This window comes from Streptomyces anulatus (genome assembly GCF_000721175.1).
GTDB lineage: Bacteria > Actinomycetota > Actinomycetes > Streptomycetales > Streptomycetaceae > Streptomyces > Streptomyces anulatus_C.
The window spans coordinates 54,342-166,405 of record NZ_JOEZ01000021.1; the positions used below are offsets into that span (position 1 = coordinate 54,342).

The 112,064-nt window shown below is 69.9% G+C and carries 108 protein-coding genes, 2 tRNA genes and 8 pseudogenes (2 of these 118 cut by a window edge); 45 read left to right on the forward strand and 73 right to left on the reverse strand.

The window, feature by feature from the left end:
- Positions 1–565, forward strand: the final stretch of a protein-coding gene (locus tag IG90_RS0124065; RefSeq protein ID WP_030588208.1) for a PP2C family protein-serine/threonine phosphatase. 707 nt of this gene lie to the left of the window's left edge; 565 of the gene's 1,272 nt are visible here — the last part of the coding sequence; the start codon falls outside the window, past its left edge; it ends in the stop codon at positions 563–565.
- Between the two features lie 238 nt (positions 566–803).
- On the forward strand, positions 804–1,163 hold the full coding sequence (locus tag IG90_RS0124070; RefSeq protein WP_030588211.1) for a hypothetical protein: 360 nt from the start codon (positions 804–806) through the stop codon (positions 1,161–1,163).
- 102 nt (positions 1,164–1,265) lie between these two features.
- Here IG90_RS0124070 and IG90_RS0124075 read toward each other — a convergent pair whose 3' ends face one another.
- From IG90_RS0124075 to IG90_RS0124095, 5 genes are all read right to left on the reverse strand, one after another.
- The gene (locus tag IG90_RS0124075; RefSeq protein WP_030588214.1) at positions 1,266–1,577 is read right to left on the reverse strand and encodes an SCO5918 family protein; all 312 of its coding nucleotides are present in this window, start codon (positions 1,575–1,577) and stop codon (positions 1,266–1,268) included.
- Positions 1,578–1,633: 56 nt separating this feature from the next.
- Complete coding sequence (locus tag IG90_RS46715) at positions 1,634–2,038, reverse strand: CBS domain-containing protein (RefSeq protein WP_030588217.1); 405 nt, start codon at positions 2,036–2,038, stop codon at positions 1,634–1,636.
- A gap of 46 nt (positions 2,039–2,084) precedes the next feature.
- Positions 2,085–3,596, reverse strand: a complete 1,512-nt coding sequence (locus tag IG90_RS0124085; RefSeq protein WP_030588220.1) for a DEAD/DEAH box helicase — start codon at positions 3,594–3,596, stop codon at positions 2,085–2,087.
- Between the two features lie 324 nt (positions 3,597–3,920).
- Positions 3,921–4,124 (reverse strand): cold-shock protein, encoded by a 204-nt coding sequence (locus IG90_RS0124090; RefSeq protein WP_030588223.1) that lies wholly within the window; start codon positions 4,122–4,124, stop codon positions 3,921–3,923.
- Positions 4,125–4,446: 322 nt separating this feature from the next.
- Entirely contained in the window at positions 4,447–4,785 is a 339-nt protein-coding gene (locus IG90_RS0124095) for a helix-turn-helix domain-containing protein (RefSeq protein ID WP_030588226.1), read from the reverse strand.
- A gap of 1,244 nt (positions 4,786–6,029) precedes the next feature.
- Between IG90_RS0124095 and IG90_RS0124100 the strand changes: the two genes are divergently transcribed.
- A complete protein-coding gene (locus IG90_RS0124100) occupies positions 6,030–6,584 on the forward strand; it encodes a hypothetical protein (protein WP_030588229.1) in 555 nt (184 codons plus the stop codon).
- 184 nt (positions 6,585–6,768) lie between these two features.
- On the opposite strand, the gene IG90_RS0124105 is transcribed toward IG90_RS0124100, so the two are convergent.
- On the reverse strand, positions 6,769–7,029 hold the full coding sequence (locus IG90_RS0124105) for a hypothetical protein (protein WP_030588232.1): 261 nt from the start codon (positions 7,027–7,029) through the stop codon (positions 6,769–6,771).
- Between the two features lie 1,112 nt (positions 7,030–8,141).
- Here IG90_RS0124105 and IG90_RS47285 point away from each other — a divergent pair.
- Positions 8,142–8,291: pseudogene (locus tag IG90_RS47285) on the forward strand (hypothetical protein); the annotation flags it as partial.
- A gap of 285 nt (positions 8,292–8,576) precedes the next feature.
- Here IG90_RS47285 and istA read toward each other — a convergent pair.
- Positions 8,577–9,284: pseudogene (istA, locus tag IG90_RS47290) on the reverse strand (IS21 family transposase); the annotation flags it as partial.
- Between the two features lie 375 nt (positions 9,285–9,659).
- On the opposite strand from istA, the gene IG90_RS46100 reads away from it, so the two are divergent.
- Complete coding sequence (locus tag IG90_RS46100) at positions 9,660–10,355, forward strand: hypothetical protein (protein WP_241192957.1); 696 nt, start codon at positions 9,660–9,662, stop codon at positions 10,353–10,355.
- Positions 10,356–10,419: 64 nt separating this feature from the next.
- On the opposite strand, the pseudogene IG90_RS46105 reads toward IG90_RS46100, so the two are convergent.
- Positions 10,420–10,727, reverse strand: a pseudogene (locus IG90_RS46105) (transposase); the annotation flags it as partial.
- Between the two features lie 277 nt (positions 10,728–11,004).
- Here IG90_RS46105 and IG90_RS39715 point away from each other — a divergent pair.
- Both IG90_RS39715 and IG90_RS0124130 read left to right on the forward strand, forming a co-directional pair.
- A pseudogene (locus tag IG90_RS39715) lies at positions 11,005–11,139 on the forward strand (VapC toxin family PIN domain ribonuclease); the annotation flags it as partial.
- Positions 11,140–11,433: 294 nt separating this feature from the next.
- The gene (locus tag IG90_RS0124130) at positions 11,434–12,603 is read left to right on the forward strand and encodes a hypothetical protein (protein ID WP_030588258.1); all 1,170 of its coding nucleotides are present in this window, start codon (positions 11,434–11,436) and stop codon (positions 12,601–12,603) included.
- On the opposite strand, the gene IG90_RS0124135 is transcribed toward IG90_RS0124130, so the two are convergent.
- Positions 12,559–13,242, reverse strand: a complete 684-nt coding sequence (locus tag IG90_RS0124135) for a hypothetical protein (RefSeq protein WP_030588261.1) — start codon at positions 13,240–13,242, stop codon at positions 12,559–12,561. The two genes, IG90_RS0124130 and IG90_RS0124135, sit on opposite strands and share 45 nt — an antisense overlap.
- 309 nt (positions 13,243–13,551) lie before the next feature.
- Between IG90_RS0124135 and IG90_RS0124140 the strand changes: the two genes are divergently transcribed.
- The 7 genes and pseudogenes from IG90_RS0124140 to IG90_RS0124170 all read left to right on the forward strand — a co-directional run bounded on the left by IG90_RS0124140 (position 13,552) and on the right by IG90_RS0124170 (position 17,120).
- Complete coding sequence (locus tag IG90_RS0124140) at positions 13,552–14,139, forward strand: class IV adenylate cyclase (protein ID WP_030588264.1); 588 nt, start codon at positions 13,552–13,554, stop codon at positions 14,137–14,139.
- Positions 14,140–14,158: 19 nt separating this feature from the next.
- The gene (locus IG90_RS0124145; protein ID WP_030588268.1) at positions 14,159–14,533 is read left to right on the forward strand and encodes a hypothetical protein; all 375 of its coding nucleotides are present in this window, start codon (positions 14,159–14,161) and stop codon (positions 14,531–14,533) included.
- A gap of 78 nt (positions 14,534–14,611) precedes the next feature.
- Positions 14,612–15,096: pseudogene (locus tag IG90_RS0124150) on the forward strand (tyrosine-type recombinase/integrase); the annotation flags it as partial.
- Positions 15,097–15,545: 449 nt separating this feature from the next.
- Positions 15,546–16,235, forward strand: a complete 690-nt coding sequence (locus IG90_RS0124155; RefSeq protein ID WP_030588274.1) for a DUF6907 domain-containing protein — start codon at positions 15,546–15,548, stop codon at positions 16,233–16,235.
- The gene (locus IG90_RS0124160; RefSeq protein ID WP_051860176.1) at positions 16,232–16,594 is read left to right on the forward strand and encodes a DUF6907 domain-containing protein; all 363 of its coding nucleotides are present in this window, start codon (positions 16,232–16,234) and stop codon (positions 16,592–16,594) included. The genes IG90_RS0124155 and IG90_RS0124160 overlap by 4 nt, the downstream gene beginning before the upstream one ends.
- A gap of 38 nt (positions 16,595–16,632) precedes the next feature.
- A complete protein-coding gene (locus IG90_RS0124165) occupies positions 16,633–16,833 on the forward strand; it encodes a hypothetical protein (RefSeq protein ID WP_157846332.1) in 201 nt (66 codons plus the stop codon).
- On the forward strand, positions 16,830–17,120 hold the full coding sequence (locus tag IG90_RS0124170; RefSeq protein ID WP_051860174.1) for an HNH endonuclease: 291 nt from the start codon (positions 16,830–16,832) through the stop codon (positions 17,118–17,120). The genes IG90_RS0124165 and IG90_RS0124170 overlap by 4 nt, the downstream gene beginning before the upstream one ends.
- A 60-nt stretch (positions 17,121–17,180) precedes the next feature.
- Here the strand turns inward: IG90_RS0124170 and IG90_RS0124175 are convergent, their stop codons facing one another.
- Positions 17,181–17,486 carry a hypothetical protein gene (locus IG90_RS0124175; protein ID WP_030588286.1) on the reverse strand — a complete coding sequence of 102 codons (306 nt, stop codon included), beginning with the start codon at positions 17,484–17,486 and terminating at the stop codon, positions 17,181–17,183.
- Positions 17,487–17,633: 147 nt separating this feature from the next.
- On the opposite strand from IG90_RS0124175, the gene IG90_RS0124180 reads away from it, so the two are divergent.
- Positions 17,634–17,873 (forward strand): GntR family transcriptional regulator, encoded by a 240-nt coding sequence (locus IG90_RS0124180; RefSeq protein ID WP_030588289.1) that lies wholly within the window; start codon positions 17,634–17,636, stop codon positions 17,871–17,873.
- Between the two features lie 615 nt (positions 17,874–18,488).
- Here the strand turns inward: IG90_RS0124180 and IG90_RS0124185 are convergent.
- The 6 genes from IG90_RS0124185 to IG90_RS0124210 all read right to left on the reverse strand — a co-directional run bounded on the left by IG90_RS0124185 (position 18,489) and on the right by IG90_RS0124210 (position 22,859).
- The gene (locus tag IG90_RS0124185) at positions 18,489–19,826 is read right to left on the reverse strand and encodes a phage major capsid protein (protein WP_030588292.1); all 1,338 of its coding nucleotides are present in this window, start codon (positions 19,824–19,826) and stop codon (positions 18,489–18,491) included.
- Between the two features lie 177 nt (positions 19,827–20,003).
- Positions 20,004–20,246, reverse strand: a complete 243-nt coding sequence (locus IG90_RS0124190; protein WP_030588296.1) for a hypothetical protein — start codon at positions 20,244–20,246, stop codon at positions 20,004–20,006.
- A 14-nt stretch (positions 20,247–20,260) separates the two neighbouring features.
- Positions 20,261–20,737, reverse strand: a complete 477-nt coding sequence (locus IG90_RS0124195; RefSeq protein ID WP_030588299.1) for a hypothetical protein — start codon at positions 20,735–20,737, stop codon at positions 20,261–20,263.
- An 18-nt stretch (positions 20,738–20,755) separates the two neighbouring features.
- Entirely contained in the window at positions 20,756–22,123 is a 1,368-nt protein-coding gene (locus IG90_RS0124200) for an AAA family ATPase (protein WP_051860173.1), read from the reverse strand.
- Positions 22,120–22,668 (reverse strand): hypothetical protein, encoded by a 549-nt coding sequence (locus tag IG90_RS0124205; protein WP_233436047.1) that lies wholly within the window; start codon positions 22,666–22,668, stop codon positions 22,120–22,122. Before IG90_RS0124205 ends, IG90_RS0124200 begins: the two co-directional genes overlap by 4 nt.
- Complete coding sequence (locus IG90_RS0124210) at positions 22,665–22,859, reverse strand: helix-turn-helix domain-containing protein (protein WP_030588308.1); 195 nt, start codon at positions 22,857–22,859, stop codon at positions 22,665–22,667. The genes IG90_RS0124205 and IG90_RS0124210 overlap by 4 nt, the downstream gene beginning before the upstream one ends.
- A 151-nt stretch (positions 22,860–23,010) precedes the next feature.
- On the opposite strand from IG90_RS0124210, the gene IG90_RS0124215 reads away from it, so the two are divergent.
- Entirely contained in the window at positions 23,011–23,622 is a 612-nt protein-coding gene (locus IG90_RS0124215) for a hypothetical protein (protein ID WP_030588311.1), read from the forward strand.
- Complete coding sequence (locus IG90_RS0124220; protein WP_233436046.1) at positions 23,619–24,935, forward strand: tyrosine-type recombinase/integrase; 1,317 nt, start codon at positions 23,619–23,621, stop codon at positions 24,933–24,935. Before IG90_RS0124215 ends, IG90_RS0124220 begins: the two co-directional genes overlap by 4 nt.
- Positions 24,936–25,019: 84 nt before the next feature.
- Here the strand turns inward: IG90_RS0124220 and IG90_RS0124225 are convergent.
- The 11 genes from IG90_RS0124225 to IG90_RS0124275 all read right to left on the reverse strand — a co-directional run bounded on the left by IG90_RS0124225 (position 25,020) and on the right by IG90_RS0124275 (position 41,969).
- A tRNA-Thr gene (locus IG90_RS0124225) sits at positions 25,020–25,093 on the reverse strand.
- 141 nt (positions 25,094–25,234) lie between these two features.
- Positions 25,235–26,764, reverse strand: coding sequence for an alpha/beta hydrolase (locus IG90_RS0124230; RefSeq protein WP_030588317.1), 1,530 nt, complete (start codon positions 26,762–26,764; stop codon positions 25,235–25,237).
- Positions 26,765–26,843: 79 nt separating this feature from the next.
- A complete protein-coding gene (locus IG90_RS0124235) occupies positions 26,844–28,049 on the reverse strand; it encodes a DNA polymerase III subunit delta' (protein WP_030588319.1) in 1,206 nt (401 codons plus the stop codon).
- A 190-nt stretch (positions 28,050–28,239) separates the two neighbouring features.
- A complete protein-coding gene (gene tmk / locus IG90_RS0124240) occupies positions 28,240–31,497 on the reverse strand; it encodes a dTMP kinase (RefSeq protein ID WP_033894616.1) in 3,258 nt (1,085 codons plus the stop codon).
- A 161-nt stretch (positions 31,498–31,658) separates the two neighbouring features.
- Entirely contained in the window at positions 31,659–34,538 is a 2,880-nt protein-coding gene (topA, locus tag IG90_RS0124245; RefSeq protein WP_030588325.1) for a type I DNA topoisomerase, read from the reverse strand.
- Between the two features lie 281 nt (positions 34,539–34,819).
- Positions 34,820–35,017, reverse strand: a complete 198-nt coding sequence (locus tag IG90_RS0124250; protein WP_030588328.1) for a hypothetical protein — start codon at positions 35,015–35,017, stop codon at positions 34,820–34,822.
- Positions 35,018–35,422: 405 nt separating this feature from the next.
- Entirely contained in the window at positions 35,423–36,955 is a 1,533-nt protein-coding gene (locus IG90_RS0124255) for a DUF7059 domain-containing protein (RefSeq protein WP_030588331.1), read from the reverse strand.
- A 78-nt stretch (positions 36,956–37,033) separates the two neighbouring features.
- A complete protein-coding gene (locus IG90_RS0124260; RefSeq protein ID WP_030588334.1) occupies positions 37,034–37,720 on the reverse strand; it encodes a prolipoprotein diacylglyceryl transferase in 687 nt (228 codons plus the stop codon).
- Positions 37,721–38,071: 351 nt separating this feature from the next.
- Positions 38,072–40,501 carry a sodium-translocating pyrophosphatase gene (locus tag IG90_RS0124265; RefSeq protein ID WP_030588337.1) on the reverse strand — a complete coding sequence of 810 codons (2,430 nt, stop codon included), beginning with the start codon at positions 40,499–40,501 and terminating at the stop codon, positions 38,072–38,074.
- Between the two features lie 445 nt (positions 40,502–40,946).
- On the reverse strand, positions 40,947–41,417 hold the full coding sequence (locus tag IG90_RS0124270) for an ATP-binding protein (RefSeq protein ID WP_030588340.1): 471 nt from the start codon (positions 41,415–41,417) through the stop codon (positions 40,947–40,949).
- Positions 41,418–41,615: 198 nt separating this feature from the next.
- Positions 41,616–41,969 carry an STAS domain-containing protein gene (locus tag IG90_RS0124275; RefSeq protein WP_003967428.1) on the reverse strand — a complete coding sequence of 118 codons (354 nt, stop codon included), beginning with the start codon at positions 41,967–41,969 and terminating at the stop codon, positions 41,616–41,618.
- A gap of 79 nt (positions 41,970–42,048) precedes the next feature.
- Between IG90_RS0124275 and IG90_RS0124280 the strand changes: the two genes are divergently transcribed.
- Positions 42,049–44,529 (forward strand): DEAD/DEAH box helicase, encoded by a 2,481-nt coding sequence (locus IG90_RS0124280; RefSeq protein ID WP_030588343.1) that lies wholly within the window; start codon positions 42,049–42,051, stop codon positions 44,527–44,529.
- 14 nt (positions 44,530–44,543) lie between these two features.
- On the opposite strand, the gene IG90_RS0124285 is transcribed toward IG90_RS0124280, so the two are convergent.
- From IG90_RS0124285 to ssd, 8 genes and pseudogenes are all read right to left on the reverse strand, one after another.
- Entirely contained in the window at positions 44,544–45,101 is a 558-nt protein-coding gene (locus tag IG90_RS0124285; protein ID WP_030588346.1) for a TlpA family protein disulfide reductase, read from the reverse strand.
- 238 nt (positions 45,102–45,339) lie between these two features.
- A pseudogene (locus IG90_RS47145) lies at positions 45,340–45,861 on the reverse strand (Rv3654c family TadE-like protein); the annotation flags it as partial.
- A gap of 109 nt (positions 45,862–45,970) precedes the next feature.
- Positions 45,971–46,303, reverse strand: a complete 333-nt coding sequence (locus tag IG90_RS0124290; RefSeq protein WP_030588349.1) for a TadE family type IV pilus minor pilin — start codon at positions 46,301–46,303, stop codon at positions 45,971–45,973.
- A gap of 121 nt (positions 46,304–46,424) precedes the next feature.
- Positions 46,425–46,691 (reverse strand): DUF4244 domain-containing protein, encoded by a 267-nt coding sequence (locus IG90_RS0124295; protein WP_030588352.1) that lies wholly within the window; start codon positions 46,689–46,691, stop codon positions 46,425–46,427.
- Positions 46,692–46,805: 114 nt separating this feature from the next.
- Positions 46,806–47,609, reverse strand: a complete 804-nt coding sequence (locus IG90_RS0124300; protein WP_051860182.1) for a type II secretion system F family protein — start codon at positions 47,607–47,609, stop codon at positions 46,806–46,808.
- 35 nt (positions 47,610–47,644) lie between these two features.
- On the reverse strand, positions 47,645–48,565 hold the full coding sequence (locus tag IG90_RS0124305) for a type II secretion system F family protein (RefSeq protein ID WP_030588358.1): 921 nt from the start codon (positions 48,563–48,565) through the stop codon (positions 47,645–47,647).
- Entirely contained in the window at positions 48,562–49,710 is a 1,149-nt protein-coding gene (locus tag IG90_RS0124310) for a TadA family conjugal transfer-associated ATPase (protein WP_030588360.1), read from the reverse strand. Before IG90_RS0124310 ends, IG90_RS0124305 begins: the two co-directional genes overlap by 4 nt.
- Positions 49,707–50,843 (reverse strand): septum site-determining protein Ssd, encoded by a 1,137-nt coding sequence (gene ssd, locus IG90_RS0124315; protein WP_033894618.1) that lies wholly within the window; start codon positions 50,841–50,843, stop codon positions 49,707–49,709. The genes IG90_RS0124310 and ssd overlap by 4 nt, the downstream gene beginning before the upstream one ends.
- A 486-nt stretch (positions 50,844–51,329) precedes the next feature.
- Here ssd and IG90_RS0124320 point away from each other — a divergent pair, with 486 nt between their 5' ends.
- Positions 51,330–52,187: an HAD family hydrolase gene (locus IG90_RS0124320; protein WP_030588366.1), complete on the forward strand. Its 858-nt coding sequence runs from the start codon at positions 51,330–51,332 to the stop codon at positions 52,185–52,187.
- A gap of 485 nt (positions 52,188–52,672) precedes the next feature.
- On the opposite strand, the gene IG90_RS0124325 is transcribed toward IG90_RS0124320, so the two are convergent.
- A complete protein-coding gene (locus IG90_RS0124325; protein ID WP_030588369.1) occupies positions 52,673–53,497 on the reverse strand; it encodes a Fic family protein in 825 nt (274 codons plus the stop codon).
- 102 nt (positions 53,498–53,599) lie between these two features.
- On the opposite strand from IG90_RS0124325, the gene IG90_RS0124330 reads away from it, so the two are divergent.
- Positions 53,600–54,595 (forward strand): ATP-binding protein, encoded by a 996-nt coding sequence (locus IG90_RS0124330; RefSeq protein WP_030588372.1) that lies wholly within the window; start codon positions 53,600–53,602, stop codon positions 54,593–54,595.
- Between the two features lie 114 nt (positions 54,596–54,709).
- Here the strand turns inward: IG90_RS0124330 and IG90_RS0124335 are convergent, their stop codons facing one another.
- Positions 54,710–56,089, reverse strand: a complete 1,380-nt coding sequence (locus tag IG90_RS0124335) for a polysaccharide deacetylase family protein (protein WP_233436045.1) — start codon at positions 56,087–56,089, stop codon at positions 54,710–54,712.
- Between the two features lie 428 nt (positions 56,090–56,517).
- Here IG90_RS0124335 and acs point away from each other — a divergent pair, with 428 nt between their 5' ends.
- The 5 genes from acs to IG90_RS46110 all read left to right on the forward strand — a co-directional run bounded on the left by acs (position 56,518) and on the right by IG90_RS46110 (position 62,083).
- Positions 56,518–58,515: an acetate--CoA ligase gene (acs, locus tag IG90_RS0124340; RefSeq protein WP_030588379.1), complete on the forward strand. Its 1,998-nt coding sequence runs from the start codon at positions 56,518–56,520 to the stop codon at positions 58,513–58,515.
- A 232-nt stretch (positions 58,516–58,747) separates the two neighbouring features.
- Positions 58,748–60,160 (forward strand): Na+/H+ antiporter NhaA, encoded by a 1,413-nt coding sequence (gene nhaA, locus IG90_RS0124345; RefSeq protein ID WP_030588383.1) that lies wholly within the window; start codon positions 58,748–58,750, stop codon positions 60,158–60,160.
- A 40-nt stretch (positions 60,161–60,200) separates the two neighbouring features.
- A complete protein-coding gene (locus IG90_RS0124350) occupies positions 60,201–60,731 on the forward strand; it encodes a phage holin family protein (protein WP_030588386.1) in 531 nt (176 codons plus the stop codon).
- Positions 60,728–61,765 (forward strand): alpha/beta fold hydrolase, encoded by a 1,038-nt coding sequence (locus IG90_RS0124355; RefSeq protein WP_030588389.1) that lies wholly within the window; start codon positions 60,728–60,730, stop codon positions 61,763–61,765. Before IG90_RS0124350 ends, IG90_RS0124355 begins: the two co-directional genes overlap by 4 nt.
- A 114-nt stretch (positions 61,766–61,879) precedes the next feature.
- Positions 61,880–62,083: a hypothetical protein gene (locus IG90_RS46110; RefSeq protein ID WP_073740733.1), complete on the forward strand. Its 204-nt coding sequence runs from the start codon at positions 61,880–61,882 to the stop codon at positions 62,081–62,083.
- Positions 62,084–62,086: 3 nt separating this feature from the next.
- Here the strand turns inward: IG90_RS46110 and IG90_RS0124360 are convergent, their stop codons facing one another.
- From IG90_RS0124360 to nth, 3 genes are all read right to left on the reverse strand, one after another.
- The gene (locus IG90_RS0124360; protein WP_342447237.1) at positions 62,087–63,304 is read right to left on the reverse strand and encodes a MarP family serine protease; all 1,218 of its coding nucleotides are present in this window, start codon (positions 63,302–63,304) and stop codon (positions 62,087–62,089) included.
- A gap of 89 nt (positions 63,305–63,393) precedes the next feature.
- Positions 63,394–64,167, reverse strand: a complete 774-nt coding sequence (locus IG90_RS0124365) for an NUDIX hydrolase (protein ID WP_030588394.1) — start codon at positions 64,165–64,167, stop codon at positions 63,394–63,396.
- A gap of 73 nt (positions 64,168–64,240) precedes the next feature.
- Positions 64,241–65,188, reverse strand: a complete 948-nt coding sequence (gene nth / locus IG90_RS0124370; RefSeq protein WP_233436044.1) for an endonuclease III — start codon at positions 65,186–65,188, stop codon at positions 64,241–64,243.
- A gap of 370 nt (positions 65,189–65,558) precedes the next feature.
- Here nth and IG90_RS0124375 point away from each other — a divergent pair, with 370 nt between their 5' ends.
- The gene (locus tag IG90_RS0124375) at positions 65,559–66,233 is read left to right on the forward strand and encodes a Crp/Fnr family transcriptional regulator (protein WP_003967450.1); all 675 of its coding nucleotides are present in this window, start codon (positions 65,559–65,561) and stop codon (positions 66,231–66,233) included.
- Between the two features lie 228 nt (positions 66,234–66,461).
- Here the strand turns inward: IG90_RS0124375 and IG90_RS0124380 are convergent, their stop codons facing one another.
- Positions 66,462–67,547 carry a DNA alkylation repair protein gene (locus tag IG90_RS0124380; RefSeq protein ID WP_030588399.1) on the reverse strand — a complete coding sequence of 362 codons (1,086 nt, stop codon included), beginning with the start codon at positions 67,545–67,547 and terminating at the stop codon, positions 66,462–66,464.
- Positions 67,548–67,573: 26 nt separating this feature from the next.
- Entirely contained in the window at positions 67,574–67,867 is a 294-nt protein-coding gene (locus tag IG90_RS0124385) for a hypothetical protein (RefSeq protein ID WP_030588402.1), read from the reverse strand.
- Positions 67,868–67,971: 104 nt separating this feature from the next.
- On the opposite strand from IG90_RS0124385, the gene IG90_RS0124390 reads away from it, so the two are divergent.
- Together IG90_RS0124390 and IG90_RS0124395 are read left to right on the forward strand one after the other, a co-directional pair.
- The gene (locus IG90_RS0124390) at positions 67,972–68,526 is read left to right on the forward strand and encodes an ABATE domain-containing protein (protein WP_030588405.1); all 555 of its coding nucleotides are present in this window, start codon (positions 67,972–67,974) and stop codon (positions 68,524–68,526) included.
- A 27-nt stretch (positions 68,527–68,553) separates the two neighbouring features.
- Positions 68,554–69,468: an IS982 family transposase gene (locus IG90_RS0124395; RefSeq protein ID WP_030588408.1), complete on the forward strand. Its 915-nt coding sequence runs from the start codon at positions 68,554–68,556 to the stop codon at positions 69,466–69,468.
- 18 nt (positions 69,469–69,486) lie between these two features.
- Here IG90_RS0124395 and IG90_RS0124400 read toward each other — a convergent pair whose 3' ends face one another.
- From IG90_RS0124400 to sp36, 4 genes are all read right to left on the reverse strand, one after another.
- Positions 69,487–70,317: an MBL fold metallo-hydrolase gene (locus IG90_RS0124400; RefSeq protein ID WP_030588412.1), complete on the reverse strand. Its 831-nt coding sequence runs from the start codon at positions 70,315–70,317 to the stop codon at positions 69,487–69,489.
- Positions 70,314–71,273, reverse strand: a complete 960-nt coding sequence (locus IG90_RS0124405; RefSeq protein ID WP_030588415.1) for an NUDIX hydrolase — start codon at positions 71,271–71,273, stop codon at positions 70,314–70,316. Before IG90_RS0124405 ends, IG90_RS0124400 begins: the two co-directional genes overlap by 4 nt.
- A 158-nt stretch (positions 71,274–71,431) precedes the next feature.
- Positions 71,432–71,902, reverse strand: coding sequence for a RidA family protein (locus IG90_RS0124410; protein ID WP_030588418.1), 471 nt, complete (start codon positions 71,900–71,902; stop codon positions 71,432–71,434).
- Positions 71,902–72,060 carry a Sp36 family protein gene (gene sp36, locus IG90_RS43760; protein ID WP_003967454.1) on the reverse strand — a complete coding sequence of 53 codons (159 nt, stop codon included), beginning with the start codon at positions 72,058–72,060 and terminating at the stop codon, positions 71,902–71,904. Before sp36 ends, IG90_RS0124410 begins: the two co-directional genes overlap by 1 nt.
- Before the next feature lie 72 nt (positions 72,061–72,132).
- Here sp36 and bagA point away from each other — a divergent pair, with 72 nt between their 5' ends.
- Entirely contained in the window at positions 72,133–73,107 is a 975-nt protein-coding gene (gene bagA, locus IG90_RS0124420; RefSeq protein WP_030588422.1) for an ATPase BagA, read from the forward strand.
- Complete coding sequence (bagB, locus tag IG90_RS0124425) at positions 73,104–74,549, forward strand: ATPase BagB (protein ID WP_030588425.1); 1,446 nt, start codon at positions 73,104–73,106, stop codon at positions 74,547–74,549. Before bagA ends, bagB begins: the two co-directional genes overlap by 4 nt.
- 43 nt (positions 74,550–74,592) lie before the next feature.
- Here bagB and IG90_RS0124430 read toward each other — a convergent pair whose 3' ends face one another.
- Complete coding sequence (locus tag IG90_RS0124430) at positions 74,593–74,943, reverse strand: WhiB family transcriptional regulator (RefSeq protein ID WP_030588428.1); 351 nt, start codon at positions 74,941–74,943, stop codon at positions 74,593–74,595.
- A 604-nt stretch (positions 74,944–75,547) separates the two neighbouring features.
- On the opposite strand from IG90_RS0124430, the gene IG90_RS0124435 reads away from it, so the two are divergent.
- Positions 75,548–77,803 carry a transglycosylase domain-containing protein gene (locus IG90_RS0124435; protein WP_030588431.1) on the forward strand — a complete coding sequence of 752 codons (2,256 nt, stop codon included), beginning with the start codon at positions 75,548–75,550 and terminating at the stop codon, positions 77,801–77,803.
- Between the two features lie 105 nt (positions 77,804–77,908).
- Here IG90_RS0124435 and IG90_RS0124440 read toward each other — a convergent pair whose 3' ends face one another.
- Positions 77,909–78,373, reverse strand: coding sequence for a GatB/YqeY domain-containing protein (locus IG90_RS0124440; RefSeq protein ID WP_030588434.1), 465 nt, complete (start codon positions 78,371–78,373; stop codon positions 77,909–77,911).
- A 79-nt stretch (positions 78,374–78,452) separates the two neighbouring features.
- On the opposite strand from IG90_RS0124440, the gene IG90_RS0124445 reads away from it, so the two are divergent.
- The 6 genes from IG90_RS0124445 to IG90_RS0124470 all read left to right on the forward strand — a co-directional run bounded on the left by IG90_RS0124445 (position 78,453) and on the right by IG90_RS0124470 (position 82,809).
- Positions 78,453–79,391: a metallophosphoesterase gene (locus tag IG90_RS0124445; RefSeq protein WP_030588437.1), complete on the forward strand. Its 939-nt coding sequence runs from the start codon at positions 78,453–78,455 to the stop codon at positions 79,389–79,391.
- A 198-nt stretch (positions 79,392–79,589) separates the two neighbouring features.
- Positions 79,590–80,360, forward strand: a complete 771-nt coding sequence (locus IG90_RS0124450) for a Pr6Pr family membrane protein (RefSeq protein ID WP_030588440.1) — start codon at positions 79,590–79,592, stop codon at positions 80,358–80,360.
- Positions 80,361–80,388: 28 nt separating this feature from the next.
- A tRNA-Pro gene (locus IG90_RS0124455) sits at positions 80,389–80,462 on the forward strand.
- 242 nt (positions 80,463–80,704) lie between these two features.
- Positions 80,705–81,394 carry a DUF488 family protein, N3 subclade gene (locus tag IG90_RS0124460; RefSeq protein ID WP_030588443.1) on the forward strand — a complete coding sequence of 230 codons (690 nt, stop codon included), beginning with the start codon at positions 80,705–80,707 and terminating at the stop codon, positions 81,392–81,394.
- A 122-nt stretch (positions 81,395–81,516) separates the two neighbouring features.
- Positions 81,517–82,302 carry a hypothetical protein gene (locus IG90_RS0124465; RefSeq protein WP_051860181.1) on the forward strand — a complete coding sequence of 262 codons (786 nt, stop codon included), beginning with the start codon at positions 81,517–81,519 and terminating at the stop codon, positions 82,300–82,302.
- A gap of 99 nt (positions 82,303–82,401) precedes the next feature.
- Positions 82,402–82,809, forward strand: coding sequence for a hypothetical protein (locus IG90_RS0124470; RefSeq protein ID WP_157846331.1), 408 nt, complete (start codon positions 82,402–82,404; stop codon positions 82,807–82,809).
- Here the strand turns inward: IG90_RS0124470 and IG90_RS39720 are convergent.
- Positions 82,781–83,320, reverse strand: coding sequence for a recombinase family protein (locus IG90_RS39720; protein WP_267958695.1), 540 nt, complete (start codon positions 83,318–83,320; stop codon positions 82,781–82,783). The two genes, IG90_RS0124470 and IG90_RS39720, sit on opposite strands and share 29 nt — an antisense overlap.
- A 100-nt stretch (positions 83,321–83,420) precedes the next feature.
- Positions 83,421–83,531 (reverse strand): annotated as a pseudogene (locus IG90_RS46720) (recombinase family protein); the annotation flags it as partial.
- Between the two features lie 228 nt (positions 83,532–83,759).
- Between IG90_RS46720 and IG90_RS0124480 the strand changes: the two are divergent.
- Complete coding sequence (locus tag IG90_RS0124480; protein WP_030588452.1) at positions 83,760–84,887, forward strand: DNA sulfur modification protein DndB; 1,128 nt, start codon at positions 83,760–83,762, stop codon at positions 84,885–84,887.
- An 80-nt stretch (positions 84,888–84,967) separates the two neighbouring features.
- On the opposite strand, the gene IG90_RS44380 is transcribed toward IG90_RS0124480, so the two are convergent.
- Positions 84,968–85,156 (reverse strand): hypothetical protein, encoded by a 189-nt coding sequence (locus tag IG90_RS44380; protein WP_157846330.1) that lies wholly within the window; start codon positions 85,154–85,156, stop codon positions 84,968–84,970.
- Between the two features lie 147 nt (positions 85,157–85,303).
- On the opposite strand from IG90_RS44380, the gene IG90_RS0124485 reads away from it, so the two are divergent.
- The gene (locus tag IG90_RS0124485; protein WP_157846329.1) at positions 85,304–85,975 is read left to right on the forward strand and encodes a hypothetical protein; all 672 of its coding nucleotides are present in this window, start codon (positions 85,304–85,306) and stop codon (positions 85,973–85,975) included.
- Between the two features lie 383 nt (positions 85,976–86,358).
- On the forward strand, positions 86,359–86,988 hold the full coding sequence (locus IG90_RS0124490) for a P-loop NTPase family protein (RefSeq protein WP_030588458.1): 630 nt from the start codon (positions 86,359–86,361) through the stop codon (positions 86,986–86,988).
- Between the two features lie 238 nt (positions 86,989–87,226).
- Here the strand turns inward: IG90_RS0124490 and tyrS are convergent, their stop codons facing one another.
- From tyrS to IG90_RS0124545, 11 genes are all read right to left on the reverse strand, one after another.
- A complete protein-coding gene (gene tyrS / locus IG90_RS0124495) occupies positions 87,227–88,630 on the reverse strand; it encodes a tyrosine--tRNA ligase (RefSeq protein ID WP_030588460.1) in 1,404 nt (467 codons plus the stop codon).
- A gap of 97 nt (positions 88,631–88,727) precedes the next feature.
- Positions 88,728–89,174, reverse strand: coding sequence for a hypothetical protein (locus IG90_RS0124500; RefSeq protein WP_030588463.1), 447 nt, complete (start codon positions 89,172–89,174; stop codon positions 88,728–88,730).
- A complete protein-coding gene (locus IG90_RS39725) occupies positions 89,171–89,614 on the reverse strand; it encodes a glycosyltransferase family 2 protein (RefSeq protein WP_078585341.1) in 444 nt (147 codons plus the stop codon). The genes IG90_RS0124500 and IG90_RS39725 overlap by 4 nt, the downstream gene beginning before the upstream one ends.
- On the reverse strand, positions 89,611–90,573 hold the full coding sequence (locus tag IG90_RS0124510) for a hypothetical protein (RefSeq protein ID WP_233436043.1): 963 nt from the start codon (positions 90,571–90,573) through the stop codon (positions 89,611–89,613). Before IG90_RS0124510 ends, IG90_RS39725 begins: the two co-directional genes overlap by 4 nt.
- Positions 90,574–90,698: 125 nt before the next feature.
- Complete coding sequence (locus IG90_RS0124515; RefSeq protein ID WP_233436042.1) at positions 90,699–91,463, reverse strand: class I SAM-dependent methyltransferase; 765 nt, start codon at positions 91,461–91,463, stop codon at positions 90,699–90,701.
- A gap of 93 nt (positions 91,464–91,556) precedes the next feature.
- Positions 91,557–92,573, reverse strand: coding sequence for a nucleotidyl transferase family protein (locus IG90_RS0124520; protein ID WP_030588475.1), 1,017 nt, complete (start codon positions 92,571–92,573; stop codon positions 91,557–91,559).
- On the reverse strand, positions 92,570–93,466 hold the full coding sequence (locus IG90_RS0124525; RefSeq protein ID WP_030588478.1) for a radical SAM protein: 897 nt from the start codon (positions 93,464–93,466) through the stop codon (positions 92,570–92,572). Before IG90_RS0124525 ends, IG90_RS0124520 begins: the two co-directional genes overlap by 4 nt.
- Positions 93,460–94,611: a hypothetical protein gene (locus tag IG90_RS0124530; RefSeq protein ID WP_078585340.1), complete on the reverse strand. Its 1,152-nt coding sequence runs from the start codon at positions 94,609–94,611 to the stop codon at positions 93,460–93,462. Before IG90_RS0124530 ends, IG90_RS0124525 begins: the two co-directional genes overlap by 7 nt.
- 17 nt (positions 94,612–94,628) lie before the next feature.
- Complete coding sequence (locus IG90_RS40805) at positions 94,629–95,642, reverse strand: alcohol dehydrogenase catalytic domain-containing protein (protein ID WP_078585339.1); 1,014 nt, start codon at positions 95,640–95,642, stop codon at positions 94,629–94,631.
- Entirely contained in the window at positions 95,627–96,436 is an 810-nt protein-coding gene (locus IG90_RS40810) for an HAD family hydrolase (protein WP_078585338.1), read from the reverse strand. The genes IG90_RS40805 and IG90_RS40810 overlap by 16 nt, the downstream gene beginning before the upstream one ends.
- A 174-nt stretch (positions 96,437–96,610) precedes the next feature.
- On the reverse strand, positions 96,611–96,808 hold the full coding sequence (locus tag IG90_RS0124545; RefSeq protein ID WP_030588493.1) for a hypothetical protein: 198 nt from the start codon (positions 96,806–96,808) through the stop codon (positions 96,611–96,613).
- Positions 96,809–97,020: 212 nt separating this feature from the next.
- Between IG90_RS0124545 and IG90_RS0124550 the strand changes: the two genes are divergently transcribed.
- On the forward strand, positions 97,021–98,061 hold the full coding sequence (locus IG90_RS0124550) for an AAA family ATPase (protein WP_030588495.1): 1,041 nt from the start codon (positions 97,021–97,023) through the stop codon (positions 98,059–98,061).
- On the forward strand, positions 98,058–98,618 hold the full coding sequence (locus tag IG90_RS0124555; protein ID WP_030588498.1) for a phosphotransferase-like protein: 561 nt from the start codon (positions 98,058–98,060) through the stop codon (positions 98,616–98,618). Before IG90_RS0124550 ends, IG90_RS0124555 begins: the two co-directional genes overlap by 4 nt.
- A 37-nt stretch (positions 98,619–98,655) precedes the next feature.
- Here the strand turns inward: IG90_RS0124555 and IG90_RS0124560 are convergent, their stop codons facing one another.
- The 3 genes and pseudogenes from IG90_RS0124560 to IG90_RS46115 all read right to left on the reverse strand — a co-directional run.
- Positions 98,656–99,513, reverse strand: a complete 858-nt coding sequence (locus IG90_RS0124560; RefSeq protein ID WP_030588501.1) for an NAD(P)-dependent oxidoreductase — start codon at positions 99,511–99,513, stop codon at positions 98,656–98,658.
- A complete protein-coding gene (locus IG90_RS0124565) occupies positions 99,510–100,184 on the reverse strand; it encodes an HAD family hydrolase (protein ID WP_030588504.1) in 675 nt (224 codons plus the stop codon). The genes IG90_RS0124560 and IG90_RS0124565 overlap by 4 nt, the downstream gene beginning before the upstream one ends.
- Before the next feature lie 453 nt (positions 100,185–100,637).
- A pseudogene (locus tag IG90_RS46115) lies at positions 100,638–100,748 on the reverse strand (site-specific integrase); the annotation flags it as partial.
- Between the two features lie 432 nt (positions 100,749–101,180).
- On the opposite strand from IG90_RS46115, the gene IG90_RS0124575 reads away from it, so the two are divergent.
- Positions 101,181–102,839, forward strand: coding sequence for an N-6 DNA methylase (locus tag IG90_RS0124575; protein ID WP_030588507.1), 1,659 nt, complete (start codon positions 101,181–101,183; stop codon positions 102,837–102,839).
- Here the strand turns inward: IG90_RS0124575 and IG90_RS0124580 are convergent.
- Positions 102,799–103,128 carry a hypothetical protein gene (locus tag IG90_RS0124580; RefSeq protein ID WP_030588510.1) on the reverse strand — a complete coding sequence of 110 codons (330 nt, stop codon included), beginning with the start codon at positions 103,126–103,128 and terminating at the stop codon, positions 102,799–102,801. The two genes, IG90_RS0124575 and IG90_RS0124580, sit on opposite strands and share 41 nt — an antisense overlap.
- Here IG90_RS0124580 and IG90_RS0124585 point away from each other — a divergent pair.
- Positions 103,115–103,327 carry a hypothetical protein gene (locus IG90_RS0124585; RefSeq protein WP_233436041.1) on the forward strand — a complete coding sequence of 71 codons (213 nt, stop codon included), beginning with the start codon at positions 103,115–103,117 and terminating at the stop codon, positions 103,325–103,327. The two genes, IG90_RS0124580 and IG90_RS0124585, sit on opposite strands and share 14 nt — an antisense overlap.
- Before the next feature lie 58 nt (positions 103,328–103,385).
- Here the strand turns inward: IG90_RS0124585 and IG90_RS0124590 are convergent, their stop codons facing one another.
- Both IG90_RS0124590 and IG90_RS0124595 read right to left on the reverse strand, forming a co-directional pair.
- Entirely contained in the window at positions 103,386–103,934 is a 549-nt protein-coding gene (locus IG90_RS0124590; RefSeq protein WP_030588517.1) for a hypothetical protein, read from the reverse strand.
- The gene (locus IG90_RS0124595) at positions 103,931–106,372 is read right to left on the reverse strand and encodes an AAA family ATPase (protein WP_030588520.1); all 2,442 of its coding nucleotides are present in this window, start codon (positions 106,370–106,372) and stop codon (positions 103,931–103,933) included. Before IG90_RS0124595 ends, IG90_RS0124590 begins: the two co-directional genes overlap by 4 nt.
- Positions 106,373–107,604: 1,232 nt before the next feature.
- Here IG90_RS0124595 and IG90_RS0124600 point away from each other — a divergent pair.
- Positions 107,605–108,411, forward strand: coding sequence for an SGNH/GDSL hydrolase family protein (locus IG90_RS0124600; protein WP_030588523.1), 807 nt, complete (start codon positions 107,605–107,607; stop codon positions 108,409–108,411).
- Between the two features lie 55 nt (positions 108,412–108,466).
- Here IG90_RS0124600 and IG90_RS0124605 read toward each other — a convergent pair whose 3' ends face one another.
- From IG90_RS0124605 to IG90_RS0124625, 5 genes are all read right to left on the reverse strand, one after another.
- A complete protein-coding gene (locus tag IG90_RS0124605) occupies positions 108,467–108,904 on the reverse strand; it encodes a nuclear transport factor 2 family protein (RefSeq protein ID WP_233436040.1) in 438 nt (145 codons plus the stop codon).
- Between the two features lie 69 nt (positions 108,905–108,973).
- Positions 108,974–109,813, reverse strand: a complete 840-nt coding sequence (locus tag IG90_RS0124610) for a class I SAM-dependent methyltransferase (protein ID WP_030588529.1) — start codon at positions 109,811–109,813, stop codon at positions 108,974–108,976.
- Between the two features lie 40 nt (positions 109,814–109,853).
- Positions 109,854–110,603: an ATP-binding cassette domain-containing protein gene (locus IG90_RS0124615; protein ID WP_030588532.1), complete on the reverse strand. Its 750-nt coding sequence runs from the start codon at positions 110,601–110,603 to the stop codon at positions 109,854–109,856.
- Complete coding sequence (locus IG90_RS0124620; RefSeq protein WP_030588535.1) at positions 110,600–111,187, reverse strand: hypothetical protein; 588 nt, start codon at positions 111,185–111,187, stop codon at positions 110,600–110,602. Before IG90_RS0124620 ends, IG90_RS0124615 begins: the two co-directional genes overlap by 4 nt.
- Positions 111,184–112,064, reverse strand: partial view of a hypothetical protein gene (locus IG90_RS0124625; protein WP_030588538.1) — the 3' portion only. Its footprint extends 409 nt past the window's final position; 881 of the gene's 1,290 nt are visible here — the last part of the coding sequence; its start codon lies beyond the right edge, outside the window; it ends in the stop codon at positions 111,184–111,186. The genes IG90_RS0124620 and IG90_RS0124625 overlap by 4 nt, the downstream gene beginning before the upstream one ends.

The window sequence follows — 112,064 nt, forward strand, 5'->3', positions numbered from 1 at the left end:
CCGCAGGCAGGGTGCCGGCCTCGCCGAACAGGCGGAGAGCGCCGACCGGGCCGTGGCCGAGCACAGCGGCGGCCGCTACGTCACCGGACAACTGCTGCGGATCAGCCTGCACGACGGTCGAACCGAGTTCATCAACGCCGGCCACCCCTGGCCCCTGCGCCTGCGCGGCGGGAAGGTCGAGGAGATCACACCGGCCGTCGACATGCCCTTCGGCTTCATAGCACCGCACACCTACTCGGTCCAGGAGCTGGACTTGCGGGCCGGTGACCGGCTGGTCATGCTCACCGACGGAATGCTGGAGCGCAGCGCTGCGGACCTCGATCTGCCGGCCCTCATCGAGAGCACTCAGGACCTGCACCCGCGGGAGGCCGCCCGTGTCCTGATCGAGCACGTCGTCAGTACCCATGACGGGCGTCTGCACGACGACGCCACCGTGATGTGTCTGGACTGGTACGGCACCGGCTTCACCCGCCGCGACGCCGACCACGGCGCCGACGTCTCCGAAGCATCCCCGACGGTCGGACGGCACACCTCTCCCCCTGAGCCCGCTGGGCCTGGTGGCTGAAGTTGCCCGGCCGAACTCATCCCCGCAACGGAGTGCGCCGAGCTCGAGGACCGACCCGACACGGAGGGTAAGCCGACTCGTCTCCCCCCGACCAGGCGGCCACAGGGGGGAGGAATCTTGGCTGCCGTGCCACTCGGAGGGCGGTTCCGCGCCTTCGAGTGACCGGGCCCCAGCGCCGTCCCGCCCGGAGCGGCACCGCGGAAGAGCAGGCTGATGTCCGACGAATACAATCGGCCTCATGTCGAAGCATGACGCGCTGCTTGTTGACGTTGCCGCCCTGGTGGAGTCCGGGCGCAGCAATCAGATGCCTCTGACCGTGGTCGCCGGTGGTGCCGTCATCACGGGCCGGCTGGCACCCGAAGCCGTCTGGAGACAGCGGGTGTCGGAGGTCCTGGCGGACTCGGCCCTCCTGAGCGACTTCTCCGCCATGTTCACCACCGCCGCGCCCGAGGACGGGCCGCCCACGCATCTGCACTTTCACGTGGCGCGGATCCTGCAGGGCACGGTGGGGATCCCGGAGACTGGCGGGATGTACCGGGTCGCGATCGAGGACGTCAGCGCCTGGACGATGGGCGACTTCAGCTACTCCGATCACTGAGGCACTGCCGAGCCGGACTGCTCCACACACGGTGAGGGTCCGACCGGATGCTCCGGACGGACCCTCACCACTGTTCACCGGCGGCTCACGCCCGCCCGTCGCTCAGGCGGTCACAGGGGCGCCGAGCATCGCGGAAGCCTGCTGCAACGGGTTGAGAACCCGAGTGGGTACGGGGGCCGGGGCCAGGTCGCGGCAGGTGAAGCCGAGCTGGGTCATGGCCCGCAGGACTTCTCCCGCGCTGAAGTCGCGGCGGTCCTGGCGTGTGATGACCTGTCCGACCTGTTTGACGGGGTAGGTGCGTCGGCCGATGATCACGGACTCGCCGGATGCCTGCTCGGGCTTGATGCCCTTCATCGATTCCAGGACGCCGCTCCTGGTCAGGTCGAACGGGAAGCGGGCGATGACACAGCGCATGATGCCTCACAGGGAGAGGAACGAAGAGGGAGTGGTTCTGCCGCGGGCGGGACGGCTCAGCGGGCGAGGGCGAGGACGCCCAGGGCACTGCCGTGTTCGTCGACCACGGGCAGGGCTTCGACGTGGCTGTAGCGCATCATGTGCCCGGCTTCGGCCATGGTGGCAACCGGTGAGGTGAAGGGCCCGCGGTCGCCGGGGTTGTCCCGCAGCCGGACCCTGTCCGTGTACGCGGAGCCGTCGCGAACTGCCGTGAGCTGAGCGTGGGTGACCAGTCCGGTGCACCGGCCGGTGTCGTCGCAGACGAGCAGATACCCGGTGCGGGCACTGGCCATGACGGACAGGGCGACCTCGACGGTCATGTCGTCACAGACCTGTGGCCCGGCGGTGTCCATGGTGTCGGCCACCGTCCTGCCTGCGGCAGTGGCTTTCGTCGTGCGGGGCTGCATCTGGACGAGCGTCAAAAGGTGCCTCCTGCAGTGGTGGGTGAGTTTCCGGAGCACGGAACTCTCAAGCCGCCGCGTCGAAGGAGGACTGGTGCGCGCTCACGCGCCGGGCCGCGGAGGCGGGGCTGCGCCTGCCGCGTGAGGATGCGCCACGGCTGCGCTCACGCCGCGCGGCCACCGGCGCGGTGATCGTCACGGGAATGCCGGAGGGGGTCTGGGCGCCGGTGATGCGGCCGAGTGCCTCTTCGCCGGAGCGGACCTGGGTGGTCTGGGGCACGATGCCGGCGGCGGTCATGAGGCGGGTCATGTCGCGGCGCTGGTTGGGGGTGACGAGGGTGACGACGCTGCCGGACTCCCCTGCGCGTGCGGTGCGGCCGCCGCGGTGGAGGTAGTCCTTGTGGTCGGTCGGCGGGTCGACGTTGACGACGAGGTCGAGGTTGTCGACGTGGATGCCGCGTGCGGCGACGTTCGTGGCCACGAGCACGGTGACATGCCCGCTCTTGAACTGGGTCAGGGTCCGGGTTCGCTGCGACTGCGCCTTCCCGCCGTGCAGAGCCGCGGCCCGCACCCCGCTGGCCAGCAGGTGGTCGGTGAGCTTGTCCACAGCCCGCTTGGTGTCCAGGAACATGATCACCCGGCCTTCGCGCGCCGCGATCTCGGTCGTCGCCCGGTGCTTGTCGGTGCCGTGGACGTGCAGGACGTGGTGCTCCATCGTCGTCACCGCGCCTGCGGAGGGGTCGACGGAGTGGACGACCGGGTCGCTGAGGTAGCGGCGGACCAAACGGTCGACGTTACGGTCCAGGGTGGCGGAGAACAGCATCCGCTGCCCCTCGGGGCGTACCTGGTCCAGAAGTTCGGTGACCTGGGGCATGAAGCCCATGTCAGCCATCTGGTCGGCCTCGTCCAGAACGGTGATCGCGACCTGGTCGAGCCGGCAGTCGCCACGGTCGATGAGGTCCTTGAGCCGGCCCGGCGTCGCCACGACGACCTCGGCACCACCGCGCAGTGCGCTGGCCTGCCTCCCGATCGACATGCCGCCGACGACGGTGGCCATGCGCAGCCTCACCGAGCGGGCGTAGGGAGCCAGGGCGTCGGTCACCTGCTGGGCCAGCTCACGCGTCGGCACGAGGACCAGGGCCAGCGGCTGACGGGGCTCGGCACGCTGACCGGCGGTGCGGGCCAGCAGGGCCAGGCCGAAGGCGAGGGTCTTGCCGGAGCCGGTGCGTCCGCGTCCCAGGGCGTCGCGGCCCGCGAGGGTGTTGGGCAGGGTCGCCCCCTGGATCGGGAACGGAACGCTCACCCCCTGCGCGGTCAGCGCCGCCAGCAGCTGGCCCGGCATGTCGAGGTCGGCGAACGCCTCGACGGCGGGCAGCGCGGGAGTGACCGTGACCGGCAGCGCGAACTCGCCCTGGACCGCGACGGGCCGCCGCCCATGGCCACCCGAGCGGCCCGAACCGCCGGAGCGGGCCGGCGCAGCGGAACGGGTCGGGGCGGTCGGGTTGAAGCGGCTACCGCCCCGGCCGAAGTCGGCGGCACGGCTGCGGGAAGTGCGATTGTTCGTACGTGTGGGGTTCATTCAGAACCTTCCTTGATACGGCACGTATCAAGGAATTCTCGCAGCGGAAGAACAGCGCGGGGAATCACAAGAACGGGCCGAGTGGGATGCGAAATCAAATGAGACCTGCGAGTTATCCCGGAGCGGGCGGCAGGCCATGGAATGAGCGACGCCATTGGGGCGAAAAATCCAGTTCCACCGATGGGTGGGACTCGGAAGGAGTGGGCAGCGAGAGGACTCCGGGGCGGATGTTCTGCCCCAGGTGGCACCGCCCCGGGACAATACCCGGAGCTGGGGCCCGCACCCCGAAGGATGCGGGCCCCAGCTACGAAGTGCGCGTCAGCGTCAGGCGGGAACGATGTTCTCGGCAGTCGGGCCCTTCTGGCCCGGTGCGATGTCGAAGGTGACCTTCTGGCCTTCGAGCAGCTCGCGGAAGCCCTGGGCGGCTATGTTCGAGAAGTGGGCGAACACGTCAGGGCCGCCACCGTCCTGCTCGATGAAGCCGAAACCCTTGGCCGCGTTGAACCACTTCACAGTGCCTGACGTCATGTCATGTCTCCTTCGGGGCAGGTACGTCGGGATCCGTGATGCACGGATGCCGCGTCGCCGCGATGATGCCCCGCCCGGAGGGAATCCGGAAATAAAATGAAGCTTCCACTGGTTCGAACAACACCCAGTCAGAAGCTTGAAGTTCTGGGAACCACAACTGCAACCGAGATCGACAGTAGCATGTCGTAATGGTCCGCGTACGGTGAAAAATTCCACTCACTTTGCTGCGGCAAAAACACTCCCGGCGCGGCGTATTGAACCCTCACGCCGTGGCCATAGATATCGGCCCACCCCGAGCACAGCGTTGCGGACGCGCGGCGCTTCAGGCCGAGGCCGGCATGCTGAGCGGCTTGGTGTCTCGGTGGTGTTCGGCGTTGATGCGCTGGGCTTCCTCGAGTTGGTCCTCAAGGATGACGATGCGGCAGGCGGCCTCGATCGGGGTGCCGCCGTCGACGAGTTCGCGGGCGCGGGCGGCGATGCGGAGCTGGTAGCGGGAGTAGCGGCGATGCCCGCCCGCGGAGCGCAGGGGCGTGATGAGACGGGCTTCGCCGATGGCGCGGAGGAACCCTTGTGTGGTGTTGAGCATCTCGGCTGCCCGGCCCATGGTGTAGGCGGGGTAGTCGTCGTCGTCGAGGCGGCCGAACGAGTCGTCTGCTGTCATCTGTACCTTCCTGTGGAACACGCGTTGGAGGGGCCCTGGTGCCATTGGCACCAGGGCCCCGAAGGAACTGCTACACCATCAGCCGACCTTGATCGGCTACGCCGGCTCTGTGTTTCCGCATACCTGCCGGGAAGAGGTCCGGGGGCTGCGGGGATCGCGGTTGCTTGACCGGAGACCACCTCACTGACGATGTCCTGCGGTACCCGGGCCCAGCACTTCCGCCCGGGCGATCCTGATGGCGCTCAACTCCTCCGTTCCATCCCTCTGGACAAACCACTTCCGTACTCCTGGTGGCCTCTCACAGCGCCACTTCGGCAGCCAGCCCCGTCGCCCGTCCTGCGTCTTCTCCGGCTTGGAACCCCACTGCCGAACTTCCCGGTACGCGCGCCGCAGCCTGACGCCATTTACCGAGGGACCACTGGTACTGCGGACTGCACTTGCATCCTGCGATTCTGCTCACGGCAGCCCCTGAAGACTGCGGGCCACCCGGTCCGGTCGCCAGCCCCGTCGCCATCCTGCGAGAACCCTGGCTTCGGAACTCCACCACCGCACCGACCTGCGCACTGCAACTGCTGATTTGCGCTGCCCGGCAGTTCATCTCTGCCAGACCTTGCTGTCTTTCTTGGATACGAGAGAAACCATAACCACCCCGCATCTCAATGTCTACCTCGGCCAGCACAGATTTTCAGACTTCAGCGAGAAGGGCTCTCTGCCTGGGCCAGCGGCGGAGCGCGGATGGGTCCTCCCAGCCAAGACCCTTGCACCGACCAGAGCCGCTACCCGCAGCCACCCTCTCCGGCTGCGCCGCCGAGCGGACGGACAGCCGGCCACGCGGCCGCGGCTTGACCGGCTCCACCAGAGCGGCGAGCGGATGACCGCTCTCCGCTCCACCGTCACCCTGTGCTCCGCGGGGCTGAGCGACTTCGCCGCGCTTTCGAGCCCTGCACCGACGTGGACACCTCCGGCCTGAGCAGGCTGCGTCGCGGGGCACAGCTTCACGACCTCCACCGGGCTCATGGGCGTCACCGGCAATCATGCGCTCATGCCAGGAAGGCTCACGCGAGACCCTTCAAGAGGCCCGGGGGAAAGGGCTTGTCGCCGATGCGGGACCGTCGCCGCCAGGCGAGCCCCCCACGCCCCCGACGTCGGTTGGGCCTTCCGGAGCCGAGTAGACCGGCTGGCCGTGGGGAACGATCAGAGCTTCCGAACCGGCATCTCCGCTCGCCTACCCGCAAGGATCGCCAATGCTCCCTGAGGTTCGTCCCCACCTGTCCACCCCTCTGACCGATCAGTTGGAACATCAGCTGGGCGCCGCTTCGGAAACCAGCCAGCTCGACGTGGAGCGCGTCGCAGGCATCGCAGTCGTCGCAGCTGCCCACTCCGCCGGCTACGCGGCAATCGGCCATCTCCTCGGACTGCTGGCCGCGCTCCCCGACCCCACCGAGGCAGGAGAACGCTTCTGGTCGGACCTGTGGAGGTCTTCGGGCACCGCCTACCTGCTGCCCGCCACTATCAAGGCCGGCGTACTCGAATCACTGACCGGCGAGGGAACCAGCCTGGCCCGACAGATTCTCTCGGCCGTCGACGAGATGACCCCGCCCCAACGCCTCGCAGCCGGAGAGGTGATCGGCCAAGCCCTCATCGAGTCCGACCACCTGCCCGACCTCAAGACACAGGTCATCGGCGAACTATGGCTCCGCGATCTCGAACTCACCGCCTGGCACGTCCTGCACGCCGACCGCAGGTCGGACGATCCCGTTGGGCGGAAGGCCTTCCTCGAAGCTTGGTCGAACGTCTGAAGGCAGGCTCTCGCCCACCGGGCCGGCCAATGGCACGCCCACGGCGGAGGGCCACCAGCTCATCTTTGAAACGTCCAGCGGTCAGGTCACGAAGAGACATTCGAACCCGAGACCTACGCGTTACCCGTGATGCACGGGCTTCGAGTTCACCCCGGCCCCCGCCCAGTCGCCGGCGTGGCCGCTCTCACCCGGAGCCGGGAGTCGTTGAAAGGCTCGCAGCCAGCAGCCTGTCGGCGTACGCCTGGTCCAACTCGTCGTCCGCGGGAAGGCCCAGCGCCCGTGCCGCGGCGGCGAAGTCCCACTCGGTGATCCGCTTGTCGGCGTCGACGCGGCCGAACGCGTCGGAACGCTCGAAGTCGACGAGAACCCCGCCGTCGAAGAGAGGCGCCCGGCACGAGCAGTCGTCCCGGCCGAGGTACAGGGTGCCCGGTGCACCGGACGGCATCCAGCGCCAGGATCTCACCGAACGTCACCCCGTCACGGCACCTGACCTCGGCCGCGGCCACCAGCGAGTAGTCCCGCACGGAACCGACCAGCGCCCCGGTGACCGTGAGTGTGCCCAGGACGAGAACCATCGCCTGGTCCTCCAGCACCAGGTCCCCCTCCACGACCACGTCGCCGGTGGCGACGCGGAGGCTGCCCTCGGGGACGGTGACCCGCCCGGAGAGCCGCAGCGATCCGGGAGCCGCGAAGGCGTCGGCCAGCACCCGCAGGCCCGCCCACCGGTACTGGTCGGCTCCCTCGAGCCAGTCCCACAGCGTGTCGGCGTCAAGGTGGCCGGGCGGGCAGGCCATCCTCCGGTCGAGTTCCTCCACGTCGACGTCGAAGTCGGCGGCGTTCTCGACGAACAGCGGATCCGTCGTCAGCGCCGGTCGCACCCGCTCGTACGCCGACCCGATCCGCCGGGCGTCGAGCGGCAGTCCGCCCGACGGCCAGTCCCCGGTCACCGATGCTCCCGCCATGCGTACCCTTCCTTGCCGGTGCGCTGTGTGTGGAGGGCTGATTCAGGCATCGTCACCCTCTCCGGCGCTGACGGCAGTCAGCGCCGGGCTCGGGCTCCGTCCTGCTCGTCCGGCACCCGGTAGCTGCTCCAGAGTGCGTCGAAGATGCTGCGTACTGCGCGTCTCTGATGTTCTGTCAATACGACGCCCTTCTCGTGCGGTACACGAAGCTCGGTGGGCCGGCCCTGGACCGCCTGCGCGACGAACTCCCCCACGTCCGACTGGAATTGTGAATCGACGACGAAGTCACGTGTGCGACTCAGTGGTTCTACGATGTCGGTGCCGGTGCTCCCGGCATCGGCAAGCGAACGGCCGTACGGCAGCAGGTCGGCTGCCTACGATGCGCGCATGCCCGCACTTCAGGAGCCACACGTCAAGCAGTTGCTGCGGCCGCTGATGCGGACGCGCACCGTGTTGGAGCCCGCCCCCGCCCGCCCGCCCGCCCGAGGCACGCATGCGTGGACACCGCCGACGGCAGGCCGTCCCTCCGCCCGTTCCTGCGCGGCCCCACGTGACACGGGAGGTCGTCGCCACCCGGTTCGGCGGGCTTCCGACGATGGAGGAGGGCGAGACCTGGCCCCTGTGCGACGGCTGTGCCGACGACCTCACGTTCGTCGCGCAGGTCGACCACGCGCGCGACGGCCTGCACGACACGCTCCCCATCGGGTTCTTCACCTTCTTCTACTGCTGGAACTGCCACCCGTGGGGACGGGATCGTGACCGCGGCGGATGGCTCGTGCGCTCCTACACCGCCCTGCGGCGCCCCAAGGTTCTCGTCCACGGCGCCGGGCCCGACTTCGTCGAACACCACGCGGTGCCACGCCTGGAGAAGTCGCTGCCCGACAGGGTGGGAATGCACCTGCACTGCCCCGAACTCTGGGCCCTTGTGCCGGGCGACAGCGGTTCCCACGAGGCGTGGGCGAACTGGGATGTCGTCGACCGTGCCGCGCTCGATCTGACACAGCATCACCCTCAACGGCCGCACGATGCCGACCTGTCGCTCGACCCGGTCCTTGCCCTGCGGCCGGTAGGCGGCCAGCACGTCGATGTCGAAGTCGTAGTGCCCGGCGAAAGCGACCGCCTCCGGATGCAGCGGAACCGCCTCACCTGGAGCAACGTGCCGCCGCGCGACCGTCTTGGTGCGGTCGTAGACGATGCCCATCGGCACGCCGCCGAAGTGCGCGAACGCCTGACGATGGCAGTCGAAGAGCGTCGCCAGGTCCTGGCTGGTGGTGAAGCAGCAGAACGGGACGCGCGAGTAGGACAGCGTCATGTGAAACGAGTGGACCTTCGGAATGCCGACATGGGCGAGGACCTTGCCCTCATCCCCCCAGTCGACCTGGGCCTGAGCACCCGGAACGACCTCGAACCGACGGTGCAGACCCGCCAGTTCGCCTGGGCTGATACCCCGTTCCTCCGCGATCCGGGGCCGGGCTTCCTGCAGGTAGAGCTTCACCCGTTGATAGTTGATCGTGACGCCGTGCTCCTGGGCCAAGCGCTCGTGGATCACTCTTCCTTCGAGCACGATCTCGGACCTGAGCACTGCGTCGATCAGCGGCGCGACCTCGTCCACCACCCGCCGAGGCCGCTGATCTGCTGCCTCTCTCTTCGGCCGCGCGAGCGAGGCTGGGTCCTTCAGGTACTTGCCGACCGTCCGGCGGTTCAGCCCGGTCTCCTTCGCGATCTCCCGCAGGCTCATCGCACCGGACTCGTACAGCGGACGAAACCGCCTCAACTACAGCCAGCGATGTGGATCCAGGAACACCGTCAGCCGCCTCTCTGCCACCCCGAACCGACAGCAGCAGACTCACGGCCGACACCCCGTCACCGCATCAAGAATGGTGCACGTCCCTCCGTACGAGGTGGTGCACGTTCACTTGTACGCCGACGCTGCCGAACAGCCCGCTTCGTGAAAGCGCGAGGTAACGCCCAATCAGAGCGCTTTCTCGGGTGCCGGCAGAGTTGGTGCCCCCTTCGTGTTCCTGAAGTTGATCGACGATGACTATGATCGCCAGTTCGTAATCATCAGTGGAAGAAACGGGGGAGTTGGCGCATGTCCAGGTGGCGTATGGGTGTGGCGGTGATCGCCGTGGGGACCCTCCTCACCGGTTGCGGATCCGGTGATTCGGAAGGCGGGAGCTCGGCTGCCGGCGGGGTGGGCACGGGCGCCTCGCCGTCGACGCCTGCCGCTGAGAAGTTCGCCGCCGACTCCGGCACTCGATACGTGGGCGTCAAGGAACCGGAAACCCTTGAGGGGCTCGTGTGTGACGAAGGCGACGGAGGTTTCCGCTTCGGAGGCGGCCTCGACATGCACGTCACCGGGGACGAGGGCCTGAAGGATCTCCAAGGTGCCAGAGAGGACGTCGCCGACAAGGTCTCGTGCTTCGGCAGCCCGCGGATCACCCTGCGCAAGGGCACGAGGTCGGCGTCCGCACCGGTCTTCACCGCCAGGACGAATCTGTACGAGGAGATCACGGACCCCGCCGCCTCACTGAAGACGATCTTCGAGCGTTCCGTGAGTCTCTCGAAAAGCTACGGCCGCAACTTCACGGGCGAACCGCAAGAGGTCACGAGCAGTGACCTACTCGTCAAGTGCCAGCAGAACGTGAGCGACACCTTTCCGATGACTACGTGTTTCTGGGCCAACTACGGGGCGGCCGGAGAACTCGACTTCTTCCCGCCGGACGGCCAGGCCGTGCCAGTCCAGTCGGCAGTCCAGTTGACGAAGGATTTCGTCGCGGCCGTGCTCAAGCCGAAGGCCGGGTCCTGACGAACCGTTGGGACGGGACCGGCACCGTGGATCGCTGCCCCCTGCTCTGAACCGTTCCGGGTTCCGGTCGAGCTCGGCCGCGAAGAAGGCCGCCGCAGCCTTCAAGATGTCGTTCGCCCGCTTCAGCTCGGCGTTCTCCTTCTTCAGCGCCTTGAGCCGGGCGGACTCCTGCGTCGTCGTCCCCGGCCGCTGTCCGGCGTCGATCTCGTGCTGCTTCACCCAGTTCCGCAGCGTCTCTCGGGAACCGATGTCCAGCTTTTCGGCAACGGACTGCAGTGCTGCCGTCTCGGTCGGGTGGTCGCCGCGGACCTCGGCGAACATGCGCACCGCGCGACGGCGCAGCTCAAGCGGGTAACGGGAAGGTTGTGCCATGACTCAATCCTTCACGGAATCAAGTCTCTACCTGACCCGGAACGGTTCAACCCGTGCCACCCCGTGACGCAGCGCCCAAAGGCGTCTGTCCACCGACTGTCCACCGACGGGGCTGCTTGGCCAGCCGCCTCTCGCCATCCTGTCGCTTCTGATGCGACCCACGACAGGGGCGGAGCCTGACATTGGGACGACTGTCCATCTTCCACGAGGAGTGACCGCGCGGCATGTCGCCATGAACGCCACAGCCTCCGTCCATGAGGGGGACCCCGACCGAAACGATATCGTGATCGCCGCCACGGCAGAACTGCACCAGCGGACGGTCCTCCACTACGACGGCGGCTTCGACATGATCGCCTCCCTCACCGGCCAACCCACCGAATGGGTCGTCCCGCCCGGCAGCGCCGACCGTTGAGCAGGTCGAGCCGCCCGCCCAATCTCGCAGGGTGGGTACATCCCCGGCGGTAGCGCGGTGCCCGGACGGTCAAGCTCGGGGGCGAAGACGGTCGCCGGTGATGACTTTCCGCGCCGGTGGCAACGCCCTGGCGGTCACCCCGGGGCCACGAGCCGGTTGCCGGTCAGTCGTCCTCGCCTCGATCCTACGAACCCGACGGCACCGCCAGACCGTAACCGTGGATGAGCCCCGAACGAGAGGTCCCGGCCCATCCCCGCCATACGAGCCGCAGCGCGAGCGGTAGTCTGCACAGCCGTGAGCGAGTACCAATACTACGAGTTCCAGGCCATCGAACGGCCGTTGACCAAGGACGAACTGGAGCAGGTGCGGGGGCTGTCGAGCCGGGCCACGATCAGCGCGACGCACTTCGTCAACGAGTACCACTACGGCGACTTCCGCGGCGATGAGCGCAAACTGATGGAGCAGCTGTACGACGCCCACCTGTACTTCGCCAACTGGGGATCACGGCGCCTGATGCTGCGCCTGCCCACCGCCCTGCTGCCCGCCCGCAGCGCCGCACCGTACTGCGCGGAAGACGCCTTGACCCGCTGGACCAGGAAAGGGCACCTGCTGCTCGACTTCTCCTACCAGGCCGAGGACGGCGGCGAATGGGACTTCGAGACCTCCTTCACCCTCGCCTCGTTCACCACCTTGCGTGCCGAACTCGCCGCAGGCGACCTGCGCCCCCTCTATCTGGCCTGGCTCTCCGCACTCACCCGCTGGGAGTTGGAGGAGGACGTCGACGAGGACGAGTACACCTCCACCCTCGAACCGCCCGTACCCGCCGGCCTCGCCCACCTCACCGGCCCGCAACAGACCCTGGCGGACTTCCTTCACGTCGACCCGCATCTGCTCACCGCGGCTGCCCGCGCCAGCGGTACCGCCCCTTCCCAGGCGATCGACAAGGACGCGCTCATCGCCTGGATCCGCGCCCTGCCACCACACGAGAAGGACAGCCTGCTGCTGGACGCTGCCCTGGGCACCGCCCCACAACCGGGCCCCGCCCTGCTGGCCCGCCACCGCACCGTGTCCCACGGCACAGCCCAACCGTCCGCCGCTGCCCGGCACCGCTCAGCCGCGGAACTCCTCGACGCCGCCCACGAGGTGCGCACCGAGCACACCCGACAGCAGGAACAGGCCCGCGCCCAGACCCGCCGAGCCGAACAGCGGGCTCGCGAGAGCCACCTGGACCGCCTGGCCGAGAACACCCAGCAAGCCTGGCAGGACATCGCCCACCTGATCGGGAAGAAACAACCCGGCCTCTACGACACCGCCGTCACCCTCCTGAAGGATCTCCGCGAGGTCCACGACCGGGCCGGCACCCCCGAGGAGTTCGCCCGGCGCCTCCATGACCTGCGCGAACGGCACCGCGGCAAACCCTCACTGATGCGCCGCCTCACCGACGCCGGCCTGACCGCCCGCTGAGCCACGCTCAGATGCGGTCGCGCGGCCCTTCGGCCCCTCGGCCAGGACGCGGAGCGCCGCGAGGGCAGCAAAGCGGCCTGTGGCGGACAGGGAGATCGGGGCGTCGGCGGACCGGTCCCGCTCGTCGAGGTAGCCGAGTTCGCGGCCGAGGTGCCAGAACCTCCACAGCAGCCGCTCGGTGTCCTTCACTTCCATCACGGTACCGTCATCGTGGGTCAAACTCGCAGCCAGCACCGGATGGACGGCATCGCACAGGTCCCCGCGGAGCCGGGGCTCCGCCCACGGCGCGCCCAAGGCGCACTCGGCCACCTGCCGCTCCGCCACGGTGGTGCCGAGCCAGGCCAGCGCGGCCGTATGCTGACGCAGCTGGTGATCCGCCAGCTGCACGCCGCCGGCCACCGAAAGCTTGAGCGTGCGATGGCGCTTGGTCACCAGCCGCTGAGTGCATCCGAGTTCGTGCAGGTCAGCCAGCTGGAACAGGTCCGTCTCCGAGCGCGGCCCTTTGCCGATCGGGTACCAGTGCGAATAGCGGGCGAACGCGGCAGCCACCACCTCCCGTGGCAGGCAGCCGGCCTGGATCAGGGTGACACCGCCGCCGATCTGCTCCAGCAGCCACCGCAGCGGCTCCGCCGTGTCCACGCGTGCCGCGGCTCCTCCAGAGCAGGCAAGACGGCGGCGAGCAGAGCGCGGCGCTCGGTCGGGGGCGCTGCGGCCCACAACTCGCGCCGTTCACGCCGCACGGCTTCCAGCGGGACGCAGCCTTCGAACCCGGGCTGCACGGTGGTGAGCCAGTGCTGGACGAACCGTCGGCGCGCGGCCGGGAACGTACGCACGTCCTGGTCGAGCTCGGCCCCACGTCGGCCAGCTGCACGACCACACCCACCGCATGGGCCTGCTGCTCGCGGCCCGGACGTCCACCCTCACCGACCACTTCTGAGAGAAGGCCCCATGAAGCACGAGTACGAGGCGAAGTTCCTGGCCGTGGACGTCGCCGACCTCCAGACCAAGCTGAGCGCCCTCGGTGCCGTCCAGGCGTTCCCCCGCACTCTCCTCACCCGCAAGATCTTCGAGAACGACTCCCTTGACGGCGGGGCCTGGATTCGGCTGCGGGACGAGGGCACCCGCTCGACGCTCACCCTCAAGCAGGTCACCGACGCCACGACGATCGACGGCACCAAGGAGATCGAAACCGAGGTCGCCGACCTGCACGCCATGGCCGACATCCTGCGCCGGGTCGGCCTCACCGAGGTCCGGTACCAGGAGAACTACCGCGAGGAATGGCGCCTGGGCGAGGTCGCCTTCGACTTCGACAGCTGGCCGGACCTTCCCACCTTTCTGGAGATCGAAGGACCCGACGAGGCGTCGGTGCGCCAGGCCGCCGCGCTGCTGGACCTCGACTACTCCGAGGCCCGGTTCGGCAGCGTAGACGAGATCTACAAGAGCGAGTCCAGCCGCGACATCCTCGCCGAGCCCACGCTCCTGTTCTCCGAAGCCGAGAAGCAGAAAGACGCTTCTCCTGCGACTCAGGACCGTTGATCACGGAGGGAGACGAGCGATGCTGACGGAAGTCGCCCTACAGCACAGGGTGATCCCCGGGATCGCCGAGTTCGCCCGAGGAGGACTACCCGCACCGGCGGCCACCGACGACGGCAACGAGTGGGTCGACGGACTCTGCTGGCTCTACTGCGGACAGCGGTGGACGCGCGTCCTGTGGATCGGCCCCGCCAGAGTCGCCGGGGCCCAAGCCCCGATGTACGCGTGCGGCGCCTGCATCGGCGAGCTGCAGGAACGGGTCTGGCAATCCTTCTTCAACGAGAGCCGCCCGGCCGGCTCCACCCGGCCGAGCGAATCCGCCGAGGTGGGGCAGTCGACCTCCGGCAGGAGAACCGGCAAGCATCGGGGCCAGAGCAGGCTCTTCCGCCGTGGTTAAGCCCCCGCCCCGGTCACGCTGGCGCCCGCTGTCCCCCGCAGCAAGAGTCCGTGGCCGGGGCGGGTCTTGGCGTGCGCACTCGTACAGGACGGCTGGGAGGTGGAGGCGTCCGACCCCAAAACCGACAGCGTTCCCGCGCGGTCGCCCTCGACGACGACACCGTCGACGTCCTGAAGCGCCACCGCGAACGGCAGGACAAAGCCCGCGAAGAGTGGGGCACGGCCTGGGTCAAGACTGGCCACGTCTTCACGCAGGAAGACGGCTCCTGGCTCCACCCCGGCAAGGTGACCGACCTCTTCGAGCGCTTGGTCGCCGCCTCGGGCCTCCCGCCCATCCGCCTCCACGACCTGCGGCACGGCGCGGCCACCCTCATGCTCGCCGCCGACATCGACCTCAAGATCGTGTCGGACACCCTCGGGCACAGCGACACACGGATCACGCGGGACGTCTACCAGAGCGTCCTCCCCCACGTCGGCAAGAGTGCCGCCGAGGCCACCGCGAAGCTCGTCCCCCTCCAGCGCAAGGCCGCCAAGAAGGCCACACGCCGCAAGCCCAAGAAGTAGATCCCGGGCGACTCCGCTCACGACTCACGCAAGCAACGCCACGGCAACCCGGCCGTGTGACCCGTCATGCCCCAAGCAACAGAAAACCCCAGGTCACGGGCTATGTGACCTGGGGTTCTTCTGAGCCGCCTTCGGGATTCGAACCCGAGACCTACGCATTACGAGTTTGCGGACCGGACGGCCGCTACTGGTCGGCGACGGCCGTACACGCTGGTCAGGTGGCCGTTCGCCTCGCCGCGACCGACGGCACGCGTAGGCGAACTGCAACGAGGAATGCAACTGCACCCCATCCCGGCTGAGCAAGTGGCTCCACCTACTTGCGCGACCGTTGGCGACCCTCTACGGTCTGAGTAAGCGTCACCGCGTACTTACGCGAACGGCCCCCGCCCGGTGTTTGCGCACCGGACGAGGGCCTGGACCGAACTCCCTGAGTCACCAAGGAGTGCAGCATGAGCACAACCGTACCCACCCTCACCGCGGCACAGCTCGATGGGCTTGCCTGCGTCGACTGCGGCAGCGACAGCAGCCCGCAGCAGCCGACCGGCGAGCGCGCCCCGTCCGGCGCCCAGCTGTTCCGCTGTACCGACCTCCCCGGCTGCCGTGTTCAGCAGAGCATCGACGCGCAGTTCCCCCTGCTGGCCGCGCTCCGCACCGAGGAGCAGCAGCCGGCGGACACCACCGAGATTGAGATCGTGGCGGCCGCCCCGTCGTACGCGCTGCTCGCCGAGCAGGTCGCCGACCGGCTCGCGGCTGAGATGCCGAAGTTTGCCGCGAAGATGGACCGGGCCGTGTTCGTCGCCCACGTCGCCGACGGGCTCCGCAGCGTCGCGCACGACCTGTGCCCGGACGGGCGGCTGTGGTGCACCGCCGACCCGGACAGCCACGCCGACCCGCGCGAGCACGTCCACCGCGGCCCGGAGATCGCCATGCACGGGGCCTACGGCTTCGACGTCATGGCCTTCCACCTCCTCCAGTGGAACGACGACGAGGTCGAGTTGGCGTTCGTCGGCGCGGGCGACTGGCCGGACCTGAACGTCGAGCAGGTCGACGAACTGATTGAGGACATGGCCGTCCACCTGGACCGGCTGCGCGCCGTGCGCGCCCGCATGGTCGCTCTGCGAACGGGAGCGGCCCTGTGAGCGCCGACCGCACCGTCACGGTGCAGACCGACCGCGGGCCTGTCACCATCCCTGAGCCGTCCTGGTGCGTCGACAACCACGACCAGGTAGCCGAGTCGCTGGCCGACGTCGGGCACCGCGGTGTTGAGCACCTGGCCGAGTTCTACGGGTACGAGGTTGCTCGGGCCGAGCTGGCCCAGTACCCGTACGCCGAGGAGACCGGCCGAGGCATCGGCGGGTACGTCGAGATGGGCCACCTGGCCCGCACCCTCACCCCGGGTGAGCTGGATGAGCTGGCCGCGCTGCTCGTCGACTACGCCGGGACGCTCAGGCGTCTCGCTCGCCAGCTCAGCACGCTCAAGGCGGGTGAGCAGCAGTGAGCACCCCTCCGAAGCCGGGCAAAGGGCTCTCCGTCCGCATGGACGCCGAGCTGCATGACGACCTGGCCGTGATGATGTCGACCGGCATTACGGCGTCGGACGCGGTGAAGCACGCGGTGTCGCTGATCGCGTCCGGGTACCGCAACGCGTGGTCGGCCGGCCTGCTCCCGGAAGGTGTCGAGCCCCGGTTCGTCAGCTTCCTCGCGCAACCGTATGACGCCCCTGAGCAGGGGGTGTGACGGTGGCCCGCGTCAACAACGCCAAGGGCGTCACGAAGCGAAAGCGCCTGGTCAGCAAGCTGGCCGCCCGCCCCGGGCATCAACGCCGGTGCTTCTACTGCCGCCGCGGCTTCCACGGGATCGAGGGCATCACGTTCGATCACTACGTGCCCTATCGGTACTGGCGGACCGGTCGGCATGACGCGCTCGTCCTGGCCTGCCGCCCCTGCAACGAGGACAAGGCCGACCGGATCCCCTGGCCTCTCGTCTGGGTGCTGCTGAGAACGTACGGGACGGGCACCACCTGACCCGTCATACAGCGAGGCCCCCGCACATCGCGTGCGGGGGCCTCGCGGCGTTTCAGGGCATCAGGCGGGCAGCGCCGCCAGAGCGCCCCGGTAGGCCTCCCACAGCCGCGCTCCGTCCTCGCAGCGTCCCGCGCGGCCGCACCCGGTGCACTCAGCGGTGTGTCCCAGGTAGGCCCGGTAAGCCACTTCGTCGGGCTGCTCAGCAAGCGGAGTCAAGCGGCGCTGCTCCCGGCACGGGGCGCACGCGTACAGGGCCGCACCCGGCCCGGAGTTCTGCTCGATGACCTGCACCAGCACGGCCGTCCCTGACGGGCCCTTGTGCCAGTGGCACCAGCCGGAACGGGGGTCCTCGGTAGTCTGATCCATGGCGACGTCCTCCAGGTAGTCGTCCACACCCCCGGGCCGTCCTATCGGCCGCGGGGGTTTCGTCTTCACCCGTATAGACCGTACTACCCTCTGCTACCCCCGTGGCTAGCTATGGCAGGTGGGGGCCTGCTGCCTAGCTTGCGGATCATGAGCATCGATCGCGAGGGACCGATCCCGCCGTACCGGCAGATCGCCGACCAGCTGCGCGCCCGCATCGCAGACGGAACGATCCCCGTCGGCCGGCGCATCCCCTCGCTCGTCGAGCTGGAGCAGGAATTCGGCGTGGCCCGCGACACCCTCCGCAAGGCCGTGAAGGTGCTCAAGGACGAGGGTCTGGTCGAGACCGTGACGGGCATGGGCGTCTTCGTCACCCAGCCGCCCGAGTAGCCACGCCTCAGGGAACCCCCAGCGCCTCGGACGGCGCTCCCGCCGGGCGGGCCTGTACCGCCCCGGTAGCCCCTCCCCCGGACGTACGGCCCGGGGCTGGCCTACCTCCCCGTCTACCGAGCCTCTACCTGCACGTCTACCCGCGCGCTACCCGGGTCTACCGACCGCTCTACCGTCGTCTACCGCACGGAGCGTGACGCGCCCCCGCCCCCCTCCCCGCCCAACCTCTTTCGGGTCTCTACGTTGTTGCCGCAGGTCACGTCACCAACAACAACGCCAACAACACCGGGGGAGGGGTTTCGGAAGGGGTTAGCTGTACGTGACACCCATCGAATCACCCTGCGTTACATCACTCAAAGTGACGTCGCTAATTGTTCCAGCCGTTGGATTCGCGAAATAGCGGCCCGAAAAATGCCCGCGCAAAAAACAGGGCGACAAGGGCGTTTGGGTCGCCCACCTGGGCTCTTAAGTTTTGATCCACTCTCCCCCGTGCGCGGGCATGCCGAACGCCCCGGACCGTTGTGGTTCGGGGCGTTCATCACTGGGTGTGAGGACGTGGCGTGGGTGGTGGGGTGGACACCGACCATGTCACCCAACGCCACGTCCTGTCTGGGGTCAGCCGCGGACTCCTGTGTCCACCGCGAACGCCTCGCCGTGAGCGAGTGCGATGTCGCCGCGCATCCAGATGAGCAACGCGACTTGACCGGTGTCGGCGTACCGCTCGACCAGCTGAATCGTCATCGGTCCAGTTCGGAGTCCGAAGTACAGCTGTGCCCAGTCCCCGGTGTACACCTCGGAGCAGTCGGTGCTCGTTCCGACGGTGAGGTCGATCGGGACTTGGTTGGTCGGGTAGCGGGTGAGCAGTCCGGCCGGCGGCTGGAGGTAGCGGCCCTCTGCGTCCTTGAGCTTGGCCAGGCCCTGCTCGGTGCGGGGCGCGGTGATGACGCCGGTGGGTTCGTGGTTGAACGCCCGGATCGCGGCCTGCGCGTCAATGAGTGCGTCGTAGTTGAAGCCGTCGGCGGCGATCAGGGCGCCGTTCGCTCCGTGGGTGGTGACGGTTACGCCGGTCTGGTTGAGGACGCCGCGGGGCTGCGGTGCGGTGCCGGTGCCTCGCAGTGCGACGCGGTCGAGCTCCAACGCGACCTGCGCGGCAAGGTCCCGCTCGACGACGCCGACGATGCTCGGGTCGGAGTCCTCGATCAGCTCTCGGCTCATCTTGACCAGGAAGGCCATCGAGCGGGCCGTGAGCGTCACCGCGTCGAGGGTGAGGTCCCCTTCGGCGATGGCTGCGTTCTCGTTCCGCCAGGCCGGGGCTGAGCTTCCGGTGAGGCGGGGGACCTTGAGGGTCTGGGAGTCCATGGGGACGGTGGTGGCCCCTGCCTGGAAGACGCGGGACACGTTGCGGGCCCGGTCGATGAGCTGGCCCGCGGTGGGGGTGGGGACGAGGTGTCCGCCGGCGGTGGCGGTTCCTTCGGCCATGGCGCGGAGTTCGGAGTCGTTGAGCCCGTCACGGCGTCCGGTGACCCAGGTACGCAGGAGGGCGCCGAGGCGGACATCCTGCGCGGGCTGCGGGGCACCGTGGCTGCTCCGGGCGGTCCAGTCGGCGAACGACTGGCCGCGGGTCAGGAGAGGCAGTTCCGGGGCGGTGGTGCGTACACCGGGGTCGCCGGACGCGATGACGATCTGCGACCGGTCGACCTGGTTCTCAGGGGAGTTGTCGAGACGCCGGAGGATGATCCCGATGCGGCGCACCTCGTCGTCGTGGGCGTCGAACTCGCGCTGCTCGGACGCGAGGAGGCTGCGGCCCGCGACGCCGGCGTTGTCGGTGAGGGTCTGCATCGCGGCAAGCCGGTCGGTCTGCGCCTGGCGTACGGCGTCGTAGTGCTGCTTGAACGTCTGGCCGGCCTGGCGCTCGTTGAGACTGGCAGCGGTGGGCAGGGTGGTACGAGACATGAGGGACTCCTGTGTCAGTGAGGTGTGAGTGCGCGCCGGTATGTCGACGGCTCGCGGTGCGGGGCACTCGCGCGGGCCGGAAGGGGCGCGTCATCAAGGCAGCTCACCGGGGCGGAGCCCTGGTCGGTGAGCGGGGGCGGGCGGGGCCTGCCCCCTGCTCTGCCTTGATCGTAGCGGCTAGTTGTGCTGGTTGAGGAGGATCTGCGTCAAGTGCGCGTCGAGAGCGGCCCGGTCGCCTTGGTGGACGACGAGCCCGAGGAGCTGAGCGAGGGCGCCGGTCGCGAGGGCGAGCTGAACGAGTTCGTCGCGGTCGCGGGTGTCGAGGAGCGCGCGCAGGGCCTCCTCGTCCTGGGCGGCGCCGGCGCGTACCAGCGCACAGGCCGCGGCGAACGTGGCGTTGGACGTGTTGGGTACGGGCATGGGGGCTCCCAGGGTCAGACGTGAGGGGTGCACAGGGCGGTGTCCCAGCCGGGCGGCTGCATCCAGGGGCGTTCGTCGAGGATGGCGGCAATCTTGCGGTCGGTGTCGGAGACGTCGCCGGTCCGGAACGCTTCGAGGGCCATCTCGATGAGGTGAGGCTGGCTCTTGAGAGTCACGCACTCGATGACGGGGACGAGGACGCGAGCGGCACGGCAGCGCCACATGACGCCCGGGGAGGGCGACATGGGGTCGGGCTCCATGGGGCCGAAGGGTTCGGCGATGTAGAGGGCGCCGTCGGGGTACATGGCGGCGTACGCGGCGGCGATCTCGGGGTCGGGGGTGAGGTAGACCCAGCCAGCGTCCCGGGCTGCCGAGGTGGGGAGCGCGTACCGCTGTGTGGTGGCGGTGGTCTGCGACTTGCTCGGGGGGAACAGCGGGGCGCCCATGCCGAGGCCGGGGACCCCGCCGTGGAACAGGTCCTGGTGTCTCATGTCGTGCCTCCGTACGGGTCAGCAGGTGGGGTGTGTGGTGTCGCCGGTGGTCGCGTGGACGGGGTCGAGAGGGCCGCCGCAGACGGTGCAGAGCGCTCCGACGGTGGTCACGTTCTGTGATGCCGGTTCGCCAGTCGCGCCAGTGGCGCCATCAGTTACGCCATTCACGCCAGGGTCTGAACCCTGGCGCGACTGGCGCGACTGTGGCGGGACTGGCGTAGAGATGTCACTCTCTGTAGCGGTGGTGAGCGCTTCGATACGCCAGACGGCGCCCTTCCCGAACCCCGCCCGCTCGGACTTCACCCCGGCTTTGCGCATGGCCCGCTGAAGCGTGCGCTCCGAGATGTCGTCGGCGGCCGCGGCCTTCTTCACGTCCTTGGAAGGCGCCTCGCCACCGTGGTCGAGGAGGTAGCCGCGCAGCCAGTCGGCGGCCTCGTCCCGCTCACCGCGGTCGGTCTCCTGGCCCTGCGCGAGGATCTGATCGACGGTGCGCGTCGACTCCCCCGTGAAGACGAAGCGGCCGACGAACGCGGCGCCCTTCTTCGTCTCCACTTCGGCGGTGACGATGTTGTACGAGAGCGACGGGAGGTCGGCGCGGCCTAGGCTGTTCTTCGCCTGCGTCATCACGCGACACTCGTTGTCGTCGTCGCGGGCGAAGCCGAACACGGCGCGGGGCACGTTCTTGAACGCTCCCGATCCGGTGATGAGCGACGCGGGGTCGGTCCCGGAGCCCTTGTTGAAGTGGGCGATGCCCAGCAGCACGCATTCGGTCCGGTCGGCCATGCGGGCGAGCGGGTCCAGGGCGGTCCGTACGTCCCGCTCCCGGTGGGTGTCGATGCCCGCGCCGATGCACGACATGAGCGGGTCGAGCACCACCAGGGCGACGTCATGGTCCCGGATCGCCTGCTCCATGAGGCTGTTGTCCTGGGGCAGGCTGAGCGTCGTCTCGCCGAACTCGGCTTCAACGGCTTCGACCCGGTACACCAGGTCGAGGTTCGCTCCGGCCCCGATCAGACGGGGGACGATGGTCTGCTTCCACGAGTCCTCTACGGCGACGTAGAAGACGGCGCGGGGGCGGCCCTGGAACGCGCCGGGCAGGGTGCCCGCGGTGACGTGTGCGGCCATCCACATGCCGAACGACGACTTCCCGGTGCCCTCCCGGCCGGCGGCGACGGACAGCGCCCCGGCGGGGACGCGCCCCTCCCCGTCGTCGAGCCAGGCCCAGACGACGGGCTCCGGCTCGATGTCCGAGGCACGAGTGAGGCGCAGCTTCCGCGCCGGTGCGGGCTGCCCGTCGGCCCAGTCGAGCGGGGGGAGGTCCGCGAGTCCCGCGGTGAGGACGTTGTCCGGCGGCAGGGCGCTCGTGGGGTCGTACGAGGTGGTCACGCGGTGTTCTCCTGCCCGGGGGTGAGGTACCGGCCCGGCTGCCCGGGTACGGCGACGGGCGGCCAACCGGGGGTGGCACGCAGTTGGTGCGGGGGCCGGTTGTTGGCGTTGTCGCGGGCGGTGCGGAGCTCTTCGGCGGTGCGGCGGGCGGCGATGACGTGGCCCTGCCGTCCCGCGTAGGCGTTGGCGTCGGCGGTGATCTCCCGCCACCACTCGACGGGGTCGGTGTCCATCAGCCAGTCCAGTCGCTGGCGTTCGGCGGTGGCCCGGCGGTGCTGCTCGGCTGCTTCGAGGGTGGCCGCGTAGGCGCGGGGGTCCTTCGGGTCGAGCCGGAGCCAGGCGGGGGAGCCGTAGGGCGGCCAGGTGTCGACGCTGAGAGCGGTCACCTGCATCTCGGCACGAAGCGCCGTGATGTCCCCGGCGGTGGCGTCTTCGGGAACGGCGCGCAGCGCGCGGCCTCTGTTCGATACGGTGGTGCCCGACCCGCCGCCTTGCTGGTCTTTCTGCGCCCCGGTTGCCCCCGGGGCGCTTTGCTTTGTGCTCATGCAGCGCGGGCCCCGTTCTGCTCGGTGTCCAGGCGGCGGACGTACTCGTGTAGGGCCTCAGCCGATACTCGTCGAGCGCGGCCGATCTTGACGCTGCGGAGCTGGCCGGTGGAGATCAGGGCCTTGGCGGTGGTGATGCCGACGCCAAGCTGTTCGGCGACCTCGCCAACGGGGTGCAGGATTCGAGTCATGCCGGTCTCCCGAGTATGTGGAACCGGGTACTCGGCTCCGCTTGCTCGGCAGTGTAAGGCGGTCGCGGTCGGCCGTGCAAGTACGCGGCGACACATGCGCACGCGTGTGGCGCCACTTGCTCGCCCAGTGAGCAAGTGGGATGCTCACCGCATGGCTCTACACCTCGGCACGTGGGACGTGGACTTTCGCCCTCAGGGCTGGATCAGATTCAAGGAATCGGACGGCGGCCCCACCGTCTATCTGCAGTTCCGGCAGTCAGGCCCTCTTGGACAGGAACGATTCGACATGGAGTCGGTCGTGATGGAGAGGGGCGACGAAGACACGCTGAGCGGGCGGACATGGCGCCGCATCCCCTTCTCTGACCTGGAATCGCTTCTCCGAGATCCCGAGATCACCGACATTTTGACCGCGCCCTGCGATGTATCCGCGCCCTCCTTGGGCTGTCTGGACAAGTACTTCGAGGCCACGGAGCATCTATCAAACGTCGTCGTGGGCCTCTCTTCCGGGGTGATGAGGGGGGACGGCGTCAAGGGAGAACCGAGAGGCGGGCTCCCTGTTGTTCGGGCGCCGCAGGGGCGTCTGACAGATGAGCACTTGCAGGACGTGGCGGATGCCTACCGGTGGTTCACGAACGCGAGCAAGTCACCCGCCCCAGCGATCGCCGACATGGCCGGCGTTCCGGTGCGAACCGTGCACCGGTGGGTCTACGAGGCCAGAAAGCGCGGGTTCCTTCCGCCTGCTCGCGCAGGGCGCGCCGGATGACCCGCGGCCGCCGGAGCAACGGCGACTCCTCGGTGTACTTCTCCGAGGCGGACGGGAAGTGGCACGGCTGGGTCACGGTCGGCACGAAGCCGAACGGCGCCCCGGACCGACGTCACCGCCAGGGCCCGGACGAAGCGGGCGTGCGCGCCAAGGTGAAGGAGCTGGAGAAGGCCCGGGACGCGGGCAAGACCAGGAAGGCCGGCCGCGCCCCGACGATCGAGCAGTGGCTCACCACCTGGATGGACACCGCGTGCGCCCGGAAGGTCGCGGACGGCACGATGGCCCCGCGAACCCTGGACGACTACCGGTCGAAGTGCCGCCTGTACCTGTTCCCCGGCATCGGGAAGCACCGCGTCGACAAGCTGGCCGCTGAGCACCTCGACGCCCTGTACCTCGACATGCTGCGGCGTGACCTGTCACCGGGGACCGTGCTGAAGACGCACCGGATCATCGCCCGAGCGCTCAAGGTCGCCATGCAGCGCGACCTCGTACACCGAAACGTGGCCACCCTGGTGGAGCCGCCGCAGCCGTCCGAGGTGGAGATCGAGCCGTACGGCCAGGCCGAGGCGCGAGCGCTGCTCACCGAGGCCGGCGGGCGCCGCAACGGGGCCCGCTGGTCGGTCGCGCTCGCCATCGGACTGCGGCAGGGCGAGGCGCTCGGGCTGCGCTGGAAGTACGTGGACCTGGACACCGGGGCCATGAAGGTCTGGTGGCAGTTGCAGCGGCTCACCTGGCAGCACGGGTGCGAGGACGCGCACGCCTGCGGGGCGAAGCACCACCGGAAGGGCTGCAAGCCGACGTGCAAGCAGCACGCCCGGCTGAAGAACGGGTGCCCGAAGCCGTGCCCGAAGGACTGCAAGGCGCACGCGAAGACGTGCCCGGAGCGGACCGGCGGCGGTCTCGTCTTCCGGGAGCCGAAGGGCAAGAACAAGCGCATCGTGACCATCCCTCCCCCGCTGATCCCGGTACTCCGGGCGCACCGCAGCGCGCAGTTGCGCGAGCGCCTGGCGGCCGGTGAGCTCTGGGAGGAGCACGACCTACTTTTCAGCCAGGAGAACGGGCGGCCGATCGACCCGCGGCACGACTGGGACGAGTTCAAGGACATCCTGACGGCGGCCGGTCTCCGGGACGCCCGGGTGCACGACGGCCGGCACACCGCGGGGACGCTGATGATCGAGTCCGGGATCAGTCCGCGCGTCGTGATGGAGGTCCTGGGGCACTCGTCGATGCGGATGATGGTCCGCTACACCCACGTCGGCTCGCCGCTCGCGCAGGACGCGGCACAGCGGATGGGAGACGCCCTGTGGGGCTGAACGCGCGTTCTATCGCAACGGGGATTGCAACGGGCCGGAAAGCAGAACAGCGGCTTCCCGTGGGAAACCGCTGGTCAAGCACTGAGCCGCCTTCGGGATTCGAACCCGAGACCTACGCATTACGAGTGCGTTGCTCTGGCCAACTGAGCTAAGGCGGCGCGCCCTGTCGCAACTATGGTGCGATCAGCAGCGGAGCCAAGTCTACACAGTTTCCGGGGGTGCTCCGCACAGGGCGCCCCCGGAGGCGTTCGCACAGGTCAGGACGGGTCAGGCCGGTCAGGGCAGGCCGGGCCGGGCGGTCAGGTGCACTTCTTGCCGTCGGTGGGCGCGGTGCCCTCCAGGAGGTACGTGTTGATCGCCGTGTCGATGCAGTCGCTGCCCCGGCCGTACGCGGTGTGGCCGTCGCCGTCGTAGGTGAGCAGGGTGCCGGAGGAGAGCTGCTCGGCGAGGGACTGGGACCACTTGTACGGGGTGGCCGGGTCGCGGGTGGTGCCGACGACGACGATCGGGTCGGCGCCCTTCGCCTCCGTGCGGTGCGGGGTGCCCGTGGCCTCGGTGGGCCAGTAGGCGCAGTTCAGGGAGGCCCAGGCGAAGCCGCGGCCGAAGACCGGGGAGGCCTTCTCGAAGTCCGGGACCGCCTTCTCGACGGCGTCGGGGGTGTCGAAGGCGGGCGGCAGGTCGACGCAGTTCACGGCGGCGTTGGCGAACATCAGGTTCGCGTACTTCCCGTCCGGCTCGCGCTCGTAGTAGCTGTCGGCCAGGGACAGGAGGCCGGATCCGTCGCTGCGCTGTGCGCCCGTCAGCGCTTCCCGGAGCTGCGGCCAGGCCGCCTCGTCGTACATGGCGGCGATCACCCCGGTGATGGCCAGGGACTCGCCCAGCTCGCGGTCGTCGCCGGTCGGGATCGGCTTCGCGTCCAGGTCCTTGAAGAGCTGCTTCAGCGCGGTCTCCGCGTCGGCGGTGGACGTGGTGCCGAGCGGGCAGTCCGGCTGCTCGACGCAGTCGGCGGCGAAGGACTGGAAGGCCCCCTCGAAGCCCGCCGTCTGGTCGCGGTTCATGTCGATGGCCTGCAGCGACGGGTCCATCGCCCCGTCCAGGACGAGGCGGCCGGCCCGCTCCGGGAACAGGTCCGCGTACGTGGCGCCCAGGAAGGTCCCGTACGACGCTCCGACGTAATGCAGCTTCTCGTCACCGAGCAGGGCCCGCAGTACGTCCATGTCGCGGGCCGTGTCGACGGTGGAGACGTACGGGAGGATCTCGCCGCTCCGCTTCTCGCAACCCGTCGCGAACTTCTCGAAGGACGCGCTCAGCTTCCGGACCTCCGCCTCGTCGTCCGGCGTCAGGTCGACCTGGGTGTAGGCGTCCATCTCCGGTCCCGTGAGGCACTCGACGGGCTCGCTGCGGGCCACCCCGCGCGGGTCGATGGCCACCATGTCGTAGCGGGCCCTCACCTGGGCCGGATAGCCGAGTGCCGCGTACCCCTGGAGGTAGCCGATCGCGGAGCCGCCCGGGCCGCCCGGATTCACCAGGAGGGAACCGATCCGCTTGCCCGGACCGGTGGCCTTCTTGCGGGAGACGGCGAGCTCGATGTCACCGTCATCCGGCTTGTCGTAGTCCTTCGGGGCCTTCATCGTCGTGCACTCGAACCCCTCCACCCCGCAGTCGCGCCAGCTCAACTGCTGCGCGTAGTACGACGACAGCCCCACGGGAGCCGCGGTGCCGGTGGCCGAGGCGTTCGGCGACGAGCCGCTGCCACTGCAGCCGGAGATGAGGAGGCCGGCAGTGCCGATCCCGATGGCGAAGGTGCGGACCAGCCGCCTGGTATCCATCCAGGGAGCGTATCCGCCGGGTGACGAGTCGTCCGATTCCCTGCTCATTCGGGTGAACAGAGACCCCGCGCAGTAACCCTCAGCCCGCCCGCAGCGCCATCGTCATCGCCTCCACCGCGAGCAGCGGCGCCACATTGCGGTCCATGGCCTCCCGGCAGGCGATCACCGACTCGATCCTGCGCAGGGTCTGCGCGGGGCTCGACGACTCCGCGATCCGGTCGAGGGAGTCCTGCACATCGACGTTGGCGATGGCGATCCGGGAGCCGAGCTGGAGGGCCAGCACATCGCGGTAGAACCCGGTGAGCTCGGTCAGCGCCAGGTCGAGGCTGTCGCGCTGCGTGCGCGTCTTGCGGCGCTTCTGCCTGTCCTCCAGCTCCTTCATCGCCCCCGCCGTACCGCGCGGCATCCGGCCTCCGGCCACTCCGCCGAGCGCCGCCTTGAGGTCCTCGGTCTCCTTGACGTCGACCTCCTCCGCCATCTGCTTGGCGTCGTCGGTGGCCGTGTCGATCAGCTCCTGGGCCGCCTTGAGGCAGCCGCCGACGTCGCCGATCCGCAGCGGAACCTTCAACACCGCCGCCCGCCGCGCCCGCGCGCGCTCGTCCGTGGCGAGACGGCGGGCCCGGCCGATGTGCCCCTGGGTGGCGCGCGCCGCGGAGTGCGCCCGCTCGGGGTCGACACCGTCGCGGCGGATCAGGACGTCGGCCACGGCCTCCACCGGCGGGGTGCTCAGGGTCAGGTGCCGGCAGCGGGAACGGATCGTGGGCAGGACGTCTTCGAGCGAGGGCGCGCACAGCATCCAGACCGTGCGCGGCGCAGGCTCCTCGACGGCCTTCAGCAGGACGTTGCCCGCGCCCTCGGTGAGGCGGTCGGCATCCTCCATGACGATGACCTGCCACCGCCCGACCGCCGGGGAGAGCTGGGCGCGCCGGACCAGGTCGCGGGTCTCCTTCACACCGATGGAGAGCAGGTCCGTGCGGATGACCTGGACGTCGGCGTGCGTACCGATCAGGCTCGTGTGGCAGCCGTCGCAGAAGCCGCAGCCGGGGGCGCCGCCCAACGCCCGGTCCGGGCTCGTGCACTGGAGCGCGGCGGCGAAGGCCCGCGCCGCCGTGGACCGGCCGGAACCGGGCGGCCCGGTGAACAGCCAGGCGTGCGTCATCTTCGAGCCCTGCTCCAGCGGCTTGCCGTCGGACACGGCGGTGACCAGCGCATCGGCGTCCCTGGCGGCAGCGGCGAGCTGCTCCTGCACTCGGTCCTGTCCGACCAGGTCGTCCCATACGGTCATGGGTCACCGCCCTTCCGGTGGTGTCGTGCACTGCAGTGGTGCGGCGGCGGCAGCCGGCGTCACCCGGGGGCACGGTGCGCTGTCCGACCCGCCGCTGTCCATTGTGGGGGACGCCACTGACAGTCCGGCCCGCCCGCCCCCGGAGGGACGGACGGGCCGGGACTTCACCGTCGGCGGTGGGGCGGGTACGTCAGCCGCGCGGGCGACGTCCGCGGCCTCCGGGGCCGGTGCCGTCGTCGTCCTGGCCCCCGAGCAGCTCGTCCGCCAGGGTCGGCAGATCGTCCAGCGGGGTCTCCTCCGCCCAGTCCGGGCGGGGGCGCTTGCGGCGGCTCCGCTGCCGGCCGGAAGACTCTCCGGCCTGCGGGTCCTCGACCTGCGGAAGCTCGCGGGTGCGCTCGTTCTCGCGCTCCGCGGGCGGGGCGGCCTCCGGGCTCTCGTCACGGAAGAAGCCCTGGGGCACCCGGTCGGAGGGCTGGTCCGCGGGCACGGGCGGCAGCACAGCCGTCTCGTCAGCGTCCCGGGCGTCCCCGGCCGAGCGCCGGTCCGTCGGCCACTCGTCTGTGACGCGCGGCAGCATCGCCGTCTCGTCCTCCACGGAAGCGGAACCCGTACGCGCATCCGTACCGGCACCAGCACCGTAAGGACGCTCGCCCTCCGGTCGCGCCGTCGGGACCGGCTGGGTGATCTCGTTCGGGTTCACGATCGGTGTGGGCACCGTGAGCTCGTTCTCCGGAACGGAATGACCGGACGGGCCGGACGGGCCGGACGGGCCTTCCGAACGCGAGGACGTCTCCGTACGGGCGGCCCGCCGGGCCTCAGCCCGATCGGCCTCAGCACGATCGGCCTCCGCCCGCGCCGCCTCCGTACGGGCGGCCGCCTCGGCCTCGGCCCGGCGGCGGGCCTCCTCGGCGCGTACCAGGGCCTCCTCGGCCTTGCGCTGCTTCTCCAGCCGCTGCGCCTCGGCCTCCTTGCGGAGCCGGGCCTCCTCCTCGGCCTGCTTGCGCAGCCGTTCCTGCTCGGCCTCGCGGACCCGCTCCTCGGCCTCCAGCCGGAGCCGGTCCTCCTCGGCGCGGCGGCGGGCCTCCTCGGCGCGCTGCCGGGCCTCCTCCGCCTGGCGTTCGGCCTCGCGGCGGCGGGCCTCCTCCAGCTCGCGCTGCTTGCGCTCCTCCTCCTCGGCGCGCAGCCGGGCGAGCTGCTCCTGGCGTTCCTTCTCCAGGCGCTCCTCCTCGGCCTTGCGGGCGGCCTCTTCCTCCGCCTTGCGCCGGGCCTCCTCCTCGGCCTGGCGCCTGGCCTCCTCGATGGCCTCGATCTCGGCCTCGGAGAGCGGAAGGAGCTGGTCGAGCCGGTGACGTACGACCGTGGTGATCGGCTCCGGTTCCTGGCCGGCGTCCACCACCAGATAACGGGTCGGGTCGGCGGCGGCCAGGGTCAGGAACCCGGACCGTACCCGCTCGTGGAACTCGGCCGGCTCCGACTCCAGCCGGTCCGGCGCCTCCGTGAACCGCTCCCGCGCGGTCGCCGGGTCGACGTCCAGCAGCACCGTCAGATGCGGTACGAGACCACTCGTCGCCCACCGCGAGATCCGGGCGATCTCGGTCGGGGCCAGGTCCCGCCCCGCGCCCTGGTAGGCGACGGACGAGTCGATGTAACGGTCGGAGATGACGATCGCGCCGCGCTCCAGCGCCGGGCGGACGACGGAGTCGACGTGCTCGGCGCGGTCGGCGGCGTACAGCAGGGCCTCGGCCCGGTTGGAGAGGCCGGCGGAGGACACGTCCAGCAGGATCGACCGCAGCCGCTTCCCGACCGGGGTGGCCCCGGGCTCCCGGGTCACGACGACCTCGTGGCCCTTGGCCCGGATCCACTCGGCGAGTGCTTCGACCTGGGTGGACTTGCCCGCTCCGTCACCGCCCTCCAGGGCGAGGAAGAAGCCGGTGGCGGCGGGCGCGACCGCCGGGTCACCGCCGCGCAGCGCCTCGCGCAGGTCCCGGCGCAGCGGCACGCCCGCCCGGTCGTCCGTCTTGGCGAGGACGAGGGCGGCGACGGGCAGCAGGAGGGCGCCGAGCAGCATCAGGGTGAAGGCGGCCCCGCCGTGGGCGAAGACGAAGTCACCGGCGGCCAGGCGGTGCCGCCCGATCGCGGCGGCCAGCAGGGGCCCCGCGACCGCGCCGAGAGCGACGAGCACCCGGACGACGGCCTGGAGGTGCTCGGTGGTCCGGGCCTGCCGGAACGCCTCGGTCTCCTGGTCGATCAGGGTGTGCCCGGTGTTCGCGGCGGCCCCGGCGGCGTAGCCGGCGAGCAGGGCGATGGCGATCCCGGTCGCGGTGTCCGGCACCAGGCCGAGCGCGAGGAGCGCGAGGCCGGTGACGGCGGTGGCCAGCGCCAGCAGGCGACGGCGCGACAGGGTGGGCAGTACGTGGCGTGCGGTGCGGATGCCGAGGGCGGTGCCGCCGGTCAGACCGAGGATCAGCAGCGCGAAGGTGGCCGGTCCGCCGCCCAGGTCGTAGGCGTGCAGTACGGAGACCGCCGCGGCCGCGGCGACGGCTCCGGCGAGGGCCGCGCAGACCGCGACGAGCAGGGGGGTGGCGCCGGTGCGGCCCTTGTCGGGGCCGTTGCCGGTGGCGGGACGGCGCAGGCCCTCCAGCGGGGAGCGCGGCCGGGGCGTCCGGGTGGCCGGGAACTCCAGGAAGTACAGGGTGGAGATGGAGGCGGAGAAGAGTCCGGCCGCGACGTAGGACCCCAGGGCCGCCTGGTGGAAGGAGAACCACTCCAGGCCCGAGCCGAGGAGGTTGCCGACCAGCGTGGCGACCAGCAGGACCACCGCGGCGGCGGGCACGGCGAGGAAGTTCGTACGGAGTGAAAGACGGCGCAGGGCGTCGTGGTGGTCGGGCAGCGGGCGTACCGCGGCTCCTTCGAGGGGCGGGGCGGGCAGCAGCGCCGGGGCGGCACTGTCCTTGGCCACGGCCCACAGGCGCTCACCGGCGCCGGTCACGAAGACGGTGATGAGGATCATCATGAGCGCCTTGTCGGGCGTCCAGTCGATCCACAGCGGGGCGACGACCAGCAGCGCCAGGCGCAGCCCGTCCACCCCGATCATCAGCCATCGTCGGTCAAGCTTTCCGCCGGGCCCCGTGAGGGCCGTCAGCGGCCCCAGGAGTACGGCTCCGAAGAACAGGGTGGAAAGGATCCGGGCACCGAAGACGGCGGCGACGGCGAAGGCCGCCCCGCGGTATCCGGTGCCGAATGAGCCCTCAAGGACCGCCGCTTGCAGCGACAGCAGCACCAGCACGAGAAGGGCGAGTGCATCGCCGATACCGCCGACGAGCTGGGCGCTCCACAACCGCTTCAGCGGGGGGATACGCAACAGGGCCCGTACGGCGCGCTCGCGTGAGTCTGCGGCAAGTGTGTCGGAGGTGGGGCTCACGACCGTTGGCTGCTCGGCTCGCGTCATCCGCCCAGCCTATCGGCAGCGGTGCGGCCGCTGTCGGGCCCGTCCGAACAAATGGACGCAGACGGCTTCCGGCCATGCTCTTCCACGCCCCCGGGACACACCGTCGCCCGGCACCTGCTGAGGTGCCGGGCGGCGGTGGCGGTGCGGGTGGGACGGGCCCGTCAGTCGTCCGACGGGGTGGTGGAAGAAGCGGAGGCCGTCTTCTTCGCCGTCGTCTTCTTGGCGGCCGTCTTGGCGGTCGTCGCCTTCTTGGCCGTCGTGGTCTTCTTCGCCGCGGTCTTCTTGGCGGCCGTCGTCTTCTTCGCGGCCGTCTTCTTGGCCGTCGCCTTCTTCGCGGGCGCCTTCTTGGCCGTCTTCTTCTTCGCGGGCCCCTTGGCGCGCTTCTCGGCGAGCAGCTCGTAACCACGCTCGGGCGTGATGTCCTCGACGCTGTCGTCGGTCCGCAGGGTCGCGTTGGTCTCGCCGTCGGTGACGTACGCGCCGAAGCGGCCGTCCTTCACCACGACCGGCGCACCGCTGACCGGGTCGGTGCCCAGCTCCTTCAGCGGCGGCTTGGCCGCGGCCCGGCCGCGCTGCTTGGGCTGGGCGTAGATCGCGAGGGCCTCTTCGAGGGTGATGTCGAAGAGCTGGTCCTCGGAGGTCAGCGAACGGGAGTCGGTGCCCTTCTTCAGATACGGGCCGTAGCGGCCGTTCTGCGCGGTGATCTCGACACCCTCGGCGTCCTCACCGACGACGCGCGGCAGGGACATCAGCTTGAGGGCGTCGGCGAGGGTGACCGTGTCCAGGGACATGGACTTGAAGAGCGAGGCGGTCCGCGGCTTCACCGCGTTCTTGCCGGTCTTCGGCGTCCCCTCGGGCAGCACCTCGGTGACGTACGGGCCGTAGCGCCCGTCCTTGGCGATGATCTGGTTGCCGCTGACCGGGTCCGCGCCCAGCTCGAAGTCCCCGCTCGGCTTGGCCAGCAGCTCCTCCGCGAGCTCGACGGTCAGCTCGTCGGGCGCGAGGTCCTCGGGCACGTCGGCACGCTGGTGGCCCTCGGCGTCCTTCTCGCCCCGCTCGATGTACGGGCCGTAGCGGCCGACGCGGAGCTTGATGTCGTTGCCGACCGGGAAGGAGGAAATCTCGCGGGCGTCGATCGCGCCGAGGTCGGTGACCAGTGCCTTCAGGCCGCCGAGGTGGTCGCCGTCGCCGTTGCCCGCGTCGGAGGCCGCTCCGGCTGCGGCGGTGTCGTCACCGGGCTGGGCGCCGAAGTAGAAGCGCTTGAGCCACGGCACGGACTGGGCCTCGCCCCGCGAGATGCGGTCGAGGTCGTCCTCCATGCGGGCGGTGAAGTCGTAGTCGACGAGCCGGCCGAAGTGCTTCTCCAGCAGGTTGACCACGGCGAAGGACAGGAAGGACGGGACGAGTGCCGTGCCCTTCTTGAAGACGTAACCGCGATCCAGGATGGTCCCGATGATCGATGCGTACGTCGAGGGGCGGCCGATCTCGCGCTCTTCGAGCTCCTTGACCAGCGAGGCCTCGGTGTAGCGGGCCGGGGGCTTGGTGGCGTGCCCGTCGACCGTGACCTCTTCGGCGGACAGCGCGTCGCCCTCGGCGACCTGCGGCAGCCGGCGCTCACGGTCGTCAAGCTCGGCGTTCGGGTCGTCGGCGCCTTCGACGTACGCCTTCATGAAGCCGTGGAAGGTGATCGTCTTGCCGGAGGCGGAGAACTCGGCGTCGCGGCCGTCGCTCGCCCGGCCACCGATCTTGACGGTGACGGAGTCGCCGACCGCGTCCTTCATCTGGGAGGCGACGGTCCGCTTCCAGATCAGCTCGTAGAGCCGGAACTGGTCGCCGGTGAGCCCGGTCTCGGCAGGGGTGCGGAAGCGGTCGCCGGAGGGGCGGATCGCCTCGTGCGCCTCCTGCGCGTTCTTGACCTTCCCGGCGTACGTACGCGGCTTCTCGGGGAGGTAGCTCGCCCCGTACAGCTGAGTGACCTGGGCCCGGGCCGCGGAGATCGCGGTGTCCGAGAGGGTCGTGGAGTCCGTACGCATATAGGTGATGAAGCCGTTCTCGTACAGCTTCTGCGCCACCTGCATGGTCGCCTTGGCCCCGAAGCCCAGCTTGCGGCTCGCCTCCTGCTGGAGGGTCGTGGTCCGGAAGGGGGCGTACGGGGAGCGGCGGTACGGCTTCGACTCGACGGACCGGACCGCGAACGAGGAGTCGGCGAGCGCGGCGGCCAGGGCGCGGGCGTTCGTCTCGTCCAGGTGCAGGGTCTGGGCGGAGCCGGCCTTGAGCTGCCCGTCGGGGCCGAAATCGCGGCCCTGGGCGATCCGGCGGCCGTCGACCGCGCTGAGGCGGGCCGTGAGGGTCGAGGGGTCGGAGGCGTCTCCGGTACGGCCGGTGGCGAACTTTCCGGTCAGGTCCCAGTACTCGGCGGAACGGAAGGCGATGCGCTCGCGCTCCCGCTCGACGACGAGCCGGGTGGCGACGGACTGGACGCGGCCCGCCGAGAGCTTCGGCATGACCTTCTTCCACAGGACCGGCGAGACCTCGTAGCCGTAGAGGCGGTCGAGGATGCGGCGGGTCTCCTGGGCGTCGACCATGCGCTGGTTGAGCTCGCGCGGGTTGGCGACGGCGGCCCGGATCGCGTCCTTGGTGATCTCGTGGAAGACCATCCGGTGGACCGGGACCTTGGGCCTCAGCACTTCCTGCAGGTGCCACGCGATGGCTTCGCCCTCGCGGTCCTCATCAGTGGCGAGGAAGAGTTCGTCGGACTCGGCCAGCAGCTGCTTGAGCTTCCTGACCTGGGCCTTCTTGTCGGCGTTGACCACATAGACGGGCTGGAAGTCGTTATCGACATCCACGCCGAGCCGGCGTACCTCGCCGGTGTACTCGTCCGGGACCTCGGCCGCGCCGTTCGGGAGGTCGCGGATGTGCCCGACGCTCGCCTCGACGACGTATCCGGGGCCGAGATAGCCCTTGATCGTCTTCGCCTTGGCAGGCGACTCGACGATGACGAGTCGGCGGCCGCCCTGTGCGGTCTCGCTGGTCGGGGACAACTTCGCTCTTCTCTCCGGTCGACACTCGATGGGCATCCGGGCAGCGTCATGACGCTGCACGCGGTGCTGTCGCTGCGGAGTGTGACGGTACAACCCGCCCCCGTGTCAAACGGCAAAAGCCCGCAACGGCCACTCGAACGGTAACCCGACTTCCGCCATTCCTGCCGCCCGGACCGCCGGGTCCGCACCGCGCGGGGCCTCGGCCTGCAGCTTTTCGGAGGGGGTGGTGGTGACCTTCGGGAGACCTGTCGTCCCGGGCGCCGCCCGGCCGGAGGCGGGGATCAGACGAGCGTGAAGCACCACACGCCGAGGCCGAGGAAAACTACGCCGAAGAGCGTCGTGAGTGCGGTGGAGGCGACGGGGCTCACACCGTGCGCCACCGGCGCGCGGTGCGCGGCTCGCGCCCCTGTCCAGATCAGGAGGGCGGCGCCGAACAGCGCCAGGGCCGTACCGGCGAAGACTGCTGAGACGCTCTCCATGTCCTACCCCTAGCCCCGTCGTGACGAACCGCCCGGGACGGTCCGACCGGTCCCGGAGCAGGACCTCGGCGGTCCGGCACGGGGAGGTTGTCACCCCGGGGCATCACCCACACGAACCGCGGGTGAACAGCACTCCCCCGCCGACCGGCGGGACACCATCGGCCGCATTTTCCGGTCACGACCGGAATATGTGGTCCCGGCGTGTCGGAGAGAACGCCGGGCACGAACACGCTGGTGGCGAGGACACCGCGGCCCCGATCAGGAAGCAGCCCCGGCCCGTACCGGAAGGCAGTCACACGGAGACGGCCTCCTGCCTTGCAGCGTCGTCTTCCTCCGAACTGCCGCGCCCTGCTCGCTTCGCGGTCCTGGGGTCCGGCCCCGGGCCCGCCGCCGCGCCTCCGTGCCCTACGCGCCCCGAGGTCCGACGTCGGGCACCGGCTCCAGGAAGCCTTCCTCCACCAGCAGCCGGATCGCCTGCGGTGTGCGGTCGCGCAGGAGCACAGGGTCCTCCGCCATCAACTGCGCGATGGCGTCCAGGATCCGCCCGGCGGGCAGCGAGCCGTCGGACACGCCCGCGAACCCGGCGGCCACCGCGTCGACCTTGGTCGCCCGCATCATGCCGCGGTGCTGACGCAGCACCACATGCTCGGGGTCCTCCGCGCCCGGCAGGCCGACCTGCTCCTGCACGACCTCGGCGGCGAGGGCGAAGTGCCCGGCGAGCAGAGCGGCGTCGTCCTGGTCGCGGAGGTAGTCCTGGCGGGCGAAGTGCTCCTGGACGGCCTGTCCGAGCGGCTGCTGCACCGCGTGGGGCCATTCCTCGACGACGATCGAGGGGTTCCCGGCCGCCGCCGCGGCGGACTTGCGCAGGGTGATCCAGCCGAACCCGACGGACGTGGCGCCCCGCGCCTCGAACTCGTCGAGCCACGCCTCGTACAACTCGTCGTACTCGGCGGGGTCGCTGCGGTGGTCACCGCTGTCCCGCAGCCACAGCTCGGCGTACTGCGTGACGTCCTGGACCTCGCGCTGGACGATCCAGGCGTCGCAGCCGTACGGCACCCAGGAGCGCAGCCGGTCCTGCCACTCCTCGCCCTCCACGTGCTGCCAGTTGGCGAGGAACTGGGCGTATCCCCCCTCGTTCAGATGGTCGCCGGACTGCTGCACCAGCGTGCGACACAGGTCGTCGCCGCCCATGCCGCCGTCCCGGTAGGTGAGGCGGGCCCCGGGCGAGATGACGAAGGGCGGGTTGGAGACGATCAGGTCGAACGTGTCGGAGCCCACCGGCTCGAAGAGGGAGCCCTCGCGCAGGTCGGCGGGGGCGGCGCCGGACAGGGCGAGGGTGAGCCGGGTGAACTCCAGGGCGCGGGGGTTGAGGTCCGTGGCGGTGACCCGGGTCGCGTGCTGGGCGGCGTGCAGCGCCTGGATGCCGGAGCCGGTACCGAGGTCGAGGGCCGAGGCGACCGGCGTACGGACGGTGATGCCGGCGAGGGTGGTGGAGGCCCCGCCGACCCCGAGGACGACGCCCTCCTCGCGCGAGCCGATCCCACCCGCGCCGCCGACCGCGCAGCCGAGGTCGGACACGATGAACCAGTCCTTGCCGTCCGGTCCCCCGTACGGCCGTACGTCGACGCTCGCGCGGACCGTGCCGCCATCCGCCGCCCGGGTCACCCAGCCGTCCGCGAGGCACTCGTCCAGCGGCAGGGCGGCGCCGGCCCGCTCCTCGGCGACGGGGCGCTGCAGAAGGAACAGCCTCACCAGCGTGTCGAGCGCGGAGTCGCCCCGGGTGGCCCGCAGGGCGGGGACGGTCTCGCTGCGGGCGAGGGCGGCGTAGGCGGGCGCGCCGAGGCGGTCGAGGAGCCCGTCCGCGGTGAAGTCCGCGGCGAGCAGGGCCTCACGGAGGGCGGCGGCGTGGTCGGGTGCGGGAAGGCTGCTCTTACTCACCCACCCATTGTGTCCGGTCCCACCGACAACGGCAGCGGCCCGGACACCCACCGGGTGTCCGGGCCGGGAGAACGAGGCTCAGGACTTCTTCTCCGAGGAGTCCTCCTCCGTCGACTCCTTGTCGGAGGAATCCTTGCCCGAGGAGTCGTTCTTGTCGGGGGCCGAGCCCTCCGGAGACGCGTCGGCCCCGGCCGCCCCGGAGCCGGAGGGGCCGGTCGAGGCCGTCGGCTGCTGGCAGCCCTTCTGCTTCGACATCGCGACACCGACCTCGCCGGACTGGAGCTTCCGCAGCGCCTGGTCACCGCTGGTGCTGATCTTGTGCAGCTCGTCGGCGACGCCGTTCAGTCCATCGGCGAACTTCCTCTGGTCCTCGGTGTCGAGCGCGTCGACCTTGACCTTGAGGTCGGCGTACGCCTTGGAAGAGGCGTTGAGCTCCTTCACCGCCGCCTTCTGCGTGGCCTCGCCGTCTTCGACCGGCGGCGGGCCTGCCGAGTCCACGGCCGCCCCCAGCGCCTTGTACGCCTCGGACATCTGCTGGAAGGCCACCGAGTCGGCCTTCTGGACATCGGCGGGCTTGCTGTTGTCCCCGGTCTTCTGCCGGATGGAGGCGTTGGCGTTGGTGATCTTCTGGAGTTGCGGCTGAACCTGGTCGCAGACCTTCTTGGCCCAGTCGTTGACCTTGTTCTCGCTGTCGTCGCTGCAGCCCGACAGCGTCAGTACGAGTACCGCACCGCCGGACAGTGCGGCTGCAAGCTTCTTGTTCACCGGATTGGTCCCTTCCAAGGCTCTCGGCCCCGGAACTTACACGCCGAGGGGCCGACGGCCGGGCGCCGGTCATCCCGTGCGCACCCTTTTGAAGCCATTTGCACCAAGGGAAATGAGGGAGATGCCACTCATGCAAAGAATTCGGACTCATGATCGGCCACTCACCCGAAGGGCTGCTCCTGATCACCGTTCCCACGCCGAGGCGCACGACGCCGGACGAGGGCGGACGAAGGCGGACGAAGGCGCACGACGCCGGACAAGCGCGGACGGCGCGTCAGCACGCGCCGCCCGCGTCGCCCTTGATCACACGTCACCCCAATCCGGTACCGACGCCCCTCCCGTAGTCAACTGTCAGGGGGCCGCCGCGGGATCCGGCGCGGGGACCGAGGGGCCACCGCCCTTTGAGGCGTCGTCGTCGCCCACGGCGATGCCCCGCCGCTTGGAGACGTAGACCGCGACGACGACGATCCCGATGGCGATGACGGACACCAGCGCCCGCACCCAGGGATTCGCGTCCGCTCCGTAGCTGAACTGCACGATCGCCGGAGCGATGAGCAGGGCGACCAGGTTCATCACCTTGAGGAGCGGGTTGATCGCCGGGCCCGCCGTGTCCTTGAACGGGTCGCCGACCGTGTCACCGATCACGGTCGCGGCGTGGGCCTCGCTGCCCTTGCCGCCGTGGTGACCGTCCTCGACGAGCTTCTTGGCGTTGTCCCAGGCGCCGCCGGAGTTGGCGAGGAACACCGCCATCAGCGTTCCGGTGCCGATCGCGCCGGCGAGGTACGAGCCGAGCGCGCCGACGCCGAGGGTGAAGCCGACGGCGATCGGCGCCAGCACGGCGAGCAGTCCGGGCGTGGCCAGTTCGCGCAGGGCATCGCGGGTGCAGATGTCGACGACGCGCCCGTACTCCGGCTTCTCCGAGTAGTCCATGATCCCGGGATGCTCGCGGAACTGCCGCCTGACCTCGTAGACGACGGCTCCGGCGGACCGGGACACCGCGTTGATGGCGAGCCCGGAGAACAGGAAGACGACCGCGGCGCCCAGGATCAGGCCGACGAGGTTGTTGGGCTGCGAGATGTCCAGGCTCAGCCCCAGCTCGCCCGCCCCGGCCCCGACCTCGTCGACCGCCGTGGCGATGGCGTCGCGGTAGGACCCGAAGAGCGCTGCCGCCGCCAGGACGGCGGTGGCGATGGCGATGCCCTTGGTGATGGCCTTGGTCGTGTTCCCGACCGCGTCCAGGTCGGTGAGCACCTGGGCGCCGGCCCCCGTGACGTCCCCGGACATCTCGGCGATGCCCTGGGCGTTGTCCGAAACCGGCCCGAAGGTGTCCATGGCCACGATGACGCCCACCGTGGTGAGGAGCCCCGTCCCGGCGAGCGCGACCGCGAAGAGCGCCAGCATGATCGACGTACCGCCCAGCAGGAACGCTCCGTAGACGCCGAGGCTGATCAGCAGCGCGGTGTAGACCGCCGATTCGAGACCGATGGAGATGCCCGCGAGCACCACGGTGGCCGGGCCGGTGAGCGCGGACTTCCCGATGTCCCGGACCGGGCGGCGGTTGGTCTCGGTGAAGTAGCCGGTGAGCTGCTGGATGAGCGCGGCCAGGACGATGCCGATGGCCACCGCGACCAGGGCGAAGATCCGCGGATCGCCACCGTGCGCGGTGATCGCCCCGTCGGTGACCCCGTCCAGCTCGGCATACGAGGACGGCAGATAGGAGAAGGCGGCTACGGCCACCAGGGCGAGCGAGATCACGGCGGAGATGAAGAAGCCGCGGTTGATCGCGGTCATCCCACTGCGGTCGGCGCGGCGCGGGGCCACCGCGAAGATCCCGATCATCGCGGTGACGACGCCGATCGCCGGGACCATCAAGGGGAAGGCGAGACCGGAGTCGCCGAACGCCGCCGTGCCGAGGATGAGCGCGGCGACGAGCGTCACCGCGTACGACTCGAAGAGGTCCGCGGCCATGCCCGCGCAGTCACCGACGTTGTCGCCCACGTTGTCGGCGATGGTTGCGGCATTACGCGGATCGTCCTCCGGAATGCCCTGCTCCACCTTGCCCACCAGGTCGGCGCCCACATCGGCGGCCTTGGTGAAGATCCCGCCGCCGACCCTCATGAACATGGCGATCAGCGCCGCGCCGAGGCCGAACCCCTCCAGTACCTTGGGCGCGTCGGCGGCATAGACGAGCACCACGCAGGAGGCCCCGAGCAGTCCGAGTCCCACCGTGATCATTCCGACCACGCCACCGGTACGGAAAGCGATCTTCATCGCTTTGTGCGAGACAGCGGTGAGATCCTTTTCCGGTTCACCTTCCGCCGGAGTCGCCTCACGCGCGGCTGCGGCCACCCGCACATTGCTCCGCACGGCGAGCCGCATGCCGATGTATCCGGTCGCCGCCGAGAAAAGCGCGCCCACCAGGAAGAAGAGCGAACGCCCCGCGCGCTGCGACCAGTTGTCGGCCGGCAACAGGAACAACAGGAAGAACACGACGACGGAGAAAACACCGACCGTGCGCAGTTGTCGGGCCAGATAGGCGTTCGCACCCTCCTGGACCGCCGCGGCGATCTCCTTCATACGTGCGGTGCCCTCGCCGGCCGCCAGGACCTGGCGTACGAGCAGCTGGGCGACGATCAGCGCGGCGACAGCGACGACCGCCACCATGATGACGATCAGCCGGTTGCCGTCGGTGAGTACCGCCGCCGCGAGGGAGGCGGGCCGGTCGGAAAATGCGGATTCTTGCGTCAGTGCTGCCATTGGGGTGGTGAAGAACTCCGCCATACGTCCTCCTTGACGCTCAGCGCTCAAGTCGTGGACGGATTGTAGGGAGCGGAACCTGATCAAAACAGTGGGTGGGATGAGAATTGACCGCTCTCCCCCCAACGCCGAAAGATCGGCGGAGAGATTCCGCTCGAATACAGTAAGGGGGCAGGCGCATTACGCGATGGAGATCAAGAAAAAAGGCCCTGCTCAGCAGGGCCTGGAAAAACAGAACATCACCCGCGCGGCGGCGTCCACCAGGGCCTCGGGCCCGGGCCACAGGGTCCCAGAGCCTCCGGGTCGCGGGCTCGCGGGCTCGCGGGCCCAGCCTCAGCGCCCCGGAACGCGGGCGCGGCTCTCAGGGTGAGGGCCGCAACGCGGTTCTCAAGGTCGCACTTCGGCTCTCAAGGCGGCACCGCGGGTCTCTAGGGGTACCGCGGGTCTCAAGGGGTCGGTATCGCCGGTCTCAGGGCCGTACGGCGGCGTCGGCCGTCGGCCAGCTCATGCGGATCACTCCGCCGCCCGCACCGGAACGGACCTCCACGTCGTCGACGAGACCGCTGATGACCGCGAGGCCCATCTCGTCCTCGCCCTCGCCGTCCATCTCAGGGTCGGACCGGGACATGCCCGTGCCGGACGCACCGGCGCCGTTGCGCGCCCCGGTTTCGGCAGGATCGCAGCCGGGGCCGGGAACGCTGTCCCCGACCTCGATGGAGAACGCCTTCTCCTCCTCGGTCAACGCGACGCTGACCGGCGCGGTGATGCCGTGACTACGGTGCAACCCGACCGCGCGGCTGCACGCCTCGCCGACAGCGAGCCTGACCTCGTCGAGCACCGCCTCGTCCACGCCGGCCCGGCGCGCCACGGCGGCCGCCACCAGACGGGCCGTCCTGACATGTTCAGGCTGGGCGCTGAAGCGGAGTTCAACGGTGGCCATGCCATCCCCCTCGAACGTTCGGGCGTACGCCTCAGGGGCCCCGGGCGTGTCGCCCGGCACCCCTGCTCTCCTCTTCCGGAAGCCGACAAAGCCGACAGTCGACCCGAGGGTCGACCGCCTGCCCGTCACGGCCCATGCGCTGCCGCTGCCGGCCTGTCACTGCCTGCCGACCGGCCCGGGGGCCGGCCTGCTCCGACCTCAGTCGGTGGCGGCGACAGCCTCGTCGACCGTGGTGTGAATCGGGAACACCTTGGTCAGACCTGTGATCCGGAAGATCTTGAGAATGCGCTCCTGGTTGCAGACCAGGCGCAACGAGCCCTCATGGGCCCGGACACGCTTCAAGCCGCCCACGAGCACGCCGAGGCCGGTGGAGTCGAGGAAGTCGACGCCTTCCATGTCGACAACCAAGTGGTAGCTGCCGTCATTCACCAACTCGACCAACTGCTCGCGCAGCTTGGGCGCGGTATACACATCAATCTCGCCACCGACCTCGACGACCGTACGGTCGCCACCAGGGCCGGACACATTGCGAGTCGACAGGGACAGGTCCACGGATCCTCCAGCACCTTGCTATCGAGCGGTCGCCCCTCGGTCTCCCCGACGGAGGCCAGGGGACGGATCGCCAGCCGCGATGGCATTCAATCACTTACCAGCAGCCATGCACGACGCCTTGGGACCATTGTCCGTCACGCCAGTGACACACTCGGTGCCGATGGCCAAGAATCACCGTCCCGGACGACCACCCGAGAGTGGGGACATGCGCCCCTCTCCCGCCATGATCCTCGACCGGCTCGCCGCAGGGGCGGGCCGGGCCGCGCGCATCACTCATACGGAGCACCTGCCCCCGCGATCGGGAACCCATGCCATCTGGCCGGATCGTATCCGGCCAGAAGTGATCTCGGCGATCGAAAGAGCCGGGATCGGCCATCCGTGGGCGCATCAGGCTGCCGCGGCCGAGCACGCGCTGGACGGCGAGTCGGTCGTGATCTCCACCGGCACGGCCTCCGGGAAGTCCCTCGCGTACCTCGCGCCGGTCCTCAGCACCCTCCTGGACGGCTCCGAGGCCCCGAACGGCCGCGGGGCCACCGCCCTGTACCTCGCTCCCACCAAGGCCCTGGCAGCCGATCAGCGGCGCTCGGTGAAGGCCCTCGCCGCCCCTCTCGGCAACGCCGTCAGGCCCGCGGTCTACGACGGCGACACCCCCGTCGAGGAACGCGAATGGGTGCGCCAGTACGCGAACTACGTCCTGACCAACCCCGACATGCTGCACCGCGGGATCCTGCCGTCCCACCCCCGCTGGGCGTCCTTCCTGCGCGCCCTGCGGTTCGTCGTGATCGACGAGTGCCACACCTACCGGGGCGTCTTCGGCTCCCACGTCGCCCAGGTGCTGCGCCGTCTGCGACGCCTGTGCGCCCGTTACGGGGCCGATCCGGTGTTCCTGCTGGCCTCGGCCACGGCGGCGGAGCCCGCGGTCGCAGCCGGGCGCCTGACGGGTCTTCCGGTCCGGGAGGTGTCCGACGACGCCTCCCCGCGGGGCGAGCTGGTCTTCGCCCTGTGGGAACCCCCGCTGACCGACCTGCACGGCGAGAAGGGCGCCCCCGTACGCCGTACCGCGACGGCCGAGACCGCCGACCTGCTCACCGACCTGACCCTCCAGGGCGTCCGCTCGGTCGCCTTCGTACGCTCCCGGCGGGGCGCGGAACTGATCTCGGTGATCGCCAAGGAACGCCTCGCGGAGATCGACCGCGCGCTGCCGAAGCGGATCGCCGCCTATCGCGGAGGCTACCTCCCCGAGGAACGCCGGGCCCTGGAACGGGCTCTGCACTCCGGCGAGCTGCTCGGTCTGGCGGCCACCACCGCCCTGGAACTCGGCATCGACGTGTCCGGCCTCGACTCGGTCGTCATCTGCGGCTACCCGGGCACGCGGGCGTCCCTCTGGCAGCAGGCGGGCCGCGCCGGCCGCTCGGGGCAGGGCGCCCTGGCCGTTCTCGTGGCCCGGGACGACCCGCTGGACACCTATCTGGTGCACCACCCCGAGGCGCTGTTCCAGCAACCCGTCGAGTCGACCGTGCTGGACCCGGACAATCCCTACGTCCTGGCCCCGCACCTCTGCGCCGCGGCCGCCGAGCTGCCCCTCACCGAGCCCGACATCGCGCTCTTCGGCCCGGCGGTGCCCGAGCTGCTGCCGCAGCTGGAGGCGGCGAAGCTGCTGCGCAAACGGGCCTCGGGCTGGCACTGGACCCGACGCGAACGGGCCGCCGACCTGGCCGACATCCGGGGCGGGGGCGGCCGGCCCGTCCAGATCGTCGAGGAGGGCACCGGCCGTCTGCTGGGCACCGTCGACGCGGCCGCCGCCCACACGGCCGTCCACGAGGGCGCCGTCCATCTCCACCAGGGCCGCACCCACCTGGTCCGGAAGCTGGACCTGGAGGACTCCGTGGCCCTGGTCGAGGAGGCCGACCCGCCGTACTCGACCGTCGCCCGCGACACCACCGCCATCACCGTCCTGGAGACCGACACCGAGGTCCCCTGGGGGCAGGGGCAGCTCTGCTACGGCTCCGTCGAAGTCACCAACCAGGTCGTCTCGTTCCTCCGCCGGAAACTGATCACCGGGGAAGTACTGGGCGAGACGAAACTCGACCTGCCGCCCCGCACCCTGCGCACCCGCGCCGTCTGGTGGACCGTCACCGAGGACCAGCTCGACGCGGCCCGGATCAACCCGGAGATCCTCGGCGGCGCACTCCACGCCGCCGAGCACGCGTCGATCGGGCTGCTGCCGCTCTTCGCCACCTGCGACCGCTGGGACATCGGCGGCGTGTCCGTACCGCTGCATCCGGACACCCTGCTGCCGACGGTCTTCGTGTACGACGGCCACCCAGGAGGCGCCGGATTCGCCCAGCGGGCCTTCCACACCGCCCGTACGTGGCTGACGGCGACCCGGGAGGCCATCGCGTCCTGTGAGTGCGAGGCGGGCTGCCCCTCCTGCGTCCAGTCCCCCAAGTGCGGCAACGGCAACGAGCCCCTGCACAAACGTGGAGCCGTACGTCTGCTCACCGAACTCCTCAGGGCCGCGCCCCCGGAACCGGACGGAGCGACCACGTCGGAGGACTGAACGAGGAAGTGCTGTCAGGCCGGCAACAGCGGCTCGACCAGCCGCTTCAGCTCCGTCTCGCCGATCGCTCCGATCCGTGCCCCGGCGATCCGCCCCTCCGGGTCGACGATGATCGTGAACGGATATCCGGCGGTGTTCACCACGCCCTTCGGGAGGCGGAGGAGTTGCCGGCCCTGCGGATCGTGCAGACTCGGATACACGAGCCCTGCGTCCTTCTCGAAGGCACGTGCCTTGCCGACCGACACGTCCGCGTTGACCCCCACCACCCGCAGGCCCTTGCCTCGCAGTTCCTCGTGCACCCGGGAGAGCCCGGGGGCCTCCGCACGACACGGACCGCACCACGATGCCCACGCGTTGACCACGACGACCTTGCCCCGCAGCCCCTTCAGGCTGAACCGGCCGTCGCCGTCGACGCGTTCCCCCGCCAGCTCCGGCATCGCCACCTGGTCTGCTCGGGCGTACGTCTTCAGTGGCGCGGGCCCGCCGCCGTCCGCGGGCAGAGGTGATGTCGAGCAGCCCGCCGACGCGGCCAGCAGGACGGCCACCGCAGTCGAGGTCCGTAGCGTCTTCACGTTCGTCGATGATGCCACCGGGGGCACGGGCGGGCGCACGTGCCCACCACCGAACAATCGCGCCGGTCGAGCGCCCGGCCCCAGCGATCGTTCGCTCAGCGGCCCACCGGACCCCGGCACCCCTGCCGGGCACCACGGCGCGGGAAGCGGTCGGGGAGCCGCCCCGGGGATCGACCGGAGGTCCGGCCCGGGCCCTGACGGCGGGTTCATAGGGCCCGAACCGGGAACGGGCGGTCACATCGGCGATATCCCCGTGCACCGCGCAGCGAACGAGCACGGCGCCCTGTGCCCGAGCTACCCGCCGGGCCGCCTCGCACGCGACCGCCGCCCCTTCCAGCGCCCGGTCCGCAGCCGCGAGGGCCGCCAGATCCGCGGCCCCGCCCGCCCGGTGACGGGCCGCCACGACCTGTCCCAGCGCAAGCACCACGGCGAACACGGCGCACAGACCGGCCGCAGTGACAGCCACCCACACCGTCGCCACACCCCGATCCGAGGCATGGCCCACACCCCGGCCCGAGACACGGCACGCACTCCGGCCCGCGATCCGGGCCATGCCTCGGCCCGCGATCCGGGCCGCACTCCGGCCCGCGATCCGGGCCATGCCCCGGCCCGAAGCCCGGCCCGAAACCCCGTCCGAAACCCCGTCCGAGGCCCGGTCCGAAGCCCAGCTCGCCCCCTGGCCCGCGATCCGGGTCATGCCCTGGGCCGCACTCCGGCCGACGTCTCGGTCCACTCGGTCCACGCCCCGGCCTCTGTTCATCGCCTCGCTCCTGCACTTGCCCGCGTCCTGATTCGCCGCCGGGACCACCGCCGGAGCACGCCGCGGCGACGACACCCGTCCGGCCCCCGGCCCTCGATCTCCCTCGCCCTCATGGCCCGGCACCCCCCACCGTGTCCTCCGCCAGGGCAGCCGCCTCGGCGCTCAGCGTCAGGGCCAGCACGCCCGGCCCCGGGGTCGGTGCCTCCACCCGGACGCGCCACAGATCTCCAGCCCGGCCCACCGCGACCCGGGCGCCGTGGGGTGCCGCCTCACGCGCGGCTTCCAGCACCGCCGCCTCCGGCTCCGAACGGGCCGCGGCCCGTGCCCCCGCCCGCGCCGCATCCACGCAACGGATCTGATCCGAGGCAGCCATCAGCGCCCACAGCAACGCCATGGCGAAGGCCACCAGCACCGGGATCACCACGGCCGCCTCCGCCGTCACCGCGCCCCGGTCGCCACACCCGCCGCCGCTCGTGGACCGGTCCTGGTGCCGGCTCCGGGGAAGCGCGCGGGCCGACGCCACGGGCCTCTCCCCCCTCCCCGGGCGGCATCCTGACGGAATCTCAGAACTTCGCATCGAGCGCGTCCTCGACCAGCGACTGCAGCGCTGACAGCACCGGCCCGCTGTTCACCACCTTGTAGAGCACCGCCGCGAAGGCACACGCAGCGATGGTTCCGACCGCGTACTCGGACGTGGTCATCCCCCGATCGGACCGGCCGAGTCGCCTCGCCCACCGTGTGGCCCACGTCGCCTGCCGCCCGGGCACCCCTGTGGAGTGCTGCCCCGCGCAAAGAGCGTCGGCGGTCCGGTTCCAGAACTTCGTTTTCATTTCATCCCCCGATGAGCATCGATGAGGAGCGGGTGCCCGAACGGAACACCCGTGAGTGACAGCGAAAAAGTGAATGGCCGACAGGTCACTACCGGCCGCGAGCCGCGCGCAGCCTCACCGGCCCGGACGGCCCGTCGCAAGCAGGTCACCGGCCAGGCCGATGATCACCGGCGCCACCCCGACCGCCAGGAAGGCGGGGAGGAAGCACAGGCCGACGGGCGCGGTGATCAGCACTCCGGCCCGTTGCGCACGCGCCACCGCCGCCGCAGCTCGCTCGGCACGCATCGACTCCGCCAGCCTGGCGACCGGCTGCGCGGCCGGAGCTCCTGTCGAGCCCGCCCGGTACAGGCAGCGGGCCAGCGGGCCTGCGCCCGGTATCTCCGCGAACCGGCCCCACGCCTCGGCCGGTTCGCCGCCGAGGCGGATCTCGGCGGCGGTCCGGGCGAGCCGATCGCCGACCGGGCCACCGATGGACTCGCCCACCTCCTCGGCCGCCTCCCGAGGACCTGCCCCGACGGCGATACAGGCGGCCAGCAGATCCGCGGCCAGCGGAAGCTGCCCGGCGATCACGGCCCGCTCCGTATGGATACCGCCGGGACGAGGCCGGGGACGGGTTCGCTGCCACCGCCACGTCCCGTACGCCGCTGCCGAACCGACGGCGCAGCCCATCACACCGCCGACCAGAATCCATCCGGTCAGCCAGGCCCCGGTCGGAGCCGCCCACCGCCGACCTGCCTCGGAAAGGCCCGAACCACCGTTCGTCCGGAACCGTGCGACCGTCCGGCTCCACCTGCCGGGCCGTGCCACCGTGACCGTGCCCAACAGCAGTGCGCCCCGCCCGCGAACCGCCCGCCTCCGATACCTGGCGGCAGTCACGGCTACCAACTGCGCCGCCACTCCCAGCACTGCCGCCGACATCCCCAGGCTGTGGAGAACGTCTCCGCCCGCCACACTCACGCCGCCTCCCCTCCGCGCACGATCCGGCAAGCCCAGAACAGCCCGGCCGCCTCCAGGAACGCGCCCACCGCCAGGCAGGCCAGGCCGCCCGGGGTGTGCAGCAGTACGCGCAAGGGTTCGGCTCCCAGCGCCGCTCCCAGCCCCAGACCCGCGACCGGGAGCAGAGCCAGGACCACGACCGTCGACCACGCTCCAGCCAGTTGGGCACGCAACCCCTCCCGTCTGCGCCGGTCGTCCCGCAGCGCGGCCTCCAGGCGCTCCAGCCCGGTCGCCAGCCCGGCCCCGCCGTCCACCGCCACTCGCCAGCACGCGGCCATCCCGGACAGTCCCCCCAGCCCCGGGCCCTCCGCCGCCTGCCGCAGTGCTGCCGGCACGTCGCCCCCGAACCGCGCCGCCGCGAGCACCGCGGCCTCCGCCTCCCCCAGCCGGCCACCGGAAGCGGTCGTCGCCGAAGTGCCGTCCTCCACGAAGCCCTCGCGCAGTGCGACCAGCAACGCCTGTCCCGGCTCACGGCCGGCCCGCAGCTCCCCGACCACGGCTCCGCACAACGCCGCGACCGCGGTGGCCGCCTTCTCCGCCTCCCTCGCTCCGGCCCGCCTCCGCAGCCACCGGCGTACCAACGGGACCGCCACGGCTCCCGCGAGCAGTGGCAGCACCGAACTCCCCAGCACCGCAAGCAGCACCGCGACCGGAACGGACCACCACTCCCGACGTCCCCGGGCCACCTCCTTCACCCGCCCCCGGGCCTTGAGCAGACATGGCCACCGATCCCACGGCCGACGCGACTCGGGCGGAGCGTCCACGAACAGCACCCGTGCCCGGCGCGCCCCCGGATCCCGCACCATCGCGAGCCACACCGCCGAACCCACGCAGAGAGCCACCGCGTGAGCCGCGTACGCGGACGCTTGCCCCGTCACAGCGCACCTCCGATCAGCGATCGCAGCCGTTCCCATCCCCGCTCCGGAACGAATCCTCCGACGCCCCAGCTCAGCGCCGGAACCGTGAAGACCAGGCCCGCCGCATCCCGCTCCAGAACGTGCACCTCGGCCACCCGCCGTTGCCCCGCGCGGTCCCGGACGAGATGTACGACCACCGAGAGCGCGGCCGCCAGCTGGCTGTGCAGGGCGAAACGGTCAAGACCGGCCGCCGTGCCCAGCGCCTCCAGCCGGGCGGGGACATGCTCGGCAGCGTTCGCGTGGACGGTGCCACACCCTCCCTCGTGTCCGGTGTTCAAGGCTGCCAACAGCTGGGTGACTTCGGCGCCTCGCACCTCTCCGACCACCAGCCGGTCGGGCCGCATGCGCAGCGCCTGCCGCACCAGATCGCGCAACGTCACCCGGCCCGCGCCCTCCTGATTGGCCGGACGGGATTCCAGGCGGACCACATGCGGATGGTCCGGCCGCAGCTCGGCGGAGTCCTCGGCGAGCACGATCCGCTCGTTCACGCCGACCGCGCCCAGCAGACTGGCGAGGAGGGTGGTCTTGCCTGCTCCCGTTCCGCCGCTGATCACGTAGGAGATCCGCGCCTCCACGAGGGCCCGCAGGATCCGGTCGCCGCCAGGCGGCACCGTGCCCGCGTCCACCAGCTCCGTCAGCGAGAAGGCCCGCGGCCGCACGACACGCAGGGAGAGACAGGTCGAGCCGACGGACACCGGGGGCAGCACGGCGTGCATGCGGGTTCCGTCGGGCAGTCGCGCGTCCACCCATGGCCGTGCATCGTCCAGCCTCCTGCCGGCCACCGCGGCGAGACGCTGGGCCAGCCGGCGGACCGCCGCCGCGTCCGGGAAGGTGACGGCCGTCAGCTGGAGTCCACCTCCCCGGTCCACCCACACCCGGTCCGGTGCGGACACCAGCACATCCGTCACCTCGGGGTCTGCGAGCAACGGCTCCAGCACCCCCGTGCCGACGAGTTCACCCCGCAGCTCTGCCGCGGCTCCGAGCACCTCGGCATCGCCCAGCAGCCGCCCCTGGGCCCGCAGGGCGGCCGCCACTCCGGCGGGGGTGGGCGCGGCGCCGCTGCGTGCCAGCCGCTGGCGCACGGCGTCGAGCAGTTCGTCCGTCATGCCGTCCCTCCCTCGGGCGGGCGGGACACGGGGCTCGCGTCACCGGCCGCCGCCACCTGCTCCCAGAAGGCCGAACAGAACCGGGCCAGCGGGCCCCGGGCACTGCCGCCGGGCGGAGTCCCCTCGTCCTGGGAGACCAGAAGGCCTGCTTCCAGGGGAAGCTCACCGACGAGCGGAAGGCCTGTGGCCCGGGCGACCCACCGCCCGTCCAGCCCAGACGCATACGGGCCCCGGGGCACCACCCGCAGGTCGTCCAGCACCATTCCGACGGTGGACGCGACGCGCTTGGCCGCCGCGACCGCGCGCAGTTCGCCCGGCACCACGAGCAGGCCGAGATCGAGCTGGGCCAGGGCTTCCGCGACTCCCTCGTCGACCCGGCGCGGGAGATCCACGACCACCACCCCGCCGAGCCGGCGCGCGGCGGCGAGCACGGCCCGCATCGCCTGCGGCGGGATCACCACCTCGTCGTCGCGCCCCCAGCTCAGCACCCGCAGTCCGTGGAGCGCGGGCAGCGAGTCCTCAAGGGCTCCACCGCCGAGACGCCCCTTCGACTGCGCGAAATCCGGCCATCGCATGCCTTCGGCACGTTCTCCGCCGAGCAGGACGTCGATCCCACCGCCCAGAGGGTCGGCGTCGATCAGCATCGCCCGCCGACCGGACCTCGCCGCACTCACGGCAAGGGCGCAGGCCAGCGTTGATGCGCCGGAGCCGCCCCGGCCGCCCATCACGCCGACGGTGAGCGCCGGCCGCCCCACGCCTTCGGCGGCGTTGGCGATCTGGTCGACGAGCCAGCCCTCGGAATCGGGCAGTCGCAGCACATATTCGGCCCCGATCTCCACCGCCCGCCGCCACACGTCCGGGTCGTCCTGGTCCCGGCCGACCAGCATCACCCCCTTCCGGCGGCCGGCGCCCCGGCATCGCGCGGCGGCGTCATCGCCCACCAGCACCATCGGGGCCCGCTCCCAGCCGCCACGACGCCCGGGCGGCCCGTGATGAACCTCGGGCTCGGCTCCGGCCGCCGCGCACAGCCGGAGCAGGTCGTCGAGCAGCTCCACGTCCTCCGTCACGATCAGCGGGCCTCCGCGGCGCCCGTCGGCGACCGCCGCCCCTTCTCCTGCCAGGGATCCAGCCACGATCTCCGCCCCCTTCTCACTGCCCCTTCAGTGCGGTTCGCGGCGTTCTCGAACGATTCCGAGATGCGCGATTCCGGCACCCGCGGACTTCGCGGGTGGAATCAACGTGCAACACCACGGAAAAACTTGTGGATCTTGATGAAAGACTGTGGACAACCACGGGGTTGTGAATAACTCCGTAACCCATACCAGCGACTTCCGGAGTGCAGCCCTTTGGCTACACACTGTGATGAGACGAGTCGCACGACACCCGGCTCGCACGATCAGGCCGATGACGGCCAGACGGGAGGCTCAGGTGATTTCCGCCCCTAAAATGCGTCCGGACATGCGACGACCCCCGCCGGGGGGGAGAGCGGGGGTCGTCCCCACGGCCGACTCGGGGGGGGAGGAGTCGGACCGGGTTAGCACGGTCGCGAACGATCCGTGACTTCCATGGTGTACCCGAGGGCCTTCTCAGGCAAACCCACGCACCGGTGTTTACGCCGAATGGCGGGCCCCTATGCTCAGCGTGTGGAAAACTGCTTCTCGCCGCGCACAGCAGCCTTCTTTGACCTGGACAAGACGGTCATTGCGAAGTCTTCGACGCTGACCTTCAGCAAGTCCTTCTACCAAGGCGGACTGATCAACCGCCGCGCTGTACTGCGCACTGCGTACGCACAGTTCGTGTTCCTCGCCGGGGGCGCCGATCACGACCAGATGGAGCGGATGCGCGCATATCTCTCCGCCCTCTGCAAGGGATGGAACGTCCAGCAGGTCAAGGAGATCGTCGCCGAGACCCTGCACGACCTGATCGACCCGATCATCTACGACGAGGCCGCCACCCTCATCGAAGAACATCACACAGCGGGACGCGATGTGGTCATCGTTTCGACCTCGGGTGCCGAAGTCGTCGAGCCCATCGGCGAATTGCTGGGAGCCGACCGTGTCGTCGCCACGCGCATGGTCGTCGGCGACGACGGCTGCTTCACGGGCGAGGTCGAGTACTACGCCTATGGGCCGACCAAGGCCGAGGCGGTGAAGGCGCTCGCGGTCTCGGAGGGGTACGACCTTTCGCGCTGCTACGCCTACAGCGACTCGGCGACCGATGTACCGATGCTGGAGTCGGTCGGCCACCCGCACGCGGTCAACCCCGACCGCGCGCTGCGCCGCGAAGCGACCCTTCGCGAGTGGCCGATTCTCGTCTTCAACCGCCCGGTCCGGCTCAAGCAGCGCCTGCCCGCCTTCTCGATGCCGCCCCGCCCCGCCTTGGTGGCGGCGGCCGCGGTCGGCGCGGCGGCCGTCACCGCGGGGCTGGTCTGGTACGCCAACCGTCAGCGCACCGCCGGCGCGGCCCTGCCGGGCTGACGCGGAGCGAGACGGGCGGGGTGAGGTGGGGAGTGAGGCGCCCCGCCGGGGCAACCCTCGCCCGATTCACCCTTGCTTGAACCTAAAAGTAAAGAAGCGGAGCCAGGGGTTTCCCTTCCCCTGGACCTGGAGTACAAAGGATTTACGGCCCGCGAGACCAAGGACATCCGCGAGGATGACCTGTAACGCAGAACGGCCCCACGGACCGAGCACGAAAGCCGAGCACCCACGCGACGTCGACCCGTCGAATACGGGCCAGCCGCACCAGGTGACGGGCAAAGTACCCGACCTGATGGGCAATTTACGAGGACGCTTGGTAACTGGGCGGACGTGCCAGCGGCGGTACCGCACATCGGTACCGCCGCAACCCTTGCCCCGGGCCATCACCCTTCGGCCGCCCCTCCGACGCCCGCCGCACAGGGTCCTCGGGCCGCACTGATCCCTCAGCCCGCACCGATCACTCCGGCGCCGGCCACGCCAGACCCTCAGGCGGCGCCGCGCTGAAGCGCCTCGCACACCGCGGTCGACTCGCGTACACCCAGCTCGATCGAGCGCCCGCAGTGGGTGATCCAGGCGGCCATGCCCTCCGGGGTTCCGGCCGTGTAGCCCTCGAACGCCGCGACATAGGCCGCCCGGCCCTGTTCCGCGTGGCCCACCTCGGCCGGGCAGATCGACTTCGGGTCCAGTCCGCTGCCGATCAGCACGATGCGCTCGGCCGTCCGGGCCACCAGACCGTTGTGCGAGCCGAACGGCCGCAGCGCCAGCAGTTCGCCGTGCACCACCGCAGCCGTGACCAGGGCGGGAGCGCTGCCGCCCGCGATGATCAGCCGCGACAGTCCTTCGAGTCGCCCCGCGACCTCCTCGGCTCCGGGCAGCGGAGCCTCGATCAGCGGTTCGTCGACGGATTCACCCGCCAACCGAGGACGCCCCACCGCGTCGTCGGGGCTCGCACCACCGGCGGCCACCAGATGCAAGCGCGCCAGCACCCGCAGCGGCGACTGCCGCCAGATGGAGAGGAGTTGACCCGCTTCCGCGGTGAGCCGCAGCGCGGCACCGACCACGCGCGCCTCGTCCTCACCACTGAAGTCGGTGCGCCGACGCACCTCTTCGAGGTTCCAGTCGGCACCGGCCAGCGCGGCCGAACCACGAGAACCCCGCAGTGCGGCTTCGGCCGTGACCTCATTGCTGCGGCGCCGCATGACGCGATGACCGTAGACGCGGTCGACAGCCTTGCGTACGGAGTCCACGGCATCGGGCACGCCGGGCAGGGAGCCGAGCGCGGCAAGCGGGTCTGAGGCAGTCGTACTCATAAGTAGCGAGGCTACGCGCCCACCACACCCGGACCACCCTCAAGTGGCCTTCTTCACGAACGATGACAGCACACCGCAATGGAGCCGCTACCCTAGGTGAACATGAAGATCGCTTTCGTCGGGAAGGGCGGCAGCGGAAAGACCACGCTGTCCTCGCTCTTCATCCGCCACCTCGCCGCCAACGAAGCCCACGTCATCGCCGTGGACGCCGATATCAACCAGCACCTGGGGGCCGCTCTGGGCCTGGACGATGCGGAGGCCGCCGCGCTGCCCGCCATGGGCGCGCACCTCCCCCTCATCAAGGACTATCTGCGGGGCGCCAACCCCCGTATCGCTTCCGCCGAGACGATGATCAAGACGACTCCGCCCGGCGAGGGCTCCCGCCTGCTGCGGGTCCGCGAGGACAACCCGATCTTCGAGGCCTGCGCGCGCACGGTGCGGCTCGACGACGGGGACGTCCGGCTGATGGCGACGGGCCCCTTCACGGAATCCGATCTCGGCGTGGCCTGCTACCACTCCAAGGTCGGGGCCGTGGAGCTCTGCCTCAACCACCTGGTCGACGGTCCCGACGAGTACGTCGTGGTCGACATGACGGCGGGCTCCGACTCGTTCGCGTCGGGCATGTTCACGCGCTTCGACATGACGTTCCTGGTCGCGGAGCCGACCCGTAAGGGGGTGTCGGTGTACCGCCAGTACAAGGAGTACGCACGCGACTTCGGCGTCGCTCTGAAGGTCGTCGGGAACAAGGTGCAGGGCCCGGACGACCTGGAGTTCCTGCGCGCGGAGGTCGGCGACGACCTGCTGATCGGGATCGGTCACTCCGACTGGGTACGGTCGATGGAGAAGGGCCGGCCGTCCAGGTTCGAGCTGCTGGAGGCCGACAACCGGATGGCCCTGCAAGCGCTGCAGGACGCCGCCGAGGACTCGTACGGGCTGCGCGACTGGGAGCGCTACACGCGCCAGATGGTGCACTTCCACCTGAAGAACGCCGAGAGCTGGGGCAACGAGAAGACCGGCGCCGACCTGGCCGCCCAGGTCGACCCCGCCTTCGTGCTCGACGAACGGCACGCCGGGGCGGCCGTGTCCGCACCCACCTGAGGCATCACGCGGGGCCACCACGCCCGTCGGTCCCATGGTCGCCGCCCCCGCGTTCGTCGCCCACCCCCCTGTTCGTCGGCCACCGGAAAGCGGCCGACGAACGAGGTGGTGCGATCAGCCGGCGTCGCGGCCGGCCGAACCCGCCTCGCTCTCGTCCGGGGCCTTTTCCTGGGTCCTGTCGGCGTCGCCTTCCGGGGCCCTTTCCGTGCCCCGGTCTGCGGGCCCGGCGGCGGCCGGCTGGGTGCCGAGGTAGGACGACCAGCCCGACTCGGGCGCTTCGCCGACGCCGAGCGTGGTCAGCTTGGCCAGCGTCTTCGGGTCCTGCGCGTCCAGCCAGTCGGCGAGCTGCCGGAAGGACACACAGCGCACGCCCTCCTTGGTGCACACCTTCGCGATGGTCTCCTCGATGGCGCGCATGTAGGTGCCGCCGTTCCAGGACTCGAAGTGGTTGCCGATGATCAGGGGCGCCCGGTTGCCGTTGTACGAGCGGTCGAAGGCCTGAAGCAGCCCGTCCCGCATCTGGTTCCCCCAGTACTCGTGCTGGGAGGGGTCCCCCTGGGTGGCCGTGCCGGACTGGTTGACCATGAAGTTGTAGTCCATCGAGAGGGTCTCGAACGCGCGGCCCGGCATCGGGACGAGCTGGAGAGGAATGTCCCAGATCCCGTCCTTCTTCTGGGGCCAGACCTGGTTGCCGACGCCGCTGGAGTCGTAGCGGAAGCCCATGGTCCGGGCGGCGGCGACCATGTTCTTCTGACCTTCGAGGCAGGGGGTGCGCGCGCCGACCAGTTCCTTGTCGTAGTCGAAGGGGAGCGGGGGCTCGTCCTTCAGCTCCGGAGCATTGGTCTTCCAGCTTTTGACGAAAGCTTTCGCCTGGCTGATCTCGCTCTTCCACTCATCGACGGACCAGGTCCCGACGCCGCCGTCCTTGCCGCAGAAGTGGCCGTTGAAGTGGGTGCCGATCTCGTTGCCCTCCTGCCAGGCGGCACGAACCTCGGCGAGGGTGTTGCGGATGCCCTCGGTGTCGTTGAACCCGATGTCGGAACGGCCCGGCGCGTGCTGGGGCGGGCTGTAGAGGTCCTTCTTCTCCTCCGGCAGCAGGTACACGCCACTGAGGAAGTACGTCATGTTGGCGTTGTACTTCTTGGCCACGCCGCGGAAGTGCGAGAAGAGCTTCTGGCTGTCCTCTCCGGCACCGTCCCAGGAGAACACCACGAACTGCGGAGGCTTCTGACCGGGCGCCAGGCGTTCGACTGCCGGCATCTTCGGCTGGACCCCGGTGAAGGCGGTGGACCCGTCCCCGATGAGCTTGACCGCGTTCTTCGGAGCGGCGGCCGCCGGGGGGTTCTCCTTGGCGCCGTGGGCACCCTTCTCCGCGTCGGCTCCCGACCCCGCGGACGCGGACCCTCCGGATCCGGCCCCGGAGCAGCCGGCGAGAACGGCGACCAAGGCCGTGGTCATGACGCCCAAGGCGATCCTCTTCGTGGCGGCCATCATCCGCCCACCCTCTTCCTTGCAGGTTATTTGCGTTGCAGTGCCGACACGGCGCGGCCAAATTCGCACGCGATCCCCTGCGGCAAGGGCGACATACCGAATGAAAAGCTGCCTATTCACTTATAAGAGTTGCTGACTGGACCGAACGCCACGAACAGCCCGGATGTCTTCGGCCTGAACCGCACGAGCCCCGGGGCCGTGCAACCAGATGACCCCGCTCCACATCACCCCCGGACCATCCCCCGGACCACCCTCGGGATCGCCCCCCCGGATCACCCTCGGCGCACCACGCGGGGGACGGAACTGCCGTGCGCCACGCGTCGTACGGCGCCCCTCGGCCACGGAGCGGGATCATGGCCCCATACACGAGAACACAGGTCTAAACCAATTCCCGGCAGGCTCTTGTCACCTGGCCTCGCGCCTGATGAGCTATGCCCCGGGACACAACGGACACCCTGGGACTGGGAGAAGTCGTGAGCAACGAGAGCCTGGCCAACCTGCTTCGGGAAGAGCGGAAATTCGCTCCGCCTGCCGAGCTGGCCGCCAACGCCAACGTCACCGCAGAGGCGTACGAGCAGGCCGAGGCGGACCGGCTGGGCTTCTGGGCCGAGCAGGCCCGCCGCCTGACGTGGGCCACCGAGCCGACCGAGACCCTCGACTGGAGCAACCCGCCCTTCGCGAAGTGGTTCGCGGACGGCAAGCTGAACGTCGCGTACAACTGCGTGGACCGGCACGTCGAGGCGGGCAACGGCGACCGGGTCGCCATCCACTTCGAGGGGGAGCCGGGCGACAGCCGGGCCATCACCTACGCGGAGCTGAAGGACGAGGTCTCCCGGGCCGCCAACGCCCTGACCGAGCTGGGCGTCGGCAAGGGCGACCGGGTCGCCGTCTACCTGCCGATGATCCCCGAGGCCGCGATCGCGATGCTGGCCTGCGCCCGCATCGGCGCCGCGCACTCCGTGGTCTTCGGCGGCTTCTCGGCCGACGCCATCGCCGCCCGGATCAAGGACGCGGACGCCAAGGTCGTCATCACCGCAGACGGCGGCTACCGCCGCGGCAAGCCGTCCGCGCTCAAGCCCGCGGTCGACGACGCCGTCTCCCGCTTCGAGAACGTCGAGCACGTCCTCGTCGTCCGCCGCACCGGCCAGGACACCGCGTGGACCGAGGGCCGCGACGTCTGGTGGCACGAGATCACCGCCCGGCAGTCCGCCGAGCACACCCCCGAGGCCTTCGAGGCGGAGCAGCCGCTCTTCATCCTCTACACCTCGGGCACCACGGGTAAGCCGAAGGGCATCCTGCACACCTCCGGCGGCTACCTCACCCAGGCGTCGTACACGCACAGCGCGGTCTTCGACCTCAAGCCGGAGTCCGACGTCTACTGGTGCACCGCCGACATCGGCTGGGTGACCGGGCACTCGTACATCGTCTACGGCCCGCTGGCCAACGGTGCGACGCAGGTCATGTACGAGGGCACCCCGGACACCCCGCACCAGGGCCGGTTCTGGGAGATCGTGCAGAAGTACGGCGTCACGATCCTCTACACCGCCCCGACGGCGATCCGTACGTTCATGAAGTGGGGCGACGACATCCCCGCGAAGTTCGACCTGAGCAGCCTCCGTGTCCTGGGTTCGGTCGGTGAGCCGATCAACCCGGAGGCGTGGATGTGGTACCGGAAGAACATCGGCGCCGACAAGTGCCCGATCGTGGACACCTGGTGGCAGACCGAGACCGGCGCGATGATGATCTCGCCGCTGCCCGGTGTGACGGACACGAAGCCGGGAAGCGCGCAGCGCGCGCTGCCGGGCATCGCCGCCACCGTCGTGGACGACGACGCCAACGAGGTGCCGGACGGCGGGGGCGGCTACCTCGTCCTCACCGAGCCGTGGCCCTCCATGCTCCGCACCATCTGGGGCGACGACCAGCGGTTCATCGACACCTACTGGTCGCGTTTCGAGGGCAGGTACTTCGCGGGCGACGGTGCGAAGAAGGACGAGGACGGCGACATCTGGCTGCTCGGCCGGGTCGACGACGTCATGCTCGTCTCCGGGCACAACATCTCGACCACCGAGGTCGAATCCGCGCTCGTCTCCCACCCGTCGGTCGCCGAAGCCGCCGTGGTCGGCGCGGCCGACGAGACGACCGGCCAGGCCATCGTGGCGTTCGTGATCCTGCGCGGCACCGCGACCGCCTCCGACGAACTGGTCGCGGACCTGCGCAACCACGTCGGCACGACACTCGGCCCGATCGCCAAGCCCAAACGGGTGCTGCCCGTCGCCGAACTGCCGAAGACCCGCTCCGGCAAGATCATGCGCCGGCTCCTCCGCGACGTCGCCGAGAACCGCGAGCTGGGCGACGTCACCACGCTCACCGACTCCTCGGTGATGGACCTGATCACCACCCAGCTGCCGTCCTCCTCGTCCGAGGACTGACCTGCCGCGGAATCAACCCTGCGTACGGCTCCGATGGGCATCCGGCAACGCGCCGGGTGCCCATCGGACATTTAGTCTGAAGATCACCTATTAAGATCCCACTCTTCGTGCCCCCGGTAGAGTGGGCGTCCCACCCACAACTCCAGAGAACATCTCCACAGGGGCGCCGGGAAGTCTGGTCGGCACATCGATCAGTCATGCCCTCACACCGCCCGACCTGGAGGTCCCTCTCGTGGCACCGCCCAACCCGTCCACCCCCACACCGCCCCAGCGCCCGCTGCTCGGCAGGCTCTCCCTCCCCGAGCGGAACTACGTGGCGGAGGCGCTCCGCACCGAGACGGTCGGCGGTGTGCTGCTGCTGGTGGCGGCGGTCGCCGCACTCGTCTGGGCGAACACCTTCGGCGGCTCGTACGAGACGGTCAGCACGTTCCACTTCGGCATCGACGCCGTCGGCCTGGACCTCTCCGTGGCGCACTGGGCGGCGGACGGACTGCTCGCCGTCTTCTTCTTCGTCGCCGGTGTCGAGCTCAAGCGCGAACTGGTCGCGGGCGAGCTCCGCGATCCGAAGGCCGCGGCCCTCCCCGTGGTGGCGGCCCTGTGCGGCATGGCGGTGCCCGCCCTCGTCTACTTCCTCACCGCGGTCGTCGGCGGCGGCTCGACGAACGGCTGGGCGGTTCCGACGGCCACCGACATCGCCTTCGCACTCGCCGTCCTCGCGGTGATCGGCACCTCGCTGCCGTCCGCGCTGCGGGCCTTCCTGCTCACCCTGGCCGTCGTCGACGACCTGTTCGCCATCCTGATCATCGCGGTGTTCTTCACCTCGGACCTGAACTTCATGGCGCTCGGCGGAGCCGTCCTCGGCCTGGCCGTCTTCTACCTCCTCCTCCGCTTCGACGTCCGGGGCTGGTACGTCTACGTGCCGCTCGCCCTGGTCATCTGGGGCCTGATGTACAACAGCGGCATCCACGCCACCATCGCCGGTGTCGCGATGGGCCTGATGCTGCGCTGCAGCCGCCGCGAGGGCGAGAAGCACTCCCCGGGCGAGCACATCGAGCACCTGGTCCGCCCGTTGTCGGCCGGGGTCGCCGTCCCCCTGTTCGCCCTGTTCTCGGCCGGGGTGGCGCTGAACGGCGAAGCGCTGGCGGGTGTCTTCACCCGGCCCGAGGCGCTCGGCGTCGTCCTCGGTCTCGTCGTCGGCAAGACCGTCGGCATCTTCGGCGGCACCTACCTCGCCGCCCGCTTCACCAAGGCGGAGCTGAACAAGGACCTGGCCTGGGCCGATGTCCTCGCACTCGCCTCGCTTGCCGGCATCGGGTTCACGGTCTCGCTGCTCATCGGCGAGCTCGCCTTCGAGGGCGACCCGGAGATGATCAACGAGATCAAGGCCGCCGTACTGCTCGGCTCACTGATCGCGGCCCTGCTCGCCTGCGTGCTGCTCAAACTCCGGGTGCGCAGGTACAAGGAGCTGTACGAGGCCGAGGAGCGGGACGAGGACGGTTCCGGGGTACCCGACATCTACGAGCAGGATGATCCGGAGTATCACCTGCGGATGGCCGCCATCCTTGAGAACAAGGCGGCCGAACACCGCCGTCTCGCCGAAGAGCGGGCGGGGGCAGCGCGCGACAAGCCGAACAGTCCGGCATGATCTGACATCGGATGTGTCGAAGACGGAGAGGGAGTCAGGGATGAGCGACCCCGGCAACTACGCGGGCAGTGCGGACCGCAGCATCGGGCAGCTGGTCGCCTCGGCGACGGCCGAGATGTCCGCGCTGGTGCACGACGAGATCGCCCTGGCCAAGGCGGAGGTGCGGCAGGACGTCAGGCGCGGGGCGATCGGCAGCGTGGCGTTCGTCGCCGCGGGCGTGCTGCTCCTGTTCATGATGCCGATGCTGAGCTTCGCGGCCGCGTACGGGATCCACAACCTGGGCATGGGTCTGGCCTGGTCCTTCCTGATCGTGGCCGGCGGCTTCTTCCTGCTGGCCCTGCTGATCGGGTTCATCGGCCTGCGGAAGTTCAAGAAGATCAAGCCGCCGGAGAAGTCCATCGCCTCCGCCAAGCAGACCGCCGCCGTCCTGCAGAACGCCAAGCCGCACCCGCGCGCGTCCATCACGGCCGACGCGATCATCGAGCGCTCCGGCAGCAGCCTGGCGAAGAAGAGCATCGAGAGCGGCTCCGGTAAGGACGAGGCCGCCGCTGTGGCACGCTCGTCCACATGACCGTTCCCGATTCCAGCGCATTCGGCCCGACGGGTCCGGTGGGTCCCGTGGGCCCGGCCGCCCCGCCGGCCCCGGCATCCCCGGCCGCCACGAGCCCCGCGGGCCGGACCGCTCCCGCCGGGGGGCCGGTCCGCCTCGACGGCCCCTGGACCCACCGCGACGTGGCGGCCAACGGTGCGCGGTTCCACATCGCGGAGATGGGCGAGGGGCCGCTGGTACTCCTGCTGCACGGCTTCCCGCAGTTCTGGTGGACCTGGCGTCACCAGATGACCGCGCTCGCCGACGCGGGCTTCCGGGCGGTCGCGATGGACCTGCGCGGGGTCGGCGGCAGCGACCGCACACCGCGCGGTTACGACCCCGCCAACCTGGCCCTCGACGTCACCGGGGTGATCCGCTCCCTCGGGGAGCCCGACGCAGCGCTGGTCGGCCACGACCTCGGCGGCTACCTCGCCTGGACGGCCGCCGTGATGCGGCCCAAGCTGGTCCGCCGGCTCGCCGTCTCCTCCATGCCGCACCCGCGCCGCTGGCGCTCCTCCATGCTGTCCGACTTCGCCCAGTCGCGGGCCGGTTCGTACGTCTGGGGTTTCCAGCGCCCGTGGCTGCCGGAGCGGCAGCTCCTCGCGGACGACGCCGCCCTGGTGGGGGGCCTCATCCAGGACTGGGCGGGCCCCCGCACCCCGGAGTTCCCCGACGAGGAGACCCTGGACGTCTACCGGCGGGCCATGAGCATCCCCTCCACCGCCCACTGCTCGATCGAGCCGTACCGCTGGATGGTCCGGTCGATGGCGCGTCCGGACGGGATCCAGTTCAACCGGCGGATGAAGCGTCCGGTCCGGGTGCCCACACTGCACCTGCACGGATCGCTCGATCCGGCGGTCCGCACCCGTAGTTCCGCGGGGTCCGGCCAGTACGTCGAGGCGCCCTACCGGTGGCGACTTTTCGACGGTGTCGGGCACTTCCCGCACGAGGAGGATCCGATCGGCTTCTCCACCGAACTCATCAACTGGCTCAAGGACCCCGAGCCCGATCGGTAGCCGCCCGCCCGGCGTGGGCACACGTGTCTGACGAACAGCCAATTGCCTGCCGCATAGGCCAATTGGCTGACTCGCGCACGATTACCGACCTTGGGACACGGGCAGACGTCGGGTATGGGCTGGACGCACGACTTCACCGACGAAGCACGCAACCGCCGCTCCACCGCGTCAGCCGGTGTGAGCACTCATGAGGGGGGCGGCCCTCGGGGCCGGGTGCACGATGTGCATGACCTTCACCGCTCCCGTCTCGGGATTCCGCGCATCCTCCGCCGTCGGGCCCGCTGGGTCTCCGCACGGCTCCGCCACCCCCGTAACTGACCCTCACCGGCTCGGCCAGGAAACGCCCTGGGGCGTGTTTCGAAAGTAGCGCCGTCCGCCCGGAGGGCGGGCTCGGCGGCGTCTGGTGCGTGCGATCGCAAGGCGGAGGGTCGCCCCGATACTGGATGTCTTGGCGAACACCACTCCGTACACCTTTCCGTCCGGAGTGAGCAGCGGGCCGCCCGAGTTGCCCTGACGCACCGTCGCGTAGAGCGAGTACACGTCGCGGCGCACCGTGCCCCGGTGGTAGATGTCCGGGCCGTCCGCGTCGATACGGGCGCGGACGCGGGCCGAGCGGACGTCGTACGCGCCGTTCTCCGGGAAGCCCGCGACGATCGCGCTGTCGCCGGTCTCCGCGTCGTCGTCCGGGCCGGTGAACTGCAGCGGCCTGGCCCGGAGATCGGGAACGTCCAGGACCGCGATGTCGCGCTGCCAGTCGTAGAGGACGACCTTCGCGTCGTACAGCCGGCCCTCGCCGCCGATCTGGACGGTGGGCTCGTCCACGCCGCCGACCACGTGGGCGTTGGTCATCACCCGGCGCTCGGAGAAGACGAAGCCGGTCCCCTCGAGGACCTTGCCGCAGCTCGGGGCCGTCCCCACGACCTTGACGATCGACTTCTTGGCGCGGGCGGCGACCGGGCTCCCCACGAGGGCCGGGTCCGGGGCCTTGACCTCGGTGATCGGCTCGTTGGCGAACGGGCTGAAGACCTGCGGGAAGCCGTTCTGCGCGAGGACGGACGAGAAGTCCTGGAACCAGCTGGGCGCCTGTTGGGGCATCACCCGGTCGACGCCGAGCAGGACCGAGGAGCTGCGGACCTCCTTGCCGAGCGTCGGCAGCGAGGTGCCCGCCAGCAGCAGGCCGATCATCCAGGCCACCAGCAGCATGGCCACCACATTGACCAGGGCGCCGCCGGTGGCGTCCAGGGCGCGCGCGGGCGACCACGTGATGTACCGGCGGAGTTTGTTGCCCAGGTGGGTGGTGAAGGCCTGGCCGATCGAGGCGCAGACGATCACGATGACGACCGCACCGATGGCGACCGCGGTGGAGACCTCGGCGTCCTCCGTCACCCGGTCCCAGATGACCGGCAGCAGATAGACGGCGACGAGCCCGCCCCCGAGGAAGCCCATCACCGACAGGATGCCGACGACGAAACCCTGGCGGTAGCCGATGACCGCGAACCACACGGCGGCGAGCAGCAGCAGGATGTCGAGCACGTTCACCGTCTATAGCCTCGCAGTTTCGTCACCTGGCCCGTCGTGGTGACGGGGTCCGGGCCGGCCCGGAGCAGCGCAGCAGGACAGCCAGCGTGTCATGCGCGCCAGTCGAGCGGCACCTGTCTGGCCCTGTCCCAGGGGCGTTCCCATCCCGCGTAGTGCACGATCCGGTCGATCACTCCGGCCGTGAAACCCCAGACCAGGGCCGATTCGACCAGGAATGCCGGGCCGCTGTGGCCGCTCGGGTGGACGGCCGTGGCCCGGTTCACGGGATCCGTGAGATCCGCCACGGGGACCGTGAAGACCCGGGCCGTCTCGGCCGGATCGACCACCCCGACCGGGCTGGGCGCCCGCCACCAGCCGAGCACGGGCGTCACGACGAAGCTGCTGACCGGGATGTAGAGCCGGGGCAGCACACCGAAGATCTGTACGCCCCGGGGGTCGAGGCCGGTCTCCTCCTCGGCCTCGCGCAGAGCCGCCCGCAGCGGCCCGGTGGTGGCCTGGTCGCCGTCCTCGGGGTCCAGTGCGCCGCCGGGGAAGGACGGCTGCCCGGCGTGGGAACGCAGGGTCCCGGAACGCTCCATGAGCAGCAGCTCGGGTCCGCGCTCCCCCTCGCCGAACAGGACCAGGACGGCCGACTGCCGGCCCGCCCCGCTCTCGGGCGGCAGGAAGCGGCTGAGCTGCTGAGGCCGGACGCTGCGGGCGGTGCTGGCGACGGGGTCGAGCCATGCGGGCAGGCCGTCGGTCGTGACGGCGACGGCCGCGTCAGGAGCACCGCCGCCACCGCTGTGCCCCGGCCCCTCGGCGGGGTCGTTCCCGGCGTGCGTCGTGCCGTGTGCGTGCGTGCCGTGTGTGTGCGTGTGCGTCATAGCCACCCCCGTCGTTTCTCAACGCCTGTCGCCGGCCATTTCGTTCCGGGCCGTTCCGTATCCAGGGGTGCCTTCACCGGGCCCCCAGCGTGGGCGCGGGCTTGCCCGGGTAGTCGGCGGGCGGGCTGAGCCGCTGGCCCGGGTAGCCGCCCATCTCGTACTTCAGGAGCTTCCTCGCCTTCTCCGGGTCGGTCTCGCCCTCCCCGTACGAAGGGCAGAGCGGGGCGATGGGGCAGGCCCCGCACGCGGGCTTGCGGGCGTGGCAGATGCGGCGGCCGTGGAACACCACGCGGTGCGAGAGCATCGTCCACTCGCTCTTCGGGAAGATCTCGGCGACCACCGCCTCGACCTTCACCGGGTCCTCCTCGTCGGTCCACTTCCAGCGCCGCACCAAGCGGCCGAAGTGCGTGTCGACGGTGATGCCGGGGACTCCGAACGCGTTGCCCAGGACGACGTTGGCGGTCTTGCGGCCGACTCCGGGCAGCTTCACGAGGTCCTCCAGACGTCCCGGCACCTCGCCGTCGAACTGGTCCCGGAGGGCGGCCGAGAGCCCTATGAGCGACTTGGTCTTGGCCCGGAAGAACCCGGTCGGCCGGATGATCTCCTCCATCTCCTCCGGCACGGCCGCCGCCATGTCCTCGGGAGTGGGGTAGGCGGCGAAGAGCGCGGGGGTGGTCTGGTTGACCCTCAGGTCGGTGGTCTGGGCGGAGAGGACCGTGGCCACGAGGAGCTCGAAGGGGTTACGGAAGTCCAGCTCGGGATGGGCGTACGGATAGACCTCGGCGAGCTCGCGGTTGATCCGGCGCGCCCGGCGGACCATCGCGAGATGCGACTCGGCCTTGGGCGCCTTGCGCGCGGTGGCCGCCTTGGCCGCGGCTGCCGTGCGAGCCGTTGCCGCCGTGGTCGCGGCCGCCTCGGCCGGGGCTGTCCTACGCGCCGGGGCCGTCTTGGCGGTCTTTCCAGGTTCAGCGGGTTCGGCGGGTTCAGCGGGTTCGGCGGGCGTTGACGATGGCGATGGCACTGCGGACCTCCTGGCCGACTTCCGGAGCGGCTTCCCCCGCTCTCCGGGGGAGCCGTGCGCCTCTCCGAGGGAGCCATTCGCGGCATTCTTCGGACGCGGCCGGGACTGTTCGCCCACAGCGGAATCATTGCCCTTCGGCACCCCGTCAGCCCCCTCGGCCTGCGCTCTCCCCGGCGTTCTGGACACCCGGCCAGCCTAGAGCCAGGCACCGACAACCACCGCTGTCACGGCGTATCCACCCCCGATCGGCCCCCTGCCGTAGGGTCCGACACGCCCGTGCGTCAAACTGGTTTGTGATTGATCGCACTGTTTTACCGTCCGGCATGATGGGGACCACGGTTCCCTGAACAGGCCGACAAGGAGAGAACTCGTGGACGACGTTCTGCGGCGCGCCCCGCTTTTCGCGGCGCTCGATGATGAGCAGGCCGCGGAGCTCCGCGCCTCGATGAGTGAGGTGACCCTCGCACGTGGAGACGCGCTGTTCCACGAGGGCGACCAGGGTGACCGCCTGTACGTGGTCACCGAGGGCAAGGTGAAGCTCCACCGCACCTCGCCCGACGGGCGCGAGAACATGCTGGCCGTGCTCGGCCCCGGCGAGCTGATCGGTGAGCTGTCGCTCTTCGACCCCGGCCCGCGTACGGCGACCGCCTCCGCGCTGACCGAGGTCAAGCTCCTCGGCCTCGGCCACGGCGACCTGCAGCCCTGGCTGAACGCCCGGCCCGAGGTGGCCACCGCCCTGCTGCGCGCGGTCGCCCGGCGGCTGCGCAAGACCAACGACCAGATGTCCGACCTGGTCTTCTCCGACGTGCCGGGCCGTGTCGCCCGCGCCCTCCTGGACCTGTCGCGCCGCTTCGGCGTCCAGTCCGAGGAAGGCATCCACGTCGTGCACGACCTCACCCAGGAGGAGCTGGCCCAGCTGGTCGGCGCCTCCCGCGAGACGGTCAACAAGGCGCTCGCGGACTTCGCGGGCCGCGGCTGGCTTCGCCTCGAGGCCCGTGCGGTCATCCTGCTGGACGTGGAGCGGCTGGCGAAGCGTTCGCGCTGACCCCCGCCCCGTACGCGACTGACGTGACAGACGCGATCTGACGCGATGGGCCCCGTGCCGACCGGAGTACGTCCGGCCGGCGCGGGGCCCTTCCGTCCACTCCTAGGTGATTGATTCCAAGGGATAGCTGCGCGGATGCAGGTTCCCGTTTCTGGTGGCGGAAGCCCCATTGGGGTGGCGGCGCGATGGCGGATACGCCACCGAAGCGGGGATGCGAGGCGGTTGCCCTCAGCAGTTCAGCGTGAACGAGGCTTCCCCGTGGGATCGGCCGTTGACCTGGAGCTGCACCAGATGGACACCCGGGTGGTAGCGCCGCGTGCTGATCGGCTTGAAGGAGTGTCTGCGTGTCGCGCGCCACGTCTCGCCGGGAGCCAGGGACCGCGTGGTGAGTTTGAAGACCTTGGGGGTGCGGGTCCCGTTGGCCTTCATATGGAGGAGGACGTAGTCGACGACGAGGTGAGCGGTCTGATCGTGAGTGTTGGTCACCGAGTAGTCGAACACCAGATAATCGCCGACCCGGATCTCCGAGGTGTGGACGTGCGGGCCCTCGACAGCGACGGGAGCGTCCGGGGAGTGGCCGAGCAGCGTAAGGGCCCCTGCGTGGCCGGACTTGATCAGGGTCCGCAGGCCGTGCCGTACCAACCGGGTCGTCGTCGGTGCCGGGTCGCTCAGCCAGCGCGCCGCGACACCAGCGGCGATGTCGGGGTGGTCACGGCTGATGTCGTTGAGGTGGTTGGCCACTGATCTGCGGACGTACTCGGAGTCATCCCGGTACAGCGCGTCGAGCAGGGGCAGTGCGGGTCTCGGATCCGCGATCAGCTCCGGAAGCTGGGGCGCCCAGGGCAGTCTTGGCCGCGTGCCCTCACTGGCCAGTCGGCGGACGTGGAGGTCGGGATGGGCGGTCCACGGCGTCATGACCCGGAGCGCGCGTTCCAGGTCGGCACGGAGGAAGGGCCGGACGGCGATCTCCGCGGTCAGGCGCGGGGTGAGTTCTGCCAGCAGGGTGAGCGCCGGTTCGAAGGCGTCCCGGCCCCGTACGGCGACGGCCTCGGTGACAGGGAAGATCATCCATCCGGTGAAATCTCCGTCTCGCAGTGCGGCGCGCAACACGTTCGCGAAGGCCGGGTAGTCCGCCGGAAGATCAGCCAGGACGGCATTCCTGATCAGGGCGACGCGCTCGGTGAAGCTCAGCCCGTCCAGGGCGGCGCCGCACCCCCGGGTCTCATGCGCAGTGATCCCGTCACCGGCTCGCGTAAGGCATCGGGCGAGGTCGGCGACGGTGTCCGCGCTGAGTAGTTCGTCTGCCGAGGGCACAGCGTCATTCTCCTTGATCTCGGGGGCTATGCGGTGTGCAGGACCTGAGCGTGCCGCATCTCGTGCACTGTGCCGATTCGGCTGAAGAAGCCCTGTGCCCGTGGGTCGGTCGGCATTTCCTTGGCCGCGCGCTCGGCGACGGCGGCGGACGACCAGATGATGAAGTCCAGGACGGTGCCGTCGTCGAACTGGGCGAGGTGGGCGCCCTGAAAGCCGTCGCCGTAGTGCTCCCTGAGTAGTTCGACGAGCTGCTCTCGGTGGGCAGTGAGGGCGGCGGGGTCGTCGGTGTCGAACCTGACGTACTCGATGGTTGCACTCATGGCATCACCCTTCGTCGAACATGTGACTCACGGAGTTGGCGGATCAAATCCGTGAGCTGAAGTTATCACGGGTTCGCTGACCTGAATCCAGTAGATTGAGGGGCATGACCATCCGGGACCTGCAGGAAATGCCGTGGATCGGCGAGGACCCGGTCCTCGACCTGGCCAACACAGTCGTCGTAGGCGCAGGCCCGGGGCGCGGCGACGTCGACTTCCTAGCCGACCGGGAACTCACCAGGCGATGGCGCGCCCGCGCCGCCGACCGCAGATTGGCCGCCCTCTCCTTGGAGGAGCTGGAGCGGCTGCGTGGGTTGGTCCGCGACGCGCTGGACGCGGCAGCCGGACAGCGGCCACTTACCGACAGTCTGCGGACCCGCCTGAACGAACTCGCCTCGTCCGCCCCCGTCGTCTTCCGGATGACCGGCGACGGCCTGCTCGCACAGCAGGAACAGGGTGGCGGCGCCGACGCCGTCGTCGCCCGCGAGACGCTCGTCCTGGCCGCGGGTCCAGACCGTCAGCGGGTGCGGCGCTGCCACGCCCCCAGTTGCGGCATGTTCTTCCTGGCCAGGCGCCGTGACCAGGCATGGTGCTCCCTCGGCTGCGGCAACCGGGCGAGGTCCACCCGGCGCCAGCCACGAGAGACGGGAACACACAGCTGATGAGACAGGGGAACCCGAAGTCAGGTTGTGACACCAGACTTGGACTCCCTCGCGACCGCACTCCATGCGGAGACCGACGACCTGCTGAAGGGTTCGCCGCAGCTTGCTCCGTGGCGGCCGGCGGTGGGTATCGCCCCGAAGCTCACCGACGCCGAGCTGGTCACCCTTGCGATGACGCAGGCCATGCTCGGCTTCACCTCCGAGGCCCGGTGGCTCCGCCATGCCCGCTCCCACCTGCGGCACCTCTTCCCGTACCTTCCGAAGCAGCCCGGCTACAACAAGCGCCTGCGCAAGGCGGCCGAGCTGCTCCGACGGGTCACCCGGCTGCTGGCCACCGATACCTCGGTGTGGAGCGACGACGTGTGGGTCGCGGACTCCACTCCGGTGGAATGCGGCCGTTCACGCGAGACCGTCAAACGCTCCGACCTGGCCGGATGGGCCGAGTACGGGTACTGCGCCAGCCACAGCCGCTTCTTCTGGGGCCTTCGGCTGCACCTGGTGTGCACCCTCCAGGGCCTGCCCGTCGCCTTCGCCCTGACCGGAGCCAAGGCCGACGAGCGCGAGACCCTGGTGGACCTGCTCGCCGCCGAACCGGCCCTCCTCACCAGCCGACCCGGCCAGACGCTGATCGACGACAAGAACTACTTCGGCCGTGACTTCGAACATCAACTGGCCGAGCAGGACATCCGGCTACTGCGGCCGGCCCGCAAGGGCGAGCCGAAACGGCCCGGCGCACCCCTGTTCAAGCCCTTGCGGCAGGTCATCGAGTCAGTCAGCGAGACCTTCAAGGGCCAGCTCGATCTCGAACAGCATCGAGGACGCACGCCGGGCGGGGTCATCACCCGCGTCATGCAGCGCATCCTCGCGCTGACCGCAGCGATCTGGCACAACGACCACATGGGGCAGCCCGTCCTGCGCTCACTGACCGCCTATGACCACTGACCCCTTGGAATCGATCATCTAGATGAGCCCGTGCCCGGCGAGGTACTCCAGCTGCGCCCGCACCGACAGCTCGGCGGCCGGCCACAGGGAGCGGTCCACGTCGGCGTACACCTTCGCCACCACCTCCGACGGCGCACGGTGCCCGGCCTCCACCGCCGTCTCCACCTGGGCGAGCCGGTGCGCGCGGTGGGCCAGGTAGAACTCCACCGCCCCCTGCGCGTCGTCCAGGACCGGCCCGTGGCCCGGCAGCACCGTGTGGACGCCGTCGTCGACCGTCAGCGACCGCAGCCGCCTGAGCGAGTCCAGGTAGTCGCCGAGCCGCCCGTCCGGGTGCGCGACCACCGTCGTACCGCGGCCGAGGACCGTGTCGCCCGTCAGCACCGCCCGGTCGGCGGGCAGATGGAACGAGAGCGAGTCCGCGGTGTGCCCCGGTGTCGGCACCACGCGCAGCTCCAGGCCGCCGGTGGTGATCACGTCGCCCGCCGCGAGGCCCTCGTCGCCCAGCCGCAGCGCCGCGTCCAGGGCCCGCACCTTCGTGCCCGTCAGCTCCGCGAACCGGCCCGCGCCCCCCGCGTGGTCGGGGTGCCCGTGGGTGAGCAGCGTGAGGCCCACGCGTCTCCCGGACCGCTGCACCGCCCCGATCACGGCCCGCAGGTGTACGTCGTCGGGCGGCCCGGGATCGATGACGACCGCGAGGTCGGAGTCGGGCTCGGCCACGATCCAGGTGTTCGTCCCGTCGAGCGTCATCGCGGACGGGTTGGGCGCGAGGACGTTGACCGTACGTGCGGTCGCGGGGCCGGAGACCACCGTTCCGCGCGGCTGTCCGGGCAGGGCGGCTGCGTCGCTCACGCGGCACCCCCGGATCCCGCCGCGGGCACGTGCTTGGTGAACTCGTCGTGCCCCGGCCAGCTCAGCACCAGCTCGTCGCCCTCCAGACGGGCCTGCGCGAGCACCGGGGTCATGTCCTGCCCGTCAGCCGCCCCGAGCGCCTCGGCGGCCGTCCTGTACGGCGCGAGGGCTCGCAGCGTGGTCACGGTGGGCGGCATCATCAGCAGCTCGCCCGCGTCGTAGCGGCGGGCCGCCTCGGCGGCGGCGATCCACACCGTGCGGTCGGCCTCGGTGGAGACGTCCCGGGTGCGCTGCCCCTCGGGGAGCGCGGCGACGAAGAACCAGGTGTCGTAGCGGCGCGGTTCGAACTCCGGGGTGATCCAGCGCGCCCAGGCGCCCAGCAGGTCCGAGCGCAGCACCAGGCCGCGCCGGTCCAGGAACTCCGCGAAGGACAGGTCCCGGGCGACCAGTGCCTCCCGGTCGGCCTCCCAGTCCTCGCCCGTCGTGTCGCCGACCACGGTCGTGGCGGTGGGCCCGGCGAGGAGGACGCCCGCCTCCTCGAACGTCTCGCGCACGGCCGCGCAGACGACGGCCTGCGCCTCGGTGACCGTCGCCACGCCGAGCCGGTCGGCCCAGTGCTCCAGCGGGGGCCCGGCCCACCCGATCAGCCGGTCGTCGTCGCGCGGATCGACCCCGCCACCCGGATAGGCGTACGCGCCTCCGGCGAACGCCATGGAGGTCCGGCGGCGAAGCATGTGCACGACAGGCCCGCGCGCCCCGGACCCGGACCCGGCCGGGTCACCGCCCTGCACGCCCGGGCCACCGCCCAGCCCGCCCGGATCGCCGTCCTGCACGGCCCGATCACGGAGCAGCATCACCGTGGCGGCCCGCCGGGGTGTCACGGCCGTCAGCTCACCGGCGGCGAGGGCCCGGATCCGGTCGGGCCATTCCGGGGGGTACCACTGACCTTGGGACATGGCCGGAGGCTATCCGGAACCGCGCCGATGTTCGAGAGGCTCCCTGAGCATCGCGGTGACCCGACATGCCCCGTACACGCCCGCCATGCCCCGTACGCACGCGATCCCGCCCGGTCGCGGGACCGGACGGGATCGGAAGGACGAACGGAAAAGGGTTCTCAGGCGTCGACGAGCTCCACCTGGACCTCGACCTCGACCGGTGCGTCCAGCGGCAGCACGGCGACGCCCACGGCGCTGCGGGCGTGCACGCCCTTGTCGCCGAGGACCGCGCCCAGCAGCTCGCTGGCGCCGTTGATCACGGCGGGCTGCCCGGTGAAGTCGGAGGCCGAGGCGACGAAGCCCACGACCTTCACGACGCGCTTGATCCGGTCCAGGTCGCCGGCGACCGACTTCACGGCGGCCAGGGCGTTGAGCGCGCAGGTCTTCGCGAGCTCCTTCGCCTCGTCCGGAGTGACCTCGGCGCCGACCTTGCCGGTGACGGCGAGCTTGCCGTCCACCATCGGCAGCTGGCCCGAGGTGTACACGTACACCCCGGACTGCACGGCCGGCTGGTACGAGGCCAGCGGTGGCACGACGGCGGGCAGGGTCAGGCCGAGCTCGGCGAGCCGCGCCTCGACGGCGCCCGCCATTACGCCTTCTCCCGCTTCAGGTAGGCCACGAGCTGCTCGGGGTTGTTCGGGCCGGGAACGACCTGGACCAGCTCCCAGCCGTCCTCGCCCCAGGTGTCCAGAATCTGCTTGGTCGCGTGCACGAGAAGGGGCACGGTCGCGTATTCCCACTTGGTCATGGGCCCGACTGTAACGCCTGGCACGTCCGGTCCCGTGCGTAGCCCGGGGCCGGACTGGTTAGGCTCGAATACGTGAGCAGGTTCCAGGTCGTCAGCGGCAAGGGCGGTACCGGTAAGACCACGGTCGCCGCCGCCCTCGCGCTCGCCCTCGCGACCGAGGGCAGGCGCACCCTCCTCGTCGAGGTCGAGGGCAGGCAGGGCATCGCCCAGCTCTTCGATTCCGACGCGCTCCCCTACGAGGAGCGCAAGATCGCCGTCGCGCCGGGCGGCGGCGAGGTGTACGCGCTGGCCATCGACGCCGAGCGCGCGCTCCTCGACTACCTCCAGATGTTCTACAAGCTCGGCAGCGCCGGCCGCGCCCTGAAGAAGCTCGGCGCGATCGACTTCGCCACCACCATCGCGCCCGGTGTGCGGGACGTCCTGCTGACCGGCAAGGCGTGCGAAGCCGTACGCCGCAAGGACAAGCAGGGCCGGTTCGTCTACGACCACGTGATCATGGACGCCCCGCCGACCGGCCGGATCACCCGCTTCCTGAACGTCAACGACGAGGTCGCCGGGCTGGCCAGGATCGGCCCCATACACAACCAGGCCCAGGCCGTGATGCGGGTCCTGAAGTCTCCGCAGACCGCGGTCCACCTGGTGACCCTCCTGGAGGAGATGCCGGTCCAGGAGACCGCGGACGGCATCGCCGAGCTGCGCGCCGCCGAACTGCCGGTGGGCAGCGTCTTCGTGAACATGGTCCGTCCGCACCTGCTGGACGAGGACGCCCTGCGCACCGCCGCGGGCGGCCGCCGCAAGGAGATCGCCAAGGCGCTCACCCGGGCCGGAGTGACCGGTTCCGCGGCCCTCGTGCGCCCCCTGGTCGAGCAGGCGGCCCAGCACGCCGAGCGGGTCGGCCTGGAGCGGGAGCAGCGCGCGGTGCTGGCCGGTCTCGGCCTGCCGACGGCGGAGCTCCCGCTGATCGGCGACGGGGTGGACCTCGCCGCGCTGCACGACCTGGCCACGGAGCTCCGTAAGCAGGGCGCGGGCGAAGAGGGGGACGCATGACGGCGGACACACCCGTTACGGATCCGGCGCTGCCGGCGGCCGACGGCGGGCTGGACACGGACGCGCTGCTGGACGACCCGGGCATCCGGATCGTCGTGTGCTGCGGCTCCGGCGGGGTCGGCAAGACCACGACCGCCGCCGCCCTCGGCGTACGGGCCGCCGAGCGCGGCCGGAAGGTCGTCGTCCTCACCATCGACCCGGCCCGCCGGCTCGCCCAGTCCATGGGCATCGACCGTCTGGACAACGTGCCCCGGCGGGTCGACGGCATCGGCGGCGAGGGCGAACTGCACGCCATGATGCTCGACATGAAGCGGACCTTCGACGAGACCGTCGAGGCGCACGCGGACGCCGAACGGGCCAGGGCGATCCTGGAGAACCCCTTCTACCAGTCCCTGTCGGCCGGGTTCGCCGGTACGCAGGAGTACATGGCGATGGAGAAGCTCGGGCAGCTACGGGCACGCGACGAGTGGGACCTGATCATCGTCGACACCCCTCCCTCGCGCTCCGCGCTGGACTTCCTGGACGCGCCGAAGCGGCTCGGGTCGTTCCTCGACGGAAAGTTCATCCGGCTGCTGATGGCGCCCGCGAAGGTGGGCGGCCGGGCCGGGATGAAGTTCCTCAATGTCGGTATGTCGATGATGAGCGGAACCCTGGGCAAGCTGCTCGGGGGTCAGTTCCTGCGGGACGTCCAGACGTTCGTCGCCGCGATGGACACCATGTTCGGCGGCTTCCGCAGCCGCGCGGACGCCACGTACAAGCTGCTCCAGGCGCCCGGCACGGCCTTTCTCGTGGTCGCGACCCCGGAACAGGACGCGCTGCGCGAGGCCGCCTACTTCGTGGAACGGCTGGCCGCCGAGGACATGCCGCTGGCCGGTCTGGTCCTCAACCGCGTGCACGGCAGCGAGGCTTCGCGGCTCTCCGCCGAGCAGGCGCTGACCGCCGCAGAAAATCTTGACGACACCCGCATTGTGGATCAGAGGACCGGGAAAGCTGGCCTTGGTGACCAGGAAGACCCCGATCCGGCGGTCACCGCTTCCGGAACGACCGAGCCGCCCCTCTCCCCCGAGGCCGGGCAGGCGTCCGGCCCCGAGCCCGCAGCCGAGCACCAGGACACGACGGAGAACGAACCGCCCCACGAGAACATCGCGGACACCGCGACCGCCCCTGAGGCCGGCATCGTCGACGCGAACGGCACCGTCGACGCGAACGACGTCATCAGCATCGAGGAACTGACGGCGGGTCTGCTGCGCCTGCACGCCGAGCGCATGCAGGTCGTCGCCCGCGAGCACCGCACCCGCGACCGCTTCACCGCGCTCCACCCCGAGGTGGCGGTGACGGCCGTGGCGGCGCTGCCCGGCGACGTACACGACCTGGACGGCCTCCGGGCCATCGGCGACCGGCTGGCGGGCGGTTCCGCCCCGGCTCCGGCCGGAGCGGCGTAGACACCCTCCCGAGCGGCGGGGCCTGACCTCGTGGTGCCCGCGCCTACCCCACGGCGGCGTACGACTCGTGCAGTTCCTCGTCCTCCAGCCCGATGACGCCGGGCAGAATGCCGGTGGACCGCTCGTATTCGCTGCGTGCGGTCTCCAGCAGTCGGCGCCAGGACGTGACGGTCGGCCGGCGGCGCAGCAGTGCGCGGCGCTCCCGCTCCGTCATTCCGCCCCACACGCCGAATTCGACGCGATTGTCCAGCGCGTCGGCGAGGCACTCGGTCCGCACCGGACATCCGGTGCACACCGCCTTCGCTCTGTTCTGCGCTGCCCCTTGTACGAACAGTTCATCCGGATCGGTAGTGCGGCAGGCTGCCTGCGCACTCCAGTCGGTTACCCAGCCCATGCCGGCGCCGTCCTCTCCCGAATCGAGGCTCCCCCACGGCGGTAGCGGCATATTCACCGCTGCCAGTTGAGGACGTTACGGAAGGTGGGGACGGCACAACACCCCCTTCGGGCCCAATCTTGAATGGTCCGAACGGACTATGCGTATGCGGCAGATCACCCAGGGGAGTGAGCCGAGGACATGCGCGACTATCTCCATGAAAAGGGGACAGTGCACTCAAGTTTCATAGGACTTCTCGCGACAGACGGGGCGATTTCGGGAGCGCCTCGATGGGTGCGTGAAGGGCAATGAGATTGCGCACCGGCCGACTGAAGAATGACCAGAAGACGCGCATGGGACGGCAGGGGGCTTGATACGGAACCGGACTGCTGTGACAGTTGGGAGCAGCTTAGGCCAAGGCCTGTCCGTCTGTCCGGCGAATGGGAACGTAGCCGCCACGCGCCCGCGTGCCCGCCCGGCATGTCTCCGCGTGTCCGCGCGGATGAGTTCGCCTCCGCGCCCGGACGCTCCGCGGTCCGCCCGGATGTCACGGTCCGGTACGCGAACGCTCCGAGAGGCCCCCGCTCCTACGACACGTTCATCACTACGGATTAGGCTGCCCCCTATGCCAAAGAAGCGCTCGGGCGGGGGTCTCACCACGACCCAGCAGGCCGCCAAGTTCCTCGGTGTCGCCGCACTCTCCGGAGCTGTCCTGGCAGGCATCGCGCTGCCCGCAGCCGGAGCGCTGGGGCTCGCCGCCAAGGGGACGGTCGAAGGATTCGACGAGATCCCGTCCAACCTCAAGACTCCACCGCTCAGCCAGCGGACCACGATCCAGGACCGCGACGGCGGCACCATCGCCACCGTGTACTCCCGCGACCGCACGGTGGTCCCGCTCAAGGACATCTCGCCGTACATGCAGGACGCGATCATCGCGATCGAGGACTCCCGCTTCTACGAGCACGGCGCGGTCGACCTCAAGGGCATCCTCCGCGCGATGAACCGCAACGTGCAGGCGGGCGGGGCCGCGCAGGGCGCCTCGACCCTCACCCAGCAGTACGTGAAGAACGTCTTCGTCGAGGAGGCGGGCGACGACCAGGAGAAGGTCGCCCAGGCCACGCAGCAGACGCTCGGCCGCAAGGTCCGCGAGCTGAAGTACGCGATCCAGGTCGAGGAGGAGCTCGGCAAGAAGAAGATCCTGGAGAACTACCTCAACATCACGTTCTTCGGGCAGCAGGCGTACGGCGTCGAGGCCGCGTCCAAGCGCTACTTCTCCAAGCCGGCCAAGGACCTCAAGCTGGAGGAGGCAGCGCTGCTGGCCGGACTGGTCCAGTCGCCGAGCCGCTACGACCCGGTCAACGACCTCGAGGAAGCGACCAAGCGCCGCAACATCGTGCTGGCGCGAATGGCCGCGGTCAAGGACATCTCGCGGGCCGAGGCCGACAAGGCCATGGAGACGCCCATCAAGCTGAAGGTCTCCCGGCCCAAGAACGGCTGCATCACCGCCGTGAGCGGCTCCGGCTTCTTCTGCGACTACGTCCGCAAGACGATCCTCACCGATCCCGCCTTCGGCAAGACCGACGAGGACCGGGCCAAGCTCTGGAACCTCGGCGGTCTGACCATCCGGACGACGCTGGATCCGCGCGCCCAGAAGGCGGCCAACGAGGCCGCCACGGCGAAGGTCAACAAGGACGACAAGTTCGCGGCGTCCGTGGTGCAGGTCCGGCCGGGCAGCGGCAAGATCCTCTCGATGGGCCAGTCCCGCCCGTACGGCCTGGACCAGAAGCAGAACGAGACCGTGCTGAACCTCGCCGTCAGCAACAAGATGGGCGGCAGCACGTACGGCTTCCAGGTCGGCTCGACGTTCAAGCCGTTCACCGCGGCCGCGGCGCTGGAGAAGGGCATCAGCCCGGCGACGTCGTTCTCGACGGACTGGAAGATGACGCTCAAGGAGCGGGACTTCCGGAACTGCACCGGCTCCCCGGCCGGTTACGCGGACTGGCCCCTGCAGAACGAGCTGGAGTCCGAAAAGGGCACCTGGGACATGACGAGCGCGCTCGGCAAGTCCATCAACACCTACTTCGCGCTGCTGGAGCAGAAGGCCGGCCTCTGCGAGACAGTGGAGATGGCCAAGAAGGTCGGCTACGAGCGCGGCGACGGCAAGAAGATCGTCGAGGCCCCCTCGATCACCCTCGGCAGTGAGGTGAGCACCCCGCTCTCCATGGCCGGCGCCTACGCCGCGTTCGCCAACCGGGGCACCTACTGCACCCCGATCGCCATCGAGTCCATCAAGGACCCGCAGGGCAAGAAGATCCCCGTGCCGAAGACGTCCTGCTCGCGGGCGATGAGCGAGAGGACCGCGGACACGATCAACCAGATGCTCAAGGGCGTCGTGGAGGACGGCACGGGCACCCGGGCCGGGCTCAGCGACCGGGACAACGCGGGCAAGACGGGTACGACCAACGACCGCAAGGACGCCTGGTTCGTCGGGTACACGCCGAACCTCTCCACCGCGGTGTGGGTCGGTGACGACGTCGGCGACAAGAGCTCGATGTTCAACGTCACCATCGGCGGCCAGTATTACGACAAGGTCTGCGGCGGCTGCCTCCCCGGTCCGATCTGGCGCATCGCGATGACCGGAGCGCTGGACGCCTCCGAGACCCCCGGGTTCAACCCGGTCTCCGTCCCTCGGGGCAAGGAGAAGAAGGACAAGGAGAAGGGCGACCGGGACCGCGACCGCGGCGACGAGGACCGCGAGGACGGCAAGCCCGGAGGCGACGACGGCAACCGGTTCCCCGGCGTCGAGCTCCCGGACGGCGCGATCGGCGGACCGGGCGGTGGCGGCGGGCGAGGCCAGGGCGGCGGCCAGAACGGCCCGTGATCCCTACCCGTACTCGTACTCGTACTCGTAACAGATAGCGGAAAAGGGTGGGCGCCCCGGTCATCGACCGGGGCGCCCACCCTTTCCTCTTCTCCCCCGTGCGCCTCAGCCGGCGAGGAGCTTCTTCACCGCGGCGGCGACCCGGCCACCCTCGGCGAGCCCGGCGACCTTCGGGTTGACGATCTTCATGACGGCGCCCATAGCGCGCGGCCCCTCGGCCCCGGCGGCCTTCGCCTCCTCGACGGCGGACGCCACGATCGCGTCCAGCTCGTCGTCGGAGAGCTGCTTGGGCAGGTAGCCGTCGAGCAGTTCGCCCTCCGCCTTCTCCCGCTCGGCCTGCTCGGTCCGGCCGCCCTGGGCGAAGGCCTCGGCCGCCTCACGGCGCTTCTTCGCCTCCTTGGCGATCACCTTCTGCACCTCGTCGTCGGAGAGCTCGCGCGCCGACTTGCCGCTGACCTCTTCCTTGGTGATCGCGGTGAGGGTGAGCCGAAGGGTGGACGAGGTCAGCTCGTCACGCGCCTTCATGGCCGTGTGGAGGTCTTCCTTGAGCTTGGACTTGAGCGTGGTCATGCCGCGATTGTGACAGGTGCGGGGCCCGGGCCGCCCACCGGTTTTCCGCTCACGGTGCCGCTTCTGCGACGATGGGGACATGCGCGCACGCTACGGAGTACCCCTGAAAGTCACGGCGGTCGGCGCGGCGGTCGGCGCCGCCGGCCTCGCCTACGCCGCCGGATTCGAGGCCCGTTCGTTCCGACTGCGACGGGTCACCGTTCCTGTACTCCCCCACGGGGCACGCCCGTTGCGCGTGCTCCAGGTCTCCGACATCCACATGGTGAGCGGTCAGCGCAAGAAGCGCGCCTGGCTCCAGTCGCTCGCCGGACTGCGCCCCGACTTCGTCGTGAACACCGGCGACAACCTCTCGGACCCGGAGGCCGTGCCCGAGGTGCTCGACGCGCTCGGCCCGCTGATGGAGTTCCCGGGGGTGTACGTCTTCGGCTCCAACGACTACTACGGCCCCCAGTTGCGCAACCCGGCCCGCTACCTCCTGGAGAAGGCCCGGGGCAAGCACGGCCTCAACGGCAACGAGCCCGCGGTCGGCGTCGTCCACAACCCGTGGGAACCGATGCGCGACGCCTTCGACGAGGCGGGCTGGCTGGACCTGTCGAACGCCCGGGGCCGCCTCAAGCTCGACGGCCTGGAGCTGGCGTTCACCGGCCTGGACGACCCGCACATCAAGCGGGACCGGTACGCCGAGGTCCAGGGCGGCCCTACGAGCGGCGCCGACCTTTCCATCGGCGTCGTCCACGCCCCGTACCTGCGCTCCCTGGACGCCTTCACGGCCGACGGCTACCCCCTGATCCTGGCCGGCCACACGCACGGCGGTCAGCTGTGCATCCCGTTCTACGGGGCGCTGGTCACCAACTGCGACCTGGACACCGACCGGGTCAAGGGCCTGTCCAGCCACACGGTCGGCGACAGGCGCGCCTACCTCCACGTGTCCGCCGGTTGCGGCACCAACCGCTACACCCCGGTCCGCTTCGCCTGCCCGCCCGAGGTCACCCTGCTGACGCTGACCGCGAAAGCCTGAGCGGAGGCGGGGCCTCTTCACGCGCGGCGGGCGCGGGGCAGGGCGGCTGGCTCGAAGCTCCGGCGGGGGCGGGGCGCCTTCACGCGCGGTGGGCTCGGGGCGGGGCGGCTAGCTCGAAGCTCCGGCGGGGGCGGGGCGCCTTCACGCGCGGCGGGCGACAAATCGCGGAGGTCTTTCCACCCCCTTACGGTACGAATCATGACCGCGCCCCGGGCCGCACTGCTCCCCCACCCCCGGGCGGCAGAGGTGCTCCCGGACCCCGCCGGGCCCCGCCGCCCCTGGGTCGCGGCCCTACGTGTTCTGGTGTGCGGGGCAGCGACCGCCGGCCCGGTCATCGCCCTGGCGACCAGGTACGCACCACCGACGCTGATCCACTTCACGGTCCTGGCGAACCTCCTGGTCGCGGGGGCTTTCGGATGGTCGGCCGTACGTTCCTGGCGGGGCAGTCCGCCACTCTCGCCGCGCCTGTCGGGCGGGGTGCTCCTGCTCGCCGCGATCACCGGCCTGATGTACCACCTGGTGCTGGTGAACTACGGCGGCTTCCCTCTGAGCGCCACCCGGGGCAGCCCGGCCCCGGGGACCGGCTGGTCCACCGCCGCGACTCTCCTGCTCCACACGGTGACCCCACTGGCCGTCGCCACGGACTGGCTCCTGCTCACCGCACCCCGGACCCTGCGCCTGGCCCACATCCCGCTGTGGCTGTCGGCCCCCGCGGCCTACCTGGGCCTCACCCTGGCCCGCGGAGCCCTGCTCTCCCCCGGCGCCCCGGCCCGCTACCCGTACCCGTTCCTCGACGTCGGCACCTACGGCTACGCCGGCGCCCTCACCCAGTCCCTGGCCCTCGGTCTCCTCTTCACCGCCCTGGGCGTCCTGATCACCGCCGTGGACCACCTCCGGCCGAACGTGGCGGGGTGGTCCCGGCACCGGAGAAACCGGATTTCGCCTCCGGCCGCCGGTGGGCTAAAGTAATCGATGTCGCCGGGAGTCCGGTGGACATCGGGGTGTAGCGCAGCTTGGCAGCGCGCTTCGTTCGGGACGAAGAGGTCGTGGGTTCAAATCCCGCCACCCCGACAGTGAAGTACCAGGTCAGGGGCCTGATCCGCAGTGCGGGTCGGGTCCCTGATTGGTTCCTGGAGATCGCTTGGGAGAAATCTGGGAGAAGATCTTGGTCGGCTTCTCCCGGGAGCAGTCTCCGGTGCCGCAGGAACAGCGGCGCTCACGCGCCCGATGACCTGCGCATTCGCGAATCCGGGCTCGTAGCTGATCAGGAACACCTGTGCGGGCCGCCCCAACGGTCGTTAGGAACACCGCATATGGCTGGTCATCTCTCAGCTCCTTCTCACGACCGGGCCCGTGCGCTCGCCCAGCGGGTACGTGCGTTAAGGGAAGACCGTGGGTGGACGCGGGAACGGCTGGCGAAAGAGGCAGGCATCGCCGTCGGAACGCTGGGCCGCCTGGAGAGCGAGGGAGCGATCCAGCCAGGTTTCCTGACCGTTGGCTCGGTGGCTGAGGCTCTTGCGGTCTCTCTCGATGATCTGTTCCGGGCGACCCAGGTCCCGGCCGTCACGCCCGGCCTCTGGTCCGCCGGATACGAAGGGCGGGACATCGACTCGTTCGTCGCCGCGCTCGTCGACAGCCACATCGGTGTCGTGGCGGATGTACGGCTCACGCCGATCAGTCGCAAGAAGGGCTTCAGCAAGACCCGCCTCGGAGATGCCCTGGCAGAGGCCGGTATTGAGTACATGCACCTGCGTGGCCTGGGCAATCCGAAGGACAACCGGGAGCCCTTCTGGGACGGCCGGGTCGAGGTGGGACGCGCGCGCTTCCGTGGCCTGCTGCGGTCCCAGGAGGCACAGGCCGACCTTGACCGCCTCGCGGAGCATGCCCAGCAGTCGCGGGTGGCGGTGTTGTGCTTCGAGAAGGACGAGAGCCGCTGCCACCGGCAGGTCGTCCTGGAGACGGTTCGCAATCGAGCCGCCGTGCCGGTAATTCCCCTGGCCTGACTTCACCCCTCGCTCCTGCACGCGCTCTTGCCCGCATCGCATGCCTCTCCTCCAATCATCAGATCGGGAGATCTATGGAGGGGGCAACCATGGGATCGGGGAGTCGAGAGCGCGCACGGATCATGATCACGGTCAAGACCTATCCGGAACTGTCCGCGAAGTACCACGAGACGAGCTGCGTGGCCGGCATACGGCTCGACCAGGGAACGCCCCAGCATGTGCGGCTCTTTCCGGTTCCGTTCCGGTTGCTGAACGAAGAAAGCCAGTTCGCCAAGTACTCGATCGTCGAGGTCGACGTGCAGCGACACCCTGGGGACCGCCGTCCCGAGAGCTTGCGCCCCAACCTGCAGACCCTCAAGGTCATCGAGCGTTTCGGGACAGCGGACGGCTGGCGCGAACGCTTCTCGCATGTTCAGCCCCTCGTGGCGCCGTCCTTGTGCTCCATAAAGCGGGACCAGGAACGGCGAGGGACGTCGCTTGGTGTCTTCCGCCCAGAAGAGTTCACCGGCTTCCGCTTCGCTCCTGCTGAGCCCTGGCCAGCTTCAAAGGCGACCCTGGCTGATCAGTTGGATCTACTCGCGCAGGACCTTCGCCAACTGGATTGGGTGCCACTTGAGTTCCGGTACAGCTTCCGATGCGCGGATCGGGAGTGCGGTGGTCACGACATGGGGCTGAGGGACTGGGAGGCGGGCGAGTCGTACCGCAAGTTCCTTCGCCAGTATGGGAAGGACGACGTGGAGGAGAAGCTCCGCGAGCGCTGGTTCGACCGGATGATCTCTCCGGAGAAGGCCGTGCACTGCTTCGTCGGAAACGTCGCGGCCCGCCCCAAGACTTTTCTGCTGCTGGGCCTGTTCTACCCGCGACGGGATGTCGTCGAGAACTTCCAGGAGAGTTTGTTCGACCTGTAAGGGTGAGTACGCAGGGCATGGTCCCCGGGGCCAACCGCATCGGGGACCCCAGCCGTCATTCCTACAGCCGCTCCACCTTGATGCTGGTCGTCTCCGGTGGTGAGCATCCGCAGCACCCTGATCGAGATGCTGGAACGGGATCCCTCCAAGGCAGAGATCTCGGCAGCCAACAAGGCAGCCCGAAAAATCGCCGAGGACGGGGACGCGGTCCTCATCTCCCTGCTTCCCGACCAAGCCGGCGCCGACGCGTACGTGCCGGCGGCCCGTGGCGCCAGGGGGCGTGCGTCGAACTACCTGACCCTGGACGAGAAGATCATCAAGGACTTGCCCTGCCGCGTCGAGTTCGCCACGGAGAAGTGGGACGCGCTCATCGACAAAGGCATGCGGTCCACCCAACAGAATTTCGAAAGCGACCCGGGTCTGTCGGCGTTCCTGCCCGACTGGAAAGCCGAACCGCGTGCCGAGAAGCGGTCCCGCCTCACGGCGGAGGCGGCAGGAACCAACTGACCCGCTGTTCGCCTCTGCTGGGGTCCCAGTAGTTCTCGCCGAAGAAACAATGCAAGGGCTGAAGTCGCAGGTCAGGCCGTGGGCTCCAGAGTGGCCGTGGTTGTCCGCTCGTCGTGCTCGCGCAGCATGCGCATGACGGTGGCCGGGGCGGGGTGCCGACCGCGCTTCTTGCCGGTGCGGATGACGAGGCGGGAGGTGATCTCGCGCAGCGAGAGGCGTTCGTCGTCGCGCAGGCGCAGGGCGGTGGCGAGCGTGTCCTCGTCGGAGACCTTGACTCCGCCGATCGCCTTGCCCTTGGTGCGGGCGATCTCCTGGCCTTCGAGGGTCTTGTCGCGGAGTCGCGTTCGGACTCCGCCATGGCGGAGAAGAAAGCGAACAGGGCGGCTCCGTGGCTGGCTGGGTCGTGCTTGCCTGCCAGCGGGCCGGGGAGGAACTCCAGCTCGATCTCCGCGTCCCGCAGTTCCTCGGCGACCTTGAGGAGTTCCAGGGTGCCGCGGCCCAGTCGCTTCATCTCGTGCCACCACGAGGGTGACCTTGGCCCCCAGTGAGCGGTACTCGCGGGCCGCGGCCAGGGCGGCCGTCATCTCTGGGCGTTCCCTGACCCGGGTGCTGATCTGTTCCTGGAACAGCCGGTGCACGCTGGCGGCTTCGAGGGCGTCGATCTGGGACTGGATCTCCTGCGTCCGGTTGGAGACGCGGGCGTACGCGAGGCGGACCTCCATCGGCACGGCCGGCGCCGCGAGCTTCTGTACCGGCAGGGCCGTCCAGGCGGCGCCGGGGTGCCGTACGGCGGCGGGGTGGCGACGTGGAGTTTGGAGCGTAGGGGCACGTAGAGAGCGTTCGAGGCACGTAGTCCGTATCAATCACACGTGATGATTGAGAAACACACGTAGGTTGCGTATGCTCGTCGGCGGGCGTCACCAAGGCGTCCCCACACCGAGGAGACGAACGTGACGGTCGCCGAAGAAACCGAAGGTCTCACCCTTCCGCTGGAGATCCTTAACGTCGCTGAGGTCGATGACGCCGGTGGCGTACACATCGAGTGCCAGATGACCGGGGCTTACCTCGTGGATCTGTACAAGAGCGAGTTGCTTTCCCTTACCGGCAACATCCGCCCTGCGCACATGGAGGGCAAGCGGCTCGTCGGCAAAACGAAGACCAAGGTCAACAAGTGGACGAGCGAACTGCTCGACAACGAAGCAATCATCGGCAACATCTCTGTCAGGCTCGATCCCAGCAAGTCTGACTATGAGATCTGGTTCGATGATGAGACCGGGCAGACCAATCTGACCATCACCTCAGGTGTGCTCGACTGTGCCGTTGATTCTCTCTCACGGATTAAGTCGATCCTGGCTGCTGCGGACAACCCGCTGGGGAGCTTCGACCTCAGCACTCGCTTCCAGGTACGGATCTGGATGCTCGATGACGCGCTCGCGAAGAAGGTCGCGACCATCTACAACACCCGCGGCGACAAGGTAAACGACTCCACCGCGAAGTACGCCTACTCGGAGACCAAGGAGCAGGAGCTCGCCCGTCGGCTCGTCAACGGCAGCGAGCACCTGGGCCAGGACAACATCGAGGTCCTGGCCAACTCCGTATCCGCCAGCTCACATAAACTGACCGCCTACAACACCATCAGCAGGGCGATCGAGACCTCCTGGAAGGGCGGACCTGTCACCACCGCCGACCTCGAAGCGCAGTCCAGCTGGCTGATCAGCGCTTGGGATTCCCTGGTCAAGGTCCGTCCGGAATACGGCAAGCTTTCGACTCCGGCGCGCCAAGCCCAGCGGAAGAACACCATCGCCACCAGCGCCGTGGCGATCTATGGCCTGGTCGGCGCGATGTCCGCGATGTACACCGACCATCTAGAGCCGGATGTTGCGTTCAAGGCCATCGCCGCGAAGGACGACGACGACTTCTTCGCCTGGGACAACCCGGTGTGGGTGGCCGCGGGCATCGTCACACCCAGCGGAACAGGCACGGGCGCACTCGGTACCCGCAACAGCTTCCCCGCTCGTCGCGCGGCAATCCGCGTCCTGTGCGAGGCCATGAATCTGGGCGCCGACGAAGACGAATAGACCAGCCGGTGTGACCGAAGCCGACCGTGGGCACGGTGGTCCTTCGCCGTACAGGCGTACCAATTGCCCGCCAAATATTCTCAGTCCCGGCCTCCGGCGCCGTCCTCCCCGTGGGGCGGCGCCGGAGGCCGATCAGCCCTACAGCCCAGCTCGGGACCGTCCGTGCCTGCGGTCCGCAGCGGCCGGAGGCCCTGGTCGTCGAGTTGGGCGAATTCGTGTTCGTAGTCGACGGTGATGTAGCCGTTGGCGGGCCTCTGCGGCGCCCGCAAGGCGGCGAATCTCTAATCGCGCAGGTTCGCCATGGCCGCGTCGGCTTTGAGCGGCTTCGAGCTGCGCACCGCACCGAGCACCGCAAGGTCCTCCCGATCCGGACACTCCACCAGGTGCGGCAGCCGCTGCTGCTACGGTCCGGCGCCATGAACACTGACGACTGGACGGCGTTCGGTGCCATTGTTGCCGCGGTCGGGGTGGCGGTCTCCGCGGTCATGGCGTACTGGACGACCCGCAAAGCGGCGGCGGCCGCCGCAGACTCGGCTGACACTGCGCGAGAGGTGGCGCAGATCGAACGCGACCGCTGGCACCGCGAGCTGACTCCTGAGCTGACCTTCAGCCTGATCCGCGTGGGATCCAACCGCCTGAGGCTCACCACCACACTCGCCGGCCCCGTCGGCCTGGATCACCTCGACACGATCACCCTCACGGTGCGCGACGAGGCCGGACGGGATCACTCAGCCAGACCGCATTACGACGAAGCTATGCGTACGGAGCTGCCGTCGGTGATCTGGGGGCCCGCCCGATTCAGCCCTGGGGTCGACGGGGTTGCCGCGCCCGGCCGCCAGAGCATTATCCGGAGCCTGGAGCGCGGCAACTTCGTGCACCGGCAGATGGATAACTCCGAGCCGCCGAGCTGGTTCCAAGACCCGGGAGACTGGGTGGACGGGTACTGGGAGGCGAAACTGCGCCTGCACGCGGTCTGCGAAGTGGAGGGGCACAGACCCTGGATCGTCGTTGCCGAGGTCGCGAACCCGGGGGTGGAGTACATCTCCGACGGTTCAGACGAAATGGAAATTCCGGAGCAGTACCGCTGAATCACGGCTGCCCGAGGTCGAGGCTCAAGCGGCCCCGGCGGCGCCGGAGGACCCCGGCGGCAGGTCCTCGCCGAGCGCCGCTGAACGCCACCGCCCCCGGACCAGCACAAGCAGCTCACCCGGAGTCGATACGCCGCCGGAGATCACACACGGTCTCCAGTGGGCTGGGCTCCTCGGGGAACTGGCGACAGTTGAATACGCGAGCTCACCAGTATGGACCCCTGCTGGCACACCGAGCAGGAGGCGCGGCACAGGTCCATCACAGGGGCGGCCTCACGGGACCCCCCTCGACTGTCAGGCGATTACCCGACATTGCCCAATCAAGTTCAGTAGCGCGAAGAAACGGGTCGAGAGAGGTGCGGAGGCACTGGCACTCTGGGGCGATGCTGTTCAAGCTCACCGGGTCCAGTTGCTCGGGCAAGACGACGCTCGCCAACGCCGCGGCCGGCAGGCTCCGGCAGATCGTCGTCCACGACTCCGATGAGCTCGGGGTGCCGGAGGGCGCCGATCTGCACTGGCGTCATCGGATGACCGAGATGTGGGTGCGACGCGCGCTGGAGTACCAGGATCGCGGCATTGACCTTCTGCTCAGCGGGCAGTCGCCCTTGGGTGAAGTCCTCGCTGTGCCCTCCGCGCCACTACTGGATGGCATCGCCGTGTGCCTGGTTGATGTCGCCGACGAGGTCCGGTGCACTCGACTCGCCGAGCGAGACCCCGCCCGGTGGGATGCTCCGGCAGTCGACGCCTTACTCGGCTGGGCCGCATGGCACCGGAAGCATGCCCTCAACCTCCATTACCGGCCCGACGTCATAATCGACAACGGCTGGCCCGAGATGGCCTGGCACCGTTGGACGAGCTGGCGAGCTGATGACCCCCGATGGTGCACTCAACGGATCGACACCACCGACCAACCAGTCACTAAATCCATAGACCAGATCGCGCAGTGGATCACCGAGCAGCGCGACGCGCACCAGGCCGGCCAGCTTCCCCTGAGCCACGGTTGGGCTTCATGATCCGTTCGAGCGGCCCAAGCATGGCACCGATGATCTCGCTCGGGGTCGACGCCGATGAGGGTGCTATCCGTTCTCAGCCGTGTACAGACCCAGCTTTGGGGTTCGCTTCCGAACCGGCGCTGGCAGCGAGGTGAGTCAGAACCCCGGCCCGTGGCCTGATCGCGCGGCTGGCGGGCCGCATGCGAGCGCAAACAGAACGGCGCCGACTCACGAAGATGAGTCGGCGCCGCGCCTGATCTCAGACGTCGATGCGGGCGACCTTACGGCCGACCTTGAGGTACAGCTCGGCACCTTCGAGTGCCCCAACCTCGCTCACGACCTCACCGAGCGTCTGCTGCACGGACGCCTCGGTGAGCGGCGTAGGTGCCTGCTCTCCGTCCGCCTCAAGGATCAGACGGAGGCCCTTCTGCTGAGCCACGCGGCGCACCGCGGAAATGCTGGGAGCGAAGTCCAGCGTGCGGCTGATCAGCGCCCCGAGCGTGTCCTCGGCGTGGTCCTTCAGGGAGATGACGGGGAGGTTCTGGGTGTCCGCGAAAGAGCGCTTGGAGAAGCGCGCCGTGAACTCCGCGCGAGCGGCAGCAGCAGCGTCCAGGCCGTGGAGGGCGGCCACCACCTCGCCGGCGAGGATGCGCTTGATCGCCATCGGGTGGGCGGTCCCCTCCTCCAGGCGCTTGGTGACTACGCGGATCTCGTCGTCCGTCCACTCGGTGAGCAGCTGGAGGTACGGCTCGGTGAGGTGGTCGGGGATGGACATCAGCCGGCCGTAGACGTCATCGGGCGACGCCGTCAGGCCCACGTAGTTGCCCTTGCTCTTGCTCATCTTGGTGCCCGTGCCGTCGGTGCCTTCGATGAGCGGGGTGGTGATGACGACCTCGGGGGCCTGGTCCGAGATCTCCATGACCTTGCGGCACATCTGGAGGTTCAACAGCTGGTCCACACCGCCGAGTTCGACATCGGCGTCGATGGCCACGGAGTCCCAGGCCATGACGACGGAGTAGACGAACTCGGCGACGGACAGCCCATGGCCATCGGCCAGCCGGGTGCGGAAGTCCTCGCGCTGGAGCGACATGGAGACCGGCACCCGGGCGAGGACCCCGACGAGTTCCGGCAGGGTGACCTTGTTCAGCCACTCGCCGTTGAAGCGCAGGTCGGCCCGCTCGAAGTCGATGAACGGTGTGACCTGCTGCTGGTAGCCGCTCAGGTTGCGGGCGATGTCCTCGTCGGTGAGGGGCGGTCGATCCGAGGACCGTCCCGACGGGTCACCGATCTTGGCCGTCACGTCTCCGATGATGAAGACGACGTGGTGGCCCATCCGCTGGAACCGGCTGGCGATGATGATCGGTACCGCGTGGCCCAGGTGGACGTCGGGCGAGGTCGGGTCGATGCCGTACTTGACGACGAACGGGCGTCCGGCGGCCTGTGCGGCTTTGATCTTCTCGGCGAGCACCGCGGCCGAGGGGATCAGGTGGTTCGCACGCCCCTCGACCAGTGCGGCCTGCTCCTCGGGGGAGAGGTCGGAGAGGTCCAGGGAGCGCCGTGCCGTTGTCTCGCTGAGCAGCTGCGCGGCCGTATAGTCCGCGCCCAGGTCCGCCCCATCGAGAATGTGCATGACACGAGTGACAGACTCGCTCAAACGGCTCATGGCGCTTATACGCTCCTGGGTCGGACAACTGGCCTGACCAGTAGGGATTGGAAGCGGCGATTTTATCATCGCCACCCCCGTCGCATCACCGAAATGATCACGGTTCAGCCCGCTCTCCCTGGGTCGTCGAGAGCTGTACCAGCGGCCGGCCCACGATCGCACTGGAGAGGGAGCGGAGCCACGGGGCTATTGGGTCTCGGGCTCGAAGCGTGGCGATGAGCATCCCCGGAAGGAAGATCATGGCGGGCAGGTGCTTCTTTCGTTGCAGGGCGGATTCCACTCTGTGCCCGGAAGCGAGTGCGCGGAAATGCTGGGAGATCCCCCTGAGCTGGCGATTGGTCGCCCAGGTGGGAGGGTTCCCATCCATCATGCGGAGCCGATCCGAGAGTCCCAGACACACCTCGGCCCGATAATCCTGCGACAGGCCGGGCGTACTCCGGTCGGTCATGCTGTGCGCGTGGACCCGATAGAAGGTCAACGGGTCCTGGAGGGCGGCACCGCGGCCGGCCTCGCGCAGCGCGTGGAAGAAGATCTCGTTGCTCACCGGCAGGAGGCTGAGGGCGGCCTCGTTCCGCCCGGGTGCGGGTCTTTCAGCTTGGGGTTTCCGTTGGAGTCGACGACGTTTTCCCAGTGCTCGATGAACAGCGTTTCACCCGTCATCGCCTCGGCGCATGTACGGAGCTTCGATGGGTGGAACCAGTCATCGGCGTCGAGTGGAGCGACCCAGTCGCCTGTGCTGAGGAGAAAAGCGTCGGTCAAGGTTTGGCCGAAACCTTGCTGGCTCCTCCGGATGACCTTGACGTTCTTTTCGTGGCGACGGCATACCTCCTCAGTTTCGTCGTTGGATCCGTCGTCGATGACGATGATTTCGTGAAGGACGAAGTTTCCAGGCTCCTGTTCCAGACAGCTTGTTATGGCCTGGTCGAGATATCGGCCGTAGTTGTGGCACAGGATCACGCACGAAATACGCGGAGGGGCGCTCACCGGTCACCCCCGTACACGTGGGCGTAGGCGTCCAGGATCGTCCTGTGTTCCTGGATCCTGTAGTCGAGGAACTCGCGGTCGAGACGGCGGGGCCCGGAGCCGAGCCGTGCTGCCGCCTTCTCCAGCGCAGTCAGGAACTTCTCTCCGAAGAGGTTGGGATGCCCCTGCGACCAATCGAACCATTCGGGTTCCTCGACGAAACCCTTGTGCCGCTCGTACTGCTCGGGCAAGCGCCCAGTGAGGGAGCAGACCGGAAGCAGGTTCAGGTCGAAGGCCAGTTCCAGCTGCCCGGAGTGACTCCCCCAGAGGTACGGCAGCAGCAGGGAGTCCGAAGCCAGCCCGGCTCTGACCACTTCGTCGTCCGTGGGATACGGGCGCATGGTGAGCCGGATACGGGGATCGTGCCGGGCCGTCTCCAGGAGCAGCGGGGCACGGCCGGCGTCAGCGAAGTCCGCAGGGCTGAACGCGCGCAGGAGGACGCGAAGCGTGCTGTGGGGATCCGTGATCCCCAGGCTCCAGTTGGCCATGGTGGACAACTGGTCCCGGCTGGCCCGGGAGGCACCGAACATGAGGTACCTGGCCCCCGGGCTCCTCGCCTCGCGCTCCAGGTCAGCCAGCGACTCCGGGGCAGCGACGTATCCGTGGGGGATGACCGTCGCTGTGACACGCTCGCCGAGGACCTCCGTCAGCTTCGTGACGGATCCCTCAGTGAGGCAGACCCAGCTGACCTCGGCAGATCGGAGCAGCCGCAGCCGCTCGACGAAGCCTTCGGCGTTGCCGACCATAGGCCGGGTGTCATGGGCGGTGAAGACCACGTTGACCCCGTAGCCCAGGCACGCGTCGAGCAGGCGCTCCAGGGCGGCGATGTCCTCGAAGTCGATGTGGTGCAGGTGCAGGACGTCGAGCCACGTGAGAGGGCCGTGTTCGAGGAGCCACGCGGCGCTGACCGCCTCTGGCACAGTCTCGCCCGTGGGAATCTCTGTCCCGTTCAGGATGTGGAAGTCAGGGCTCTGGAGCTTCCACGCGTACGGGGTACGCGCCGGCAGGTGAACGACACGCAGGCCCCTGGACCGGGGAACCGCCGTCACTGTTCTCCCACCTCCGTCCCTCCCACGCCGACGAGGAGCAGCTGGGTGGACAGACCGTTGGAGGCGTCGTCGCTTCGGGTGAGGCCCGCGTAGTGGATCTCGAACCCGGAGGCCCGCAGCAGCGCCTGGAACTCGTCGCTTGCCCACTCCCGCACATGGCTGGGGTTGCGCGGCGGTCCAGGGGTGTCGTAGCCGCTGCGGCACTCACGGGCCGGTGTGGACAGGACCGCAGCAGCGCTGCCTTCCCGCATCAGGCCCAGGATGAGAGACAGGGCCGGGGCCGGGTCCACCAGGTGCTCGATCACGTCGGAGCAGATCACCACGGACCGGCGGACGAGGTCCGGGGCGAGCGGCAGCCGCTCTGCCGATTCGAGGTCCGCCTCCACCCAGTGTCCGAAGGGGTGGTTGTCGTGGCACCAGCGCAGGTTGTCCCCGAAGTCCACGCCGACGAAGGTCCAGTCGGGGTGCTCGGCGGCGAGCGAGGCCAGCTTGCCCGCCTGACCGCAGCCGATGTCGATCACGACGTCACGGCCGAGCTCCTTGGCCCGTTCGGCAGCGTAGGGGTACACGTCGGGCTGCCAGGTGACGGTGTCGTCCGTCTCGTCAAGGAAGTACTCGACCTCGCTCCGGCTGCGGTAGCCGCGGCGAATGAAGAAGGTCTCGGGGCCGCCTATCGGCTGCGAGGACTCGGAGAGGGCCGGGGGCTGCGGGGCATCGGGGCCGGTCAGGGGCTGTGATGTGGTCGTGGTGTCCGCGTGCACAGTCAGACTCCTTGCTTGCTCGGGTGTGTGGTGCGGCAGAGGGCACACGGCCTGCTACGGCCGCGGGTTCGGCGCTCCCTCGGAGGGGGCCTGCTACTTCGGCCAGCAGGAGAACAGCGTGATCAGCCGCTCGACGAGCTCCTCGCGGATCCCACGCCACTCCCGGTCTCCGGCGCGTCGCGCGGCGGAGGCGCGGTCGTACTCCGCCTGGCCGACCTCGGGCAGACACGCGTACATCTGGAGCAGGGCCGACCCGTCGTCGGAGGGTGCCGAGTCGGTGTCCGCTGCCAGCAGGGCCCTGATGTCCTCGGCAGGCATGGAGCCGTCGATTCCGGAGCCGGGGATGCTCTTACTCATCTTCGGCAGGCCCCCGAGGCCCGGGATCATCTTGGTGTAGATGCCGGCCAGCCGGTCTGCGGGCAGACCCCAGCGTTCCGCCCCGCGCCGGGCGAGGGCGACGTACTTGTGCTCGTCGACGCCCAGGGACACCAGCACGTGCCGTCCTTCGCGCAGCAAGTGCACGAAGTCAGCGGCCATCAGCAACGTGGCCTGCTTCATGCCGTAGCTGAGGTGGTCGAAGACGCCGTGGTTCCGGTAGAGCCCGGCGAGGTCCTCCTCGGCCCACTGGAAGTCGTCGTCGTCCAGGTGGCGCGAGAGCAGGAACGCGGTGGCCATGACATCGGTCTCGCCCTCCTGCCGACGCAGTACACCGCGTCCCGGGTCGAAGCCGAGCCCAAGCGCGAACTCCTCGTACTGGTCGGCCAGGCGGCGTACCGCGTCCAGCGGCGTGCGACGCGCGTTGTAGGAGTCGAGGTCGCCGAGCACGATCTGCACGTCGAGCCCGCACTGCTGGAGCTTGACCGCGCGCAGCAGCTGGAAGAGGGTGCCGGCGTGCGGCGGACCGCCGAGCCCGACGCCAGTGGTGACGATCGCCGGCCGACCCCCAGAGACGGCGTCCGCGAACTCCCGCGCACCGGTGTGGCACACCCACTTCGTGTGCAGGTCGCCAGGGCTCATCCCCGCGAGGGCGAAGTCGATGGCGCCGAGGCCAAGGTGCTCGTACTGGTGCTGGTCGATGACGCTCTCGTAGTACGCGGTGTCGAACTTCATGCGATCCCCTCCAACTGAGGCTGCTCTCGTATGGCGAAGGCCCGGCGGACCAGCGGCTCGAAGCCGTCGGCCAGCAGGTCCCCGATCACGGCGTTGCGAGGTGCGGCCACGCTGCCGAGGTCCGCGGTGACCGTTCCGTCGGCGAGGACCCAGACGCGGAACGGGTACGGGTCCTCGGGCGCCCGTGTGGGCTGGGCGAAGATCTCCACCGGGGCGACGGCACCGCGCACCCCGTCCACGGCCCGGACGAAGTCATCCCGCTCGAAGCCGTAGAGCTCCGCCTTGCCCGCGCTGGCACGGCCGATGGGCCTGTACTGGGAGATCAGCCAGTACTCGACCTCCGTGCGGTCAGCGATGCCGGCGACGAACTCCGCGAGCCGCGGCAGCTCCCGCACGGACGCGGCCGTGGTGAACGTGTTGAAGGCGAGTCGGCGCTGGTCGGCGACGAGGAACTCGACGTTGGACCGGAACCGTTCGAAGTAGCCCTGCCCGCGGAACCAGTCGGCCGAGTCTGCCTCCGGACCGTCGATGGCCAGGGAGTAGAGGGTCACGTGGTCGCGCACCCCCGCGTAACGGTCGCTCAGGAGCAGCCCGTTGGTGTGGAGATTGGTTTCGAAGCCGGCTTCCTGCGCGTGCCGGAGGGCGACCTCCAGGTGGTTGTCGTAGGGCATCACGGGGTCGCCGCCGGTGAACACGACCCGGTGGGCTGCGGACTCGGCGCGGACCTGGTCGATGACCCTCCGGACGGTGTCCGGGTCCGTCTTGACCCGGTTGCGCTCCCGGTAGCAGAACCGGCACACACCCGGTGAGGCGCTGGTCGGTGCCAGGTCCCAGGCGTTGCAGTCGGTGTTGAGGACCAGGTGAACGATCGCGAGTTCGTCGTGCGTCAGCATGGGGCCTTCTCCTTGTTGCCAGGGACGACCAGGAGGGCTGTGGGGGAGACGGGTCGAAGGAGCGAGCGGAGCTTGTCCGGGGCGCCGCCGGTGAGGCGTACGAACTGCTGCAGCGTGTCCAGACCCGCGCCGGCGTCGATGATCGTGAGTGCCGTGTCGATGCCGGATTGGACGGTGGGCACCGCCTCGGACATCACCATGAGCAAAGCCGCGTTGAGGGCGACCGCGTTCCGCGCCTGACTGGTGTCATGGCCTGCCAGTACGCGTATCGCGGCGGCGACGTTCTCCCGAGGGTCCTCGTGCTGGGTGACGGACATCAGGTCCTGTGGCATCGAGGACGCGCCCTTGCGTACCTCGTCATTGAAGGTCAGGTCCTCGTCGCCGGCGTTGATGCGGCAGGCTCGCACGGTGCTTCCGGGGATCAGTTCGTCGACTTGGACCGCCTTGCCGGGGCTGGAGTTGATGACCGCCACGTCGGGCAGGCCGAGTCTGGAGAGCAGCCGGGCGGAAGCGCCGACCGCGGGGTGCGAGAGGCCGTACACGTAGGCGGTGCAGGTGACCGGGCTGAGGAGGGCGGGGAACGCCAGGCTGAGCGCGTGCACGGCCTGGAACCTGCCGCCGTAGCGGCGGTCGAACTCGGGCACGCGGTTCTCGATGGAGAAGAACCCGAAGCCGGTCTCCGCCGTAATGTCGACCATCTCCTGGTGCGGCACCGTGTCGCTCGTCGCGCCCACGAGGTCGATGAAGTCGCGGGACCCGGTCTTCGACGACGCACTGCGCGATCCGAGCTTCGCGACGTGTGCTCCCCCGGTGGCCGCCACCAGCGCGGCGGCGGTACTGAGGTTGATCGTCTTGAAGGTCTTCTTCCCGCTGCCCGTGTAGCCGACGAACCGCATGCCCTCCGGCGGCTGGTGGAAGTCCCAGTTGCTTCGGTCCAGGGATGTCGCGGCCTGGACAGCGGCCTCGACCTCCTCCAACCGTGGCCCCCGCAGGAGCAGTCCCGTCAGGACGCTTCCCAGCATCACGTCGCGCGTGTGGCCCTCTGGTAAGGCGAGGATGCGCGTGATCCCGTCGTGGACGTCCTGGGGTGGAATGTCGGCAGGTGAGTTGATCTTGTGGGCCAGCAATGGCGTTGTGACCGCCATGGCGTGGGCTCCTTCCGTCACGTGTCGGATGTGAGCAGGACCTTGAAGGGGCGATGGCGGGCTTCGTTGTTCAGGGCCGCCAGTCCCTGCGGCAGTTCGCCGAGGGGGAATCGGTCTCGGGTCATGAGGGCGGCCCAGCCGCCGCCCTTGGCGATGACGTCGATGGCGTCTCGGAAGTCGTCATGGCCATCCGCGCGGCAGTACGAGAAGGAGCCGCGCAGGGTGATCGAGCGACGGAAGACATCCCGCAGGGGGACCGAGAGAACGACGCGGGGCGCGTAGGCGTTCTGGACGAGAACCGTTCCCCCGTCACGAACAGCCTTCAGCGCCTGGCGTATGGGGGAGTCGCTGTGACCAGACGCGGCGTCCACGACGGCGTCGCACGCCGGCAGCTCGGCAGAGTGGAGAGCGATGTGCCGGTCGAGGACGTAGCGCAGTTGATGCGATCGCGAGGGTTCCCTGACCAGCATGTGCACGTCCCACCCCGCCTCTGCCGCGCAGATGGCCGTACACACCGCAAGGACGCCGCCCCCGATGATGCCGAGCCGCCCCATGGGCACACGTAGCCCGCAGCGGACTCCGTGCAGGGCCACCGCCATCGGATCGGCGAGGACTCCGTGCGCGGGATCGTGCAGGTGGCCAAGTGGGACGATGCTGCCGCGGGGCGCCCGCACGCAGCCGGCGAGACCTCCGGGAAGATCCCATCCGATGCGCTGGAGCCGTGGGCAGAGGTGGACATGTCCGCGGTCGCAGTAGTGGCACGAGCGGCAGGAGACCAGCGGGTCGATTGCGACCCAGTCACCCGTCTCCGTGTCGACACCGACGATCTCGTGCCCGGGGTACCACGGTTCCGGCAACTGTCCTTGCCAAGGGTGATTGAGCTTCGCGACGTCGCTTCCGCACAATCCCGTGAAGCGTGTCTCGACGAGCGTCGTGTCGCGTGCCGAGGACATGGCGACCGGAGCGGGGAGTCGGCAGAGGACTCCGTCCTCAACTGCCCACGCGTACGGGCCGGTCATCGCTGCCCCCATCTGTCCAGCAAGGTGGGGAGAGCTTCCACATTGGGTATCGCCCTGCCGGACCAAGCGGTCTCGCCGAACGCGAGGCCACTCGGCCCGCCCCGACGCTCCACGCGCACGGCACGCATGCCGGCCCGCTCTGCGCCGGCAAGCTCGTCACCGCCGCCATCGCCGCAGTAGAGGGCCTGCTGCGTGGCAACACCGAGGTCTCGGAGGACCGCGCGGAAGAGCAGACGGTCGGGCTTCACCGCACCCGCCCGGCAGCTGAACACGACAGCGTCGAAGTGTGGCGCGAGGTCGCTCGCGCTCCACGCTTCGGCGATGTCCGGGGACGCGTCGCTGAGGACGGCCAGCCTGGTGCCACCGCGCCGAAGCTGCTCCAGCGCCCGCAAGAGAGAGGCATCGGCCTGGAGACGGACATGGGCGAGCCGGGCCAGGAGCACTTCCAGCTCATTCACACAGGCAGCGGAGGCGTCGCAGCGGGCGACGAGGTGAACCGCCACCTCGGTGGTGGACGCCATCTGCCCGTCGTGCCTCGCCTGCCAACTGTCGGACAGCACCGACTCGGCGACCGCCGGGGACACGCGCAGCATCGCGGCGAACTGGGCAGCGGCAGCCCTCCGCTCGACCACACTCGGGGCTGCGACGAGCGTGCCGAACAGATCGAGTATCACTGCGGTCGGGCGTGGAGCCGGAGCAGCAGAACTCCGCTGCGGTGAAGGGCCAAGCAGTACGTCGCCCACTGGATGCGTGGCGGGCGCGGACAGGATCGTCGACACGGAGGTGCACGTCGGCGGATAGCGCATGGTGAGGCTCCATCGGTAGATCGGTGATCTCGTGCAGAACCGAACTCTCCGGCTGGCCGGACTGCGGCCAGATGACGCCTTCTCGGGCGTCCAACAGCAGAGGAAGGAGGAATCGACTGCCACCAGGTCGAGGCCGCGCTGGGCCGCTAGAGCCCGGTGAAGCCGTCGGCGCGCTCACAGCCGCAGCCCCGACAACAAGCCGGCGACCGACGCCGTGACGTCCTTCACGAACGGGCCGACGCTGTGGGTCCCGGCGAGATACAGACCGAAAACCGCGCACACAACGGCATGCCCCGCCTTGAGCCCACCTCCGCGGCACAAGAAGACGATCACGATGCCGAGGAGCAGCAGGACAGCAACATCGACAGCCACCGAGGAGCCCCCTTCGATCTCGGACGAATAGTGGAGACCGAGGCGGGTACTGGGACGACCGCGTCGGTGTGACCATGACAGCGGCTCGGAGCTGTGCGGAGTATCACAAGCCGTTCCTGAAGCTGCTCATCAGCAGCTCATGGCCGGGCGACCTGACTTTTCAACATCCGCTTACACACGGGTTCATGACAGGCAGACTTAGGCTCCGGATCATGACCAGGGATGGGCAGGCGGTAGGCGCGGTGGGTAAGAGTCGCCCGGGGTGGCGTCCGGACAGGTTGAGACAGCAACGCGAAGCTCACGGCCTGACGCTCGAAGGCGCGGGCGAGCAGGTGCGCGAGGTGGCCCGGGCCGCGGGGCTCACGGTGCCGGCGGCCAACTTTCAGACGCTGTGGCAGCACGAGCAGGGAGAGGTCTATCCCGGACCCCACTACCGTCGCGCTTACTGCCTTCTGTACCGCGCGACCGAGCCCGAGCTCGGCTTCCGTAACGCTCTGCCCGACGAGGCCACGAAGCTCAAGTTCACCGCGTCGAGCGAACCGCAGAACGGCGCCCACGTCCTGGCCGTGGAACGGGCGTTGCACCAGCTGGCGCCGAGCGCGGAGGACGCCGACGGTCTGGGCGTCCAGCAGCGAATCCTCGATGCCTGGAAGCGGCGTCACACCGGCGGTGATCCGAACCGGCCGACGCTGATGATGGTCGGCGGCTACGCGGGCAGCGGGAAGTCGGAATTCGCCCGCTTCGTATCGCAACTCACTGGTTGGCCCGTCCTCGACAAGGACCCGATCACGCGCCCGCTCGTCGAGCGCCTCCTTGTTGAAATGGGCAGCGAGCCCAACGACCGGCACACCGACCTCTACCGGGAGAAGGTCCGCCCGCTGGAGTACCAGTGCCTGCTGGAGACCGCGTACGCGAACGTGGACTGCGCGATCAGCACCGTCCTCTCCGCGCCCTTCATCGCCGAGACCACTGACCCTCGGTGGATGCGGCGCCTGATCAACCGCTGCGAAGCACGTGGCGTCACCGTCGCTGTCGTCTGGATTCAGTGCGACCTCGACACGATGCACGAGTACATCAGCTTCCGGTCCGCCGCCCGGGACAGCTGGAAACTCCAGAACTGGGACACGTACGCCGCCGGGATCGATCTTGAGCTGCGGCCCGTCGTGCCGCACTTGGTTGTCGACAACCGTCTCGGCTCCGCGATATCGCTCACGGACCAGGTGCGCCAGGTCTTCGGGACGGTGTTCCAGTGAGGCAGGGCATCCTGCTGTACGGGCCGCCGGCGGCGGGCAAGGACACGATCACGGCGGCTCTCACCGAACTCGACGCGCGGTACGTGCTGTTCACCCGGCTGAAGATCGGGACCGGGAAGACCAAGGGCTACCGGATGGGTACGCCAGAGCAGCTGACCGCCCTAGAGGCACGCGGCGATGTCATCTACCGCAACGACCGGTACGGCAACATCTACGTCGTCGACCGCCCCGGCCTCGACCAAGCCATGGAGGGCGGCAAGACCCCAGTCGTCCACCTCGGCCAGCTGGCGGGGATGGAGCAGGTAACCGCTCTTTACCCGGCGCGCTGGGTGCGCGTTCTGCTGTGGTGCTCCAAGGAGACCACCGCTCGCCGCTCACCACAGCGTGGTGACACCGACACGGCGGCCCGGCTGGCCGCGTGGGACGCCACTCAGGCCGATCTTGCGGCTCATCCGCGAGCCCAGTGGGAACTGCGCGTGGAGACGGACGCGACGGCACCCCACGAAACCGCACAGAGGATCGACGACATCGTCCGCACCACGCCACCACGCTCCTGACGGCCAGGACGTCAGTGCCCCAGCGGATGCGACCTGCTCAACTCGGGTTGCCCGGGTCCCGCTCAAGACGCAGAGCTTCCAGGGCCTCAGCGATATCCAGCCGCTCGTCTCTGTTCCCGTCCCACCGGGCAAGCGTCGCGGCAGCCGCGTGCATAAGGGAGTCCGGCAGCCCGGCGTCGGCGAGAAGGGCCGCTGCGTCCTCAAGCTCTGGGCCCCAACGCCAGGCGCGGGCGGCGGTCTTGGGGATGTAGTCGGTCTCCATGAGGTAGCTGCGGGTGCGCTTGGCCGCGATCACCAGCAGCTCGTCGGCTACCCCGTACGTGTCCGCCGCCCCGTAGGCCACGGCAGCCAGCACCCGGGAGACCTTCTGGTAGCTGGAGTACGCGAGCTTGAGTGCGGAGGCTTTGCCGATGCTGTCGCCAAGGACGTGGGTCCGCACATCGGTGCCGGCGAAAAGTTCGGCGATCCGGTCGGCCTGCCCGACGGCGCCGGAAAGGTAGAGCGTCGGGGACTTGCCGCTCACCGGAGGCGAACCGACCACTGCGGCGTCGATGACCGGCATCGGGGCCAAGCGGTCGGCGATACTCACCACGCGCGACGGCGAGACGGCGTTCGCGTCGACATAGATCGTGCCCGCTTCGGACATGCCGAGCTCGGCTACCTGGCCGGCGGTCTCCTCCGCTGCGGCGGGAGGGCATAGGGAGAGCAGCACATCAGAGCGGGAGACAAGCTCGGGCAGCGCCGCAGCTTCGAGGCCCGCGCTGTCGGCCCGGCGGCGGGTTGTGTCGCTGCGTCCGTCGGGGCACCACAGCACGATGTGGCCCCTCGCGCGCAGCTGGGCGCCGAAGGCGGATCCCATACTGCCGGGGTGCAACAGCCCAATGGTGCTCGTCATGCCGCGGTCCTTGTGTGGTCGACGGAGTGCAAAAGCAGCAGGTCGATGGCGGCGCGTGCATGCGGCACCACGTGGTCCGGCCTGGAATCGTCCGGCGGCCAGGAACGGCCGTTGCCGATCCAGATGGTGCGCAGCCCTGCGGAGCGTCCGCCGCCGATGTCGTTGACCGGGTTGTCCCCGACCATCCAGCCACCGTCGCCCAGCACGGTGCCGCAGCGGGCTGCCGCCAGGGCGAAGTGCCGGGTCTGCGGCTTGCGCGCGTCAGCCTCCTCGGAGACGAAGACGCCGTCCACGCGCTCGGAGATACCGGTGGCCCACAGCTTGGCGCGCTGGATGTCCGCTGCACCATTGGTGGCCACCCCCACTCGCCAGCTGGCCGCACGCAGCTCGTCCAAGCCGTCGAGGACCGCAGTCGGGCACGACACCATGGCCGCGATGTCGGTGCAGTACGCGCGCCACAACTCGTCAGCCGACATGGGCAGCCGGTACCGGGACCGGATCACATCAAAGGTGGACGGGTAGGCGCGCTCATCCACCATGTCCAGGACGTACGCTCGCTCCTCGTTCTCCAGACCGTGCCGGTCGGTGAACTCGGCGGCCCAGTCAACGAGGGCCCCTCGCCGGTCCACCAGAGTGTTGTCAAGGTCAAAGAGAACCAGAGGGCGCTGCACATCCCGCACCCTAATGCCTGAGGGTCAGCGCAGGACGCTCGACCACCCGCAGCTCTCGGGGCCAGGCCCAGGACTGTCCGGCTACCATGCGCCAATGGGCTCCAGTAGGCGGTGGAGGTCGTGGGGTAGCGCGCAAACTTGCTCAAGCAACGGAGCCGGAAGGGGCCGACGCGCACCACGAGCGACCACCCTTGGGAGAAAACTGGGAGATGATCTTCCCTCAGAGCCCTTGCGACACCCCGCCACGCCAATCGAGACCAACAGCCTGACCTGCACAGACATCAATCTCAGCCGGTAGTGATCTTGTCCGATCCTCATTCGGGACGAAGAGGTCGTGGGTTCAAATCCCGCCACCCCGACAGCTAAATAGCAGTTCAGAGGGCCCAGTGTGTAAGTTGCACTGGGCCCTCTGGTTTTGTGTTTCTACCGACGTGACTGTCGATTCCTGAGTGCCTACGGCTTCCGTGGGCCCGCCCCGAAGATGCCGTCCGTCACGACGGCGCCTGTCTGGATCACCGGCCTGATCTGCTTCCGGTAGACCTCCTCGGTCACGGCCACCCCAGCAGCTTCGACCTCATCGAAGCCACCCTGATGAGCACCACGGCTCCGGCACGCTGAACCACGTCGATATCCCGGCACGGCCGGGGCTGTCGTGAGCGGGGCCAAGGCCTATGGTGCGTTCACCGCCGCCGCGGCGTTCGGCACCGCCTCCACCGGTGCAGCCATCTCGACGCTGTCCGGGAGAAGCCGCTGGCGGGCCTCCCTGGCGGCGGGCATAGGGGTCGGCGCCGCGACACAAGCACGCGGGCCCGGCGAGCGCGGGTGCAGATGTCGACGCACGCCGAGCCCCACCTCCGCCGAGATAGCGAAGGACGTCCGCTCAGGATGTTCCACCACTCCGCCAAGGCAGTATCAGGAAAATCATCACGCTCCTCGTTGACGTTGCCAACACACACGGCATCTTCCTTATCAGACGCTCGCGTGTACGGTGGAGCCATGAAGGAATCAACTCCACCAGCCGCCGAATCGCTGATCACCGGAGCAGAGATCGCCAGGCTGGCGGGGGTGACACGTGCCGCCGTCTCCAACTGGCGACGGCGGTACGGCGACTTTCCCGCCCCTGCCGATGCCGGAGCGAGCACGCCGCTCTTCTCTCTCGCCGAAGTCCGGTCCTGGCTAGCCGAACAGCAGAAGGGCACGGATGTCTCGGACGACGTCCGCCTGTGGCAAGCGCTACGAGGACGCTTCGGCGACGACATCATCACGGGCGTCACCGGCGTCGCCCGCCTCCTGGCCCGTGGCGACGCCGACGGACTGGACGAGGACCTGGCCGACCTGGCCACGGGTCTGGCCGCGAAGGAAACGCCGGGCCAGGTCGTCGAGCAGCTGGTGGAGCGTTTCCGCGACTCCTCGCGACGGGTCGGCTCCGACCAGGTCACTTCGCTGCGCCTGGTCAAGGCAGTGAGCCAGGTCGCGGGGACGGTGCCCGACGACTCCGTCATCCTCGATCCTGCCTGCGGCATCGGGACCCTGCTCCTGTCCGTCGGCCCCGCGGCGGGCCCTGTGCGGCGCGGTCAGGAGATCGATCCGGCCGTGGCGGAGCTGGCGCAGGCGCGAGCCGACCTCGCCGGGCACCGGAACACGGTGGTCGAGACCGGGGACTCCCTACGCCAGGACCACTGGCCCGATCTCCGTGCCGACCTCGTCCTGTGCGACCCGCCGACCGCCGGTCCCGACTGGGGCCGCGAGGAGCTGCTTCTCGACTCCCGCTGGGAGCTGGGCACGCCCTCGAAGGCGGAAGGGGATCTGGCCTGGCTCCAGCACTGCTACGCCCACACCGCGCCCGGCGGCAGAGTGGTCGCCGTCATGCCCGCGTCCGTGGCCTACCGGAAGGCCGGCAGACGCATCCGGGCGGAGATCGTCCGCCGGGGCATCCTCACGGATGTCGTGGCCCTGCCGCCCGGGATGGTGGCCTCACACGCGCAGCCTGTTCATCTGTGGGTCCTGCGCCGCCCGGCCGACGCGTCCGGCGGCTCCGGGTCGGTGCACATGGTGGACCTCACCTCCAACTCGCCTGACGGCCCGATGGAACCCGCGGCCGGGCAAGCCGTCGACGTGCCGCTCATCGACCTGCTCAACGACTCCGTCGACCTCACCCCGAGTGCCCATGTGGACGCCGCACGCGAGGATCTGCCTGCCGAATACCGTGCCCTCCGGCAGCGCATCGAGGAGAGGCTGGGGCAGCTGAACGCCCTGCTGCCCGCTCTCTCGGCGGGCGAGGGGCCCGGGACGCTGGACGGCGCGACGATCAGCTTGGCCGATCTGTCCCGCGCCGGACTTGTCGAGTTCACCGATGCCGAACCACATTCGAAGAGCGACCAGTTGGACACCGACTACCTGCGGGGCTTTCTGCGCAGTGCGTCCAACAACCGCCGCTCGACCAGCAGCAGCGGCTCCTACCGCCTCGACGTGAAAGGCGCGCGCGTCCCGCAGATGGCCGTGGAGGAGCAACAGCGATACGGTGCCGCCTTCCGCGCCCTGCGGGAGTTCGAGGCGTACGTCGGCGAAGTCGCCCGGCTGGCGGAGCAGGCGAGCGCTCTCGCTCGCGACGGTCTCACCAACGGGGCTCTCGTGCCGCCTGAGGACCCCGCCTGACGGGCGCGTCACCAGTCCCGCCCGCCATCGACCGGGCGATGACGGCGATCTCGGCCAGCAGCTCTCCTGGCGGGCAGTCCAGAGCCAGAGCGTGCTGGTGGATGCGGATTCCGGCGTGGCGCACCCGGTGCGTCACGCTCGGCTCGTATCCCCTCGCGTAGACGAGGTGGCCGTCCGGAAGGCCGAGCGCCGTGCAGTAGGCGAGCATCTGGTAGAGGTCGGCGTCCGGGGACCCCGGCCTGGACGAGCTACGGGAGCTGACCAGCAGGCCCGACGTGGTGCTGGACACGGCCTTCGTCCTCGCGGACCCCGTCCACGTCGACCTCGACGATCCGCAGGACACCGTCGCCGTCCAGCACGCGCTCTTCTTCCCCGAGGAGGACGAACGGACGCCCGTCGTCTTCTTCCTGCTCACCCGGGTCGCGCCGACCCTGCGGCACATCGGATGGCTGCCGAAGCCGGTCCGGCGGAAGCCCGCGCGGTCGTGAGGATGAGCGTCGCCGTCCGCCGTCGGCCGTGAGGCGTGCGCACGGCTCTCCTTTACGCTCACGGGCCGCCGACGACCGGAGGTGCGGCCCGCCGTCCCGGTGGCGGGCCGGGCTTCGGAACGGTCCTGCTCGGCTGCCGTCCCGGCGCCGGGGGCGGGGCGGGGGTGGCTGCGGCCGACCGGCCCGCTTCCTGCGGTCGCGAGGGCGGGAGCGTCGCGGCGGACGGGACCGTGGGCCCCCTTTCGAGCGCCTCCAGAAGGACTTCGACCGCCGGCAGGCGGCTCTGGATCTCCGAGGGCGCGGGGGGCATGTCGTGCGCCCGGTAGTGGCAGGCGGTGCTGAGCGCGGACCAGGTGAGGTAGCAACGCCTGGCGGTCTCCCGGTCGGTGTAGGCCCCCAGGCACAGGATGCGGTGCTTCCCGACGCGCGTCATGCCGGGGGCCACGCCCTGCCAGAAGTCGTCCAGGCCGCGTTCGAGGGCCCGGCGCAGCAGCAGCGCCGCCGCACGGGCCCGCACACCGGGGCCGAGCGAGGTCATCGTGCCGGCCGAGGGGCGCAGGAGGGACTGGGCGGCGGAGACGTCCGCGCGCGCGGTGTCGTCCGTCATCGGGAACCGCCCTGCGTGCCGACGGTGCCCCGGCCACCGCGCCGGATGGCCTCGGCCAGCCGTTCCGTACGCGCCACCAGCCTCTTGCGGTCCGTGACGGTGGCCAGCCCTCCGTGGGCTCCCCTGTTCAGCTCACCGACCAACGCGCCGCCTCCAGGATGAAGGCGTTCGACCGCCGCACAGGCATCGCCGGAGGAGTCCCCCAGCAGCGCGAAGGCCACGTACTCCTTGGTCCGCGCCTGGACAGGCACCCGCTTCTCGAACTCCGCGAGGCTCAGGCGGCGGCCCTGCCCGTCCCGCAGGGTGCGACGGGCGGTCTCCACGCAGGCGACCTCCAGGGCGGCACGGCACATCGCCGGGACGACCCGGTCGGCCACGGCCTGGGGCAGGGAGGGGTCGAGGGAGACCTCCCGGGCCTCGCCGAGCGCCTGCTGGAGGGGGTCCCTCATCCGCTCGACGGTCACGTGCGACTTCTCCTCGCGGGAGATGCGGTGGACCGTCGCCTCGATCCCGAGGTGGGTGATGGCCTGTTCCAGTCGGCTGTCATGGGTGAAGACGACGACCTGGCGGTGCCGGGCGCACTCGCTGAGGACGGTGGCCAGCCCCTCCACCTTCTGGGTGTCCATCGACTGCACCGGGTCGTCGATGACGAGGAAGCCGAACGGGCTGGCCTCGTGCGTGGCCCGGGGGATGAACAACGAAAGGGCGAGCGAGTGCAGTTCGCCCTGGCTCATCACGCTGTACGCGGCCGCCGCGTGGTCGTCCACCGAGACGTCGAGCTCCACTCCGCCCTGCTTGGCCGTTCCCTTGAGCTTGACGCGGCCGAGGGAGACGCTGCTGCTCTCGCAGAGCTTCGTCCACACCTCCTGGGCGTGCTTGTCGAAGCGCTCCATACGGTCGTCCCTCAGCTCGTCCGTCAGCTTCCTGAACCACTCACGGGCTGCCTTGGCCGTTCTGCGCCGACCGGTCGCGTCCTCCGCCTTCTCCGTCGCCTCGACCCACTCCGTAAGCCGCACGGCCACGGGCCGCCAGGCGGTGTCGCGGTCGGTCAGCCGACGCGCGGCCTCCTCCCCGGACTGTCGGCAGGCAGCCGCCAGCCTCGGCGCGAGGCGTCCGACGCACTCGGCCAGTTCGGCGGGGTCGGTGAGACTCCGGCAGAGCGACCACTCGCGCCACAGTCCCGCCAGATCGGATTCCTCCTCCCTCAGCGGGTCGGGAACGGGCTGCACCAGGTCGTGCACGGCACGCTTGGCACCGCTGAGCGTGCGGCGTACGGCATCGGCCTCGGCCGCCTCCGCCTGGAGCCGCTCGATCTCGGCCCGTGTCGCCTCGGCCCATGCCTGGTCGAGACGGTTCTCGGTGCCGCAGACCGGACAATGGGGGCTTCCCGACCGGCGGCGCTGTTCGAACGCGGCCTCCAGCAGCGCGGCCAGGCGGCGCGCGTCCTCCGCGTTGGAGTGCCGTACGTCCTCGAAGGCCGCGATGGCCTCCCTCAGCCGGTCCAGCGCCCCGGCCACCTCCGCCTCGTCGGGGCCGGTCAGGGAGGCGCGCGCCCGAAGGCGGGCCGCGTCGCCCTGGTCGGCGACCGCGTCCTGGTCGAGCAGGGCCCGTACGGCGTCGACATCGGGGACCCGCCCGCCGAGAGCCCGCATCGCGTCGACGGCACGCCGGTCGTCCAGACCGTTCAGCGCCTCGACGGCCGCGGTCCGCAGCGGGCGGGGCCTGGCCTCGATGTCCTCGTACTCCTTGACCCGGGCCGCAAGCCGGATGTCCATCTCGCCGAGCCGGCCGAGCCCGATGAACGTGGAGATCTTCCGGTACAGATCGCTCATCGTGCCGTCCACCATCGAGCCCAGCTCGCTGTAGGGCAGGAACGGCCGGTAGACGTCGAGCATCGCGGCGTTCACGCACTCCTCCAGCTTCAGCTCGGTGCCGTCCTCCCGGACCACCGTCGTACGCGCGTCCTCCACCTTCTCCCCGTGCCAGGTGCGGCGCACCGTGACCGGCTCGGCGGCGTCGTCGAGGGTGAGGCTTACGGCGACCTGGGGAACCGCGGTCTCGTGCAGGTTGCGCCACCCCTTCCGCCAAGGCGCCGCGCGGGGCTTACCGCCGTTGCTGCCGTCCCAGCGGGCGTTGAACCCGGTGAGCGCGATCTCGGCGGCCTCCGCGAAGCTCGACTTCCCGGTGCCGTTGCTGCCCGCGATCACGGTGAGACCGGGGCCGTACGGGAGGTCGAGCGTCGCCTCGGGGCCCACGCCCCGCCAGCCGGCCGCCGTGATGGACCGCAGGTACACGGGGCCGGCCCGCCCCTCCTCCTCCGGAGCGGGCTCCGGGAGCGTGTCGCGGAGCAGGGCGGCGGCCTCGGGGGACAGAGCGGACGGCTCGGCGGCGTCGATGCGCTCGGCGATCAGCTGGCGCAGGGGGGTCTCGTCGCGCATGGCGTGCTCCTCACGGGAGTGGGCGGCGGTCACGACGGGAAAGCCGAACCGTTCACTCCAGAATCATCACGTACACGCGTTGGCAATGTCAACAGACAATATTGGCGTCACGTTCGCTCACACTCGCGCCCGCGGGACGTGCGTTCGAGTCTTCCGTCCCCGCCCCTCGCGCCCACGGCGTGAGCCCCAGGCATCGCCGGGCGTCCGCGCGCCGTCAGACGGCATCCCCCTGGACCGCACCCGGGCCCGTCGCCCCCGCCAGGTCGTGCCCGTGGCGGACACCGAGTGGGAGGCCCCCTTCCGCGGAGAGGGCGACAACTGCTTTCGCATCGGGACCGACGCGGAAGGCGACGCGTACATAGCCGTAGCCGGCCGCAGGCGCTCGCCGGGCTGCCGGCGCAGAGCGAGAGCCGTACGGAGACCCGCGTACAGCGCCCCGCGTACCGCCGGTCGTCCGCCCGACTTCCGCCGAGCCGGGCGACCGTACCGTTGACCACCCTGCGAGGGTGGCCGACGCCGGTGAGCAGCGAGGCCAGAGCGGTGCGTACGCGGTCCAGTGCGACGGCGTCGGTGGGCAGGTCGTGGCGTCCACCCCGACCCGGGCGACCTGTCGCCGCTCGCCGGGCGGCCGCAGGCGCACCGTCTTGTCCGCCGCGGCCGGGACCAGGCGATCCGACCGCTTCGCGGACGCCACCGTGAAGCCGCTCCAGGACCGTACGTACGACATCGCCGTCGGGGCTGCCGAGTTCGGCACGACCGGGCCACGATCGTCCACCGCAGGCTACCGCCGGGCATGTCCACGGCGGTGGACCGTGCGGGGCCGCCCGCCGCGTCAGCTCCGTCACCCGCGACTGGGTACGAGCCGCCCATCTCCCCTCGTGCGTCAGGGATCAGGGCACCGGAGGACCAGAGGACGACGGCACGGCCGGAATACTCCCGGGGGTGAGCCGACCGGATGAACTCTCCGGTGCGCCGGGCGCCGGGCAGGGGCCCTCAGGGCCGCGTGCCACCGTCCGGTCCGGCCTGGTCGGGACGCACAGAATTTCCTTGTACTTGCCTGTAACGACACGAAGTTGAGGGTTTATCTACGCGCGGAGCATGGGCCACCGAACGATCATTCGGGCATATCAGACGACTTCCCGTACGGGCATTACCGGTGGGTACCGCGAGCTGCTAGAAACTGCATCGCTCCTTCAACTCCCCATCCCCCACGCGCCGAAGGGCTGGCAGCCGTGTCAGTACGAAGAATTTGGGCATCCGTATCCACTCTCGCCCTCGCCGCAGTGGCCGTTCTCGGCGTCGCCGGACCGGCTTCCGCGGCCGACTCCGCCGCCGCGGGCGGCTATGTCGCGCTCGGCGATTCCTACTCCTCGGGTGTCGGCGCCGGAAGCTACCTCTCCGACAGCGGCGACTGCCGGCGCAGCACCAAGGCCTACCCGTATCTGTGGCAGGCCGCGAACTCCCCCGCCTCGTTCGACTTCGTCGCCTGCTCGGGGGCGACCACCTCGTCCGTGGCGAGCCGCCAGCTCGGGGTGCTCAGCGCGTCCACCTCGCTGGTCAGCGTCACCGCCGGAGGCAATGACGTCGGGTTCGCCGACGTCATGCAGGACTGCGTGCTGGGAAGCGAGGCCACCTGCATCAGCAGCGTGAACGCCGCCGTTCGGCAGATGAACAGCTCCCTGCCCGGCAGCCTCGATTCGCTCTACGACAACATCCGGGCCCGCGCGCCGCAGGCCCAGGTCGTGGTCCTCGGCTACCCCCGCTTCTACAAGCTGTCCGGCAGCTGCATCGCCGGGCTCACCGAGGCCGAACGGTCCGCGATCAACAACGCGTCGGACGTCCTGAACGGGGTCCTGGCCAAGCGGTCCGCCGACGCCGGGTTCACCTTCTCCAGCGTGGTCGACGAATTCACCGGACACGAGCTGTGCTCGGGCGCTGCCTGGATCCACAGCGTCACGGTCCCGATCCAGAACTCGTACCACCCCAAGGCCGCTGGGCAGTCGGGCGGCTATCTGCCCGCCTTCCGCTCGGTGGTGTAGGACCGAGCGGCGACACAGGGCGGCGGTTCACCGGTCGACCGGTGGGCCGCCGCCTTCAGTAGCGCTCGACCAGGTGCTCACGGCCGGCCGGAGGCTCGTACGACTCGGGCCAGAAGTCCGTCACCCCGGTGATCAGCCCCTGGTCGTCGAACGTGAAGAAGTGGATCGCATCCAACTCCTGCGGCGGCTCGCCCTCCTGCTCCCCCGTCACCGTGAATCCGGTCCGGGCCGCGGCCTGCCGCCCCTCCGCGTCGGCGACGATCCGCTCGACCCGGACGTGCCAGTCGCCCGGATACTCCTGGTTGAACCGGAGATACCGCTCCTTGCCGCGGATCCGCTCGCGCGTCTGCGGCAGGTCGTACACCACGTCCTCGGCGAGGGTCGCCCCGAACGCGGTCCAGTCGCGCGCCTCGGCCGCCGTCCAGTACGTCTCCACCGTCCCGCGCAGCGCGGCCGTCGTCGTCCGTGGAGCGCTTCCTGTCATGTCAGTCATGGAAAAGAGTGTGGCCCCCACCACTGACAATCGGCCGGAGAAGCCCCACAGGGCGACTTCGACCTGCGGTCATCCCTGGCGCTCGACCGGGCGCGACGCCTTGATCGAGTACATCAGCGGGATCCTCGGCCGGCCCGCCGGGAAGCGGTAGTGGCCGTCCGCATGGCGCTCCAGGGTTTCGAACCGCTGGACGAGCGAGGAGTCGTGCTCGTGGAGGAACTCGATCCGCAGGCCCACCGAGGCGAGCGCCGTCACCACCCGGCCCACCGGGTGCTGCCACTCGACGCTGCGGTTGTGCACGGTCGGCGCGTCGAGGTCGGTGTACGTGCCCGGCGTCTCGTCCACCCAGGCGTCGCGGCTGAAGTAGTCGTCGGTGACCACCGAACCGGTCTCGTCCATCGAGTCGGTCAGCGGATGGAACTCCGCCAGGTAGAGGAAACCGCCGGGCGCGACCAGCGACGCGGCGGTCTCGGCCCAGCGATCGATGTCGGGCAGCCAGCCCAGCGCACCGATGCCCGTGTAGACGATGTCGTACGCGGAATCGGGGACGACGGCCGGTGCGTCGTACACGTCGGCCACGACGAACGCCGCCCGTTCCGGGCCCAGTTCCAGCGACCTGGCCAGGCCCCGGGCGGTCTCGACCGCGGGCTCGGAGAAGTCGAGGCCCACGACCTGTGCGGCGCCGTGCCGCGCCCAGGACAGGGTGTCCAGGCCGAAGTGGCACTGGAGGTGCAGCAGGGTCTTCCCGGTGACGTCGCCGACCTCGGCCAGCTCGAAGGCGCGCAGCGCGTCCTTGCCCGCCCGGAACGCGTCCAGCTCGTAGTAGTCGCTCGCCACGTGGATCGGCACGCGTTCGTCCCACCGCGCGCGGTTGGTCTCGTGCCAGTCGTCCGGAGTCGGGGAGTACATGTCCGGGAAGCTACCCACGGGCCGGGCGGGGCGCGAGTGGTTATCCGGTGCCCTCAAGACCCATGAGGACGGAGTACGCGGACTCGGCCTGCCGGCCGGCGGCGGCGTCGGGCCGTGCGTGCTCCAGGAAGCTCCCGGTCGCCCCGTGGTGGAGTATGCGGCCGCGGTCCATGAGGGAGACGGTGTTCGCCTCGTCGGCCAGGTCGGCGATGTCGTGGGTGGACATCAGCACCGGGATCCGCTCGGTGACCTTCCGCAGCACGTCGCGGAACACGGTCCGCTGGTGCGGGTCGAGGCCGGCGGTGGGCTCGTCGAGGAGGATCACCCGCGCGTCGTGGGCGAGGGCGCACGCGATGCCGACCCGGCGGAGCTGGCCGCCGGAGAGCTTGGCCGTCCTCCGGCCGCTCTGTTCGGCGAGGCCCACCTGTTCCAGGACCGTACCCGCGCGTTCCCACGCGGCGGAACGGTCCTCGCCCTTCAGCCAGGCCACGTACGCCACGTACTCACGGGCGGTCAGCTGCCGTGACGTCGGCACCTTCTGCGGCAGCCACGCCACATGGCGGCGGTACTCAACGGTGGCGGAGGTGACGTCGGAGCCCTTGAGGCGGACCTTGCCTCCCCCGGGCGCCACCGTGCCGGCCAGGAGGGACATCGTGGTCGACTTGCCCGCCCCGTTGGGGCCGAGCAGGATCGTCAGGCCCTCGTCGGGGACTTCGTAGCTGAAGCCGGAGAGCACCGGGCGTTCCCAGCGGCGGTAGCGGAAGGTGACGCGGTCCAGTTGCAGGCTCATCGGTCGGTCCTTGGTACGAGGCAGATGAAGGCGAGAATCCCGGCCAGGAAGACGGCGAAGGCCCCCACGGCGGCGTGGGTGACGTCAGCCGCCTCGGTGACAATCACCCAGGGGTAGGGGTCGTCACGGCTCCGACTGCCGAGGAACATGGACTGGATCATCCAGAAGACGGGGACCAGCGTCGCGCGGTGCCCGAGCAGGGGCCAGGCGCCCAGGGCGAGTCCGCAGAAGAGGAGGTTGTTGCGCGCGGCCACCAGGAGGGCGTCCGCCCCCGCGAGAGACATCCCCGCGGCCACCAAGGACACCAGGAGCGCGAAGCCGGACACCAGAACGATGTCCCGTGCGTCGACGCGCCGGACGGCGGAGCGTTCCACCGGGGACATCCGCCGCTCCAGGCAGGCGATCAGCGAGATGCCGGGGATGACGGCGACGAAGGTGCTGAGCTCCGTCATCATCGCGTAGTTCCCCAGGAACGAGGGGAAGACGACGGACACCCCGCTCGTCAGACCGATGCCCACTGCGAAGGCGAGCAGCGCACCGGGCAGCAGTCCGAGAGCGCCCCGTTGGCGCAGCCACCAGATCATGGCCGGCTGCCGGCCGGGCAGGCGGACGTGAGCTTCTGGGCGTACCACTTCTTCTGTTCCGGCAGGGGCAGCTCGGCCACCGATCCCGTCTCGGACAGGAGCTGTTCCCTGGTCTGGCCCTGGCTGAACTTCTGGGTCTCCCGTGAGAGCCACGTCATGTAGTGGTTCTCGACGCCTATCGTCCGGGCCGCCCAGAGGGTGTTGACGTGCAGCACGTTCCAGTCCGGTTCCTCGCAGGGCGCGCCGACCACGGAGATGGCGATGTTCTCCCGGAGCACCTGATCCGCGGCACCCGGTGCGAGGGCGAGGGTCCAGCCCGCTCCGTCGGTGTCGATCCGCCGGACGTCCGCCACGGAGATGTCGGTGACACGCTCGGGCTTTCGCTCGATGAGGCCCTTGGCCTCCAACCGGTCGGTCATCCGCCGGAGTTCGACTTGGACCTCACCGATGTGATCGGCCCCCGCCTCCGGCAGGCAGACCTCGGGCGCGGTCCCCTCGCAGACGACCGGAGCCAGTCCCTTGGCGGTCGGAGGCATCGAACGCCAGTCCGCGGTGATGCCGTAGGCGCCGAGCAGACCACCGACGGCCAGGACGAGGGACAGGGCGACGTAGCGGACCGGGTCGCGGCGGAAGGCCGCCAGCGCGACACAGGCCAGTGCCAGACCGACCGTGGGCAGGACCGCCGCCACGGTCATGGCGGGCGAATACGCCTCACCGAATCCCACCCAGTCGATCGCCCCGGTGACATGGTGCGCCCAGTAGCTGTCCGTGCCCAGCGGAGAACTGATGCCCACGAAGACCGCCACCGCCACCAGCGGCGCGGAGTACAGCGCATGGAGGTGTCGGCCGACGACGAAGCCGATGACCGCGTGGGCGG

Excerpts from the sequence above, each read along its gene's own strand:
- IG90_RS0124385 (WP_030588402.1), bottom strand. The coding sequence starts at position 67,867 with ATGAGTGCAACCATCGAGTACGTCAGGTTCGACACCGACGACCCCGCC.
- IG90_RS40810 (WP_078585338.1), bottom strand. The coding sequence starts at position 96,436 with ATGCGCTATCCGCCGACGTGCACCTCCGTGTCGACGATCCTGTCCGCG.
- IG90_RS0124390 (WP_030588405.1), top strand. The coding sequence starts at position 67,972 with ATGACCATCCGGGACCTGCAGGAAATGCCGTGGATCGGCGAGGACCCG.
- IG90_RS0124490 (WP_030588458.1), top strand. The coding sequence starts at position 86,359 with ATGCTGTTCAAGCTCACCGGGTCCAGTTGCTCGGGCAAGACGACGCTC.
- IG90_RS0124250 (WP_030588328.1), bottom strand. The coding sequence starts at position 35,017 with ATGGAGAGCGTCTCAGCAGTCTTCGCCGGTACGGCCCTGGCGCTGTTC.
- IG90_RS0124215 (WP_030588311.1), top strand. The coding sequence starts at position 23,011 with ATGGCTCTACACCTCGGCACGTGGGACGTGGACTTTCGCCCTCAGGGC.
- IG90_RS0124105 (WP_030588232.1), bottom strand. The coding sequence starts at position 7,029 with ATGCCGTCCGGTGCACCGGGCACCCTGTACCTCGGCCGGGACGACTGC.
- IG90_RS46110 (WP_073740733.1), top strand. The coding sequence starts at position 61,880 with ATGGGCTGGACGCACGACTTCACCGACGAAGCACGCAACCGCCGCTCC.
- IG90_RS0124155 (WP_030588274.1), top strand. The coding sequence starts at position 15,546 with ATGAGCACAACCGTACCCACCCTCACCGCGGCACAGCTCGATGGGCTT.
- IG90_RS0124530 (WP_078585340.1), bottom strand. The coding sequence starts at position 94,611 with ATGGCGGTCACAACGCCATTGCTGGCCCACAAGATCAACTCACCTGCC.
- IG90_RS0124595 (WP_030588520.1), bottom strand. The coding sequence starts at position 106,372 with ATGCGCGACGAGACCCCCCTGCGCCAGCTGATCGCCGAGCGCATCGAC.
- IG90_RS0124280 (WP_030588343.1), top strand. The coding sequence starts at position 42,049 with ATGGCATTCAATCACTTACCAGCAGCCATGCACGACGCCTTGGGACCA.
- IG90_RS0124085 (WP_030588220.1), bottom strand. The coding sequence starts at position 3,596 with ATGAACCCCACACGTACGAACAATCGCACTTCCCGCAGCCGTGCCGCC.
- IG90_RS0124435 (WP_030588431.1), top strand. The coding sequence starts at position 75,548 with ATGCCAAAGAAGCGCTCGGGCGGGGGTCTCACCACGACCCAGCAGGCC.
- IG90_RS0124320 (WP_030588366.1), top strand. The coding sequence starts at position 51,330 with ATGGCGGGCCCCTATGCTCAGCGTGTGGAAAACTGCTTCTCGCCGCGC.
- IG90_RS0124460 (WP_030588443.1), top strand. The coding sequence starts at position 80,705 with ATGGCTGGTCATCTCTCAGCTCCTTCTCACGACCGGGCCCGTGCGCTC.
- IG90_RS0124180 (WP_030588289.1), top strand. The coding sequence starts at position 17,634 with ATGAGCATCGATCGCGAGGGACCGATCCCGCCGTACCGGCAGATCGCC.
- IG90_RS0124350 (WP_030588386.1), top strand. The coding sequence starts at position 60,201 with ATGAGCGACCCCGGCAACTACGCGGGCAGTGCGGACCGCAGCATCGGG.
- IG90_RS0124190 (WP_030588296.1), bottom strand. The coding sequence starts at position 20,246 with ATGCCCGTACCCAACACGTCCAACGCCACGTTCGCCGCGGCCTGTGCG.
- IG90_RS0124560 (WP_030588501.1), bottom strand. The coding sequence starts at position 99,513 with ATGACGAGCACCATTGGGCTGTTGCACCCCGGCAGTATGGGATCCGCC.
- IG90_RS0124195 (WP_030588299.1), bottom strand. The coding sequence starts at position 20,737 with ATGAGACACCAGGACCTGTTCCACGGCGGGGTCCCCGGCCTCGGCATG.
- IG90_RS40805 (WP_078585339.1), bottom strand. The coding sequence starts at position 95,642 with ATGGGGGCAGCGATGACCGGCCCGTACGCGTGGGCAGTTGAGGACGGA.
- IG90_RS0124550 (WP_030588495.1), top strand. The coding sequence starts at position 97,021 with ATGACCAGGGATGGGCAGGCGGTAGGCGCGGTGGGTAAGAGTCGCCCG.
- acs (WP_030588379.1), top strand. The coding sequence starts at position 56,518 with ATGCCCCGGGACACAACGGACACCCTGGGACTGGGAGAAGTCGTGAGC.
- IG90_RS0124270 (WP_030588340.1), bottom strand. The coding sequence starts at position 41,417 with ATGGCCACCGTTGAACTCCGCTTCAGCGCCCAGCCTGAACATGTCAGG.
- IG90_RS0124405 (WP_030588415.1), bottom strand. The coding sequence starts at position 71,273 with ATGTCCCAAGGTCAGTGGTACCCCCCGGAATGGCCCGACCGGATCCGG.
- IG90_RS0124620 (WP_030588535.1), bottom strand. The coding sequence starts at position 111,187 with ATGATCTGGTGGCTGCGCCAACGGGGCGCTCTCGGACTGCTGCCCGGT.
- IG90_RS0124310 (WP_030588360.1), bottom strand. The coding sequence starts at position 49,710 with ATGACGGACGAACTGCTCGACGCCGTGCGCCAGCGGCTGGCACGCAGC.
- IG90_RS0124465 (WP_051860181.1), top strand. The coding sequence starts at position 81,517 with ATGATCACGGTCAAGACCTATCCGGAACTGTCCGCGAAGTACCACGAG.
- IG90_RS0124575 (WP_030588507.1), top strand. The coding sequence starts at position 101,181 with ATGAAGGAATCAACTCCACCAGCCGCCGAATCGCTGATCACCGGAGCA.
- sp36 (WP_003967454.1), bottom strand. The coding sequence starts at position 72,060 with ATGACCAAGTGGGAATACGCGACCGTGCCCCTTCTCGTGCACGCGACC.
- IG90_RS0124265 (WP_030588337.1), bottom strand. The coding sequence starts at position 40,501 with ATGGCGGAGTTCTTCACCACCCCAATGGCAGCACTGACGCAAGAATCC.
- IG90_RS0124210 (WP_030588308.1), bottom strand. The coding sequence starts at position 22,859 with ATGACTCGAATCCTGCACCCCGTTGGCGAGGTCGCCGAACAGCTTGGC.
- bagB (WP_030588425.1), top strand. The coding sequence starts at position 73,104 with ATGACGGCGGACACACCCGTTACGGATCCGGCGCTGCCGGCGGCCGAC.
- IG90_RS0124440 (WP_030588434.1), bottom strand. The coding sequence starts at position 78,373 with ATGACCACGCTCAAGTCCAAGCTCAAGGAAGACCTCCACACGGCCATG.
- IG90_RS0124450 (WP_030588440.1), top strand. The coding sequence starts at position 79,590 with ATGACCGCGCCCCGGGCCGCACTGCTCCCCCACCCCCGGGCGGCAGAG.
- tmk (WP_033894616.1), bottom strand. The coding sequence starts at position 31,497 with ATGACGCGAGCCGAGCAGCCAACGGTCGTGAGCCCCACCTCCGACACA.
- IG90_RS0124445 (WP_030588437.1), top strand. The coding sequence starts at position 78,453 with ATGCGCGCACGCTACGGAGTACCCCTGAAAGTCACGGCGGTCGGCGCG.
- IG90_RS0124295 (WP_030588352.1), bottom strand. The coding sequence starts at position 46,691 with ATGAAAACGAAGTTCTGGAACCGGACCGCCGACGCTCTTTGCGCGGGG.
- IG90_RS0124520 (WP_030588475.1), bottom strand. The coding sequence starts at position 92,573 with ATGAAGTTCGACACCGCGTACTACGAGAGCGTCATCGACCAGCACCAG.
- IG90_RS0124230 (WP_030588317.1), bottom strand. The coding sequence starts at position 26,764 with ATGGATACCAGGCGGCTGGTCCGCACCTTCGCCATCGGGATCGGCACT.
- IG90_RS0124220 (WP_233436046.1), top strand. The coding sequence starts at position 23,619 with ATGACCCGCGGCCGCCGGAGCAACGGCGACTCCTCGGTGTACTTCTCC.
- IG90_RS0124610 (WP_030588529.1), bottom strand. The coding sequence starts at position 109,813 with ATGTACTCCCCGACTCCGGACGACTGGCACGAGACCAACCGCGCGCGG.
- IG90_RS0124335 (WP_233436045.1), bottom strand. The coding sequence starts at position 56,089 with ATGATGGCCGCCACGAAGAGGATCGCCTTGGGCGTCATGACCACGGCC.
- tyrS (WP_030588460.1), bottom strand. The coding sequence starts at position 88,630 with ATGAGCCGTTTGAGCGAGTCTGTCACTCGTGTCATGCACATTCTCGAT.
- IG90_RS39720 (WP_267958695.1), bottom strand. The coding sequence starts at position 83,320 with ATGAAGCGACTGGGCCGCGGCACCCTGGAACTCCTCAAGGTCGCCGAG.
- IG90_RS0124145 (WP_030588268.1), top strand. The coding sequence starts at position 14,159 with ATGCTGACGGAAGTCGCCCTACAGCACAGGGTGATCCCCGGGATCGCC.
- IG90_RS0124410 (WP_030588418.1), bottom strand. The coding sequence starts at position 71,902 with ATGGCGGGCGCCGTCGAGGCGCGGCTCGCCGAGCTCGGCCTGACCCTG.
- IG90_RS0124070 (WP_030588211.1), top strand. The coding sequence starts at position 804 with ATGTCGAAGCATGACGCGCTGCTTGTTGACGTTGCCGCCCTGGTGGAG.
- IG90_RS0124205 (WP_233436047.1), bottom strand. The coding sequence starts at position 22,668 with ATGAGCACAAAGCAAAGCGCCCCGGGGGCAACCGGGGCGCAGAAAGAC.
- IG90_RS0124235 (WP_030588319.1), bottom strand. The coding sequence starts at position 28,049 with ATGACCGTATGGGACGACCTGGTCGGACAGGACCGAGTGCAGGAGCAG.
- IG90_RS0124525 (WP_030588478.1), bottom strand. The coding sequence starts at position 93,466 with ATGCTGACGCACGACGAACTCGCGATCGTTCACCTGGTCCTCAACACC.
- IG90_RS0124325 (WP_030588369.1), bottom strand. The coding sequence starts at position 53,497 with ATGAGTACGACTGCCTCAGACCCGCTTGCCGCGCTCGGCTCCCTGCCC.
- IG90_RS0124165 (WP_157846332.1), top strand. The coding sequence starts at position 16,633 with ATGGACGCCGAGCTGCATGACGACCTGGCCGTGATGATGTCGACCGGC.
- IG90_RS0124615 (WP_030588532.1), bottom strand. The coding sequence starts at position 110,603 with ATGAGCCTGCAACTGGACCGCGTCACCTTCCGCTACCGCCGCTGGGAA.
- IG90_RS0124590 (WP_030588517.1), bottom strand. The coding sequence starts at position 103,934 with ATGACGGACGACACCGCGCGCGCGGACGTCTCCGCCGCCCAGTCCCTC.
- IG90_RS0124485 (WP_157846329.1), top strand. The coding sequence starts at position 85,304 with ATGAACACTGACGACTGGACGGCGTTCGGTGCCATTGTTGCCGCGGTC.
- IG90_RS0124605 (WP_233436040.1), bottom strand. The coding sequence starts at position 108,904 with ATGACTGACATGACAGGAAGCGCTCCACGGACGACGACGGCCGCGCTG.
- IG90_RS0124330 (WP_030588372.1), top strand. The coding sequence starts at position 53,600 with ATGAAGATCGCTTTCGTCGGGAAGGGCGGCAGCGGAAAGACCACGCTG.
- IG90_RS0124430 (WP_030588428.1), bottom strand. The coding sequence starts at position 74,943 with ATGGGCTGGGTAACCGACTGGAGTGCGCAGGCAGCCTGCCGCACTACC.
- IG90_RS0124300 (WP_051860182.1), bottom strand. The coding sequence starts at position 47,609 with ATGTCGGCGGCAGTGCTGGGAGTGGCGGCGCAGTTGGTAGCCGTGACT.
- IG90_RS0124365 (WP_030588394.1), bottom strand. The coding sequence starts at position 64,167 with ATGACGCACACGCACACACACGGCACGCACGCACACGGCACGACGCAC.
- IG90_RS0124090 (WP_030588223.1), bottom strand. The coding sequence starts at position 4,124 with ATGACGTCAGGCACTGTGAAGTGGTTCAACGCGGCCAAGGGTTTCGGC.
- IG90_RS0124100 (WP_030588229.1), top strand. The coding sequence starts at position 6,030 with ATGCTCCCTGAGGTTCGTCCCCACCTGTCCACCCCTCTGACCGATCAG.
- IG90_RS0124175 (WP_030588286.1), bottom strand. The coding sequence starts at position 17,486 with ATGGATCAGACTACCGAGGACCCCCGTTCCGGCTGGTGCCACTGGCAC.
- IG90_RS0124095 (WP_030588226.1), bottom strand. The coding sequence starts at position 4,785 with ATGACAGCAGACGACTCGTTCGGCCGCCTCGACGACGACGACTACCCC.
- IG90_RS0124185 (WP_030588292.1), bottom strand. The coding sequence starts at position 19,826 with ATGTCTCGTACCACCCTGCCCACCGCTGCCAGTCTCAACGAGCGCCAG.
- IG90_RS0124075 (WP_030588214.1), bottom strand. The coding sequence starts at position 1,577 with ATGCGCTGTGTCATCGCCCGCTTCCCGTTCGACCTGACCAGGAGCGGC.
- IG90_RS0124140 (WP_030588264.1), top strand. The coding sequence starts at position 13,552 with ATGAAGCACGAGTACGAGGCGAAGTTCCTGGCCGTGGACGTCGCCGAC.
- IG90_RS0124355 (WP_030588389.1), top strand. The coding sequence starts at position 60,728 with ATGACCGTTCCCGATTCCAGCGCATTCGGCCCGACGGGTCCGGTGGGT.